The sequence below is a fragment of the Streptomyces sp. NPDC045998 genome (assembly GCF_056430285.1).
On the sequence record NZ_JBWKLJ010000001.1, the window covers coordinates 950,413 to 1,054,368 of the forward strand.

The 103,956-nt window shown below is 73.6% G+C and carries 99 protein-coding genes and 1 riboswitch (1 of these 100 only partly in view); of the genes, 49 read left to right on the forward strand and 50 right to left on the reverse strand.

Annotated features, from left to right (window positions below; genetic code table 11):
• Positions 1-274, forward strand: partial view of a 2,3,4,5-tetrahydropyridine-2,6-dicarboxylate N-succinyltransferase gene (gene dapD / locus AC07FJ_RS04225; RefSeq protein WP_361414855.1) — the 3' end only. The gene continues 719 nt to the left of window position 1, outside the view; only the last 274 of its 993 coding nucleotides appear in the window; its start codon lies beyond the left edge, outside the window; it ends in the stop codon at positions 272-274.
• 112 nt (positions 275-386) lie between these two features.
• Positions 387-596, forward strand: a complete 210-nt coding sequence (locus AC07FJ_RS04230; RefSeq protein ID WP_361414857.1) for a hypothetical protein — start codon at positions 387-389, stop codon at positions 594-596.
• Here the strand turns inward: AC07FJ_RS04230 and dapA are convergent.
• On the reverse strand, positions 578-1,498 hold the full coding sequence (dapA, locus tag AC07FJ_RS04235; RefSeq protein WP_479044985.1) for a 4-hydroxy-tetrahydrodipicolinate synthase: 921 nt from the start codon (positions 1,496-1,498) through the stop codon (positions 578-580). The genes AC07FJ_RS04230 and dapA overlap by 19 nt on opposite strands.
• 142 nt (positions 1,499-1,640) lie before the next feature.
• Between dapA and AC07FJ_RS04240 the strand changes: the two genes are divergently transcribed.
• The 4 genes from AC07FJ_RS04240 (at position 1,641) to AC07FJ_RS04255 (ending at position 3,417) form a co-directional block, all read left to right on the forward strand.
• Positions 1,641-2,030: a phage holin family protein gene (locus tag AC07FJ_RS04240; RefSeq protein WP_479044987.1), complete on the forward strand. Its 390-nt coding sequence runs from the start codon at positions 1,641-1,643 to the stop codon at positions 2,028-2,030.
• A complete protein-coding gene (locus AC07FJ_RS04245) occupies positions 2,027-2,284 on the forward strand; it encodes a DUF3618 domain-containing protein (protein ID WP_361414863.1) in 258 nt (85 codons plus the stop codon). The genes AC07FJ_RS04240 and AC07FJ_RS04245 overlap by 4 nt, the downstream gene beginning before the upstream one ends.
• Before the next feature lie 8 nt (positions 2,285-2,292).
• Entirely contained in the window at positions 2,293-2,589 is a 297-nt protein-coding gene (locus AC07FJ_RS04250; protein WP_479044988.1) for a DUF4235 domain-containing protein, read from the forward strand.
• A gap of 105 nt (positions 2,590-2,694) precedes the next feature.
• Positions 2,695-3,417, forward strand: a complete 723-nt coding sequence (locus AC07FJ_RS04255; protein ID WP_479044990.1) for an antibiotic biosynthesis monooxygenase — start codon at positions 2,695-2,697, stop codon at positions 3,415-3,417.
• A gap of 30 nt (positions 3,418-3,447) precedes the next feature.
• On the opposite strand, the gene AC07FJ_RS04260 is transcribed toward AC07FJ_RS04255, so the two are convergent.
• Positions 3,448-5,313 carry an endonuclease/exonuclease/phosphatase family protein gene (locus AC07FJ_RS04260; RefSeq protein ID WP_479044991.1) on the reverse strand — a complete coding sequence of 622 codons (1,866 nt, stop codon included), beginning with the start codon at positions 5,311-5,313 and terminating at the stop codon, positions 3,448-3,450.
• Positions 5,314-5,519: 206 nt separating this feature from the next.
• Between AC07FJ_RS04260 and AC07FJ_RS04265 the strand changes: the two genes are divergently transcribed.
• Positions 5,520-6,992, forward strand: a complete 1,473-nt coding sequence (locus AC07FJ_RS04265) for a hypothetical protein (RefSeq protein ID WP_479044992.1) — start codon at positions 5,520-5,522, stop codon at positions 6,990-6,992.
• 147 nt (positions 6,993-7,139) lie between these two features.
• Here the strand turns inward: AC07FJ_RS04265 and AC07FJ_RS04270 are convergent, their stop codons facing one another.
• The 3 genes from AC07FJ_RS04270 to AC07FJ_RS04280 form a co-directional block, all read right to left on the reverse strand.
• The gene (locus AC07FJ_RS04270; protein ID WP_479044994.1) at positions 7,140-7,907 is read right to left on the reverse strand and encodes an SDR family NAD(P)-dependent oxidoreductase; all 768 of its coding nucleotides are present in this window, start codon (positions 7,905-7,907) and stop codon (positions 7,140-7,142) included.
• A gap of 68 nt (positions 7,908-7,975) precedes the next feature.
• Positions 7,976-9,166, reverse strand: coding sequence for a TerD family protein (locus AC07FJ_RS04275; RefSeq protein WP_479045306.1), 1,191 nt, complete (start codon positions 9,164-9,166; stop codon positions 7,976-7,978).
• Between the two features lie 80 nt (positions 9,167-9,246).
• Positions 9,247-10,056 carry an NAD-dependent epimerase/dehydratase family protein gene (locus AC07FJ_RS04280; RefSeq protein WP_479044996.1) on the reverse strand — a complete coding sequence of 270 codons (810 nt, stop codon included), beginning with the start codon at positions 10,054-10,056 and terminating at the stop codon, positions 9,247-9,249.
• Positions 10,057-10,304: 248 nt separating this feature from the next.
• Here AC07FJ_RS04280 and AC07FJ_RS04285 point away from each other — a divergent pair, with 248 nt between their 5' ends.
• The 14 genes from AC07FJ_RS04285 (at position 10,305) to AC07FJ_RS04350 (ending at position 27,072) form a co-directional block, all read left to right on the forward strand.
• On the forward strand, positions 10,305-11,285 hold the full coding sequence (locus tag AC07FJ_RS04285; protein WP_479044998.1) for a 5-dehydro-4-deoxyglucarate dehydratase: 981 nt from the start codon (positions 10,305-10,307) through the stop codon (positions 11,283-11,285).
• Positions 11,282-12,460 (forward strand): hypothetical protein, encoded by a 1,179-nt coding sequence (locus tag AC07FJ_RS04290; RefSeq protein ID WP_479044999.1) that lies wholly within the window; start codon positions 11,282-11,284, stop codon positions 12,458-12,460. Before AC07FJ_RS04285 ends, AC07FJ_RS04290 begins: the two co-directional genes overlap by 4 nt.
• 173 nt (positions 12,461-12,633) lie before the next feature.
• A complete protein-coding gene (locus AC07FJ_RS04295; protein WP_361414880.1) occupies positions 12,634-13,272 on the forward strand; it encodes a GntR family transcriptional regulator in 639 nt (212 codons plus the stop codon).
• 32 nt (positions 13,273-13,304) lie between these two features.
• Positions 13,305-14,207 (forward strand): dihydrodipicolinate synthase family protein, encoded by a 903-nt coding sequence (locus AC07FJ_RS04300; protein WP_479045001.1) that lies wholly within the window; start codon positions 13,305-13,307, stop codon positions 14,205-14,207.
• Positions 14,204-15,928 (forward strand): L-arabinonate dehydratase, encoded by a 1,725-nt coding sequence (gene araD, locus AC07FJ_RS04305; protein ID WP_479045004.1) that lies wholly within the window; start codon positions 14,204-14,206, stop codon positions 15,926-15,928. The genes AC07FJ_RS04300 and araD overlap by 4 nt, the downstream gene beginning before the upstream one ends.
• Positions 15,929-16,065: 137 nt before the next feature.
• Complete coding sequence (locus AC07FJ_RS04310) at positions 16,066-16,956, forward strand: carbohydrate ABC transporter permease (RefSeq protein WP_361414886.1); 891 nt, start codon at positions 16,066-16,068, stop codon at positions 16,954-16,956.
• Positions 16,953-17,864 (forward strand): carbohydrate ABC transporter permease, encoded by a 912-nt coding sequence (locus tag AC07FJ_RS04315; protein WP_479045005.1) that lies wholly within the window; start codon positions 16,953-16,955, stop codon positions 17,862-17,864. Before AC07FJ_RS04310 ends, AC07FJ_RS04315 begins: the two co-directional genes overlap by 4 nt.
• Before the next feature lie 6 nt (positions 17,865-17,870).
• Positions 17,871-19,007: a Gfo/Idh/MocA family protein gene (locus AC07FJ_RS04320; RefSeq protein WP_479045008.1), complete on the forward strand. Its 1,137-nt coding sequence runs from the start codon at positions 17,871-17,873 to the stop codon at positions 19,005-19,007.
• Positions 19,004-19,840 (forward strand): DUF6807 domain-containing protein, encoded by an 837-nt coding sequence (locus AC07FJ_RS04325; protein ID WP_479045010.1) that lies wholly within the window; start codon positions 19,004-19,006, stop codon positions 19,838-19,840. The genes AC07FJ_RS04320 and AC07FJ_RS04325 overlap by 4 nt, the downstream gene beginning before the upstream one ends.
• Positions 19,837-21,393, forward strand: coding sequence for a glycoside hydrolase family 43 protein (locus tag AC07FJ_RS04330; protein ID WP_479045013.1), 1,557 nt, complete (start codon positions 19,837-19,839; stop codon positions 21,391-21,393). The genes AC07FJ_RS04325 and AC07FJ_RS04330 overlap by 4 nt, the downstream gene beginning before the upstream one ends.
• A 28-nt stretch (positions 21,394-21,421) precedes the next feature.
• Entirely contained in the window at positions 21,422-23,416 is a 1,995-nt protein-coding gene (locus tag AC07FJ_RS04335; RefSeq protein WP_479045016.1) for a pectinesterase family protein, read from the forward strand.
• Positions 23,417-23,468: 52 nt separating this feature from the next.
• On the forward strand, positions 23,469-24,815 hold the full coding sequence (locus AC07FJ_RS04340; protein WP_479045018.1) for an ABC transporter substrate-binding protein: 1,347 nt from the start codon (positions 23,469-23,471) through the stop codon (positions 24,813-24,815).
• Positions 24,816-24,854: 39 nt separating this feature from the next.
• Entirely contained in the window at positions 24,855-25,751 is an 897-nt protein-coding gene (locus AC07FJ_RS04345; protein WP_479045021.1) for a rhamnogalacturonan acetylesterase, read from the forward strand.
• 16 nt (positions 25,752-25,767) lie between these two features.
• The gene (locus AC07FJ_RS04350) at positions 25,768-27,072 is read left to right on the forward strand and encodes a pectate lyase family protein (protein WP_479045023.1); all 1,305 of its coding nucleotides are present in this window, start codon (positions 25,768-25,770) and stop codon (positions 27,070-27,072) included.
• Positions 27,073-27,134: 62 nt separating this feature from the next.
• Here the strand turns inward: AC07FJ_RS04350 and AC07FJ_RS04355 are convergent, their stop codons facing one another.
• Genes AC07FJ_RS04355 through AC07FJ_RS04365 form a run of 3 tightly spaced genes read right to left on the reverse strand, consistent with a single transcriptional unit; the run spans position 27,135 to position 29,858 of the window.
• Positions 27,135-28,064, reverse strand: coding sequence for a DMT family transporter (locus AC07FJ_RS04355; RefSeq protein WP_479045024.1), 930 nt, complete (start codon positions 28,062-28,064; stop codon positions 27,135-27,137).
• Between the two features lie 31 nt (positions 28,065-28,095).
• Entirely contained in the window at positions 28,096-29,274 is a 1,179-nt protein-coding gene (locus AC07FJ_RS04360; protein ID WP_479045026.1) for a class I SAM-dependent methyltransferase, read from the reverse strand.
• Positions 29,271-29,858 carry a cysteine dioxygenase gene (locus AC07FJ_RS04365; RefSeq protein ID WP_479045027.1) on the reverse strand — a complete coding sequence of 196 codons (588 nt, stop codon included), beginning with the start codon at positions 29,856-29,858 and terminating at the stop codon, positions 29,271-29,273. The genes AC07FJ_RS04360 and AC07FJ_RS04365 overlap by 4 nt, the downstream gene beginning before the upstream one ends.
• A gap of 272 nt (positions 29,859-30,130) precedes the next feature.
• On the opposite strand from AC07FJ_RS04365, the gene AC07FJ_RS04370 reads away from it, so the two are divergent.
• From AC07FJ_RS04370 to AC07FJ_RS04380, 3 genes are all read left to right on the forward strand, one after another.
• The gene (locus AC07FJ_RS04370) at positions 30,131-32,371 is read left to right on the forward strand and encodes a glycoside hydrolase family 6 protein (RefSeq protein WP_479045029.1); all 2,241 of its coding nucleotides are present in this window, start codon (positions 30,131-30,133) and stop codon (positions 32,369-32,371) included.
• 533 nt (positions 32,372-32,904) lie between these two features.
• A complete protein-coding gene (locus tag AC07FJ_RS04375) occupies positions 32,905-33,651 on the forward strand; it encodes a hypothetical protein (protein WP_479045032.1) in 747 nt (248 codons plus the stop codon).
• A gap of 122 nt (positions 33,652-33,773) precedes the next feature.
• A complete protein-coding gene (locus tag AC07FJ_RS04380; protein ID WP_479045034.1) occupies positions 33,774-34,337 on the forward strand; it encodes a hypothetical protein in 564 nt (187 codons plus the stop codon).
• Here AC07FJ_RS04380 and AC07FJ_RS04385 read toward each other — a convergent pair.
• The 8 genes from AC07FJ_RS04385 to AC07FJ_RS04420 all read right to left on the reverse strand — a co-directional run bounded on the left by AC07FJ_RS04385 (position 34,297) and on the right by AC07FJ_RS04420 (position 42,330).
• Positions 34,297-35,361 (reverse strand): LacI family DNA-binding transcriptional regulator, encoded by a 1,065-nt coding sequence (locus AC07FJ_RS04385; protein WP_479045037.1) that lies wholly within the window; start codon positions 35,359-35,361, stop codon positions 34,297-34,299. The genes AC07FJ_RS04380 and AC07FJ_RS04385 overlap by 41 nt on opposite strands.
• Before the next feature lie 208 nt (positions 35,362-35,569).
• On the reverse strand, positions 35,570-36,217 hold the full coding sequence (locus AC07FJ_RS04390; protein WP_479045040.1) for a hypothetical protein: 648 nt from the start codon (positions 36,215-36,217) through the stop codon (positions 35,570-35,572).
• Positions 36,214-36,603: a hypothetical protein gene (locus tag AC07FJ_RS04395; RefSeq protein WP_479045308.1), complete on the reverse strand. Its 390-nt coding sequence runs from the start codon at positions 36,601-36,603 to the stop codon at positions 36,214-36,216. Before AC07FJ_RS04395 ends, AC07FJ_RS04390 begins: the two co-directional genes overlap by 4 nt.
• Positions 36,604-36,898: 295 nt before the next feature.
• Entirely contained in the window at positions 36,899-38,347 is a 1,449-nt protein-coding gene (locus AC07FJ_RS04400; protein ID WP_479045043.1) for a peptidoglycan D,D-transpeptidase FtsI family protein, read from the reverse strand.
• 65 nt (positions 38,348-38,412) lie between these two features.
• The gene (locus tag AC07FJ_RS04405) at positions 38,413-39,075 is read right to left on the reverse strand and encodes a response regulator transcription factor (protein WP_479045309.1); all 663 of its coding nucleotides are present in this window, start codon (positions 39,073-39,075) and stop codon (positions 38,413-38,415) included.
• Between the two features lie 11 nt (positions 39,076-39,086).
• Entirely contained in the window at positions 39,087-40,358 is a 1,272-nt protein-coding gene (locus tag AC07FJ_RS04410) for a sensor histidine kinase (protein WP_479045311.1), read from the reverse strand.
• A gap of 56 nt (positions 40,359-40,414) precedes the next feature.
• The gene (locus AC07FJ_RS04415; RefSeq protein WP_479045046.1) at positions 40,415-41,461 is read right to left on the reverse strand and encodes a hypothetical protein; all 1,047 of its coding nucleotides are present in this window, start codon (positions 41,459-41,461) and stop codon (positions 40,415-40,417) included.
• A 98-nt stretch (positions 41,462-41,559) separates the two neighbouring features.
• Positions 41,560-42,330, reverse strand: a complete 771-nt coding sequence (locus AC07FJ_RS04420) for an IclR family transcriptional regulator (protein WP_361414933.1) — start codon at positions 42,328-42,330, stop codon at positions 41,560-41,562.
• Between the two features lie 110 nt (positions 42,331-42,440).
• Here AC07FJ_RS04420 and AC07FJ_RS04425 point away from each other — a divergent pair, with 110 nt between their 5' ends.
• Entirely contained in the window at positions 42,441-43,970 is a 1,530-nt protein-coding gene (locus AC07FJ_RS04425) for an aldehyde dehydrogenase (NADP(+)) (RefSeq protein ID WP_479045048.1), read from the forward strand.
• On the opposite strand, the gene AC07FJ_RS04430 is transcribed toward AC07FJ_RS04425, so the two are convergent.
• Entirely contained in the window at positions 43,874-45,415 is a 1,542-nt protein-coding gene (locus AC07FJ_RS04430; RefSeq protein WP_479045051.1) for an MFS transporter, read from the reverse strand. The genes AC07FJ_RS04425 and AC07FJ_RS04430 overlap by 97 nt on opposite strands.
• A 71-nt stretch (positions 45,416-45,486) precedes the next feature.
• On the opposite strand from AC07FJ_RS04430, the gene AC07FJ_RS04435 reads away from it, so the two are divergent.
• A complete protein-coding gene (locus AC07FJ_RS04435) occupies positions 45,487-46,491 on the forward strand; it encodes a GlxA family transcriptional regulator (protein ID WP_479045052.1) in 1,005 nt (334 codons plus the stop codon).
• A 4-nt stretch (positions 46,492-46,495) separates the two neighbouring features.
• Here the strand turns inward: AC07FJ_RS04435 and AC07FJ_RS04440 are convergent, their stop codons facing one another.
• Both AC07FJ_RS04440 and AC07FJ_RS04445 read right to left on the reverse strand, forming a co-directional pair.
• Positions 46,496-47,092, reverse strand: coding sequence for a hypothetical protein (locus AC07FJ_RS04440; RefSeq protein ID WP_479045055.1), 597 nt, complete (start codon positions 47,090-47,092; stop codon positions 46,496-46,498).
• Between the two features lie 48 nt (positions 47,093-47,140).
• A complete protein-coding gene (locus AC07FJ_RS04445; RefSeq protein WP_479045057.1) occupies positions 47,141-47,659 on the reverse strand; it encodes a GNAT family N-acetyltransferase in 519 nt (172 codons plus the stop codon).
• A 309-nt stretch (positions 47,660-47,968) separates the two neighbouring features.
• On the opposite strand from AC07FJ_RS04445, the gene AC07FJ_RS04450 reads away from it, so the two are divergent.
• Positions 47,969-48,700 (forward strand): DsbA family oxidoreductase, encoded by a 732-nt coding sequence (locus AC07FJ_RS04450; RefSeq protein WP_479045314.1) that lies wholly within the window; start codon positions 47,969-47,971, stop codon positions 48,698-48,700.
• Positions 48,701-48,770: 70 nt separating this feature from the next.
• Positions 48,771-49,832, forward strand: coding sequence for an aminotransferase class V-fold PLP-dependent enzyme (locus tag AC07FJ_RS04455; RefSeq protein WP_479045060.1), 1,062 nt, complete (start codon positions 48,771-48,773; stop codon positions 49,830-49,832).
• Here the strand turns inward: AC07FJ_RS04455 and AC07FJ_RS04460 are convergent.
• Positions 49,778-50,332, reverse strand: a complete 555-nt coding sequence (locus AC07FJ_RS04460; protein WP_479045061.1) for a MarR family winged helix-turn-helix transcriptional regulator — start codon at positions 50,330-50,332, stop codon at positions 49,778-49,780. The genes AC07FJ_RS04455 and AC07FJ_RS04460 overlap by 55 nt on opposite strands.
• A 135-nt stretch (positions 50,333-50,467) precedes the next feature.
• On the opposite strand from AC07FJ_RS04460, the gene AC07FJ_RS04465 reads away from it, so the two are divergent.
• Entirely contained in the window at positions 50,468-51,550 is a 1,083-nt protein-coding gene (locus AC07FJ_RS04465) for an alkene reductase (RefSeq protein ID WP_479045063.1), read from the forward strand.
• A 104-nt stretch (positions 51,551-51,654) separates the two neighbouring features.
• Here AC07FJ_RS04465 and thpD read toward each other — a convergent pair whose 3' ends face one another.
• The 5 genes from thpD to AC07FJ_RS04490 form a co-directional block, all read right to left on the reverse strand.
• Positions 51,655-52,527, reverse strand: coding sequence for an ectoine hydroxylase (gene thpD, locus AC07FJ_RS04470; RefSeq protein WP_479045064.1), 873 nt, complete (start codon positions 52,525-52,527; stop codon positions 51,655-51,657).
• A gap of 4 nt (positions 52,528-52,531) precedes the next feature.
• A complete protein-coding gene (locus AC07FJ_RS04475) occupies positions 52,532-52,930 on the reverse strand; it encodes an ectoine synthase (protein ID WP_355360336.1) in 399 nt (132 codons plus the stop codon).
• 58 nt (positions 52,931-52,988) lie between these two features.
• Positions 52,989-54,257, reverse strand: a complete 1,269-nt coding sequence (gene ectB / locus AC07FJ_RS04480) for a diaminobutyrate--2-oxoglutarate transaminase (protein ID WP_479045067.1) — start codon at positions 54,255-54,257, stop codon at positions 52,989-52,991.
• A gap of 35 nt (positions 54,258-54,292) precedes the next feature.
• Positions 54,293-54,820 carry a diaminobutyrate acetyltransferase gene (gene ectA / locus AC07FJ_RS04485; protein ID WP_479045070.1) on the reverse strand — a complete coding sequence of 176 codons (528 nt, stop codon included), beginning with the start codon at positions 54,818-54,820 and terminating at the stop codon, positions 54,293-54,295.
• 232 nt (positions 54,821-55,052) lie between these two features.
• On the reverse strand, positions 55,053-55,496 hold the full coding sequence (locus AC07FJ_RS04490) for a cupin domain-containing protein (RefSeq protein WP_479045073.1): 444 nt from the start codon (positions 55,494-55,496) through the stop codon (positions 55,053-55,055).
• A gap of 112 nt (positions 55,497-55,608) precedes the next feature.
• Here AC07FJ_RS04490 and AC07FJ_RS04495 point away from each other — a divergent pair, with 112 nt between their 5' ends.
• On the forward strand, positions 55,609-56,487 hold the full coding sequence (locus AC07FJ_RS04495) for a LysR family transcriptional regulator (RefSeq protein ID WP_479045075.1): 879 nt from the start codon (positions 55,609-55,611) through the stop codon (positions 56,485-56,487).
• Positions 56,488-56,533: 46 nt separating this feature from the next.
• Here AC07FJ_RS04495 and AC07FJ_RS04500 read toward each other — a convergent pair whose 3' ends face one another.
• On the reverse strand, positions 56,534-57,634 hold the full coding sequence (locus AC07FJ_RS04500) for a pyridoxal-phosphate-dependent aminotransferase family protein (protein WP_479045077.1): 1,101 nt from the start codon (positions 57,632-57,634) through the stop codon (positions 56,534-56,536).
• A 92-nt stretch (positions 57,635-57,726) separates the two neighbouring features.
• On the opposite strand from AC07FJ_RS04500, the gene AC07FJ_RS04505 reads away from it, so the two are divergent.
• Positions 57,727-58,824, forward strand: coding sequence for an amidohydrolase family protein (locus tag AC07FJ_RS04505; protein WP_479045078.1), 1,098 nt, complete (start codon positions 57,727-57,729; stop codon positions 58,822-58,824).
• On the opposite strand, the gene AC07FJ_RS04510 is transcribed toward AC07FJ_RS04505, so the two are convergent.
• Together AC07FJ_RS04510 and AC07FJ_RS04515 are read right to left on the reverse strand one after the other, a co-directional pair.
• The gene (locus tag AC07FJ_RS04510) at positions 58,821-59,393 is read right to left on the reverse strand and encodes a GNAT family N-acetyltransferase (protein WP_479045080.1); all 573 of its coding nucleotides are present in this window, start codon (positions 59,391-59,393) and stop codon (positions 58,821-58,823) included. The two genes, AC07FJ_RS04505 and AC07FJ_RS04510, sit on opposite strands and share 4 nt — an antisense overlap.
• Positions 59,380-61,434 (reverse strand): penicillin acylase family protein, encoded by a 2,055-nt coding sequence (locus AC07FJ_RS04515; RefSeq protein ID WP_479045081.1) that lies wholly within the window; start codon positions 61,432-61,434, stop codon positions 59,380-59,382. Before AC07FJ_RS04515 ends, AC07FJ_RS04510 begins: the two co-directional genes overlap by 14 nt.
• Before the next feature lie 245 nt (positions 61,435-61,679).
• Here AC07FJ_RS04515 and AC07FJ_RS04520 point away from each other — a divergent pair, with 245 nt between their 5' ends.
• Positions 61,680-62,630, forward strand: a complete 951-nt coding sequence (locus AC07FJ_RS04520) for an SCO1860 family LAETG-anchored protein (RefSeq protein ID WP_479045083.1) — start codon at positions 61,680-61,682, stop codon at positions 62,628-62,630.
• A gap of 7 nt (positions 62,631-62,637) precedes the next feature.
• Here the strand turns inward: AC07FJ_RS04520 and AC07FJ_RS04525 are convergent, their stop codons facing one another.
• The 10 genes from AC07FJ_RS04525 to AC07FJ_RS04570 form a co-directional block, all read right to left on the reverse strand.
• Entirely contained in the window at positions 62,638-63,105 is a 468-nt protein-coding gene (locus AC07FJ_RS04525; RefSeq protein WP_479045084.1) for an excalibur calcium-binding protein, read from the reverse strand.
• Positions 63,106-63,370: 265 nt separating this feature from the next.
• Positions 63,371-64,441, reverse strand: coding sequence for an Rv2231c family pyridoxal phosphate-dependent protein CobC (cobC, locus tag AC07FJ_RS04530; protein WP_479045085.1), 1,071 nt, complete (start codon positions 64,439-64,441; stop codon positions 63,371-63,373).
• Positions 64,442-64,514: 73 nt separating this feature from the next.
• The gene (locus AC07FJ_RS04535; RefSeq protein ID WP_479045088.1) at positions 64,515-65,012 is read right to left on the reverse strand and encodes a cobalamin biosynthesis protein; all 498 of its coding nucleotides are present in this window, start codon (positions 65,010-65,012) and stop codon (positions 64,515-64,517) included.
• On the reverse strand, positions 65,009-66,349 hold the full coding sequence (locus AC07FJ_RS04540; RefSeq protein WP_479045089.1) for a cobyrinate a,c-diamide synthase: 1,341 nt from the start codon (positions 66,347-66,349) through the stop codon (positions 65,009-65,011). The genes AC07FJ_RS04535 and AC07FJ_RS04540 overlap by 4 nt, the downstream gene beginning before the upstream one ends.
• Entirely contained in the window at positions 66,343-66,951 is a 609-nt protein-coding gene (gene cobO, locus AC07FJ_RS04545; RefSeq protein WP_479045090.1) for a cob(I)yrinic acid a,c-diamide adenosyltransferase, read from the reverse strand. Before cobO ends, AC07FJ_RS04540 begins: the two co-directional genes overlap by 7 nt.
• A complete protein-coding gene (locus tag AC07FJ_RS04550) occupies positions 66,951-68,999 on the reverse strand; it encodes a putative cobaltochelatase (protein ID WP_479045091.1) in 2,049 nt (682 codons plus the stop codon). Before AC07FJ_RS04550 ends, cobO begins: the two co-directional genes overlap by 1 nt.
• Entirely contained in the window at positions 68,996-70,510 is a 1,515-nt protein-coding gene (locus AC07FJ_RS04555) for a cobyric acid synthase (protein WP_479045093.1), read from the reverse strand. Before AC07FJ_RS04555 ends, AC07FJ_RS04550 begins: the two co-directional genes overlap by 4 nt.
• On the reverse strand, positions 70,507-71,484 hold the full coding sequence (locus AC07FJ_RS04560; RefSeq protein WP_479045095.1) for a cobalamin biosynthesis protein: 978 nt from the start codon (positions 71,482-71,484) through the stop codon (positions 70,507-70,509). Before AC07FJ_RS04560 ends, AC07FJ_RS04555 begins: the two co-directional genes overlap by 4 nt.
• Before the next feature lie 95 nt (positions 71,485-71,579).
• Positions 71,580-71,669, reverse strand: a riboswitch (cobalamin riboswitch).
• Positions 71,670-71,843: 174 nt separating this feature from the next.
• Positions 71,844-72,065, reverse strand: a complete 222-nt coding sequence (locus tag AC07FJ_RS04565; protein WP_361414984.1) for a hypothetical protein — start codon at positions 72,063-72,065, stop codon at positions 71,844-71,846.
• Between the two features lie 12 nt (positions 72,066-72,077).
• Entirely contained in the window at positions 72,078-73,340 is a 1,263-nt protein-coding gene (locus tag AC07FJ_RS04570) for an inorganic phosphate transporter (protein WP_479045097.1), read from the reverse strand.
• 281 nt (positions 73,341-73,621) lie between these two features.
• Here AC07FJ_RS04570 and AC07FJ_RS04575 point away from each other — a divergent pair, with 281 nt between their 5' ends.
• The 3 genes from AC07FJ_RS04575 to AC07FJ_RS04585 all read left to right on the forward strand — a co-directional run bounded on the left by AC07FJ_RS04575 (position 73,622) and on the right by AC07FJ_RS04585 (position 77,242).
• Positions 73,622-74,347, forward strand: coding sequence for a class II aldolase/adducin family protein (locus tag AC07FJ_RS04575; protein WP_479045099.1), 726 nt, complete (start codon positions 73,622-73,624; stop codon positions 74,345-74,347).
• A 256-nt stretch (positions 74,348-74,603) separates the two neighbouring features.
• Entirely contained in the window at positions 74,604-75,731 is a 1,128-nt protein-coding gene (locus AC07FJ_RS04580; RefSeq protein WP_479045101.1) for an alpha/beta hydrolase, read from the forward strand.
• A gap of 65 nt (positions 75,732-75,796) precedes the next feature.
• Positions 75,797-77,242 carry a hypothetical protein gene (locus tag AC07FJ_RS04585; protein ID WP_479045102.1) on the forward strand — a complete coding sequence of 482 codons (1,446 nt, stop codon included), beginning with the start codon at positions 75,797-75,799 and terminating at the stop codon, positions 77,240-77,242.
• 77 nt (positions 77,243-77,319) lie between these two features.
• Here AC07FJ_RS04585 and AC07FJ_RS04590 read toward each other — a convergent pair whose 3' ends face one another.
• A complete protein-coding gene (locus tag AC07FJ_RS04590) occupies positions 77,320-77,721 on the reverse strand; it encodes a VOC family protein (RefSeq protein ID WP_479045104.1) in 402 nt (133 codons plus the stop codon).
• 284 nt (positions 77,722-78,005) lie between these two features.
• Here AC07FJ_RS04590 and abc-f point away from each other — a divergent pair, with 284 nt between their 5' ends.
• The 3 genes from abc-f to AC07FJ_RS04605 all read left to right on the forward strand — a co-directional run bounded on the left by abc-f (position 78,006) and on the right by AC07FJ_RS04605 (position 81,143).
• Positions 78,006-79,604, forward strand: a complete 1,599-nt coding sequence (abc-f, locus tag AC07FJ_RS04595; protein WP_361414996.1) for a ribosomal protection-like ABC-F family protein — start codon at positions 78,006-78,008, stop codon at positions 79,602-79,604.
• 356 nt (positions 79,605-79,960) lie between these two features.
• Positions 79,961-80,182: a helix-turn-helix domain-containing protein gene (locus AC07FJ_RS04600; RefSeq protein WP_254751967.1), complete on the forward strand. Its 222-nt coding sequence runs from the start codon at positions 79,961-79,963 to the stop codon at positions 80,180-80,182.
• A gap of 160 nt (positions 80,183-80,342) precedes the next feature.
• Positions 80,343-81,143: an enoyl-CoA hydratase/isomerase family protein gene (locus tag AC07FJ_RS04605; protein WP_361414998.1), complete on the forward strand. Its 801-nt coding sequence runs from the start codon at positions 80,343-80,345 to the stop codon at positions 81,141-81,143.
• 58 nt (positions 81,144-81,201) lie between these two features.
• Here AC07FJ_RS04605 and AC07FJ_RS04610 read toward each other — a convergent pair whose 3' ends face one another.
• A complete protein-coding gene (locus AC07FJ_RS04610; protein ID WP_479045107.1) occupies positions 81,202-81,576 on the reverse strand; it encodes a cupin domain-containing protein in 375 nt (124 codons plus the stop codon).
• Between the two features lie 69 nt (positions 81,577-81,645).
• Between AC07FJ_RS04610 and AC07FJ_RS04615 the strand changes: the two genes are divergently transcribed.
• A complete protein-coding gene (locus AC07FJ_RS04615) occupies positions 81,646-82,086 on the forward strand; it encodes a MarR family winged helix-turn-helix transcriptional regulator (protein WP_479045108.1) in 441 nt (146 codons plus the stop codon).
• A 74-nt stretch (positions 82,087-82,160) separates the two neighbouring features.
• On the opposite strand, the gene AC07FJ_RS04620 is transcribed toward AC07FJ_RS04615, so the two are convergent.
• A complete protein-coding gene (locus AC07FJ_RS04620; RefSeq protein WP_479045110.1) occupies positions 82,161-82,880 on the reverse strand; it encodes a hypothetical protein in 720 nt (239 codons plus the stop codon).
• A 93-nt stretch (positions 82,881-82,973) separates the two neighbouring features.
• On the opposite strand from AC07FJ_RS04620, the gene AC07FJ_RS04625 reads away from it, so the two are divergent.
• From AC07FJ_RS04625 to amaP, 5 genes are read left to right on the forward strand one after another with little or no spacing between them, the layout of a single operon-like run.
• On the forward strand, positions 82,974-83,498 hold the full coding sequence (locus tag AC07FJ_RS04625; protein ID WP_479045113.1) for an Asp23/Gls24 family envelope stress response protein: 525 nt from the start codon (positions 82,974-82,976) through the stop codon (positions 83,496-83,498).
• Between the two features lie 33 nt (positions 83,499-83,531).
• On the forward strand, positions 83,532-83,723 hold the full coding sequence (locus AC07FJ_RS04630; RefSeq protein WP_355365456.1) for a hypothetical protein: 192 nt from the start codon (positions 83,532-83,534) through the stop codon (positions 83,721-83,723).
• Positions 83,724-83,727: 4 nt separating this feature from the next.
• Positions 83,728-84,096: an Asp23/Gls24 family envelope stress response protein gene (locus tag AC07FJ_RS04635; RefSeq protein ID WP_479045114.1), complete on the forward strand. Its 369-nt coding sequence runs from the start codon at positions 83,728-83,730 to the stop codon at positions 84,094-84,096.
• Entirely contained in the window at positions 84,093-84,635 is a 543-nt protein-coding gene (locus AC07FJ_RS04640; protein ID WP_479045116.1) for a DUF6286 domain-containing protein, read from the forward strand. Before AC07FJ_RS04635 ends, AC07FJ_RS04640 begins: the two co-directional genes overlap by 4 nt.
• Before the next feature lie 6 nt (positions 84,636-84,641).
• A complete protein-coding gene (gene amaP, locus AC07FJ_RS04645) occupies positions 84,642-85,220 on the forward strand; it encodes an alkaline shock response membrane anchor protein AmaP (RefSeq protein ID WP_479045118.1) in 579 nt (192 codons plus the stop codon).
• A 24-nt stretch (positions 85,221-85,244) separates the two neighbouring features.
• On the opposite strand, the gene AC07FJ_RS04650 is transcribed toward amaP, so the two are convergent.
• From AC07FJ_RS04650 to AC07FJ_RS04675, 6 genes are all read right to left on the reverse strand, one after another.
• A complete protein-coding gene (locus tag AC07FJ_RS04650) occupies positions 85,245-86,000 on the reverse strand; it encodes an SDR family oxidoreductase (RefSeq protein ID WP_479045120.1) in 756 nt (251 codons plus the stop codon).
• A gap of 5 nt (positions 86,001-86,005) precedes the next feature.
• Positions 86,006-87,796 (reverse strand): glycoside hydrolase family 15 protein, encoded by a 1,791-nt coding sequence (locus AC07FJ_RS04655; RefSeq protein ID WP_479045122.1) that lies wholly within the window; start codon positions 87,794-87,796, stop codon positions 86,006-86,008.
• Positions 87,797-87,899: 103 nt separating this feature from the next.
• Positions 87,900-88,751: an SURF1 family cytochrome oxidase biogenesis protein gene (locus tag AC07FJ_RS04660; protein WP_479045124.1), complete on the reverse strand. Its 852-nt coding sequence runs from the start codon at positions 88,749-88,751 to the stop codon at positions 87,900-87,902.
• 61 nt (positions 88,752-88,812) lie between these two features.
• Entirely contained in the window at positions 88,813-89,049 is a 237-nt protein-coding gene (locus tag AC07FJ_RS04665) for a hypothetical protein (RefSeq protein WP_078887695.1), read from the reverse strand.
• Positions 89,050-89,103: 54 nt separating this feature from the next.
• Complete coding sequence (locus tag AC07FJ_RS04670) at positions 89,104-90,114, reverse strand: DEDDh family exonuclease (RefSeq protein ID WP_479045126.1); 1,011 nt, start codon at positions 90,112-90,114, stop codon at positions 89,104-89,106.
• 121 nt (positions 90,115-90,235) lie between these two features.
• Entirely contained in the window at positions 90,236-92,821 is a 2,586-nt protein-coding gene (locus AC07FJ_RS04675) for an MXAN_6230/SCO0854 family RING domain-containing protein (RefSeq protein WP_479045128.1), read from the reverse strand.
• A gap of 218 nt (positions 92,822-93,039) precedes the next feature.
• On the opposite strand from AC07FJ_RS04675, the gene AC07FJ_RS04680 reads away from it, so the two are divergent.
• Complete coding sequence (locus AC07FJ_RS04680) at positions 93,040-93,753, forward strand: VIT1/CCC1 transporter family protein (protein ID WP_479045130.1); 714 nt, start codon at positions 93,040-93,042, stop codon at positions 93,751-93,753.
• Positions 93,754-93,758: 5 nt separating this feature from the next.
• Here AC07FJ_RS04680 and AC07FJ_RS04685 read toward each other — a convergent pair whose 3' ends face one another.
• Positions 93,759-96,863 (reverse strand): NACHT domain-containing protein, encoded by a 3,105-nt coding sequence (locus AC07FJ_RS04685; protein ID WP_479045132.1) that lies wholly within the window; start codon positions 96,861-96,863, stop codon positions 93,759-93,761.
• Positions 96,864-97,022: 159 nt separating this feature from the next.
• Here AC07FJ_RS04685 and AC07FJ_RS04690 point away from each other — a divergent pair, with 159 nt between their 5' ends.
• Both AC07FJ_RS04690 and AC07FJ_RS04695 read left to right on the forward strand, forming a co-directional pair.
• Positions 97,023-97,895 (forward strand): sterol desaturase family protein, encoded by an 873-nt coding sequence (locus AC07FJ_RS04690; protein WP_479045134.1) that lies wholly within the window; start codon positions 97,023-97,025, stop codon positions 97,893-97,895.
• Complete coding sequence (locus AC07FJ_RS04695) at positions 97,892-98,632, forward strand: lysoplasmalogenase (RefSeq protein ID WP_479045137.1); 741 nt, start codon at positions 97,892-97,894, stop codon at positions 98,630-98,632. The genes AC07FJ_RS04690 and AC07FJ_RS04695 overlap by 4 nt, the downstream gene beginning before the upstream one ends.
• On the opposite strand, the gene AC07FJ_RS04700 is transcribed toward AC07FJ_RS04695, so the two are convergent.
• Positions 98,533-99,942, reverse strand: coding sequence for a CoA transferase (locus AC07FJ_RS04700; RefSeq protein ID WP_479045139.1), 1,410 nt, complete (start codon positions 99,940-99,942; stop codon positions 98,533-98,535). The genes AC07FJ_RS04695 and AC07FJ_RS04700 overlap by 100 nt on opposite strands.
• A 52-nt stretch (positions 99,943-99,994) precedes the next feature.
• A complete protein-coding gene (locus AC07FJ_RS04705; protein WP_479045140.1) occupies positions 99,995-101,560 on the reverse strand; it encodes a S8 family serine peptidase in 1,566 nt (521 codons plus the stop codon).
• Positions 101,561-101,800: 240 nt separating this feature from the next.
• On the opposite strand from AC07FJ_RS04705, the gene AC07FJ_RS04710 reads away from it, so the two are divergent.
• Both AC07FJ_RS04710 and AC07FJ_RS04715 read left to right on the forward strand, forming a co-directional pair.
• Complete coding sequence (locus tag AC07FJ_RS04710) at positions 101,801-102,169, forward strand: DUF485 domain-containing protein (protein WP_479045143.1); 369 nt, start codon at positions 101,801-101,803, stop codon at positions 102,167-102,169.
• Positions 102,166-103,800, forward strand: coding sequence for a solute symporter family protein (locus AC07FJ_RS04715; RefSeq protein ID WP_479045145.1), 1,635 nt, complete (start codon positions 102,166-102,168; stop codon positions 103,798-103,800). The genes AC07FJ_RS04710 and AC07FJ_RS04715 overlap by 4 nt, the downstream gene beginning before the upstream one ends.
• Positions 103,801-103,956 lie beyond the last annotated feature (156 nt).

The window sequence follows — 103,956 nt, forward strand, 5'->3', positions numbered from 1 at the left end:
CAACGTCATCATCTCCATCGGCGAGCGCTGCCTCGTCGGCGCGGAGGCGGGCGTCGGCATCGCGCTCGGCGACGAGTGCGTCGTCGAGGCCGGCCTGTACGTCACGGCAGGCACGCGGGTGACCATGCCCGACGGCCAGATCGTCAAGGCGCGCGAGCTCTCGGGCGCCTCGAACATCCTCTTCCGCCGCAACTCGGTCACCGGCACCGTCGAGGCCCGGCCGAACAACGCGGTGTGGGGCGGCCTGAACGACATCCTGCACAGCCACAACTGAGCCACCCGCTCAGACCGCCGGATCGGGTGATGTCGCGTGACCTTTCGGTCCGTAGGACCGATAAGCAGGTCGGCGCGTATCACACGAATGGGCAAGGCGAGGGACGGCTGATATGAAGACCGGCAGGTTGATCGTTCCCGGGGTGCTCGCGTTGGCGGCCGTGTTCTCGTCCGGGGCGGCCGCGCAGGCCGACGAGAGCCACCGGGGGTCCGACAACGGGCACCGCATCACCCTGCTGTCGATCGGCCAGATCGACGACCCGATGGAGGACGTGCTGGAGCACGTGTCGATCCTCGGGAGCAATCAGGTGACCGGCTCCTGAACCGGGGGCCGCACCGGGTGCCGGAGCAGTTCCTCGTACGCCGCACGCAGCCCGTCGACCGTTCGCCGGTCGGCGGGCTGCAGCGGTTCCCGTACCGGGCCGGTGGCGAGCAGGGCCTTGACCGTCACCGCGCCCGGCAGGCCCGACGCCATCATCAATTCCGTCAGCGGCAGCGTGCGCTGGTGGAGACGGGCGGCCAGGGCCGTGTCGCCCGCGTCGAAGGCGTCCAGCACCGCGCGCATGGGGCCCGGCGCCACGTTCGCCACCGTACTGACGAAGCCCGCGCCGCCGATCGCGTACAGCGGGAGGTTCAGCTCGTCGCAGCCCGAGTAGTACGCCAGTGACGTGCGCGCGATGACCTTGGCCGAGCCCAGCAGGTCGTACGCGCAGTCCTTCACCGCCACGATCCGCGGATGGTCCGCGAGCCGCAGCACGGTCTCCGGCTCGATGCGGACACCCGTGCGGCCCGGGATGTCGTACAGCGCCAGCGGCAGGCCCGTCGCGTCCGCCACCCGCCGGAAGTGCGCCTCGATCGCCGCCTGCGGCGGGCGGCTGTAGTACGGGGGCACCACGAGCAGCCCGTCGGCGCCCGCCGCCTCCGCCTGGCGGGCCAGCTCGACGGTGTGGCTGGTGTCCGCCGTGCCGACCCCGGCCACCAGGGCCGCGCGCGTGCCGACGGCCTCGCGCACCGCCCGTACCAGCGCGGCCTTCTCGGCGTCGCTGGTGGTCGGCGATTCGCCCGTCGTCCCGTTCAGGACGAGTCCGTCGCAGCCCTCGGCGACCAGGTGCGCCGCCAGCTCCTGCGCCCGGTCCAGGTCCGGCTGCTCGCCGGAGGCGGTGAAGGGCGTGACCATCGCGCACAGGGCGCGGCCGAAGGGCGGGGCGGTGGTGGTGTGGATCATGTACGCAGTGTGACCGGCCGATCAGTGAAGGTCTACTTAGATCTTCTTGCACCAAGACGTTAGTGGTGCTTAATGGTGGCGGGGTTCCGAGCACCGGAAGGCGGGTACCCGAAGCTCCCCGTACGAGATGGGAGGCGTTGCCATGGCCGGAGAACCGTCGGTCGGCGAGCTGGTGAAGCAGGCGTCGGAGCAGCTCACGGACCTGGTCAGGACCGAGATGCGCACCGCGCAGGCCGAGATGATGCAGAAGGGCAAACGCGCGGGCAAGGGCGGCGGGCTGCTCGGTGCCGCGGCCGCCGTCGGGTACGTCGGCTTGATCGGGATCTGGGCCACCGTGGCCGCCCTGCTGAACCTGGCCCTCGACGTATGGGCCTCGGTGCTCATCGCCACCGGAGTGTTCCTGGTGCTCGCCGGAATCCTCGCCCTCCTCGGCCGCAAGCAGCTGAAGGCCGCGGTGCCGCCCAAGCCCGAGCGGGCGATCGACGGGATGCGTTCGGACGTCCACGAGATCAAGGAGAGGGTCCACCGATGACACGGGAGACGCGTAAGGCGCCCGGACCGGACGAGCTGCGGCGCGAAGCGGCGCGCAAGCGCCAGGAGCTGGGCGAGACGATCGACCAGCTGATGGCCAAGACCGATGTGAAGGCGCGCGCCGCCCACCTGGTGCACGACAAGACCCCGGAACCCGTGCGCAACCACCCGCGCCCGGTCCTCGCCGCCGTCGCGGCCATGGTGGTCGCGGGGATCGTGGTCTGGCAGCTGCGGCGCAGCGGTAAGTGGGGGTGAGCGCGGGAATGGCGGACAAGCAGAAGAAGCAGCACAAGAAGAAGAGGAAGCAGAAGCTCCTCTACCGGCCCGTCGGCCTCCTCCTCGGCATGGCGAGCGGTGCCATCGCGAGCACGCTCTTCTCCCGCGCCTGGGCGGCGGTCGGCAACGGAGACGCCCCGGACGCCATGGACGAGGAGCGCGAGTGGAAGGAGATCCTGCTCGCGGCCGCGATCGAAGGCGCCATCTTCGCCGTCGTCAAGGCGGCCGTGGACCGCTCCGGCGCGGTCGGGGTCCGGCGGCTGACCGGCACCTGGCCGGGGTGAGAAGGGAGGGGCGCCGGCTGTTGACCTCAAGCGCGGTTGACGTCTGATCATGGGGTTCCGGCCGCACCGAATGGGGGGCGGCAGCGCATCCGAGAGGCAGCAGCCATGGCACGTACGATCGCGACCTTCGGCCCCGACGCCCGCCCGCGGATCTCCCGGCCCGACGCCGGTGTCGTCAAGGCGAGCACCTGGCGCGTGGGGACGCCCGAGCGGCAGAGCGCCGCAGTGGAGGCCATCGCCAAGGCCTGGCAGACCCGCGACTGGCCGGTCGATGGCCTCCTGTCGTACACCGTGTACGCCGGGGAGGACGGCGACACCCTCTTCCACTACTCGCAGTGGCGCGACGAGGAGACCTACCGCGCGTTCTTCACCGGCCATCGCGACGAACGGGTCGACGAGATCGACGCGGCCGTGCCCGGCATCGAGCGCGTGGGCCTCTTCTCGTACGAGCTCTACCGCACGGACGGGCCGGCCGAGGGCGACAGCCGGGCGCCCGGGTGCGTCGTCATCGTCGACGTCGAGTTCGAGGGCGCGGACGCGGAGCGGCAGCGGCACTGGGTGGACGGGGTTTTCGAGGCGCTGGAGACCGAGCCGCGGCCCATCCCGGGGGCCATTTCCGGGAACTTCCACGTCAGCCTCGACGGCACCCGCGTCCTCAACTACGCCGAGTGGGAGAGCGCCCGGGCCCACGTCGAGGCGCTCGCCGCCCCCGGCGACGGGATCGGGTCGGACACCCCGCAGTGGCGCAGGGTGCTGTCCTACCCCGGTGTCGTCGGGGGCGGGGTCAAGCGGTACGCGCCCGCGCTGAGCCTGCGCCCGGGCGCGTAACCGCCGTAACCGCCTGACCCGTGCGGGGCCCTACGGGCGGAAGCGCAGCACCTGCGGGTCGTGGTCGCTGTTCTGGTCCGCGAACTCGGCGTTGATGTGCACGCTGTCGTACGTGAAGTCGCGGATCGACGGGCTCGTCAGGATCTGGTCCAGCACCTGGCTGTTGCCCTGGAAGACGTACGAGTACCGCTCGGCGCGCGGCAGCGACATCACCGCCGGGTACAGCGCGCCGCCGTCCGTCAGGGCCTTCGTCGTCGCCGAGAACTCGAAGTCGTTGATGTCGCCGAGGACGACGACGTCGGCGGTCCGCTGCACCTTCAGGACGTCCTTCACGAAGGCGTTGACGGCCTGGGCCTGCTGGAGCCGCTTCGTCTCGGAGGAACGGTTCGGCGGCTGGCGGTGAGAGACCAGCGACTCGTCGCCGCCCTTCGAGCCGAAGTGGTTCGCGATCACGAAGACCGTACGGCCCCGGAAGGTGAACTCGCCCGCCAGCGGCTTGCGGCTGTTGTCCCAGGCGGAGTTCGCCGGGTCGATCCGGCCGGGGGAGTGCGTCAGGGCCGCCCGGCCCTTCTCCCGGACGACCCCGGTCGCCGTCGCCGCGTCGCCGCCCGCGCGGTCGGTGAAGGACACGCGCTCGGGGTTGAAGAGGAACACCTGCCGGATGTTGCCGCCCGGCTCGCCGCCGTCCTTGCCGTCGGCCGGGTCGATGCTGCGCCACTCGTACGCCGGGCCGCCGGCCGCGACGATCGCGTCCGTGAACTTCTTGAGCGTCTGGTCGGCGGCGACCGTACCGTCGTTCTTCGCGCCGTTGTTGTCCTGGATCTCCTCCAGGGCCACGATGTCGGGCGAGGCGAGGTTCTCCACGACCGCCTTCGCCAGCGCGTCGAACTTCTCCTGCGGGTCGCCCGGGTCGAGGTTCTCCACGTTGTACGTGGCCACGGCCAGCTCGCTGCGGTGCTGCTTCTCGGTGACCTCGCGCTCCAGGCCCCGGTCGGCGAGCGTGCCGAGGGTGCGGGCGGCGAGGGTGTAGCCGCCGAACTGGTTGAAGTCCAGCGGGCCCTCGGTCGTGCCGGTCAGCCAGTCGCCGACGTTCGCCTTGGGGAACGGCTGCTGGGCGAGCGGGACGAGCGACTGGATCTTCAGACGGCCGGTGTTCTGGGAGGCGTACGAGCCGTAGACCGCGCCGCCGCGGGCGCTCGGGTTCTCGTGCGGCTTCACCGTCACCCACAGCTCGGCGTGCTCGTTGCTCGCGGTGACGACCCGGGAGGAGCCGATGCGGACGTTCGTGCCCTCCAGCGACTCGAGGTAGTCCAGGGCGTACGAACCCGGGCGCAGCGGCAGGCCGTTGATGGAGCCCCCGGCCGCCGGGTCGCCCTCGGGCGCGTACGCCGACGGCACCGAGCGGGCGGAGACGACGGTGGGCGCCGGGAGCGGGTTGCCGGAGGAGACCACCGTGACGGTGGGCTTGCTGATCTGCGTGAGGGACTGGTTGCCGGAGGACGTGCCGCCCGGGACGTACTCGGTGACCGTGCCCGAGACCGTCACGGCGTCGCCGACGGCGACGGTGGGGGCGGAGCCGGTGAAGACGAACAGGCCCTCGCTGGTGGCGGGGTCGGCGTCGGGCTGCGCGTCCTGGATCCAGAAGCCCTTCGAGCCGTAGGCGCGGACGCCGGTGACGATGCCGGGCACGGCGGTGACCTGGCGGCCGACGAGCGGGGATATGCGGGTGGAGCCCTGGATGTCGTGGACGCGTATCGCCTCGGCGGCCGAGTCGGCGGCCGTGGTGGAGGCGGCCGGGGCGGACGCGGACGGGGAGGCGGCGAGCAGGCCGGCGGCGAGCGCGGCGGCGACGACGGCCGATACGGCTGCGGTTCTCGGCAGGGGAGAGGGGCGCATGGAGAGGCTCCGATGGTGGTGGGAGGTGGGGGTGTGGATCGGGGTTGCAGATCTACGCGCGTCAATGTCTTGTGTGTGCGGGGCAGTTGTCAAGGGTTGGCGGGTGTACGGGGGTTGACCGGTACATGAACCACCGGACATGCACCCAAATGCGTCTACGCTGGGGGCCGCCCGGACCCCTTCCCCGTCCCGAGGAGAGACCCCTGATGTCGTCAGACCGTCCCACCCTGCCGCCGGTGCGGCTGCCCTCGGACGCGGAGCTGGCGCGTGACGCGCTCGCCGCCCCGCTGCTGGCCCGGGCCGTCCGGCTCGCCCGCTGGGCGGGGCCCGGGACGCGGGTCGGCGCCGGGGGCGAGCTCGTCGAGGAGCTGCTGCCGGCCGCCGCGGAGGTGCTGGGGCTGCCGGCGGACGAGGACGGGGCGGCGTACGCGAGCGAGGCGTGGCGGGTCGCCGTCGACACCGGGCTGGTGGAGGTCGAGGACCCGGCGGAGGGCGCGGACGAGGCGGGGGAGGCGTCCGTCGCGGCGGGCGAGAACCTGCCGCTGATCACGGGCGGTTCACCGCAGGACGTGCTGGCGCTGTGGCTCGACGGCCTGGAGACGGTGTTCGCGGACGCCACCGCGCCGCTGCTCGACGACCTCGCGGACGTCGTCGGCGAGGACGGCCGGATCGACCTGGAGGCGCTGGACTGGGACCCGGAGGGGGAGGCCGAGTTCCTCGACGGGGTCCTCGGCAACCTGTACCTGCTGACCGTCTCGGAGAGCGGCGCGGCGGAGACGGGCCGCGCGCCGGGCCCGGTGCCGCTGCCCGCGCTCGCCGCGTCGATGATCCTCCCGGACGACATGGGCGAACCGACCGACGACATCCTGGAGCAGGTGTCGGAGGCGATGATGCGGCTGGACGACCAGTTCCGGGTCCTGGAGCCGATCGGGCTCGTGGAGTACACGCCCGTCGACGAGGCGCTGATGGCGGAGGCGGGCGACGCGGAGCCGGTCGCGGTCGGCGACGACGAGGACGTGTCGCGGTACGGGATGGTGCGGCTCACGCCGCTGGGCCTGTACGGCGTCCGGGCGCGCATGCTGGACGCGGGCGTGGACGCGCCGGCGGTGGGCGACCTCGCGGACAAGGGCGCGGAGGCGCTGCTGGCGGGCGTCGCGCACTTCCCCGAGGGGGCCGCACGGGCCGAGACGCGGGAGTGGCTGGCCCGGCGGGAGCCGGTCGCCGCGGCGCGCGAGCTCCTGGCCGCCGCGAAGGGCACGGACGCGGACTCGCCGCTGCGGCGGCTCCACTGTCAGCAGGCGCTCACCCTGGCGGGCGCGGAGGCGGAGCCGGCGGTACGGGAGGTGCTGGACGACCCGGAGCTGGGCGGGCTCGCGCGGGTGTGGCTCGCGGAGCGGGGCGCGGCGGACGTGCCGGCGCCGCCGGAGTCGATGATCTTCTGGCTGGCCATCGACACGATCGCGGCGCAACTGGACGCGCAGGGCGAACTGGAGGAGCTCCAGGACCTGGTGGAGGGCCTGACGGGCCAGCACAGCGGCTTCTTCGACACCGCCTGGCGCGTCGAGCACCCGGCGACACCGGAGGTGCTGGAGGCGATGGGCCGTCTGCACCGCGACAAGCGGGTGGCGAAGGCGGCCCGGAAGGCCGCGTTCAAGGCACGGTCGCGCGCGGGCGCGTGAGGACGTAGGCGTAGGCGTGGGCGGGGCGTAGGGGCGTGGAGGCGCAGGGGCTCGCGCCCCCGCGCCCGCCCCGGGCGCTCGTCGCTCGGGGCGGGGCTTCGTTACGCCGGCCCGCCCGCGGCGCGGCCGCCCCGCCCTGATTCCGCTTCAGCCGCGCAGGTGGGAGGCGCCGTTGAGGTCCAGGATCGTGCCGGAGGACCACTCGGCCTCCGGCGAGGCCAGCCACAGCACCGCCGCCGCGATCTCCTCCGCCGTGCCCACCCGGCCGAAGGGGCTCTGCGCCCGGATCGCCTCCCCCTCCGGGCCCGTCAGCCGGTCAGCGACGCGCTCGGTGGCGAAGAAGCCGGGCGCGACGGACGCGACCGCGATGCCGTGCGGCGCCAGGGAGACCGCCAGTGACTGGCCGAGGGCGTGGACGGCGGCCTTGGTGGCGCCGTAGGCGGGATGGTCCGGTTCGCCGCGGAAGGCGCCGCGGGAGCCGATGTTCACGATGCGCCCGCCCGCGCCCTGGTCGATCATGCGGCGCGCGGCGAGGTGGCTCAGGTGCGCCGTGGCCAGGAGGTTGACGGAGACGTGCTGTTGCCAGAGCGCCACCCACGCGTCGTACGGCGTCTCGGCCAGGGGGTGCCGGATGTTGACCGCCGCGTTGTTGACGAGCACGTCCAGGCCGCCGAGCGCGGACGCCGCGGCGTCCGCGACCCGGGCGGCCTGCGCCGGGTCGGAAAGGTCGCCGGGGGTGAGGACGTGGCCCGTGCCCGGCAGGGACTCCAGCGTGCGCCGCGCCTCCTCGCCGCGCGTGGAGTAGTGGACCGCGACCCGGTCGCCGTTGGCCGCGAAGGCCTGGGCGACGGCGCGCCCCAGGCCCCGTGAGGCGCCGCTGACCAGGACGCGGCGGCCGGTGGCGGGGAACGCCACCGGGGGAGGGGAAGGGGGAGCGGCGCCGTCCGCCGGGGAAGCCGGGTGAGCCGGGTCGGCCGGGGGTATCACAGCGCCTGCGCCGCCGGCTTCACCATGCCGCGGACCGTGCGCGACTTCACGAACTCGCCCATCGCGGTCATCTCCCACTCACCGGAGAACTGCTTGATGAGCTTCGCCATCATCACGCCGGTCTGCGGCTCGGCCGTGGTGAGGTCGAAGCGCACCAGCTCCTCGCCGGTGGCCGCGTCCATCAGCCGGCAGTAGGCCTTGGCGACCTCGGTGAACTTCTGCCCGGAGAAGGAGTTGACGGTGAAGACCAGGCCCGTCGCGTCGGCCGGCAGCCGGCCCAGGTCGACCGTGATCACCTCGTCGTCGCCGGCGCCCTCGCCCGTGAGGTTGTCGCCGGAGTGCTTGACGGCGCCGCCCAGGATGGACAGCTTGCCGAAGTAGCAGCTGTCCAGGTGGTTGCGCTGGGGGCCGTAGGCGATGACGGAGGCGTCGAGGTCGATGTCCTTGCCGCGGTACGCGGGCTCCCAGCCGAGGCCCATCTTGACCTGGGACAGCAGCGGCTGGCCGCCCTTGACGAGGGAGACGGTCTGGTTCTTCTGGAGGCTGACGCGGCCCTTGTCGAGGTTGATCTTCCCGGTGGCAGGGGGCGCGGCCGGTACGGGAGGCGCGGCCGGGGCCGGGGCCGGGGTCACGGGCGCCGCGGCCACCGGGGCCGGAGCGGGGGCCGCGGCCGGGGTCGGTGCGGCGGCCGGCTCCTCGTCCACGGACACGCCGAAGTCCGTCGCGATGCCCGCGAGCCCGTTGGCGTACCCCTGGCCGACCGCGCGCGCCTTCCAGGCGCCGCCCCGGCGGTAGACCTCCACCACGACCAGGGCCGTCTCGGAGCCCAGCCGGGGCGGGGTGAAGGTGGCGAGGACGGCGCCGCCGTCGGCGTCGCGGAGGGTAGCGGTGGGTTCGATGCCCTGGAAGGTCTGGCCAGCCGCGTCCGGGCTCGCGGTGACGACGATCTTCTCGATGCCCGGCGGTACGGCGGCGGTGTCCACGATCACCGCGTCGGGGGCGGTGCCGCCGCCGGAGCGGTAGGTGACACCGGCGCCGGAGGGCTGGTTGTAGAAGATGAAGTCGTCGTCGGAGCGCACCTTGCCTTCGGCGGTGAGCAGCAGGCCCGATACGTCGAGCCGCACGGGCGCGGAGACGTCCACCGCCACCCGGGTGGCGGTGAGGGGGATGTTCGAGCCGGGGGTCATAGCTGTCATGCCTGACGTAACGAGCGGGACCGCTTTGCCGTTCCCTTACCTTCGTCCCCTTGGGCCACTCCGGTCACGGGTCAGTGCGGCCACTGCGGCGGGTTCGTGGCGAAATGGCCGCCCAGGACCCGGTGCTCCGGGTTGGCGTCGTCCAGCTCGCCGTGCTCGGCGACGAGCTTCGGGGCGTACTGCTCCGAGTCGTCCTGCGGCTCGTAGCCGAGCGCCCGCGCCGAGGACAGGTCCCACCACAGGCGGGTGTTGGCCGACGATCCGTACACCACGGTGTGGTGGACGTCCTCCGCGGTGAGCGCCGCGTGGAAGAGGCGGGCCCCGTCGCCCGGGCTCAGCCAGACGGACAGCATCCGCACGGAGGTGGGCTCCATGAAGCAGGAGCCGATCCGTACGGAGACGGTTTCGATGCCGTGCAGGTCCCAGTAGAGCTGGGCCAGGTCCTCGCCGAAGCACTTGGACAGTCCGTAGAGGGTGTCCGGGCGGTGCGGGGTGTCCACCGGGATCAGCGGGTCCGATCCGTGCGGGCGGGGGGTGAAGCCGACGGCGTGGTTGCTGGAGGCGAAGACGATCCGCCGTACGCCCTCCTCCCGGGCCGCCTCGTAGAGGTGGTACGTGCCCTCGATGTTGGCGCGCAGGATCTTCTCGAAGGGGGCCTCCAGGGAGATGCCCGCCAGGTGGACGATCGCGTCCACGCCCCGGACCGCCTCGCGCAGGGCGTCCTGGTCGGCCAGGTCCGCGGTGATGGCGTCCGGCTCGCCGTCGATGGGCGTCACGTCGAGGAGGCGGAGGTCGTAGCCGTACGCGGGCAGCAGCCCCCGCATCAGGGTGCCGACGCCGCCGGCGGCGCCGGTGAGCAGGACGGTGCGGGGAGCGGGCATGGGCGGATCTCCTCGGTAGGGCCGACGGCTCAGCTGGGTACGGCTCAACTGCGTAGACGGCATTCACAAACGTGGACACGCTAGGGAGCGGCCACGAACAGCGTCAAGTGAGACGGGTACCCGTCCAACTCGCTGCCATGGCCGCGGTTTTCCGTCGAGCGGCGCCTTGACCGGCCCAAGAGGCCTGCCCTAGCGTGGCCGCGTTCAGAAATATAAACATCGGTCAGAATCATGCACGCATATGTGCGATGGCTGTTCAGGGAGAGCCCGTGACCTCTGCCCCGTCCCCAGGTCGAGCACCGCTCGCCGACCGGTTCGACGGCCTGCTGTTCTTCCCCGTCACCGCGTACGGACCGGACGGCGCGCTCGACCTCGACGCCTTCCGCGCGCACGTACGCGGCGGCGTCGAGGCGGGCGCCGCCGCCGTCTTCGCCTGCTGCGGCACGGGGGAGTTCCACGCCCTCACACCGGAGGAGTTCCGCGCCTGCGTCGCCGCCGCCGTGGAGGAGGCCGCCGGACGGGTGCCGGTCGTCGCGGGCACCGGATACGGCACCGCGCTCGCCGTCCGGTACGCGCGCCTCGCCGAGGAGGCGGGCGCGGACGGGCTGCTCGCCATGCCGCCGTACCTGGTCGTGGCCGACCAGGCGGGCCTGCTGCGCCACTACACCGCGCTGGCCGGGGCCACCTCCCTCGACGTCATCGTCTACCAGCGCGACAACGCCGTCCTCACCCCGGCCACGGCCGTCGCGCTCGCCCGCGTCGACGGCGTCATCGGCCTCAAGGACGGGTACGGCGACCTCGACCTGATGCAGCGCGTCGTCAGCGCCGTCCGCGCCGAAGGGCTCGACCTGCTCTACTTCAACGGCCTGCCCACCGCGGAACTGACCGCGCCCGCCTACCGGGGCATCGGCGTCACCCTCTACTCCTCCGCCGTCTTCTGCTTCGCACCCGACATCGCCCTCGCCTTCCACCGGGCGCTCCGCGACGGCGACGACGCGACCGCGGACCGCCTCATCGACGGCTTCTACCGGCCGCTGGTCGAGCTGCGCGCCCAGGGGCGCGGGTACGCCGTCTCCCTCGTCAAGGCGGGGGTACGCCTCGGCGGCCTGGACGTCGGCGGGGTCCGCCCGCCGCTCAGCGAGCCCGCCCCCGCCCACGTCGAGGAGCTCGCCCGGCTGGTCGAGCACGGCCGCGCCCTGCTCGCCCCGGGCCCCGGAGGCGTGCGGTGAAAGCCTCCGCCTTCCTCTACCCCTGGGACGTCATCGGCGACCCGGACGCCGCCGGGCGCATCGCCGACCTCGGCGTCCGGCAGGTCACGCTCGCCTCCGCGTACCACTCCACCCGCGCCCTGACCCCGCTCCACCCCCGCCACCGCGTCGTCACCGCCGAGTACGCCGCCGTCCTCTACCCGCCGGAATCCGGCCGCTGGGCCCGCCACCCGCTGCGCCCGTACGCGGCCGGGGCGTGGGCCCCCGGCGACGCGTACGGCGAGGCCGCCGAGGCGCTGGCGGACGCCGGGCTCGACGTGCACAGCTGGGTCGTCCTCGCGCACAGCTCCCGCCTCGGCGCCGAGCACCCGCACACCTCGGTGGTCAACGCGTACGGCGACCGCTACCCCTGGGCGCCCTGCGTCGCCCGGCCCGACGTGCGGGCGTACCTCGTCGAGCTCGCCGCCGAAGCGGCGGTACGCCCCGGGGCGCGCGGCACCGAACTGGAGTCGTGCGGCTGGTACGGCATGGCCCACCTGCACGCCCACGACAAGACCGGCGGCGTCGCCCTCGGGGACGCCGCGCAGTACCTGATGTCGCTGTGCTTCTGCGGCACCTGCCGGGACGGGTACGCGGGCGAGGGCCTGGACCCGCACGAGCTCGGCGCCGCCGTGCGCCGCGCCCTGGAGCCGGTGTGGGCGGGGAGCGGGACCGGCGGGGCCGGGTGGCCGGCGGTCGGGAAGCTGCTGGGCGCCGGGTTCGCCGACGCCACCCTCGCCTGGCGCACCCGTGTCGCCCGCGCCCTCCAGGAGGCGTGCGTCGCGGCGGTCCGGGCGGCCGCGCCGCCGGGCTTCCGGGTGCTGCTGCACGCCGACCCCGCCCCGTACCGCTGTGGCGCCAACGCGGGCGCGGACCCGGCGCACCTCCTGTCCGTCGCGGACGGCGTCGTCCTGCCCTGCACGGGCGGCGGCGCGGAGGAGGTGCTCCCGCCGTTCGCCGCGCACGCCCGCGGGGACACCGTCCTGGCCGCCAACCTCACGGTGGTCTCCGGCATGGGCGGCTCCCCGGCCACCCTCGCGGCCGACGCCCGCCGCGCCCGCACCCTCGGCGCCACCGAACTGCGCCTCTACCACGCGGGCCTGGCCTCGCCCCGCGACCTCGCGGCGGTGGCGGAGGCGCTGCGGGACCTGCGCTGACGCGCGGAGGCCAACGCCCTTACGGGGGCCCCGCGTTCGGGCCCGGCCGATCCGGCCGGGCCTTTTTCGTCGGAAGCGTTGACGTAGCCATGCCACCGCCCTACCTTCAACCCGTCGTCCTTCGTACGTCATATATGAGACGCGATACGCGAGATATGAGAGCAGCCGCCCGTATGGCCTTCGCCGCCCCCACCCCGATACCCTCCCGCACCCAGTACGTCCTCGAAGCGATCAAGCACGCGATCCTCACCGGGCGGCTGGCCCCCGGCAAAGCGCTGGTGGAGACCGAACTGGCCGCCCAGTACGGAGTGTCCAAAACGCCGGTGCGCGAGGCGCTGAAGACGCTCGCCGGGACCGGGCTCGTCGTCATGAGCCAGTACAAGGGCGCCACCGTCCGCACCGTGGACGCCGCGATGGCGCGCGAGGTGTACGACGTACGGCTCCTCCTGGAGCCCGAGGCGCTGCGGCGCACCGTCGAGCGGAAGGCGTCCCTGGAGGTCGCCGGCCAGGCGCTGGTCGACGCGGACAACGCCGCCGACCAGGCCGAACGGTCCCTCGCCAACCGGGAGTTCCACCGGGCCCTGTACGCGCACTGCGGCAACCCGCTGCTGGCGCGGATGCTCGACGAGGTGCGCGACCAGGCCGCCCTCGTGTCGACCGTCGCCTGGAGCGCCGAGCCGTCCTGGCGGCGCGAGGCCGACGAGCACCGGCGGATCCTGGACCTCGCGGCCGCCGGGGACGCCGAGGGCGCCGCGCGGGCGCTGCACCAGCACATCGCCTCGTTCGTCGAGCGCGCCTTCCCCCGCCCGTGAACACTCCGCAGACGGAAGACAAGGACAGCCGCATGGACCACGCATCACCGAGGGCGGCGCTCGCGGACGTCGTCGCGATCCCCGTGACACCCTTCGGACCCGACGGAGGCGTCGACCGGGACGCGTACCGCGCCCTGCTGGGCCGGCTCCTCGACGGCGGCGTACGGGCCGTGACCCCGGGCGGCAACACCGGGGAGTTCTACGCGCTCACCCCCGACGAGCGGCGCCTCGTCACCGAACTGACCGTGGCGTACGTGGGCGACCGCGCCGCCGTCCTCGCCGGTGTCGGCCACGACCTGCCCACCGCCGTCGCCGCCGCCCGGCACGCCCGCGACGCCGGCGCCGGCATGGTGATGGTGCACCAGCCCGTCCACCCGTACGTCTCGCGGGACGGGTGGATCGACTACCACCGCGAGATCGCCGACGCCGTCCCCGAGCTCGGCGTCGTGCCCTACGTCCGCAACCCCCTCCTCGACGGCGCCGCCATCGGCCGCCTCGGCGAGCTGTGCCCGAACGTCATCGGCGTCAAGTACGCCGTCCCCGACGCCGCCCGCTTCGGCGCCGTCGCCCGCGACGCCGGGCTGGAGCGGTTCGTGTGGATCGCGGGCCTCGCCGAGCTGTACGCGCCCGCCTACTGGGCCATGGGCGCCACCGGCTTCACCTCCGGGCTCGTCAACGTCGCCCCGGCCGTCTCCCTCGCCCTGCGCGACGCGCTGCGCGTCGGCGACCGGGCGGCCGCCGCCGAGGTGTGGGAGCGGATCCGCCCCTTCGAGGAGCTGCGCGCCGCCGACCAGTCCGCCGACAACGTCACCGTCGTCAAGGAGGCCCTCGACGTGCTCGGGGTGTGCCGCCGCGACGTGCGCCCGCCGAGCCGCCCGCTGCCCGAGGCCCGCCGCGCCGAGGTCGCCGAGATCGTCAAGGGGTGGGGGATATGAATCCGGAAGAGCTCCGCAGCCACCGGTGGTACGGCAGCGGCATCTCGGCGGGCCTCCGCTCCTTCAGCCACCGCGCCCGCACCCGCCAGCTCGGCTACCTCCCCGAGGAGCACCTCGGCAAGCCGGTCATCGCGATCCTCAACACCTGGTCCGACATCAACCCCTGCCACGTCCACCTGCGCGACCGCGCCCAGGCCGTGAAGCGGGGGGTGTGGCAGGCCGGGGGCTTCCCGCTCGAATTCCCGGTCTCCACGCTCTCCGAGACCTTCCAGAAGCCCACCCCCATGCTCTACCGCAACCTCCTCGCCATGGAGACGGAGGAGCTGCTGCGCTCCTACCCCGTCGACGGGGCCGTGCTGATGGGCGGCTGCGACAAGTCGACGCCCGCGCTGCTCATGGGCGCCGCCTCCGCCGACCTGCCCACCGTCTTCGTACCGGCCGGGCCGATGCTGCCGGGCCACTGGCGCGGCCAGGTCCTCGGCTCCGGCACGGACATGTGGAAGTACTGGGACGACAAGCGCGCCGGGCTCATCGGCGACTGCGAGCTGGCCGAGCTCGAAAGCGGCCTGGCCCGCTCGCCCGGCCACTGCATGACCATGGGCACCGCCTCCACGTTGACGGCCGCCGCCGAGGCGCTCGGCGTGACGATGCCCGGAGCCTCCTCCATCCCGGCCGTCGACTCCGGACACGACCGGATGGCCGCCGCCGCCGGGATGCGGATCGTCGAGCTCGTCCGCCGGGACCTGCGGCTGTCGCGGATCCTGACCCCGGAGGCGTACGAGGACGCCGTGACGACCGTCCTCGGGCTCGGCGGCTCCACCAACGCCGTCATCCACCTCATCGCCATGGCGGGCCGCTCCGGGGTCGGGCTCACCCTCGACGACTTCGACCGCATCGCCCGTACCGTGCCCGTCCTGGCCAACCTCCGCCCCGGCGGGCGCCACCTCATGGAGGACTTCCACTTCGCCGGCGGACTGCCCGGCTTCCTCTCCCGCATCACCGACCTGCTCCACCTGGACCGGCCCACCGTCGCCCACGACACACTGCGCGAACAGCTCGACGGCGCGCTCGTCCACGACGACGACGTCATCCGGCCCCGCGGCAACCCGCTCGCGCCCGAGGGCGGGGTGGCCGTCCTGCGCGGCAACCTCTGCCCCGACGGCGCCGTGATCAAGCACATCGCCGCCGAGCCGCACCTGTTCAAGCACACCGGCCCCGCCGTCGTCTTCGACGACTACCGGACCATGCAGCGCACCATCAACGACCCGTCGCTCGCCCTCACCCCCGAGCACGTGCTGGTGCTCCGCAACGCCGGCCCCAAGGGCGGCCCCGGCATGCCCGAGTACGGCATGCTCCCGATCCCGGACTACCTGCTCAAGCAGGGGGTGCGGGACATGGTGCGGATCTCCGACGCCCGGATGAGCGGCACCAGTTACGGCGCCTGCGTGCTGCACGTCGCGCCCGAGTCGTACGTCGGCGGGCCGCTCGCCCTCGTCCGCACCGGCGACCTCATCACCCTCGACGTCGAGGGGCGCACCCTCCACCTGGACGTGGACGACGAGGAGCTGGCGCGCCGCAGGGCCGCCTGGACGCCGCCGCCGGTCCGGTACGAGCGCGGCTACGGCGCCCTGTACAGCGAGCACATCACCCAGGCCGACACCGGCTGCGACTTCGCGTTCCTGGCCAGGAGCGGCGAGGTCCCGGACCCCTACGCGGGCTGAGCCGCCGCCGTACCCGGAGAGCCGTACGCCCGGAGATCCGTACGTCCGAGGTTCCGTACGCCTGAAGATCCGCATGTCCGGTATACCGAACGGCATCCGGAAAGCGCTTCCCCACGTCCGATGAACGGAGACACGCCATGGCCCACGCCACGGCCGCACCACGCCGGTTGCCGTACCTGCTGATCGCGCCCGCCGCCCTGCTGATGACCGGCTTCATCGCCTACCCGGTGCTCAGCGTCTTCTATTACAGCCTGCAGCACTACAACGTCACCAAGCCCTGGAAGAACGGCTTCGCCGGGCTCGACAACTTCACGCGGATCTTCACCGAGGACCCGCTCTTCTGGTCCACCCTCGGCTTCAGCGCCAAGTGGGTCGTCGTCCAGGTGGGCCTGCAACTCGCCCTCGGGCTCGTCCTGGCCCTGCTGGTCAACCAGACCTTCGTCGGCCGGGCGTTCGCCCGCGCGCTGGTCTTCTCCCCGTGGGCCGTCTCCGGCGTCCTCACCACCACCATCTGGATGCTGCTCTACAACCCCTCCACCGGGCTGAGCCGCTACCTCGCGGACGCCGGCATCGGCGCGTACGGCACCTCCGTGCTCTCCGACACGGGCACCGTCTTCTGGGCGGCGGTCCTCGCCGAACTCTGGCGCGGCGTCCCCTTCTTCGCCATCCTCATCCTCGCCGACCTCCAGTCCATCCCGAGGGACCTGTACGAGGCGGCCTCGGTCGACGGGGCCGGGCGGCTGCGGCAGTTCCTCCACATCACGCTGCCGCACCTGAAGGACGCGATCATCCTCTCCACGCTGCTGCGCGGCGTCTGGGAGTTCAACAACGTCGACCTGCTCTACACGCTCACCGGCGGCGGCCCGGCCGGCGTCACCACGACCCTGCCGCTGATGATCGCCAACACCGGCATCGAGGGCCACGACTTCGGTTACGCCTCCGCGCTGACCACCGTCGCGTTCGTGATCCTCCTCTTCTGCTCGATCCTCTATCTGCGCCTGAGCAAGTTCGGAGGCGACCGCTCATGACCGCCCAACTCGCCGAGAAGGGCACCCGCCCGCCCCTGGCCGAGCCCGACGGCCCGCCGCCCCCGTCCCGGTCGCGCACACCGAAGCGCGAGCGCGCCTTCGACGACGTACCCCGCTGGCAGATCTACCTCCCGCTCGGGCTGTACCTGCTGTTCACGCTCGTCCCCTTCTACTGGATGCTGCTGTTCGCGGTACGGCCGGCCGGGTCCACCTCCCTCCTGCCGTGGCCGATGACCTTCGACCACTTCGAGAAGGTCTGGACCGAGCGCAGCTTCGGCGTCTTCTTCGAGAACAGCATGATCGTCGGCCTGGTGACGCTCGTGACGACCACGCTGGTGGCCCTCTCCGGCGGTTACGCGCTCGCCCGCTTCGACTTCCGCGTCAAGAACGGCTTCATGCTGGCGCTGCTGTGCTCGCAGTTCATCCCGGGCGCGCTCATGCTGGTGCCGCTCTTCGAGATCTTCCGCAACCTCCAGATGATCAACTCGCTGGGCAGCGTCATCATCGCCGAGACCGTCTTCCAGCTGCCCCTGTCGATCATCCTCATCAGCGGCTTCATCAAGAACGTGCCGGTCTCCCTGGAGGAGGCCGCCTGGGTGGACGGCTGCTCGCGCCTGCGCGCCTTCCTCGCCGTGGTCCTGCCGCTGCTGCGGCCCGGGCTCATCGCGGTCGGCTCCTTCGCCTTCGTCCACAGCTGGAACCACTTCCTCTTCGCCCTGATGTTCCTCAGCGAACAGGACAAGCAGACGATCCCGGTCGGCCTCAACACCCTCATCGGCGCCGACAGCGTGGACCTGGGCGCGCTCGCGGCGGGCGGCGTCGTCGCGGCCGTACCCGTGGTGATCGTCTTCGCCTTCATCCAGAAGTGGCTGATCACCGGCTTCAGCGCCGGCGCGGTGAAGGGCTGAGACCGCATGACCCGCACCCCGATACCGCTCGTCCTGGCGGGCGCCCGAGGCCACGGCCGGTGGCACCTGGCCAACATCCGGCGCCTCCAGCGCGCCGGCCTCGTACGCCTCGCCGGCGTCTGCGAGCCGCGCCCCCTCGACGCCGCCGAGCTCGACGCCCTCGGCTCCCCGCCCCCGCTCCAGTCCGCCGACCTCGGCGCCCTGCTGGACGCGACGGGCGCCGCCGACGGCGGCATCGCCGTCCTCTGCACCCCCATCGACACCCACACCGACCTCGCCCTCACCGCCGCCGCGCACGGGACCCACCTCCTGCTGGAGAAGCCGCCCGCGCCCTCCTTCGCGGAGTTCCGGCGGATGACCGACGGCGTACGGGCCGCCGGCACCGCCTGCCAGATCGGCTTCCAGTCGCTCGGCTCGCACGCCCTGCCCGCCATCGCCACGCTCGTCGCCGAGGGAGCCGTCGGCGACGTCACCGGCATCGGCGCCGCCGGGGCCTGGGCGCGCGACGAGGCGTACTTCCGCCGCTCCCCGTGGGCCGGCAGGCGGCGCCTCGACGACGGCACCGACGTCGTCGACGGTGTCCTCACCAACCCGCTCGCCCACGCCGCCGCCACCGCCCTCGCCCTGGACGGCAGCCCGCACGCCGAGGACGTCGCCGCCATCGAGCTGGAGCTCGCCCGCGCCCACGCCATCGAGGCCGACGACACCTCCTGCGTACGCCTCACCACGCGCCGCGGCACCCGCGTCACGGTCGCCGTCACGCTCTGCGCCGAGGAACCCGGCGAGCCGTACGTCGTCGTCCACGGCACCCGCGGCCGCATCACCCTCTGGTACAAGCAGGACCGCGTGCTGCTGCAGCGCGCCGGACACGGACCGGCCGAGAGCCTCCACGGCCGCACCGACCTCCTGGAGAACCTCGTCGGCCATCTGACTGCGGGCGAGGAACTGCTGGTCCCGCCGCACCGCACCGGCGCCTTCATGCGGCTCGTCGAAGCCGTGCGCACCGCCCCCGAACCGCGCCGCCTCCCCGAGGGGGCCTGGTACGCGGACGGGAACCGCCGCGTGGTGAAAGGCATCGACGCGCTCGTCCACGCGAGCGCCGACACCCTCTCCCTCTTCTCCGAACTGGAGAACTCCCCATGAACCTCCTCGTCCTGCGCTGCGCGGGCCGGCCCGTCGGCCGCTACCTCTACCGGCCGTCCACCCTCGCCCCGGACCTCGCGCCCCGCCCGTACCTCCACCCCGTCACCACCCTCAAGGGCACCCCCGTCACCGAGGAGCTCCCCGACGACCACCGCCACCACCTGGGCGTCTGCGTCGCCGTGCCCGACGTCGACGGCCGCAACTTCTGGGGCGGGCGCACCTACGTACGCGACCGGGGGCCGACGGCCCTCGACAACCACGGCGAACAGCGCCACGAGGACTGGAAGCTGTGCGACCCCGACGGCTTCGTGGAGGACCTGGTCTGGCGCGCCGACGGCCGCGACCTGCTGCGCGAGCGCCGTACGGTCGCCGCCACCGAACTGACCGCCACCGCGTGGGCGCTGGACTTCACCTACTCGCTCACCAACCCCGGCCCCGGCGACCTCTCCCTCGGGTCACCCGCCACCAACGGCCGCCCCGGCGCCGGTTACGGCGGCTTCTTCTGGCGCGCGCCCAAGGGACCCGCCGCGCCGGGCGTCTTCACCGCCGACGCGGAGGGCGAGCGGGCGGTGCACGGCCGTACCGCCGACTGGCTCGCCTTGGCGGGCCCCGACTGGACGCTCGTCTTCGCCGGAGCCACCGACGCGACCCGCCGCGACCCCTGGTTCGTCCGCACCGAGGAGTACCCGGGCGTCGGCTCCGCGCTCGCCTGGGACACCCGGCTGCCCCTGCCGGCCGGCGCCACCGCCGTACGCCGCGTGGTGACCGTCGTCGCCGACGGCCGGCTGGAGGCGGGCGAGGCCGCCGCCCTCGTACGGAAGGCCCTGTCGTGACACCACCGGTAGGGACGGCGGACCTCGGCGACGGCACCTACCGCAACCCGGTCCTGCACGCCGACTGGTCCGACCCCGACGTCATCGCCGTCGGCGAGGACTTCTACCTCACCGCCTCCAGCTTCGGCCGCGCCCCCGGCCTGCCGCTGCTGCACTCCCGCGACCTCGTCAACTGGTCGCTCGTCGGGCACGCCCTGGACCGGCTGGAGCCGGCCGCCGACTTCGCCGTGCCGCGCCACGACCGGGGCGTCTGGGCGCCCTCCCTGCGCCACGCCGACGGGCGCTTCTGGATCTTCTGGGGGGACCCGGACCACGGGATCTACCAGGTGAACGCCGAGCACGTCCGGGGCCCGTGGAGCGAGCCGCACCTCCTCAAGGCGGGCAAGGGCCTCATCGACGCCTGCCCCCTGTGGGACGAGGAGACCGGCGAGGCGTACCTCGTCCACGCCTGGGCCAAGTCCCGCTCCGGCGTGAAGAACCGGCTCACCGGCCACCGCATGAGCCGCGACGGCCGCACCCTCCTCGACGACGGCGCGGTCATCGTCGACGGCGACCGGATCCCCGGCTGGTTCACCCTGGAGGGGCCCAAGCTGTACCGGCACGACGGCTGGTTCTGGATCCTCGCCCCGGCCGGGGGAGTGGAGACCGGCTGGCAGGGCGCCTTCCGCGCGCGGGACTTCTCCGGCCCGTACGAGGAGAGGGTGGTGCTGGCCCAGGGGTCCACCGACGTCAACGGCCCCCACCAGGGCGGCTGGGTGCGCACGGCGGCGGGCGAGGACTGGTTCCTGCACTTCCAGGCGCGCGGCGCGTACGGCAGGGTCGTCCACCTCCAGCCGATGGCGTGGGACGCGGACGACGGCTGGCCCGTGATCGGCGACGCGGGCGAGCCCGTCCGCGTCCACCGCAAGCCCGCCGGCCCGCCCCAGCCCGTCGGGGCCCCGGCGACCGACGACGCCTTCCCCGGCGGGCGGTTCGGGCGCCAGTGGCAGTGGACCGCGAACCCCCGGCCCGGCTGGACCCCCGCCCACGGCGGCGACGGGCTGCGCCTCGCCTGCGTCCGGACCGCCGACGCCCACGACCTGCGCCTCCTGCCGAACGTCCTCACGCAGCGGCTGCCCGCCGAGACCTTCACCGCCGAGGTGACCCTGAGCCTGGAGTCCGCCGCGCCGGGGGCCCGCGCCGGGCTCGCCGTCCTGGGCGACGCCTTCTCGTGGATCGGGCTGGAGCGGGGAGCGGACGGGTCGGTGTCCCTGGTGCACCGGTTCGCCGAGCCGGTCGCGGAGCGGGAGCGGGACGCGGCACACCCGGTCCGGCTCCGGGCCCGGGCACCCGACGGCCGCGTGCGGTTGCGGGTCGCGGTCTCGCCCGGCGCCCGCTGCCGGTTCGCGTACGACACCGGCACCGGGGAGGGGTGGCGGCCGTCCGGGCCGGTCTTCGCCGCCACGCCCTGGCGCTGGGTCGGGGCGCTGCTCGGCCTGTTCGCGGTGGCGCCGCCCGAGGGGCCGCCCGGCGGCGCCGGGACGGCCACCTTCACCGAATTCCGCGTCAACTGACCTGTCCGCACCTCTCTTTGGAGCCGCCATGCCGTACCCATGGAGCACGCGCCTGCCCTCACTTCCGGGCCGGGCGCTGGCCACCGTCACCGCCCTCGCGGCCGTCCTCGGCCTGGGCGCGGTGACCCCGGCCGAGGCCGCGCCCCGGCCCGTACAGGAGCGGGCCGACCGGCACGGGGCCGACGAGCCGCACGGCTTCGCCTCCCTCGCCGGCGGCACCACCGGCGGCAAGGGCGGCAAGGTCGTCACCGTACGCACGCAGGCCGACCTGGCGAGGTACGCGGTCGCCGCCGAGCCCTACATCATCCGCGTCGCGGGCGCGATCGACGTCGCGCCCTTCGGCTCGTCGATCACCGTCGCCTCCGACAAGACCATCGTCGGCGTCGGCACGAGCGGCGAGATCGTCCACGGCGAGCTGCAGCTGAAGCCCGGCACGCACAACGTCATCATCCGCAACCTCACCATCCGCGACTCGTACGTCGAGGGCGACTGGGACGGCAAGACCAGCGACTTCGACGCCATCCAGATGGACGCCGTCCACCACGTCTGGATCGACCACAACCGCTTCACGCACATGGGCGACGGGCTGCTGGACGTCCGCAAGGACAGCCGGTACGTCACCGTCTCGTACAACCGCTTCGACACCCACAACAAGGCGTTCGGGATCGGCTGGACCGAGAACCTCACCACCGAGATCACCATCGACCACAACTGGTTCAGCGGCACCAAGCAGCGCAACCCGTCCGCCGACAACTGCGCCTACGCCCACCTCTACAACAACTACCTCTCCTCCCAGGTCGCGGACGGCGACCCGGTCTGGTCGTACGGCAACTACGCCCGCGGCCGCACCCGGATGGTCATCGAGAACAGCTACTACGAGGACGTCCAGCACCCCTACCAGGCCGACGCCACGGCCGAACTGGTCGAGCGCGGCTCGATCCTGCGGGGCACGACCGGCCGCCACGACGAGTGGGGCACCGCCTTCGACCCGCGTGCCTTCTACGCGTACCGGCTCGACCCGGCCGCCGCCGTGCCCGCCCTGGTGAAGCGTTTCTCCGGCCCGCAGAAGACGATCGGCGTCGACACCGTGCTCGACGTGCCCGCCGCGTACCCCACCGTCCAGTCGGCCGTGGACGCCGTCCCGGCCGGCAACGACGGGCTCGTGACGGTGCGGATCGCGCCGGGGACGTACCGCGAGAAGGTCCGCGTCCCGGCCGACCGGCCGCGGATCGCCCTGGCCGGCACGGGCCGGAACCGGGCCGACACCGTGATCGTGTACGACACGCCGAACGCGTACGGCGGGTCCAGCGCCAGCGCCACCGTCCTGATCGCCGCCTCCGACGTCTCCGCCCGCAACCTCACCTTCGTCAACGACTTCGACGAGGCGGCGCACGAGCTCAACGCCGAGCAGGCGCTGGCGATGAAGACCACCGGCGACCGGATCGTCTTCGAGAACACCGCCTTCAAGGGCAACCAGGACACCCTGATGACCGACAGCCCCCGCCTGGACGCCATCAGCCGCGTCTACCTCCGCGACGCGTACATCGAGGGCGACGTCGACTTCGTCTACGGACGGGCGACGACCGTCATCGAGGGGTCGCTGATCCGGGCGCTGAGCCGCGGCTCCACCACGAACAACGGCTACGTCACCGCCGCCAGCACCTGGAAGGACAACCCGTACGGCTTCCTCATCACCCGCTCCCGCGTCGTCAGCGACGCCCCGGCCGGCTCCTTCCACCTCGGCCGGCCCTGGCACCCGGGCGGCAACCCGGACGCGGTCGGCCAGGTGCTGATCCGCGAGACGGAGCTGCCCGCCGCGATCAAGGCGGCGCCGTGGACCGACATGGGCGGCTTCTCGTGGAAGGACGCCCGCTTCAGCGAGTACCGCACGTACGGCCCGGGCGCCGCCGTCACCGCCGACCGCCCCCAGATGTCCGACGCCGACGCCGCCCGGCACGAGGTCGCCGACTACCTCGCGGGCCGGGACGGCTGGGCCCCGCACCGCGCCCCACGCCTTCCGTGACCCACGCACGCACTCCCGCACTCCCGCACGCACCGAGAGAGAAGAGCCGCACATGACCCACCACCACCCGCACTCCGGCACCAGACGGACCGCCGTGGCCGTGTCCCTGACCGCGGTGCTCGCCCTCACCGCCACCGCCTGCGGTGACGACGGCACCGGCGGCAGCGGCGCCGAGGGCTCCGGCACGGGCACGATCACCTTCTGGGACAACAACGGCGGCGTCCGCACCGCCGTCTGGCAGGAGATCATCAAGGACTTCGAGGCGAAGCACCCCGACATCAAGGTGAAGTACGTCCCCGTCCCGAGCGAGGACGTGCAGTCCAAGTACGACACCGCCATCGCGGGCGGCGGCCTGCCGGACGTCGGCGGCGTCGGCGCGGCCTACCTCGCCAACATGGTCGCCCAGGACGCCCTGGACCCGGTCGGCGACCGGATCAAGGACTCCGGCCTCGACGGCAAGCTGGTCGAGACGATGGTCGACTCCGTCACGTCGGCCGGCGGGCGCGCCGACGAGATGTACGCCGTACCCACCTCCGCCAGCAACGGCACGCTCTACTACCGCACCGACCTGTTCAAGGCGGCGGGCCTCGAGCCGCCGACGACCTGGGACCGGTTCTACGCTGCGGCCCAGAAGCTCACCGACGCCGAGAACAACGAATTCGGCTACACCATCCGGGGCGGGGCCGGCTCCATCGCACAGGCGCTGGACGCCATGTACGGACAGTCGGGCATCACCTCCTTCTGGGAGGGCGACAAGACCACCGTCAACGACCCGAAGAACGTGGCGGCGCTGGGGAAGTACGTCGGGCTGTACAAGAAGACGACGCCCGCGGCGGACGTCAACAACGACTTCAAGAAGATGGTCGCGCAGTTCGACACCGGCACCATCGGCATGCTCAGCCACAACCTCGGCTCCTACACCGACCACGTGAAGGCGCTCGGGAAGGACAAGTTCGCCGGCATCCCCAACCCGGTCGGACCGGACGGCAAGCGCGTCCAGGTCTCCAACCCGGTGGACGGCCTCGGCCTCTTCAAGACCGGCAAGAACAAGGCCGCGGCGTGGAAGTTCATCGAGTTCGCCGTCTCCCACGAGTCCAACAGCAAGTGGAACGCCTCCGCCGGCGCCATCCCGGCCAACAAGGAAGCCCAGGCCGATCCGTGGCTGCGGGACGCCGAGGCGACGAAGCTGGGCGCGCAGGCGCTCACCGACGGCTCCACCACGATCGTCGAGCTGCCCTACTTCCTCCCCGACTGGAACAAGATCAGCAAGGCCGACAACGAGCCGAACTTCCAGAAGGTGCTGCTGGGCCAGATGACCGCGCAGCAGTTCCTCGACACGCTCGCGGAGCAGCTGAACACGGCCCGCGCGGAGTGGAACGAACAGCAGAACAAGAGCTGAGCCCTCTGACGACCCCCCGACGAGAGTGAGCACCCACCCGTGTCCCTGAGCCGCAGACAGACCGTGCGGACCGCGGCGGCCCTCGCCGCCGCCCTGCCGCTGGTGACCGCCGCCGCGGGGGAGGCCACGGCCCGCCCCCGCCCCCGGCCCCGTACCCTCCACATCGCCGGAGACTCCACCGCCGCGCGGAAGTACGCCGACGCCGCGCCCGAGACGGGGTGGGGGATGGCGCTCCCCTTCTTCCTCACGCCGGGCCTCGCCGTCGCCAACCACGCCGTCAACGGCCGCAGTTCCAAGAGCTTCATCGACGAGGGCCGCCTCGATGCCGTTCTGGAGGTGCTGCGCCCCGGCGACGACCTGCTCGTCCAGTTCGGCCACAACGACCAGAAGTCGGCCGACCCCACCCGCTTCACCGAGCCGTGGACCACCTACCAGGACCACCTGCGCCGGTACGTGACCGGGGCCAGGGCGCGCGGGGCCAGGCCGGTGCTGCTGACCTCCGTCGAGCGGCGGAGGTTCGACGCCTCGGGCAGTCCCGTGCCGACGCACGGTGCGTATCCGGCGGCCGTGCGGGCGCTGGCGGCCGAGGAGGGCGTCACCCTCGTCGACGTACAGGAGTCGAGTCTCGCCGAGTGGCGCAGGCTCGGCCCCGAGCCCTCCAAGGAGTACTTCCTGTGGCTCGCGCCGGGCGAGTCGCCCAACTTCCCGGACGGCGAGCAGGACAACACCCACTTCCGGCCGCGCGGCGCCATCGAGGTGGCGCGGCTGGTGGCGCGGGGCCTGCGGGCGGCCGGAGTGCTGCAACCGCGGCACGTACGGCGGCTGGAGGACCCCGTACCCGCCGAGTGGATCACCTGGTCGGAGCCAGAGCCAGAGCCGGAGCCAGAGCCAGAGGCCGAGACCGAGACCGAACCCGGGACCTCCCCGCAGACCTGACACGACAGGAGCCGCCATGCGTCCCCACAGATCGGCCCCGGCGCTCGCCGGATGCACCGCCCTGGTGCTCGCCCTGACCGGTACGGTCACGGCGCACGCCGCCACCCCGCCCGCCCCGCGCGACCTCGCCCGGCAGACCCTCCCGGCCGGTGACGGCTGGGCCTCCGAGGGCCCGGGCACCAGAGGCGGGGCCGCCGCCGCGCCCGAGCACGTGTACACCGTCACCACCTGGTCCCGGTTCAAGGCCGCGCTCGCCGCCGACACCGGCGGCGCGCCCAGGATCATCCGGGTGGTGGGCACCCTGAACGCCACCGAGGGCGGCTGCGCCTCCTTCGAGGCCGACGGGTACGACTTCGACCGGTACCTCGCCGCGTACGACCCGGCGGTGTGGGGCCGTGACACCCCCGTCAGCGGCCCCCAGGAGGACCTGCGCGCCGCCTCCGCCGAGAAGCAGGCGGCCTCCGTCAAGGCCGCCGTCCCCGCCCGCACCACCATCGTGGGCGTCGGCGACGACGCCGGCATCACGGGCGGCAGCCTCCAGATCCGGCACGTCGACGACGTCATCGTCCGCAACCTGACGCTGGAGAGCCCGCTCGACTGCTTCCCGCAGTGGGACCCCACGGACGGCGCGACGGGCGCCTGGAACTCCGAGTACGACGCGATGGTGGTGTACGGCTCCACCCATGTGTGGATCGACCACAACACCTTCACCGACGGCCGGTACCCCGACAGCTCCCTGCCCCGCTACTACGGCGAGCTGTACCAGCAGCACGACGGCGAACTGGACATCGTGCGGGGCGCCGACCACGTCACCGCCTCCTGGAACGTGTTCGCCGACCACGACAAGACGCTGATGATCGGCAACAGCGACGGCGCGGCCGCCACGGACGCGGGGAAGCTCAGGGTGACGCTCCACCACAACCTCTTCAGCGGTGTCGTCGAGCGCGCCCCGCGCGTCCGCTTCGGCCAGGTCGACGCGTACAACAACCACCACGTGGTGAGGAAGGGGCAGCCCTACGCGTACGCCTTCGGCATCGGCCACGCGTCCCGGCTCCACGCCGAGAAGAACTCCTTCAGCCTGCCGGCGGGCGTCAGCGCCGGTCGGATCCTGAAGAAGTGGAAGGAGGCCCCGGTGACGGCCGTCGGCAACCACGTCAACGGCCGGCCGGTCGACCTCATCGCCGTCCACAACGCGGAGACGCCGGGCGAGGTCCTCACGCCGGGGGCGGGCTGGACCCCGACCCTGCGCACGAGAATCGACGACCCGCGTGCCCTGCCGGGACTCGTCACCGCGCGCGCGGGGGCGGGCAGACTCCGCTGACCGGGCCTCCTTCTCCGGGCGACCGCCGTGCGGGGCGGGACGCCCGGAGAAGGAGGCCGCCCTCAGGCGTCGACGGGTTCGTGGAGCGGCCCCTTCGACGCGTCGGTACGCGCGGCCCGGTTCCGTCGCCGGGTGATCCCGGCCACCGCCCCGAGGATCAGGAGGGTGCCCACGACGTGCTGCCAGGTGATGCGCTCGTCCGCCAGCCACGCCCCCAGGAGCAGGGCGATGACAGGGGTCGCGAAGGCGTACGCGGACGTCCGCGTGGGACCCCAGGCCCGCAGCAGGTAGGTGTAGGCGGTGAAGCCCAGCACCGACCCCACGAGGACGAGATAGCCCCAGCTCAGCCAGGTCGACGAGGCTTCCGGCAGCGGATGTTCCAGGATCCGCCGGCCCTCCAGGAGGAACGCGAAGGGCAGGAGCAGCAGGCCGCCCACCAGGTTCTCGAACGCGGACATGAGCGCCGAGGGGTAGCGGGACAGCACACCCCCTCCGTACACGCCAGCCCAGTCGTACACGAGCGTGCCCACGACGATCGCCAGGGCGGCGAGGGCCTTGCGCGGCGACCAGTCGCTGCTGGTCTGCCCGTAGAGGAGCAGCACCACGCCGCAGAGGCCGATGCCGAGCGAGGCCCACTGCGTCCGGCCGATCACCTCACGGGTCATCAGCGCCGCGAAGAAGAACAGCCCGATCGGGACGAAGCCCTGGACGATGACTCCGGCGGTCCCCGACTCGACGTACTGCTCGCCCCAGAAGATCAGCCCGAAGCACACGCTGATGGCCCCGAAGGACATCACCATCAGGGGCCTGATGTCGGAGCGGGCGATGGGTTTCCAGCCGCCGAGCCACCGCGCGAGCAGCAGCAGGATCAGCCCCGCGACGACGAAGCGGGTGGCGGCGAACCACAGCGGGGGCATCGCGGTGACCCCGACCCGGATCGCGATCCAGGTGCTTCCCCAGGCGATGCAGAGGGTGGTGAAAACCAGCCACACGAAGGCGGTGGACCTCCCCCCTCCCCCCGGCTCAGGCATCGGGGGAGGGCTTCCGCATCGCCAGCACGGCGGTGCTGCCGAACGCCGCGGTACGGCTGCTCAGGTCCGCCGCGAGCTCGAACCCGTGCGCGCGGATCTCGTCGATCAGCTCGCTCGTCGGGCTCTCCTTGTACGGCACCAGCGGCAGCATCAGCTCGGTGGTGCTGCCGTCCTCCAGGCGGATGCGCCGCGGGATGACCCGCCCGGGGACCACCGGGCCCACCGACTCGTAGTCCGGCACGGAGAAGAACCCGTCGAGCCACCGCTCCCGGCAGTGGGCCACCAGGAACAGGCCGCCGGGGGCGAGGAGTTCGTGCACCCGCTTCAGGTGCGCGGAGCGGAGGTCGCTGTCCGGGATCATGTGCAGGCAGCCCATGTTGATCGCGAGGTCGAACCGCTGCCGGGGCAGGTCCGCCAGGACGCAGATGTCCCGTTCCAGGAACGTCGGCTCCACGCCCTGGGCGGCGGCCCGTTCCCGCGCCTTGGTGAGCGCGGGGCGGGCGACGTCGACGCCCACCACGTCGAAGCCCCGCCCCGCCAGGTAGTTCGCGTCGCGGCCCTCGCCGCAGCCCAGGTCGATGACGGAGCAGGGCTCGACGCCCATGGTCTCCAGGGCGTGCACCAGCGCCTCGTTGGGCTCGGGCGGCTCCCAGAGGGGCGCGCCGGCCTCGTAGACCCGGGCGTACCGGTCGGAGTAGCCGTAGTAGTAGTCGGGCAGCGCGGGGACCTCCGCCAGGCGCGGGAGCGACTCGGGCTGCTCCTTCAGGGCACCGGGGACGTTCGAGACCTCCACGACCACGGCGGTGTCCGTACTGGCACTCGGCCGGATCCCGGCCGCCGCGCCGGGGACGAGCCGGCGGACCTGGCCTTCGCCCACGACCTCGCCCGAGGGCCCGTCCGAGGCGTGGCCGGCGAGCGCGACGAGCTCGACCCGGCCGGAGACGACGAGGAGGAACGCCTCGTCGGAGACGGTGAAGCACACCGGCCCGTCGATACATCGCCGGGCGACCGTCCTGCCGTCCGGCAGACATCGGGCCTCTTCCAGGGCCGCGAAGGAGTCGATGTCGACGGAAGCCCTGGTCAGGGTGGAGCGCAGCTCGTTCCAGGAGGTATCGGGAGCGAGGACGCTCCGCAGCGATATCGCGTGGCGCACCGGGGGCGTCGCGGTCACGACAGGGCCTCCTCTCGGACGGTACGGGTACGGCTGAGCTTGATCTCCCGCACGAGCTGGCGCTGCTCGTCGGGCCACCACGCCCCGCAGTCGTCGCTCACGACGCAGGCGGCGCAGCGCTCGAGGTCGTAGACGCGCATGCCGGTGATGGGCGGTGCGTACAGGTGGAGCGTCACCGTCAGGTCGTCCGTCGGGTTCTCCATGCTGTGGATCATGCCGCGGGGGGCGAAGTACCGGGAGCCGCACCGCTCGTCGCGGGTGAGGAAGGAGACCGGGATGTCGTCCTGGTCGAGGGTGTACAGGGTGTGCCGGACGGTTCCCGCCATGACGTTGATCCAGCCGAAGGAGTGCCCGTGGTCGTGCGGCGCGCAGGGGCGGTGGGACGCCCAGTTCATGGCGAGGATCTCGATGTCCCCGGTGGCGTACAGCTTCTTGCGCCCGTAGGGGTAGACGCCCGGGTCGCCCGCGTAGGGCAGGATCTCGTCCAGTGAGGCGTCGATGCTCTCCCAGGCTTCGCGGAGTTCGTGCGGGCCGGGCCGCCGCAAGGAATCGAATGTGCTTGATATGCGCTCGATCAACTGCATGAGGGGTCAACCTTCCGCGCGCAGCGCTTAGTTGGTGTTCAAGCGGGAAAAGGCCATCAGTTGTCCGGATGGGCAGTCAAGTCTCTTTTCGGAAGCGCTCGCCACGAAAGAATGTGCGGATTCCGGTCCGGACCTGCGGTCCTTCGGGGCTTGTCATGCGCATTGACAGGAGGCCTGCCCGCTGGTTCATTGCTTGTAAATGGGAGCGCTCCCATTCAGTGGTCCGGCGTTCCCGTCCCACCCCCGCACCCCTCGAAAAGGGAGATCCGTACGTGACGCACGTGACGCACGAGTCCCACGAGATCCACAAGTCCCACGAGACACGCAAGGGGAGGCGGCACAAGCGGCGGCGCACCGCCGTGGCCGCCGCCACCGCCACCACCCTCCTCTTCGGCCTGGCCGGCCTCCTCGGCTCCGCACCGACGGCGGCCGCGGCCGAGGCCCACGTCGACAACCCGTTCGCCGGCGCCTCCTTCTACGTCAACCCGGACTACGCCCGCCTGGTCGACGGCTCCATCGCCCGGACCGCCGACGCGGGGCTCAAGGCCAAGATGGAGAAGGTCAAGACGTACCCGACCGCCGTCTGGCTGGACCGCATCGCCGCCATCCACGGCGGCGACGCCAACGCGGGCCGCAAGAGCCTCGCCGACCACCTGGACCTGGCCCTCGCCCAGAAGAAGCCCGGCCAGCCGCTCGTCGCCACCTTCGTCGTGTACGACCTCCCGGGCCGCGACTGCGCCGCCCTCGCCTCCAACGGCGAACTGCCCCTCACCGCCGCCGGTCTGGCCCGCTACAAGGCCGAGTACATCGACCCCATCGCCGCGGTCTTCGCCAACCCCAAGTACCAGGACATCCGCATCACCACCGTTATCGAGCCGGACGGCCTGCCCAACCTGGTCACCAACCTCGCCGACCCCGAGTGCGCCCAGGCCAAGAGCAGCGGCATCCAGGTCGACGCCATCCGGTACGCCCTGAACAAGCTGCACGCCATCCCGAACGTCTACACGTACATGGACTTCGCCCACTCCGGCTGGCTCGGCTGGGACAACAACCTCTCCCAGACCACCCAGCTGTACACGGACGTCGTCAAGGGGACGGCGGCCGGCCTGGCGAGCGTGGACGGCCTGATCACCAACGTCTCCAACTACACGCCGCTCGCGGAACCGTTCCTCACCGACCCGAACAAGACGGTCGGCGGAGGGATGATCAAGTCGGGCAAGTACTACGAGTGGAACCCGAACTTCGACGAGTCCGACTTCACCAAGGCCGTTTACGGCGCCCTGGTCTCCCAGGGCTGGCCGGCGTCCACCGGCCTGGTCGTCGACACCTCCCGCAACGGCTGGGGCGGCGCCGCGCGGCCGACCGCCGAGTCGACGAGCACGGTCCTCGACACGTACGTCACCCAGTCGAAGGTGGACCGCCGCACGCACCGCGGCCTGTGGTGCAACGTGAACGGCGCCGGCATCGGCCAGCCGCCCCAGGCCTCACCCGCCGGCTACCCGGACTCGCACCTCGACGCGTTCCTCTGGATCAAGCCGCCGGGGGAGTCGGACGGCGCGAGCACGGACATCCCGAACGAGGAGGGCAAGCGTCCGGACCCGATGTGCAACCCGGCCTACACGGCGCCCAACGCAGGCAACAACCCCACCGGCGCCATGCCCGACGCACCGCTGGCCGGCCACTGGTTCCACAACCAGTTCGCGATGCTCGTCCAGAACGCCCACCCGGCCATCGGCGGCGGTGACACGCCCCCTCCCACGGACACCACCGCTCCCACCGCGCCGACCGGCCTGACCAGCCCGGCGAAGACGTCCTCCTCCGTGACGCTGTCGTGGACGGCGTCGACCGACAACGTCGGGGTGACGGGGTACGACGTGTACCGGGGCGCCACGAAGGTGAACGCGGCCCCGGTGACGGGGACGACGTACACCGACACGGGCCTCGCGGCCTCGACCGCGTACAGCTACACCGTGCGGGCGCGGGACGCGGCCGGCAACGTCTCGGCCGCCTCCGCGGCCCTGTCCGTCACCACCTCGGCGGACGGCGGCGGCCCCACGCCCACCGGCGGGGTGAAGGTCCGCTACAAGAACAACGACGCGTCGGCCACGGACAACGCCATCCGGCCCTCGCTCCAGGTGGCCAACACCGGCACCTCGGCCGTGGACCTGAGCACGGTCTCGCTGCGCTACTACTTCACCCGCGACGGCTCGGTCTCCGTCAACGCCTACTGCGACTACGCGGCGGTCGGCTGCTCAAACGTGAAGACGCGGGTCGTGCCGCTGACGACTCCCGTCGCCGGCGCGGACGCGTACCTGGAGGTGACCTTCGCGGCGGGCTCGCTGGCCGCGGGGCGGGACACCGGTGACATCCAGCTGCGGATGGCCAAGTCGGACTGGTCCGCCTTCAACGAGGCCGACGACTACAGCCGTTCGACGGCGACCGCGTACGCCGACGCCCCCACGATCCCCGCCTACACCGGCACCACCCTCGCCTGGGGCGCGCCCCCGGCCTGATCCCCACCCGCCCCTGTCCGCCCGGCCCCTGGTGGGAGGTACCGGTCCGGGCGGACAGGTTCCACTCACCGATCCGGCGCAGTGAGCGGCCGGCCGTGCCCACGGGGGGACGGCCGGCCCGTCGTCGTGCGCGTCACCCGCGTCACCCGCGTCACCCGCGGCGCCCACGGCGTCGGGCGGCGCGGCGGCCGTCTCCGCGTGACCGCCCCTCAGGGCCCGGTCGAGCGGCGACAGGCCCGTGTCACCGTCCGCGCGGCGGATGCCGATGGATACCGACTGGAGACCGACCAATGCCGAGGTCACTGGGAGCGCTCCCAATTTCGGGCTGCCGCGGGCCTGCAGAAGCCTCCTGTAGCTCAGGCAAGACAGTGCGACGCATGCATTGACGTGAGCCGTTCAAGTCTCCACAGTGGTGGCCGAGGGCGGGAGCGCTCCCAAAAACCTGCCGCCCTCACCCCTGGGCGGCGCGACGGCCGGGAACCGCCGAACCCGTACGCCGCGCCGCCCTCCCCATCCGCCCAGGAGGCACCCCCATGCGCCCAGCCGTCGTCCGCGGTTCCGCACCCCGCGGACCCGCCGTCCAGTTAGTCCTGGTGGCGTCCCTCGCCCTGGCCCTCGTCGTCGCGGCGATCGCCGTACAGCTCGGGGTCTCCCGCCCGGCCACCGCCGCGGCCGGGCAGACTACGGCCGTCAGCGGCGGCCCCGACACCTTCACGCAGGCGCTCCCGACCGGGGGAGCCTCGCAGTACACCACCCCGCTGGAGCGCTGCCACACCAGCCCCAGCTACCCGCTCTCCGGCCGCAACCCGATCCTTGACGAGCCGCTCACCCGGTCCTTCACGGCCAACGTGCCGCTGACCGTGAGCGTCCGCGCCGACAGCACCACCGGCTACGGGCTGCGCGAGCTGGTCTTCACCAACCGCTCCACCAAGCCCATCCACCTGGACTGCGGCGTCCTCGTCTTCCTCGCCCCGTCCGGCTCGGACCAGCACCACTACGCGGCCTCGCAGGCCTTCGGGCACCCGCAGCAGGACTTCGTCGAGGTCAAGCGGGGCGACGGGACGTCGTACTACATCGCCCGCCTCGGCTTCCACGACGTGTCACTGGCCCAGCGCGGCATCGAGCCCGGCCACACCTGGACGTACAAGCTCGGCGGACCCAACCAGGGCGCCGTCGGCCTGGAGACGACCCGCGACTCGATCCGCTTCACCGCGGACCTCACCGTCTCCTCCAACACCGAGCTGGTGAAGAAGTACGGCACCAGCCGGTACGCCAACTGACCCCTGGCGCGACCCCGCCGCGACGGACTCCGCCGTGAACGACCCTCACCCACAGGCCGCGTGACCGGGGCGCCGACCCCCGGTCGCGCGGCCGCCCGCTCAGCGGAAGGCGCGCACGCCCCATGCACCGACCCGACCACCCGCGCCGCTCGCGGCGGCGGCGCCTGGCCCCGGTGGCCGTCGCCGCCGCCCTCCTCGCCGCCGTGTGGGCGAGCCGCGCGCAGGACGCCGCGACGACGGGCCCGGTGACCGGGAGCGCGGCGGGCGGCGGGGCCGACGAGCAGGCCGCCCGGGCCGCGGCACAGAGCCACCTCGGCCTGCTCTCCGGCGGCGACTGGTCCGGCGCCTGGGCCGGCTTCAGCGGCGACACCCGGCAGCGCGTCCCGCGCGACACCTACGTCCGCGTGCACCGGGCCTGCCACCCGCTGCTCGCCGTCCCCCTCCAGGTGGTGCGCGCCGTCCCCGCCGGCGCCCGTACCGTCGAGGCCCACTGGCAGGGCGGCGGCACGTCGGGCACCCTGCGCATGCGGTACGAGGACGGCCGCTGGCGCGTCGCGATGACGCCCGAGCAGCTCGCCCCGTACGCGCGGGGCGCCGACACCGCCATCGCCGGCCTGCGCCGGGACGGGCGGTGCGGGGTGGGGGTCAGGCCGACGCCCGCCGCACCAGCTCCGTCCGCAGGATGACGTGCCGCCAGGCGGCCCCGGCCCCGGCGCCTGCTGCGGAGCCGGGCCCGGCGCCGCGCTCGTCGATGCTCTCCATCAGGACCCGGGCCATGGCCCGCCCCATCTCCTCCACCGGCTGGCGCACCGTCGTCAGCGGGGGATCGGTGTGCTGCGCGATCGGCGAGTCGTCGAACCCGACCACGGCCACGTCCTCCGGAACCCGCCGCCCCGCCGCCCGCAGCACCTGCAGGGCGCCCGCCGCCATGACGTCCGACGCCGCGAAGACCGCGTCGAGCCCGGGGTGGCGCTCCAGCAGCTCCCGCGTCGCCCGGCGCCCGCTCTCCTCGGTGAAGTCGCCCCGCGCCGTCCACGCCGGGTCCGGCTCGCGGCCGAACACCTCCCGCATCTCCTCCCGGTAGCCGCGCAGCCGGCACCGGGCCCCGTACATGTCGAGCGGCCCGGCGATCGTGGCGATGGCACGCCGCCCCGAGCCCGCCAGGTGGCGCACGGCCGCCCGGGCGCCACCGACGTTGTCCGAGTCGACGTACGACACCGACTCGTCGCTGCGCCGCCGCCCGCTGAGCACCGTCGGCACGTCCAGCTCCGCCAGCAGGTCCGGCAGCGGCTCGTCGTCGTGCACCGACACCAGGAGCACCCCGTCGACCCGCCCGGCGCGTGCGTACTGGACGAAACGCTGCCGCTCCTTGTCACCGCGTACCAGCGTCAGCAGCAACTGCATCTCGGTGTCCACCAGCCCGGCCGTGACGCCGTGCACGATGTCCGAGAAGAACGGCTCGGTGAAGAACCGCCGCGCGCTCTCCGCGATGACCAGGGCCACCGCGTCGCTCCGACTCCCCGCCAGGGCCCGGGCGGCCCGGTTCGGTACGTAGCCGAGCCGGTCGATCGCCTGCTGCACCAGCACCCGGGTGGTCTCCTTGACCCCCGGCGCGTTGTTGACGACCCGTGACACCGTGCCCCGCCCCACACCGGCGAGCGCGGCCACCTCCTCCAGCGTGGGCGGGGCCGAGCGTCCGTTCGCCGCCATCGCATGACCTCCAGGGATCGGTCGGGGCCGAGAGTCGATCAGGGGTTCATCGAAGCACCGGACACGCCCGCGCCGCACCGGTTGACCTCATGTGTTACACGTCGTAAACCTGGACCGGCCCCCGCGCGGCGCGGGCCTCCCCGCCTACGTCACCCTCAAGGCGGCCCTGGGCAAGGCCCGTGAGGCCCACCCTCAGCCCCGTTCTGCCTCAGCCGCCCGTGGCCAGGGCGGCGACCCGGTCGGAGACCGCGAACTCCGTCGCGCACTCCGGGCAGGTCGCCCGCCCGAAGAGGTACGTCACGCCCCGCGCGACCCCGGCCTGCCCGGCCTCGCTCGCCATCCGGTACAGCCGCTGCGCGATGCCCGTCAGCTCCGACGGGTCCGCGGGGTGCGTCTCGGCCTCCTCGTCCTCGGAGTGGTCACCGAAGACGACGAAGGGCATCGCCCCGCACTCGGGGCACTCGACCTCGAACTCCTCGGTGAACAGCCCCTCCAGGGCGTCCGACCAGACCGGTACGCCCTCGAACGCCAGTAGGCACTGCGTGAAGTAGACGAAGGTGCTCGCGTCCTCCGCCGGGCAGGCCGCCAGGCACTCCCGTGCCACCGGCAGCAGCTCGGCGATCTCGCCGGCGTACCGGGCCCGGCGCTCCTCGTCGGCGGCGGAGGCGATCAGCCCGGCCATCAGCACCGCCTGCTCGCGGTCGCCGGGGGCGCGGCCCGCCGCGATGGCCGCGAGGAACGGCAGAGCGGCGAAGCTGTCCTCGTAGACGGAGCCCTGGTGGCAGAGGTCGTTCCAGAGGTCGTTCCAGACCGCGTCGTCGTGGTCCCCGCCGAGCAGGGCGAACCGGTGTGTCATGCCGCCGCATTCTGCCGCGCCCGGCCCTCATACCGGAGCGCGGCCCCCGTCACCACCGCGCCGAGGCCCTCCCACAGGCCCACGGCCAGGAAGCCGGCCGGGGCGCGCCCCGCGAGGACCGCCGCGGTGAAGACCGCGCAGGTGAGGAGCCGGAACGGCACCGTCCACCGGAAGAAGGGCTTCCAGTCGGCGAGCGCCGCCAGGACGTAGTAGACGCCCATGTTGACCGCCGCCATCGAGGAGGCGGTCAGGAACGTCAGGGTGTGGTCGCCCTCCGCACGCCGGGCGCTCGGTATGGCCTCGAAGCCCATGACGGCCAGCAGACCGTCCGGAGCGGCCAGCCCGAGGGCGCCGAGTGCCGTGGCGCAGAGGCCGAAGACCGCCATGGTCCAGCCGGAGAGGGAGCGGGGGAGCGGGACGGGGCGGGGACGGGACAGCGGGCGCACGATGGGCCTCCAGACGCTGGGAGCGGGCCAGGGGGTGGTGCCCCCTGCATACCGTGTGCCGGGCAGCGGCCCGCGCCCGGGGCCGTGCCCACCCGACCCGGCCCGCGCCCGGGGCCGTGCCCACCCGACCCGGCCCGCGCCCGGGGCCGTGCCCACCCGACCCGGCCCGCGCCGGGGGCCGTGAACGCGCTGCGTGCGCCCGCGCCGGGGGCCGTGAACGCGCTTCCTGCGCCCGCTACTTCAGCGCCGCCTCCATCATCGCCCGCGCCACCGGGGCCGCCAGGCCGTTGCCGCTGACCTCCGCGCGGCGGGCGTCCGAGTCCTCCACCAGGACCGCGACCGCGACCTCCTCGCCCGTCTTCGCGTCCTTGGCGTACGAGGTGAACCAGGCGTACGGCTTCCCGCTGTTGTCCACGCCCCGCTGGGCCGTGCCCGTCTTGCCGCCGACCTCCGCGCCGTCGATCCGGGCGTTGTCACCCGTCCCCTTCTCGACGACCGTGACCATCGCGCTGCGCAGTTGCTCGGCGGTGGCGGACGACACGATCCGGCGCGCGTCCACGTCGTCGTACGACGCGAGGGTGTCGCCGTCGCCGTCCACGACACGGGAGACCATGTGCGGGGACTCCAGCACACCGTCATGAGCTATGGCCGCCGACACCATCGCCATCTGCAGCGGCGTGGCCGTCACGTCGAACTGGCCGATGCCCGTCAGCGCCGTCTGCGACGGGTTCAGCCCGGTCGGGTAGACGCTCGGGTACGCCCGCACCGGGACGTCCAGCTCCTTGTCGTTGAAGCCGAACTTCTCCGCCATGGCCCGCACCTTGTCCTGCCCCAGGTCGACGGCCAGCTTCCCGAAGACGTTGTTGCAGGAGTACTGCAGCGCGGTGCGCAGCGAGGCGTTCTCGCAGGGGGCCGACGGGTTCTCGTTTTCCAGCGGTATGACCGTGCCCGGCATCGTGTACGGGTCCGGGCTCCGCGTCGGCTCGTCGACCGACCCGTACAGCCCGTCCTCCAGCGCCGCCGCCGCGACGACCAGCTTGAACGTGGAGCCCGGCGCCACCGGCTGCCGTATCGCCCGGTTCACCAGCGGTTTGTCCTCGTCGGTGGTCAGCTTCTTCCAGGCGTCGCCGTCCGCCGACCCGGCGATCGCCGACGGGTCGTAGGACGGGGTGCTGACCATGCCCAGGATCCGCCCGGTCTTCGGGTCGATGGCGACGGCCGCGCCCTTGATGTCGCCCAGCGCCTCGTACCCGGCCTTCTGCACCGCCGGGTCGATGGTCGTCAGCACGTCACCCGGCTTGGTGGGCTCGCCGGTGAGCGCGTCGAGCGGGTTCTTCAGCCGGGGGTCGGTGCCGTGGAGGACGTCCTGGTAGATGCCCTCCAGCTGGGTGGCGCCGTACGCCTGCGAGCCGTACCCGGTGACCGCCGCGTACAGCTCGCCGTCGGTGTAGGTGCGCTGGTAGCGCAGGTCGCCGCCGTCCGTCCGCTTCGATCCGGTGACCGGCGAACCGGCCACGACGATGTTCCCGAGCGGGTGGGCGTACTGCTCCATGACGTTCCGCCGGTTGTGCGCGTTGTCCGCGAGCGCCTTCGCCTCGTACGCCTGCACCCACGTCGCCCGCAGCAGCAGGCAGAGCACCAGCAGGAGGGAGAAGACCGCGGCTCTTCTGATCGTCTTGTTCATCCCGTCCAGGAGGACGAACGGGAGGGTGCGAGGCGTTCCAGGAGGACGCGCTTCTCAGGGAATCCTCATCCGGGCTGCTCGGCGGGGACGATGAAGCCCGCCTCGTACGCCGCGATCACCGCCTGCGTACGGTCCCGCGTCCCCGTCTTCGCCAGCACCGCCGCCACGTGCGTCTTCACCGTCGCCGGGCCGACGCCGATCCGTCCCGCGATCTCCGCGTTCGTCAGGCCCCTCGCCATCAGCCGCAGCACGTCCGCCTCCCGGTCGGTCAGCCGTGCCGCCCACGGCGGGGCGGCCGCGCGCGCCCTCGGGCCGTACGCCGCCGCGAGGCCCCGCAGCGCCGACGGGAACAGCAGCGAGTCGCCGCGCGCCACCAGCCGCACCGCGCCGACCAGCTCCTCGACCGCCGCCCGCTTCAACAGGAACCCGGCGGCCCCGGCGCGCAGCGCGTCGTACACGTACGCGTCGTTCTCGAAGGTCGTCACGACCACGATCCGCGGCGCGGCCTCTCCCATCGAGGCCACCAGCCGCTCGGTGGCGCGGATGCCGTCGATGCCGGGCATCCGCACGTCCATCAGCACCACGTCGGGGCGCAGCTCGCGCACGACCGTCACCGCCTCGGCGCCGTCCGACGCCTCGCCGACCACCTCCAGGTCGGGTTCGGCGCCCAGGACGACACGCAGGGCGGTGCGCACCATCCGCTCGTCGTCCGCCAGCACGACACGGATCGCGGGCCCGGTCACCGGCCGGCCCCCGTCAGCGGCAGCCGCGCGGACAGCCGCCACACGCCCCTGTCCGGGACGGGATGCGCTCCGGCCCGGCCGCCCAGCAGCCGGGCCCGGTCGGCGACGCCCCGCAGGCCGTGGCCGCCGCCGGGGCGGGCGACGGCGGGTGTGGCGGGCAGCGGATTCTCCATGGTGATCTCCAACTCCTCCTCCGTGACGGCGATGCGCACCGACACCGCCGCTCCGGCGGCATGCCGGGCGGCGTTCGTCAGCCCCTCCTGCACGATCCGGTACGCCTCGCGTGACACCGGCTCCGGTACGCCGCCGAGATCGGCGCCGCCCTCCACGGCGAGCGCCACCGCGACGCCCGCCGCCGACACCAGCCCGTCCAGCGCCTCCAGACCGGGGCCGGGGCCGGGCAAAGCCTCCGTGTCGTCCTCGCCCTGCCGCAACAGGCCCAGTACGGCGTCGAGTTCGCCGACCGTGCGCCGCGTGGTCTCCTCGATCGCGGCCAGCGCCTCCCGTACGAACGCGGGATCGGTGTCCAGGACCCGGCGTGCCGCCCCGGCCTGGAGCGTGACCGCGCTCAGCGCGTGCCCCACCGAGTCGTGCAGCTCGCGCGCGAGCCGGTTGCGTACGGCCAGCTCGGCGGCGCGCCGCTCCGCCGCCGCGAGCCGGTCCGCGGGCGTCGGCCCCAGCAGTCGCGGCGCCTGCCGGGCCAGCAGCGCCCCGGCACCGGCGGCCGTGGCCACGAGGGCGACGAGCGACAGCAGCCCGGCGGGCGGCCCGCCCCACACCAGCCACGCCTGGTCCAGCGACCAGGAGGAGGCGACCGCCGACGCGCGCAGCGACTCCGAGAACGGCAGCACCATCAGCGTGACCGCGAACGGCGGCAGCGCCAGCGTCGCCCCGCTGACCAGCGCGCCCAGGCCCGCGTGGAGCGTGAACCAGCCGGCCGTGCGCCGGCGCGCCGCCCACGACCTCGCCGGGCCGTCCGCGTACCGCTCCGGGGCCACCCCGCACAGGCTCCGCGCCGCCGCGACCGACAGCGGCCGGGCGAGCGGGAAGAGCGCCGTGACCGCGGCGAGCGGCAGGGCGACCGCGTACGCCGCGAACTGCGCGGCCAGGGAGGCGCCGAACAGGCCACCGGTCGGGTTGACGAACGGCCCGACGACGACCGTGCCCACGAGCCAGTACGGCATCAACAGGGCGCCGCCCAGGATGAGGTGGAGCCAGCGCAGTCGCGCCCGGCGCCCCGGCAGTACGGCCGGGAGCCCGGCCCGCAGCGCGGACCGGAGCGAGGTCCGGACTCCGGTCGTACCGGTCGCGCCGGTCGCGCCGGTCACGCGGCACGACGCCGGAGGCAGGCGGCCAGGCAGCAGGCGAGCAGGGTCCCCGTGATCATCTCGCCAGCGTAGGTCAGCGTCATGAGCGCGGTGGGCGCGTTCGACGGATCGTCCATCGGCAGCAGCAGGGTGAGCAGCAGGTACCCGCCCCAGCAGCCCACCACGCCCGACCCGACCCACGCCGCGACCAGCGGTACCTTCGGCGCGCGCGAACGGCTCCGGCCCGCGCCGTACACCAGCGCCAGGACGCCGGCCACGGCGACGGCGGCGAACAGCGCGCGCACGCCCTCCAGGGCGTAGAAGTCCGACGAGCGCTCGGCGATCCGGCGGGCGGACAGCCCGGCCGTCGAGCCGGTCGCCCACATCAGGTGCACCGCGCACAGCGCCCCGAGCGGCACCGACGCGACCACCGCGACGATCCGCGCCCACGGCTCGGCCGGCCCGGCCGCCGGGGCCCGCCACACGCGCCCCCAGCGGTCCCGCGCGTAGAGCGCGAACAGCGTGCCCAGCGCGAGGCCCTGCACGATGAAGCCGCTGTACACCACCCCGAAGACCCACTCGTCGAGGAACGGCTCCTTCGGCACCGGTGCGGAGTCCCCCCGGCTCAGCATCTGGACCGGGAAGCCGACCATGATCGGGGCCAGCAGGCCGGTCGCCGCCCACATCGGGAGGGCGAGCAGCCAGGCCCGTACGCGCAGGCCCCACCCCTGGGTCAGCAGCAGCGCCAGCACGATGACCGCCCCGTCCATCAGCACGGTCACGCCGTTGACGGCGGCCATCAGGGCCCGGTCCTCCAGCAGCACGCTGCCGTCCGGGATGCCGACGCGGCTCCCGGCCATCCAGGCGGCCTTGAGGCCGAGGTAGGGCACGCAGGAGACGACGGCGAGGGCGCGCAGCACCCGGCGGGCGGTACGGGGGCCGGCGGCGCGCGGGCGGTGCGGCGTGCCCCTGCGGTCGGACGCGGGGGCGGGCGTGCCGTCGGACCTGCGGTCGGTCCTGCGGTCGGGTGTGCGGCCGGGCGTGCGGAGCGGGGTCTTCGTCATGCCTTCACCCTCCCGGCCGCACCGCCCCGCACGCCTCCTGCCCACCGGTGAACCACCTCCGCCGTACGGCGGAGAAGGGCCCACCCCCAAGGGGGAGGTCAGAGCCTCCGGGTCGCCAGCGTCAGCCGGTCGCGGGCGTCGAACAGCGCGTCCTTGATCATCTGCTCGTGCGCCGGGGTCAGCCGGGCCACCGGTACCGAGCAGCTGATCGCGTCACGCGCCGGGGTGCGGTACGGGACGGCGACGCCGAAGCAGCGCAGGCCGAGCGTGTTCTCCTCGCGGTCCACGGCGTACCCCTGCTCGCGGATGACGTGCAGCTCCGCGATGAGCTTCTCGCGGTCCGTGACGGTGTGCTCGGTGAGGGCGGGCAGCGTCTCGGGGAGCATCTTGCGCACCTGCTCGTCGCTGTGGGTGGCGAGCAGCGCCTTGCCGAGCGAGGTGGAGTGGGCCGGCAGCCGGCGCCCGACCCGGGTGAACGGCCGCAGGTAGTGCTGGGACTGGCGGGTGGCGAGGTAGACGACGTTGGTGCCGTCGAGCCGGGCCAGGTGGATGGTCTCGGTGGTGTCGTCGGAGAGCCGGTCGAGGGTGGGGCGGGCGGCGGCCACGACCTCGTCGCCGTCGATGTACGACGTACCGACCAGCAGGGCGCGGACGCCGATGCCGTAGCGCGTGCCGGTCGCGTCGGTCTCCACCCAGCCGAGCTCCACCAGCGTGCGCAGCAGCATGTACAGGCTGGACTTGGGGTAGCCGACGGCCTCCTGGACGGCGGCGAGGGAGTGCATCCCGGGGCTGCCGGCGAAGTACTCGAGCAGTTCCACCGTGCGGACGGCGGACTTGACCTGCGCTCCGCCGGATTCGGTAGCCGACATTCGACCTCGCCCCTCTTGTGACACGCCACGCCCGTCAATAGAGTCCCATTCAGAATCAGGAACGCTGTTCAGAATACCGAACAACTCCGCAGGGTTGAAAGGACGTCGTGGTGTCAGCAGCACAAGTCTGGAGCGTCGACCCCCGCACCGGGAAGCGACGGGAGCAGGTTGCGGTGGAGGCCACAGCCGCCGACGTCGACAGCGCCGTGCGCGCCGCGCACGCCGCCCGGGGCTCGCTCGCCGACCGCACGGTGCGCGCCGCCTTCCTGCGGACGGCCGCCGACCGCCTCGACGCCGCCCAGGACCGCCTCGTCGCCGCCGCCGACGCCGAGACCGCGCTCGGCACCGCCCGCCTCACCGGCGAACTCGCCCGCACCCGCTACCAGTTGCGCGCGTTCGCGGACCTCGTCGACGAGGGCGCCTTCCTGGACGTGATCATCGACCACCCGGACGACACCGCCACCCCGCCCGTCCCGGACCTGCGCCGCTACAAGGTGCCGCTGGGCGTCGTCGCCGTGTACTCCGCCTCCAACTTCCCCTTCGCCTTCTCCGTGCCCGGCGGCGACACCGCCAGCGCGCTCGCCGCCGGCTGCCCCGTCGTCGTCAAGGCCCACCCCGACCACCCGGCCACCTCCGAGCTGGCCGCCGAGGTGCTGCGCGGCGCCGCCGCCGAGCACTCCCTCCCGGAGGCGGTCGTCGGCCTGGTCCACGGCTTCGAGGCGGGCGTCGAGCTGGTCCGCCACCCGCTGGTCGCGGCGGCCGGCTTCACCGGTTCGGTACGCGGCGGCCGGGCGCTCTTCGACGCCGCCGCCGCCCGCCCCGTACCCATCCCCTTCCACGGCGAACTGGGCTCCCTCAACCCCGTCGTGGTCACGGAGGCCGCCGCCGCCGAGCGCGCCGAGCAGATCGGCACCGGGCTCGCCGGGTCGATGACGCTCGGCGTCGGGCAGTTCTGCGTCAAGCCCGGTCTGGTGCTCGCCCCGGCCGGCCCGGCCGGCGACCACCTGGTCAAGTCGCTCGCCGACGCCGTCTCCACGGTCGACGAGGGCGTCCTCCTCGACCACCGGATGCGCGACCACTTCGTCGCGGGCGTCACCGAGCGCGCCGCCCTGCCGGACGTGGAGGCGCCCGTCACGGCGGGAGCCGGCGGCGAACACACCGTCCGCCCCGGGTTCCTGACCGTACCGGCCGCCCGGCTCGCCGCCGAGGGCCCGCACGACCTGCTCCTGGAGGAGTGCTTCGGGCCCGTCACGGTCGTCGCCCGGTACGAGGACGGCGACGAGGTCACCTCGGTCCTCTCGCGGCTCCCCGGCAACCTCACCGCCACCGTGCACCTCTCCTCCGAGGAGGCGGACGGCGCGGGCGACGGCGCCGCGATCCTCGCCCAACTCACCCCGCTCGCCGGCCGGGTGCTCGTCAACGGCTGGCCCACGGGCGTCGCCGTCGCCCCCGCCCAGCACCACGGCGGGCCCTACCCGGCCACCACCTCGACCTCCACCTCCGTCGGCGCCACCGCGATCGAGCGCTGGCTGCGCCCGGTCACCTACCAGTCGACGCCGGAGGCGCTGCTGCCGCCGGAGCTGCGGGACGACAACCCGCTGGGCCTGCCGCGCCGGGTGGACGGCCGCCGGGAGGGCTGAGGCCGCTCGGCCGGCCGGCGCCGCCCACCGGCGGGGCCCGGCCGGCCGAGCCGCGTGGCCGCCAGCGCGGTCACCGCGAGCAGCACCGCGCTGATCACCAGGCAGATCCGCATGCCGTCCACGAAGCCGCCCGCGGAACCGGCGCCGGAACCGGCGGCGAGCTCTCCACCCGCGACCAGCGAGCCGAACACGGCGATGCTCAGCCCGCCCGCCGTCTGCCGCGCCGCGTTCAGCAGTCCCGCCGCCGTGCCCGCCCGCTCCGCCGGAACCGCCTCCATCATGGCGGCGATCAGCGGCGGCAGCGCGAAACCGCAGCCCAGGGCGAAGGGCACCAACGACACGGCGAGCAGGGCGAGGGGCGTGGACGCGTCCACGTACAGCAGGAGCGACAGGCCGACGACCGCCAGGACCTGGCCGGTGACGATCGGCAGGCGCGGCCCCCGGCGGGCGGCGACCTTCGCGGAGAACACGTTCACGAACGCCAACAGGCCCGTCATCGGCAGGAACATCAGCCCCGCCGCCAGCGCGGACAGGTGCAGCACCTGCTGGAAGTACAGGCTGAGGACGAAGACCATGCCGTAGAACGCGACGCTCACGGCCGACCCGGCGGCGACGCACACCGCCACCGTGGTCGACCGGAACAGGCCCAGCGGCACCACCGGATGCGGGTGCCGCGCCTCGACCAGCAGGAACGCCGCGGACGACGCCCCCGCGACCCCCAGCGCCCACCAGGCCGCGGCCCCGCCCTCGATCGCCGCGAACGTCAGCGCGCCGAGTGCCAGCGTCGCGGTGAGCTGCCCCGGTACGTCGAGCGGCGCCGGGCGCGGCCGCGAGCGGGCCACGCGGCGCAGCAGCACAAGGGCGAGCAGTCCCAGCGGCACATTGACGAAGAAGATCCAGCGCCAGCTCCACGCACTGGTCAACGCCCCTCCCGCGACCGGCCCGAGGGCCATCGCGACCGTGCCGCCCGCCGCCCACAGCGACACCGCGCGGCCCCGCCGCCCCGGATCGGCGTACGCCTCGCGCACCAGCGCCAGCGACGCGGGCAGCATCACGGCGGCCGCGAGGCCCTGGACGCCTCGGGCGGCGATGAGCGACGGCAGTCCGGGCGCCAGGCCGCAGGCCGCCGAGGCGAGCGTGAAGACCACGACGCCCCCGGCGTACGCCCGGCTCGCGCCGATCCGGTCGGCGAGCGCGCCGGTGGACAGCAGCAGCGCGGCGAACGCCAGCGTGTAGGCGTCCATCACCCACTGAAGACCCGTCATCCCGGTGTCCAGGTCACCGCCCATGGCGGGCAGGGCGACGTTGACCACGGAGGTGTCGAGGGTGATCAGCGCGAACCCGAGCAGCGCGGCGGCCAGCGCGCGTGCGGGCCCCGCGGGCGCGGTCCCGGCGGGCGGACCTGCGGTGGGAAGGGAGGGTACGAAGCGGCTTTCCGTGTCCATGCCGTACACCTTCGCGATCTTCGCGGCCGTACAGTAGCGGCCTGATTGCCACACCTCCGGAGGATCTGGCCATGCAGCCCGCCCAGCCTGTGCGGCGTCCGCTCCGCGTCGCCGTCATCGCGGTGCCGCCCGCGTCGATGTTCAACCTCGCCATCCCCGAGATGCTGTTCGGGAACGTCCCGTTCGACGACGGGCCCGGGTACGAGACGGTGATCTGCACCCCGGACCCCGGCCCGGTCACCACCAGCGGCGGCCTCGACCTGTACGTGCCGCGCGGCCTGGAGGCGGTGGAGGACGCGGACACCGTCATCGTCGCGGGCACCGGCTCCCGCGAGAACCCCGATCCCCGGGTGGTGGACGCGCTCCGGCGCGCCGCCGCCGCGGGCACGCGCATCGCGTCCATCTGCTCGGGCGCGTTCGTCCTCGCGGCCGCCGGTCTCCTCGACGGCCGCGCCGCGACGACGTACTGGCGGCTCTCGCGCGAGCTCGCCGAGCGGTTCCCCGCCGTGGACCTCCGCGGGGACGTGCTCTTCGTCGACGAGGACGGCGTCGCGACGTCGTCCGGGTACGCGGCCGGCATCGACCTGTGCCTGCACCTGATCCGCACCGACTACGGCGCCGCCGTCGCCAACGAGGTCGCCCGGCTCGCGCTCGTCGCACCCGTGCGCCCGGGCGGCCAGACCCAGTTCACCCTGACCCCGCTGCCGCCCGAGCGCGGCGCCACCTGCGCCGACACCCGCGGTTGGGCCATGCGCCACCTGGACCGGCCGCTCACCCTCACCGACCTGGCCCGGCACGCGGGCGTCAGCGTCCGCACCCTCACCCGGCGCTTCCACGCCGAGAGCGGTGTCAGCCCCCTGCAGTGGCTGCTGCACCAGCGCATCGAGCGCGCCAAGGAGCTGCTGGAGACCACCGAACTCCCCATGGACCAGGTCGCCCGCGCCTGCGGCCTCGGCACCGCCGACTCGCTGCGCAAGCACCTGGTCCGCCGCACCGGCCTCACCCCGAGCGCCTACCGTGCCACCTTCAACCACCACGTGACCGGGGGCCGCGCGCCCGCGTCCTCGGCAGCGTGACCGGTCAGTGCCCGCCCCGGGGCTCCACGCAGCCGCCCTCCATGTACGGCCCGTGCACCTCGACGGAGAGCGGCGGCCCCACCCGGCCGCTGACGCAGGGCCCGGCGCCGGGCACGAACACCGCGAAGCCGAGTCCGGTGCCGGAGCCGTACGTCTGGACGTCGTCCGCCGTGTACCCGAGCTTCTCCAGCGCCGCCCGCAGCTCGCCCTCGGTGCGTACGCCGTCGACGCCCCCGCCGATGCGCTCGGCATGCGCGCGTCCCCGGCACGCGGCCCGGGCGCCGAGCGGAAGCCGCTGCTTGAAGGCGTGGTTCTCCGCGTACTTCCGCGCCTCGGGGCTGAGCGGCTCCCCGCTCGTGGACGCGCTGGGGGAGGGGCTCACCGAGAGCCCGGCGCACCGGGTGGCGAGGCCCGGGAACAGCCGGTCGTGCCGCGCGTCGGGGCCCTCGGAGGCGGCGGAGGGCGCCGGCGGACTCGCCACGGCGCTACCGCCGGACCCGCCCGCGCCCCCGGCCCCGGTGACGCGCTCGGCCCCGCACCCGGCGACCAGCAGCGACAGACAGACGGCACTGGCGGCGCCCAGCAGACGTATCGATCTCACGCGGGACGACTCCCCTTCCCATCAAGGCACACGTAGGCGGACGCCCGGTCACGGCTCGGCGTGATGCCGTGAGCCTTCCCACCAAGCGGGTGGGACCCGGCGGGCGGGAACCTCGAAGACGAGTTCACGACCGTCCTCCTCGTCCCACTGCTCTCCGACCTCGACGAAGCCGAAGCCCGCGATCGTGGCCAGGGACGCCACGTTATCGGGACCGATCGTCGCCCGCACCGTCGTGACCGCGGGTTCGGCCGCCGCCCGGCGGAGCAGTTCGATCAGCGTGGACCGGGCGTACCCCTGGCGCCGGAACGCGGGAGCGACGGAGTAGCCGATCTCCACCATGCCGGCCTCGTCCGGCGGTCCGTGGAACCCGGCATGTCCGACGACGAGACCCTCGTCGCCGACGACCGCCTGTCGCACCATCCACCGCGCCCGGCCGGGATCGGCGGCCATCTGGTCGAGCCGGAACCGCCAGAGCCACCGCGCCCTGTCGGTCAGGAAGTACTCGGTCAGCGGAACCCCGGCCACCCTGCCGGCTTCGGACAGGTCACCGTCGAGCAGGGCGGACATCACCCCACCGGACAGCTCGACGAAACGTACGCGCTTCGGGCTCCGCGGGAACGGTCCCCCGCCATCGGCTTCATCTCTCACCCGCGGATGCTCGCCGACCAGGGCGACGGGCGTCCAACCGTTTTGCAGCGGCCCACCGGACCCGGCGCCCCGAAGCCCGGCCCCGCAGCGCGCCGACGGGCGTGCTCCGGCTCACACCGCCCGCTCCGTGGAATGAGGCGCAACCCGGGGGCGTTCAGGTGCTGGGCGGAGGTGGCCTCCGCACCGTACCGCCTGGTGCGCGTGATGACCTCGGAGGAAGAGAACAAGATGCGCGTCGAAATCTGGAGCGACATCGCATGTCCCTGGTGCTACGTCGGCAAGGCGCGCTTCGAGAAGGGGCTCGCGGCCTTCGCGCACCGGGAGGAGATCGAGGTCGTGCACCGGTCCTTCGAGCTCGACCCGCACCGCGCCAAGGGGGACGTCGAGCCGGTCGTCGGCATGCTGATGAGGAAGTACGGCCGCAGCCGTGAGGAGGCCGCGGCGATGGAGGAGCAGGTGGCCGCCACGGCGCGCGGTGAGGGGCTGCCGTACGACACGGCCGGGCGGATGGCCGGCAGCACCTTCGACGTCCACCGCCTCCTCCACCTCGCCAAGGCCCGCGGCCGCCAGAGCGAGCTGCTCGACCTCGCCTACCGGGCCAACTTCGCGGGCGAGGGTTCCGTGTACGACCTCGAGTTCCTCGCGCGGCTCGGCGTCGAGGCGGGCCTCGCGGAGGAGGAGGTCCGCGAGGTGCTGGCGGACGCGACGGTGTACGCCGACGACGTGCGCGCCGACGAGGAGGAAGCCGCCCGGCTCGGGGCGACGGGCGTCCCCTTCTTCGTGCTCGACCGCCGCTACGGCGTCTCCGGCGGCCAGCCCGCCGAGGTGTTCACCCGCGCCCTGGAGCAGGCCTGGCAGGGGCGCGCCCTCCAGCCGCTCGGCCCCGCCGGTGACGACGAGGGCGCGGCGGCGTGCGGTGTCGACGGCGCGTGCGAGGCGGCGGCTCCGAGCCGTCCATAAGCATTGCTAAGAGGTAGCGCGCAAACATGCGCAATTGACGAGAGATCAGGTCGGCGGTGAGGGTGGGGGCATGGAAACCCCCCTCGGAGGCGCCGAGTTCGCGCCCGCGCAGACGTACCTGAACACCTCCACCTCCGGGCTGCTGCCCCGCCGGGCCGTCGACGCCGTCACGGCGCTCGCCGAGCAGAACGCCGCCGGGCGGCCGGACGGGCCCGGCAGCTTCGAGGTGGTGGACGGCGCGCGGCGGCGTTACGCACGGCTCGTCGGCGTGGCGGCGGACCGGGTGGCCCTCGGGGGATCGGTCGCCGTGCACGTCGCGCTGATCGCGCAGTCGCTTCCGGCGGGCGCCGAAGTGCTCTTCGTGGAGGGCGACTTCAGCTCGGTCATCACGCCGTTCACGGTGCGCGGCGACCTCAAGGCGCGGTTCGTGCCCCTGGAGGAGCTGGCCGGCGCCGTGCGGCCGGGGACCGCGCTCGTCGCCTTCTCGGCCGTGCAGTCCGCGGACGGGCGGGTCGCCGACCTCGCGGCCGTACGGGAGGCGGCGGCCGCGCACGGCGCCCGCACGCTCCTGGACGCGTCACAGGCGGCGGGCTGGCTGCCGCTGGAGGCGGGTGCGTACGACTACACCGTCGCCGGCGGCTACAAGTTCCTGCTCTGCCCGCGCGGCGCGTCCTTCCTGACGGTGAGCGAGGACGCCCAGGAGGCCCTGGTTCCGGCCCACGCGAGCTGGGTCGCCGGCGAGGACCCGTGGACCAGCACATACGGACCCGTCGAGCGGCTCGCCCCGACGGCGCGGCGCTACGACGAGCCGCAGTCCTTCCTCGCGTACTACGGCGCCGAGCGGTCCCTGGCCGTGCTGGAGGAGACCGGTATCGAGGCGGTCCACGCCCACGCCACGGCGCTCGCCGCGCGTTTCCGGGCCGGGCTCGCGGATCTCGGCCACGAGCCGGTCCCGGCCGGTCGCGACGGCTCGGTCGTCGTGGCGGTGCCGGGCCTTGGCGGGCGGCAGCCGGAGCTGGCGCGCGCGGGCGTCATCGTCTCCGCCCGCGCCGGCAACCTCCGGGTGTCCTTCCACCTCTACAACTCGGCCGCCGACGTCGACCGGGCGCTGGACGTGCTCTCCGCGTCCTGAGTCCCCGGAGCCGGGCAGTAGTCGCCCGCCTCCCGGCACAGATTGGCCTCGACCTTCCCCAGCAGCCGGACGAGCTCGGCCCGCTCGCTCGGGTCCAGCCCGGCGAGGGTGTGCTCCTCCAGGTCGCTCCAGGCGGCGGACACCTCGGCGAGCAGCGCGCAGCTGGAGTCGGTCGCCTCGACGAGCACCGCGCGCCGGTCGGCCGGGTCGGGGGAGCGGCGGACGAACCCGGCGTGCTCCAGGCGCTGGAGCATCTTCGTGACGGTGGACGGGTCCAGGTCCACCGCCTTGATCAGCTCCGACTGGCGCGCCGGGCCCTTCTCCCAGAGGCACATCATCACGAACTCCTGGCCCGGGTAGATCCCGGCGGCCTTGAGGAGGCGGCCCGCGGCGATCCGGTGCAGCCGGGCCACCCGGGAGAGGGTGTGGCTGACCGGGCCGCCGCGCGCGGCGGCCGGCAACGCGTCGCTGCGGGCGGGTTCGGCCGGTCCGGCGGTCATGGCGCGTCTCCTTCGTGTGCTTCGCTCTCATTCTACCTTCACTCTTGGTCGACCAAGGAAATGCGCTACAGTGGCGTCCGGGCAGTTAATTGGCCGACCACATAATGTGCCGCACCACGCTTCGGGAGCCTCCCCATGACCACCGCCTTCGACCCGATCGACCTCTCCGGTACGCAGCTCGCCAACCGCATAGCCATGGCACCGATGACCCGCAGCCGCGCCACCGCCGACACCCGGGTGCCGACCGCCCTGACCGTCGAGTACTACGCCCAGCGCGCCTCGGCCGGCCTGATCATCACCGAGGGCGTCCAGCCCTCCCCGGTCGGCCAGGGCTACCCGAACACGCCCGGCCTGCACAGCACCGAGCAGGTCGCCGCCTGGCGCGAGGTCACCGACGCCGTCCACGCCCAGGGCGGCCGGATCTTCGCCCAGCTCATGCACGCCGGCCGCATCGGCCACCCGGCCGTGGTGGCCGACCACCCCGGCGACCTCCACCCGGTCGCCCCCTCCGCCATCGCCGCCCAGGGGCAGATCTTCACCCCCGAGGGCCTCAAGGACTACGTCACCCCGCGCGAGCTGTCCGACGCCGAGGTACGCGCCACCATCGCCGACTTCGCCGCCGCCGCCCGCAACGCCGTGGACGCCGGCTTCGACGGCGTCGAGCTGCACGGCGCCAACGGCTACCTCATCCACCAGTTCCTCGCCCCCAACACGAACCAGCGCACGGACGCGTGGGGCGGCTCCGTCGAGAACCGCATCCGCTTCGCGACCGAGGTCGTCAAGGCCGTCGCCGCCGAGATCGGCCCCGAGCGCACGGGGCTGCGCGTCTCGCCCGGCAACACCTTCAACGACATCGACGAGCCCGAGCCGGAGCCCACGTACACGGCGCTGCTGCAGGCCATCGAGCCGGTGGGCATCGCCTACCTGCACGTGCTGGAGAACAGCCCGGCGAGCCGTGAGACCACGTCGGCGCTGCGCAAGCGGTTCTCCGGCACCTTCGTGCTGAACCCGCACACCGACGGTCCGACCAGCGCCGCCGATCTCGCGCTGATCGAGGACGGCACGGCCGACGTCCTCGCCTTCGGGGCGCTGTTCATCGCCAACCCGGACCTGCCGGCCCGGCTGAAGGCGGGCGGCCCGTACAACACCGCGGACACGTCCACCTTCTACGCCGGCGACCACCGCGGCTACACCGACTATCCGGCGCTGACCGCCTGAGACCCACGGGCCTGAGACCCACGGGCCTGAGACCCACGGAGGGGCGGGACCGCCCGGCGGTCCCGCCCCTTCCCGTACGCCGTACCGGCATCAGCCCGTCGGCGTCACCGCACCGGTGTGAAGTCCCGCGCGCCGATGAACTCCGGCCGGCGCACCGGCGCCGCGAACGGCTCCACCGCGGCGTTCTCCACGCTGTTGAAGACGATGAAGACGTTGCTGCGCGGGAACGGCGTGATGTTGTCGCCCGAGCCGTGCATGCAGTTGCAGTCGAACCAGGTCGCCGACCCCGCCCGGCCCGTGAACAGCCGGATGCCGTGCGCGTCCGCGAACTTCGTCAGCGCCTCGTCCGACGGCGTGCCCGCGTCCTGCATCTGGAGCGACTTCTTGTAGTTGTCCTTCGGCGTGGCACCCGCACAGCCGAGGAACGTCTTGTGCGACCCCGGCATGATCATCAGGCCGCCGTTGGTGTCGTGGTTCTCGGTCAGCGCGATCGACACGGACACCGTCCGCATCCGCGGCAGCCCGTCCTCCGCGTGCCAGGTCTCGAAGTCCGAGTGCCAGTAGAAGCCCGAGGCGCCGAAGCCCGGCTTCACGTTGATCCGCGACTGGTGGACGTACACGTCCGAGCCGAGGATCTCCCGCGCCCGCCCCACCACGCGCTCGTCGCGCACGAGACCCGCGAACACCTCGCTGATCTTGTGGACCTCGAACACCGACCGTACGTCCTGGGTCTTCGGCTCGACGATGGAGCGCTCGTCGGCGCGCACGGCGGGATCGGAGATCAGCCGCTCCAGCTCCGCGCGGTAGACGGAGACCTCGTCGTCCGTGATCAGCTGGTCGACCGCGAGGAAGCCGTCCCGCTCGTACGACCGGAGCTCCGGGGTCACGGTGCCCCACACCACCGGGTCCTGGCGGGGCGTCATCACCTCGGAGGCGCCCCGGGTCGGGTACAGGTCCTGCACAGCGGTCATCGTCATGGTGTCAGCCCTCCTCGGTGAGCAGCGGATAGACGCCGTTCTCGTCGTGGTCCTCCCGTCCGGTGACGGGAGGGTTGAAGACGCACACGCACCGGAAGTCGGTCTTGGGGCGCAGGGTGTGCCGCTCGTGGCCGTCGAGCAGGTACATGGTTCCCGGCTCGATCCAGTGCGTCTCGCCCGTCTCGTGGTCGGTCAGCTCGGCCTCGCCCTCGACGCACAGGACGGCCTCGATGTGGTTCGCGTACCACATCGACGTCTCGGTCCCGGCGTACAGCACGGTCTCGTGCAGGGAGAAGCCGACCTTCTCCTTGGCGAGCACGATGCGTTTGCTCTCCCAAGTGCCGGACGCGGCCTTCACGTGGCGGTCGGTGTTCTCGATGTCCTTCAGTGAGCGGACGATCAACTCGCCGTTCCTTTCGCGTGGGGGTGTGGGGGTGTGGGGTGTCGAGACGTGGGGGCGTTCAGGCGGTTTCGCGGACGGCTCGGGCCAGCGTGCGCAGCCCCTCGTCGAGCTCGTCGGGCGTGATGGTCAGCGGCGGCAGCAGCTTGACCACCTCGCTCTGCGGCCCCGAGGTCTCCAGCAGCAGCCCGAGCTCGAAGGCGCGCTTGCAGACCCGGCCCGCCCGCGCCTTGTCGGCGAACTCCATGCCCCAGACCAGGCCGCGGCCCCGGTAGTGGGCGCCGTGGGCGGAGTTCTCGTCGCAGATCGTCAGCAGTGCCTGCTCGACCTGCTCGCCGCGCGCGATGGTCTGCTTCTCCATCTGGCCGTCGGCCCAGTACGTGTCCAGCGCGGCGGTGGCGGTGACGAAGGCCGGGTTGTTGCCGCGGAAGGTGCCGTTGTGCTCGCCCGGGCCCCAGACGTCGAGCTCCGGCAGGAAGAGGCAGAGCGACATGGGCAGCCCGTACCCGCTGATCGACTTCGACAGGGTGACGATGTCCGGCGTGATGCCCGCCTCCTCGAAGGAGAAGAAGGCACCCGTGCGGCCGCAGCCCATCTGGATGTCGTCGACGATGAGCAGCATGTCCTGGCGGTCGCACAGCGCCCGCAGCGCCCGCAGCCACTCGGGCCGGGCCACGTTGATGCCGCCCTCGCCCTGCACGGTCTCCACGATCACGGCGGCCGGCTTGTTCAGACCCGACCCCTGGTCCTCCAGCAGCCGCTCGAACCACAGGAAGTCCGGGACCCGCCCGTCGAGGTAGTTGTCGAACGGCATGGGCGTGCCGTGCACCAGCGGGATGCCGGCCCCGGCCCGCTTGAAGGCGTTGCCGGTCACGGCCAGCGAACCGAGCGACATGCCGTGGAAGGCGTTGGTGAACGACACGATCGACTCGCGGCCCTTCACCTTGCGGGCCAGCTTCAGCGCCGCCTCGACGGCGTTCGTCCCGGTCGGGCCCGGGAACATCACCTTGTACGGCAGGTCGCGCGGCCGCAGCACCACGTTCTGGAACGACTCCAGGAAGGCGCGCTTGGCCGTGGTCGCCATGTCCAGCCCGTGGGTGATGCCGTCACGCTCCAGATAGTCGAGGAGCGCCCGTTTCAGCACGGGGTTGTTATGGCCGTAGTTGAGTGAGCCGGCCCCGGCGAAGAAGTCCAGGTACGTGTGCCCGTCCTCGTCCGTGAGGCGGGCGCCCTGGGCGCGGTCGAAGACGGCGGGCCAGCCGCGGCAGTAGCTGCGTACCTCGGATTCCAGGGTCTCGAAGACGCTGAGGGCGGGCGGGGTGATGGTCACGACGGTCTCCTCGGAAAGGGTGGGGGTCTCGGGTCTCAGGCGGCGATCGGGCTGATGCGGTAGAGCACCTCGGGCAGGTGCGTGCCCTCCGGGAACAGTCCTCCGTCGAAGAGGACCTCGCGCTCCACGGAGGCGCCCCGGCGCTCGGCGTACGAGGTGAAGAGCCGCTCGGACGCGGTGTTGTCCGGGGTGATCGTCGTCTCGACGGTGTGGATCCCGCGCCCGGCGAGGCGCGTGGTCAGCGCGTCCAGCAGGACACCGGCCAGGCCACGGCCGCGGTGGGCGTCGTCGACGGCGACCTGCCAGACGACGAGGGTCCCCGGCCGCTCGGGCCGGATGTAGCCGGTGACGAAGGCGATCGGCTCACCGTCCGCCCGGCGCGCCACCAGGGAGGTGCCGGCGAAGTCCCGGCACCACAGCAGGTAGCTGTACGAGGAGTTGAGGTCGAGGACCTTGGAGTCGCGGGCTATGCGCCATATCGCGGCTCCGTCCTCGACGCGGGGAGCGTCGACTTCCAGGAATTCGTGTCGGGCACGTGCAACATCTGCTTGCGCGGCGGTCATGCGAATGCAACTTACCCAGCAAATTCTGAAAATGCATGGTCGCGGAGGGTTGGCTGGCCGCACCTCATGTGTTATTCGCGCGGGTGCGGCCTCGCCCCTTTTGACCTGCTATTACCCCCGCAAATCAGACACCTTGTGGACTCGGTCACACCTTGATCACGACCCGGAAATCGGCTTGTTTAACCTTTCGGAAACCGGGCAGAAGAATGCGGGAAGCTACCCCCCGAATAACTTACCAATTTCCCCCCGCAAAATGGACGTCGTATTCCCTTTGCCTGGGCAGCAGGCTCTCCCAACGGTCCTCGCCGCGCGCGATCCGCCCCAGCGCCCGGAAGTACCCGAACCGCTCCACTCCCGGCGTGAGCACCGCCAGCAGATCCGCCCCCCGGTCCGGCGCCGCGCGGAACGCGTGCGTCAGCCCCGGCGGCACCACCACGAGGTCGCCCGCCGTGACGGTCCTCACGTCCGCGTCGAGCAGCACCTCCAGGGCGCCGCCCAGCACGTAGAGGAGCTCCGTCGACCGCAGGTGCCGGTGCGGCTTCGCGCCGTCGGCCCCGGCGGGCAGCGTCAGCCGGTTCACCCCGGCCGCGCCGCCGTCCACCAGCAGCCGGAACACCGCCCCCGAGGGCAGCTCCACCGTCTCCGCCGCGCGCTCCCACACCACCGTCTGAGTCATTCCCGCTCCCTTCTCCGTACGTCCGGGTTCCAGTACATGGCGGGAAGAAGACGTGACCAAGAAGCGGTTGACCAGCACAGTGATCATCAAAGGTGATGGGTGGGGGACCAGGGTGGAACTGCGTCAGCTGGAGTACTTCGTCGCGGTCGCCGAGGAGCTCGGATTCGGCCGGGCCGCCGAGCGGCTGCACATCGTCCAGGCCTCGGTGAGCCAGCAGATCGCCCGCCTCGAGCGGGAGCTCGGCCTGCGGCTCTTCGACCGCTCCACCCGGCACGTACGCCTCACCTCCGCCGGCGAGCGGCTGCTGCCCGAGGCCCGCGCCGCGCTGGCCGCGGCCGAGCGCGTCCGGCGCACCGCGGCCGGGGTCGCCGCCGGTACGGAGGGCCTGATCCGGCTCGGCACCACCCGCGCGTTCGCCGACCGCGTCTACCGCGCGCTCGACACGCTGGCCGCCCGCCGCCCGGGGCTCCGCGTCCGCCTGGAGCGCGCGCCGCAGGAGGCCCGGCTCGCGGCCGTGCGCTCCGGCATCTTCGACGCCGCGCTCGTCCGCACCGTGCGCCAGGCCGAGGGCGTCGCGCTGCACCCGCTGTGGTCCGACCCGCTGATCGCGGCGCTCCCCGCCACGCACCCGCTCGCGGCCGCCGACGTGCTGAGCCTCGACTCCCTCGCGCACCTGCCCCTGCGGCTGGCGCCCCGGGCCGCGAACCCGGCCTTCCACGATCTGGTCACGTCCGCGCTTCCCCGGGTGACGCCGGGGCCGCCGTTCACCACGCTCCAGGACACCCTCACCGACCTGGCGTCCGGCCCGGAGCCGTCGTGGACGCTGTTCTACCCGGTGGGCAGCCTTCCCCCGACCACCCGCGTGGTCTTCCGCGCGCTCCCGGCCCTCACGGTCCCCATCTCCCTGGCCACCCCGCCGGGCCCGCCGTCCCCGGCGCTCGAAGCGCTCCTGGAGGCCCTGACAACCGGAACCGCCCGCCCCGCCCCCTGACGGGGCCGCAGCCCTCGGGCCCCGGGCCTGGAGACCCTCGTACCCCCTAGCCCCACACCTCCGCGGCAGCGGCCCGCGCCGCCTCCACGTCGACCGCCGCGCCCGCCTCCCGCAGCGCCGACGCCAGCGCCGCCAGCGACGCGTCGACGACGTCCCGCGAGGCGTCGGGGCCGTAGTGGTTCACGCGGATCATCTCCTTCGCGAGCGCGCCCCCGCCCGCGACCAGCGGTACCGACGGGTCGTGGGCCAGCGCCGCGCGCACGAGCGCCGAGGCGTCCGCGCCGGCCGGCACGCGCAGCGTCGTGGCGACCGGTGCCGCGTCACGCGCCTCGTGCACGTACGGCTCCAGCCCGCCGCCGAGCGCCAGAGCCCCCGCGCGGGTGGCGGCCGCCGCCGAGGCGTGACGGCCCATCACCGCATCGAGCCCGTCCGCCTCGATGCGCTCCAGGCACGCCTCCAGCGCCAGCATCTCCAGCTGCGCGGGCGCGTGCAGGAGCGCCCGGCGCCCACCGTCGATCCAGCGCTCCTTCCAGTCGAGGAGCGAGAGGTACGAGCGGCGCGGGGCGCGCGGGTTGGCCGCGAACCGCTCCCAGGCACGCGCGCTCACCGACACCGCCGAGACCCCGGCCGGACCGCCCATCGCCTTCTGGGCGCCGATGACGCACAGGTCCACGCCCCACGCGTCCGGCAGCAGCGGCTCGGCGCCCACCGAGGCGACGGCGTCGAGCATGAACAGCGCGCCGTGCGCCCGTACGACCTCGCCGATCTCCGCGACCGGGTTGGTGTTGCCGGTCGCGGCCTCCGCGTGCACGAGCGAGACGAAGTCGATCTCGGGGTGCCGCTCCAGCGCCTCGGCGATCTGCCCGGCGGTGACCGCCGTGTGGAACGGCACCTCCAGGTCGACGACGCGCGCACCGCAGTCGCGCAGCCAGTCGCCGAAGGTCTGCCCGTACGGCCCGGTGACGACGTTGAGCGCGGTGGAACCGGGCCGGGCGCCCGAGCGGATGCAGCCCTCCAGAGGCAGCAGCGCCTCGCCCTGGGTGATGACCACGTCCTGCTCGGTGGCGAGGAGCGCGGCCACGCGCCGCTCGATGGCCGCGAAGCGGTCGGCGGTCAGCGGGGGCAGGTCGAGGAGGGGATGGTTCACGACGGACAGCTCTCTTCTCGTCTCTCATCTTCTTCGGATCACTTCGACACCGGCCCGCCCGAGCCTACCCACGCCCTCGTAGAGTGCTGCACATGACCAACGACGTGGTGCTGCACGTGACGGGACGGGTGCTCGTCGGTCCTGAGGACGTACGGGACGAGCTGTGGGTGGTCGGCGGCCGCGTCACCTACGACCGCCCCGCGGGCGCCGCCGCCGCGGACGTCCGCACCGTCACCGGGTGGGCGCTGCCCGGCCTCGTCGACGCGCACTGCCACGTCGGCCTGGACGCCCACGGCGCCGTCGACGAGGCGACCAGCGAGAAGCAGGCGCTCACCGACCGGGACGCGGGCACGCTGCTGATCCGCGACGCCGGTTCACCGGCGGACACCCGCTGGATCGACGACCGCGACGACCTGCCGAAGATCATCCGCGCGGGCCGGCACATCGCCCGCACCCGCCGCTACATCCGCAACTACGCGCACGAGATCGAGCCCGCCGACCTCGTCGCGTACGTCGCCCGCGAGGCGCGGCGCGGCGACGGCTGGGTGAAGCTCGTCGGCGACTGGCTCGACCGGGAGAAGGGCGACCTGGGCGCCTGCTGGCCGCGCCCCGAGGTGGAGGCGGCGATCGCGGAGGCGCACCGGCTGGGTGCCCGCGTGACGGCCCACTGCTTCGCCGAGGAGTCGCTGCGCGACCTCGTCGAGGCGGGCATCGACTGCGTCGAGCACGCCACGGGCCTCACCGAGGAGACCATCCCGCTCTTCGCCGAGCGCGGCGTCGCGATCGTCCCGACGCTCGTCAACATCGCGACGTTCCCGAAGCTCGCGTCCGGCGGCGAGGCGAAGTTCCCACGCTGGGCGGACCACATGCGCAGACTGCACGAGCGCCGCTACGACACGGTACGGGCGGCGTACGACGCGGGGGTCCCGGTCTTCGTCGGCACCGACGCGGGCGGCTCGCTGGCGCACGGCCTGGTCGCCGCGGAGGTCGCGGAGCTGGTCAAGGCGGGCATCCCGCCGCTCCACGCGCTGTCGGCGACGGCGTGGGGAGCGAGGGCGTGGCTGGGGCGCCCGGCCCTGGAGGAGGGCGCCCCGGCGGACCTGGTGGTCTACGAGGAGGACCCGCGCGCGGACGTCCGCGTCCTGGCGGCGCCGCGCCGTGTGGTACTCAACGGCCGCGTCGTCGGCTAGGGGGTGAAGAACAGCAGCCGGGCGCGCTTCTCCGCGATGTGCACCTCCGGCAGCACGACCTCCGGCAGGACCACCTCCGGGCCGAGCGCGAACCCGTTGCGCACGAGCAGCGCGATCGCCTTGTCGTTCGCGGCGTCCGGCTCGGCGACGATGCGCCGGTGGCCGGTGAGCGCGTACGCGATGAGGACGGAGACCAGCCGGGACGAGAAGCCGGGCTCCGGCGTACGGGCGGGGGCGAGCAGCAGGTGCACGCCGATGTCGCCGGGCTCGACGTCGTAGCACTCGCTGACGCGGTCGGCCTCGGGCTCGTACGTCTGGAAGAGCGCGACGGGCTCGCCGTCCCGGTACGCCAGGAACCCGTGGTGCGTGGTGAGCGAGTTGAGGTGCGCGTAGACCTCGCGTACGTCGTCGACCGTGGCGTCCCGCATGCCCCAGAACCGTGCCCGCTCCTCGCTGACCCAGGAGTGGAGGAGCTCCGCGTCCCGGTCGGGGTCGATCCGGAGGAGCCGGACGGTCCCGAAGCCGTCGACGGTGCGCTCGTACACGCAGTCGGTGTCAGTGGTGGTCATGCCGCTCCTCGGTGAGCTGGTTCCAGTCGGTGATGACGGGGGCGAGGTCGCCCCGCAGCCACAGGGGCAGCTGGTCGCGCTGGTGCGGGTCGCCGGGGACGCCCGAGGCGCCGAAGGGCACCACCCAGAGGCTGTCCTCGCGCCGGGCCAGGTCCCACACGTAACGGGCGGCGGGGCCGCGGGCGGCGCGGTCGGTGAGGCCGGGCACGGACGACGTGGAGCACACGCAGTCGTGGTCGCCGTCGAGCCCGGGCCAGGTGTCGGTGTCGTCCGGCAGCGCGGCCCACGGCGCGAGCCGGTGCGTCGCCCCCCAGGGCTCGTCGGGCACACCGGCGCCGGCGACCGCCGCGAGCGCCTCGCGGACGATCGCCAGCCGGTCGGCCTCCGGTACGGGCCCGCCGGTCAGCAGGGTCTCCAGGGCGTAGGCGACGCGCGGCACCAGCGCCAGCCAGGGCTGGAAGAGCGCGGGGTACGCGGGCGGCGTGGCGAGTCCGGCGAGCGCCGGGTGCCGGGCGAGCCGGCGCACGACCTCGGCGCGGACGGCCGCGAACGCCGCCGCGTCCGTGCTGTCGGCGTCCATGCGGCGGTTCCAGCACAGCAGCCGGTCGCGCAGGGCGACGGCCTTCGGGTCGAGGTCGGCGGCCCCGGCGACGAGGGTGAGCAGCGGGCGCGCCGAGGCGAGGTGCGTGTCGGTGTGGACGGCGGCCATGGCGGGCGCGGTCCACTCGGCGGAGGCGTCCAGCAGCCGGGCGATGCGCCGCGCCCGGTGCGGTGGCGCGAACTCGACACCGAGCGGCGCGGCGAGACCCCGGGCGTTCGCCATCACGGCGACGCCGTCGACGTCCTCGCGCGGCAGCGGCGCGTGGTGCCCGGTCCACTCGTGGCCCGGCTCCCAGGCGGGGACGACACGCAGCCGGTTGTCGGGGTGGCGCAGCGGGACGTAGCCGGCGACGCGGTGGAGCGCGCCGCCCTCGGTGTCGGCGGCCTGGACGACGTTGACGGGCTCGATCCAGCGGTCGAAGGCGCGGTCGACGTCGGCGACGGTGCGCGCGGCGAGCAGCGCGGGCAGCGCGGTGAAACCGAGCTCGCCGGTGACGCGCGGCGGGTAGCGCAGGCTGACCGGGCCCTCGGCGCCCTCGGGGATGATCACGGGCCCGCGCGCGGTCTCGACGATCTCGACCTCGACCGGCTCGGCGTCCTTGACCTCGATGCTCTCGGTGTGGACGCGGGCGGGCGCCCAGCCGTCCGGGCCGAGGGCCTCGACGCCGCCGTCACCGGTGCGCCGGAGCCGCTCGCGGTACAGGTCCTGGTAGTCGGCCATGGCGTTGGTGATGGCCCAGGCGACCGAGCCGGTGTGGCCGAAATGCGCCAGGCCCGGTACGCCGGGGACGGCGAGGCCGACGACGTCGAACGCGGGGCAGGCGAGCCGGATCTGCTGGTACACGCCGGGCGCCTCGATGAAGCGGTGCGGGTCGCCCGCGATGAGCGCGGCGCCGGTGGCGGTCCGCTCGCCGGTGACGAGCCAGCCGTTGCTGCCGGAGGTACCGGGGCCGTCGGTGGCGAAGAGCTCGACGTGCTCCTCGCCGAGGCGGCGGGCGACCGTGTCGCGCCACAGCTTGGTCGGGAAGCCGGCGAAGAGGATGTGGGTGGAGAGCCACATGGCGAGCGGCGTCCACGGCTCCCAGCGGCCGGGGGCGAGCCCGGTGGTCGTGAACTCGGAGGAGCGGCGGGCGCCTTGCGCGAGGCCGTCGTTGACGCCGTCGACGTACGCGTCCACCCAGCCGCGGGTCGGCTCGTCGAGCGCGTCGTAGCAGCGCCGCGCGGTGTCGGCGAGCAGGGCGCGCCGGGCGAAGAGGTCCCAGTCGAGGGCCTCGGCGCCGAGGAAGGCCGCCGTGGTGCCCTGGGCCCGGTGGCGCTCGACCTCCAGCTGCCAGGCGCGGTCGAGGGCGGTGGTACGGCCCTGGGCGTAGCTGAGTTCCTGCGCGTCGGCGGCGCGGAGGTGCGGGATTCCCCAGCTGTCCCGGTAGACCTCGATGCTCACTCTTGTCCCGATCTCTTTAGGTTAGGCTGCCCTAACTTAAGACATGGCTGTTCGAGAAGCAATCCGGCCACATTCGAACGTGGGCGCAGAATCCACCCCTTGGTGTGAACTCCCGTTACGCGCCTGACGTTTCACCCCCTTCACGCCAGGATTCCGGTGTCCCGCGTTGCCGCCGCACCCCACGTGTCCCCGTGGGTTCGAGGCGCGGCGACGCCCTTCTCCCAGCGTCTCCATGGGGAACCACCGTGAACACGACCAGAACCACCTTCCGCAGGCTCCGTCTGCCCGCCGCCACCGTCCTCGTGGCGCTCGCCGCCGTGGCCGTCCCGCAGGCCCCGGCGCACGCGACCGAAGCCGGCGGCCGGGCGAACGCGGCCGTCCTGCGCGCCGCCCTCGACGTCTCGCTCCTGAACAAGTCCGTGAACGTCCCGCTCGCCGCCACGCTCAACGCGGTCCAGGCCCCGGCGAACGGAGCCGCGGCGAACGGAGCCCCAGCCAACGGAGCCCCGGCGAGCGCCGAGAAGACCGCGCTCACCGTCACCCTGGACGGCGTCGACCGGGGCAGGCCCTTCACCCTGCTGCACGCGGACGCCGCCACCGCGAAGGCCACGGCGGACTCCCGCCGCGCCGAGGCCTCCACCCGCCTCGCGCGCGCCCGGCTCCACGTCCCCGGCCTGCCGCTGCTCTCCCTCGTCGAGGCCGAACAGGTCACCGCCCGCGCGGTGTGCGAGGCGGGCGAGCGCCCGGTCGCCGAGGCGAACCTCCTCGGCAAGGTGACGGTCCTCGGCAAACGGGTGACGCTCACCCCCGGCGGCCCCACGCGCGTCCAGGCCCCCGGCGTCGGCGAGGTCACGCTCCACCTCTCGAAGTCCGAGACCACCACCCGCACCGCCGCGGCCACCGCCCTCTCGCTCAAGGTCGCGGTGAACCCCCTCAACCTCAACGTCGCCGACGTCACCGGCACCCTGACCCTCGCCGAAGCCGCCTGCACGACCCCCCGTCCCGCCGCGCACGTCCAGCCCCAGACAGCCGCCGTGAAGCCGGCCGCCACGGTCCCCGCCCCGGCTGCCGCCCAGCCCGGCCTCGCGGCCACGGGCGCCGGCCCGACGACCCCGTATGTCGCGGCCGGCGCCCTGGCCTTCCTGGCGGCGGGCACGGCGGCGCTGGTCACCCTCCGCCGCCGCCGACGCGCCTGACCCGCGGTTACCGGCCGGGCCGCCGGCCCCGCCGCCCCAGCCGGGCCGCCAGGCACGCCAGCACCAGGGCCGCGCCACCGGCGCAGACGGCCAGCCCGTAGGCGGGGTCGCCCCCGCCCTGCGGCGCCGCGCCCCCCAGGCCGCCACGAACGCCGCGCGTCGGCTGCGCCGTGGGCGTGGCGGGTGCGGTGGGTGCGGCCGTGGCCGTCGTCGTGGGTGTGGCGGGCGCGGTGGGCGTGGGGACGCCCGCCTCCGCCCTGCTGGGCAGCGTCTCGCAGGCGATCCCGTCATCGGGCGCCGGATCGTCCTCGTCCAGCCGGTGCGGGTCGCTGGGGTCCTGGTCGTACACGGCCTGCGCCTCTTCCTGGTACGTGAAGTGGCTGCAGCGGAGATCCTGGGCGTACGCGACGCCGGGAAGCGCTACGGAAGCGGCGCCGGCCAGAAACGCGGCGGCCACCGCGGTACGGAAGTTCATGACGAAACCTCCTCCTGGTCTTCACGACCATGGCCTATCGACCATAGGGAGGGAGGCGCTGCCCCGCCACTCGAGGGAACCGCTCGGCCACGGGCTGACGTGGTTCCCGGTGGAGCGCCCTGTTCCGGGGCGCCCCGTCCGCTCGCGCCGAGACGTCGAGGGCGCCGTGACGGCGATGCGGCAGCCCTTTCCGCCGCGCACGGTCCACGGCGCACCTCGCCGCTCGGCTCCGCACCGCGCGGCGCCCGCTTCGCGAGAGCAGCCCTCAGCGCCCCTTCGCCGCGCTCCCCGCCATCACCAGCGCCTGGTCCAGCGCCTGGAGGAATCGGTTCGTCGTCACCCGGTCGCGGACCGCGAGGCGGAGCCAGTCGGGGCCCAGGCCCGGGAAGGTGTCGCCGCGGCGGGCCGCGAAGCCGAGGGAGCGCAGGCGGTCGCGTACTGCGGCGGCGCCGGCGATGCGGACCAGGACGAAGGGGCCCTGCGCGGCCGACACGGCCCGTACCTCCTCGAACTCCGCGAGGCCCGCCAGCAGATGGGCGCGGTCCGCCGCGATCCGGTGGGCCGCTTCCTCCGCCTCGGCCAGCGCCGCGGGGGAGACGCACGCCTCCGCCGCCGCCAGCGCGGGCGTGGAGACCGGCCACAGGGGCTGCGCCCGCTCCAGGGCGGCGACCGTGTCCCGGTCGGCGAGCACGTACCCGATCCGGAGGCCCGCGAGGCCCCACGTCTTGGTGAGGCTGCGCAGCACCACGAGCCCCGGTACGTCCGTGCGGCCCGCGAGAGCCTCCCGCTCGCCCGGCACCGCGTCCATGAACGCCTCGTCCACCACCAGGGTCCGCCCCGGCCGCGCCAGCCGGGCGAGGACCGAGGCGGGGTGGAGGACGGACGTGGGGTTCGTCGGGTTGCCGACCACCACCAGGTCGGCGTCCTCGGGCACCGCCGCCGGGTCCAGCCGGAAACCGTCCTCCTCGCGCAGCAGCACCCGCCGCACCTCGTGCCCCGCGTCCCGCAGCGCCGCCTCCGGCTCCGTGAACTGCGGATGCACCACCACCGGTCTTCGCGCCGGCAGCGCCCGCGCCAGCAGCACGAACGCCTCCGCCGCCCCGGCCGTCAACAGCACGCGGTCGGCGGGCAGTCCGTGCCGGGCCGCCACCGCGGCCCGCGCCGCCCGGCCGTCGGGGTAGGCGGCGAGCCCGGTCAGCGACCGGGCGATGCGCTCCCGCAGCCAGTCCGGCGGGGTGTCGGCACGGACGTTGACCGCGAGGTCGGTCAGCTTCTCGTCGCGGACCTCCGCGTCACCGTGGTGCCGCAGGTCGTGGGTGTCAGTGTCGGTATGCATGGCCGCCATGGGGGGTGGTGGGGGAGTGGGGGGCGAGTCACCCCGTGGCTCATGGGGTGACTCAGGGAGTGCGTCAGGAGGTGAACGGACTTCCTGTGCGCTCCCTGTCTAAAGACTCCGGCGCCGGCCGTGCTGTCAACGCCGTTTCCCCACCCGTGTACCCGGGCACCACATTCAACAACCGCCCGCGCGCCACCGCGCACGTGACCCGAGCCGCCCGCCCGGCCGCCTTCCGCTTCGGTACGAGCAGTTGCCCGCCGCCCGCCAGCGCCGCCGCCTCCGCCACCGACGGCGTCCCGACGGCACCGCGCACGGCGTCCGACGGATGCGGTACGGCGACGCGCGCCAACTCCCGCGCCGCGTACGCCCGCACCGGCACCCCGAGTCGCGCCGCCGCCGCCACGATGCCCGGTTCGTCCGCCTTCGTATCGAGCGTGGCCAGCTCCGCCACCTCGCCCACCGGCAACCCGGCCTCCCGCAGCGTCGCCTCGATCAGCCCGAGCACCGCGTCGGCGGACACGCCCCGCCCCGCGCCCACCCCGACCACCAGACCGGCCCCCCGAGACGTCACCGCGCGCAGAACTCCACGAACCGCCGCGCCGCCTCCGGCACGGCCGCCCAGTGCGTGTGCACGTAACTCGCGTGCACACCCCGCTGCACGAAGCCCTCCACCCGGCGCTCCGGCTGCCGCAGCCCCCATGCCGGCGCCGGCCCCGCCCCCGGCTCCAGCACCGTGCGGTGGAACTCGTGCCCCCGCATCCGCGTCCCGGCCGCGGCCAGCGGGCTGTCGCTCATGGCGACCGCGTCCCGGTACCCGAGCGTCAGCCGCTCCGACATGCGCGCGTCGGCGTCCAGCACCCCGCACATCGGCTGCCCGTCCAACGACCGCGCCAGGTACAGCAGTCCGGCGCACTCCGCCGCGACCGGCGCCCCCGAAGCGGCCAGCTCCGCGACCGCCCCGCGCAGCCGCGCGTTGGCCGACAGCTCGGAGCCGTACACCTCGGGAAAACCGCCGCCGATGACCAGACCGCGGGTCCCGGCCGGCAACTCCTCGTCCCGCAGCGGGTCGAACGGCACGACCTCCGCACCGGCCGCGCCCAGCAGCTCGGCGTGCTCGGCGTACGAGAAGGTGAACGCCGCCCCGCCCGCGACCGCGACCACCGGCCGGGCCCCCGCCACCGGTTCCACGGCCGGCTCCCAGGCCGCCGCCGCGAGAGGCGGCGCCGACCGGGCCAGCGCGAGCAGCGCGTCCAGGTCACAGCCCTGCCGCACCTGTTCGGCCTGCGCCGCGACCGCCTCCACGGCCGCTGCCTGCCGCTCGGCCACCGGCACCAGACCCAGGTGCCGCGACGGCGTGGCGACGGCGGGCGCCCGCCGCAGCACGCCCAGCACCGGCACGCCGGACTCGCCGAGCGCCTCGCGCAGCAGGTGCTCGTGCCGGTCGGTGGCCACCTTGTTCAGGATCACCCCGCCGATCCGCACCTCCGGGTCCCAGGACGCGAAGCCGTGCACCAGCGCCGCCACCGACCGCGACTGCGACGACGCGTCCACCACCAGCACCACCGGCGCCCGCAGCAGCTTCGCCACCTGCGCCGTGGACGCCAGCTCGCCCTGGTCGGCGGCGCCGTCGTACAGGCCCATCACGCCCTCGACGACCGCCAGGTCGCAGCCGCGCGCGCCGTGCGCGAAGAGCGGCGCGATCAGCTCCGTACCGCACATGTACGCGTCGAGGTTGCGGCCCGGGCGGCCCGTCGCCAGCGCGTGGTAGCCGGGGTCGATGTAGTCGGGGCCGACCTTGTGCGGCGACACCGCGAGACCACGGCCCGCGAACGCGGCCATCAGGCCCGTCGCGACCGTGGTCTTGCCCGCGCCCGACGACGGCGCGGCGATGACGAGACGCGCTACCACTCGATGCCCCGCTGGCCCTTCTGACCCGCGTCCATCGGGTGCTTGACCTTCGACATGTCGGTGACGAGGTCGGCGAAGTCCACCAGCTCCTGCGGCGCGTTGCGCCCGGTGATCACCACGTGCTGCCGACCGGGCCGGTTCCGCAGCACCTCCACCACCTCGGCGGTGTCGATCCAGCCCCAGTGCAGCAGGTACGCGAACTCGTCGAGGACGTAGAACGTGTACTTCTCCTCGGCCAGGTCGCGCTTGACCTGCTCCCAGCCCTCGCGCGCCTTGTCCTCGTGCGACGGCTCGCCGTCCTTGGGGTCGCGCTGGATCCAGGACCAACCCTCGCCCATCTTGTTCCAGGTCACGGTCCCGCCCTTGCCGGTCTCGCCGAGCGCCTTGAGGGCGTTCTCCTCGCCGACCTTCCACTTGGCGGACTTGACGAACTGGAACACCCCGATCGGCCAGCCCTGGTTCCAGGCGCGCAGCGCCATCCCGAAGGCGGCCGTCGACTTCCCCTTGCCGACGCCCGTGTGCACCATCACCAGCGCGCGGTTGCGGCGCTGGCGGGTGGTGAGCCCGTCGTCCGGTACGACGGTCGGCTGTCCCTGCGGCATTAAGCGGCCCTCCTCGAAGTTCCCTGAACATCCCTGACCAGCCCGGCGATCGAGTCCGCCCGCAGCTCGTCCAGGGTGACGGCGGTGCCGCCCAGCCGGGCGGCCAGTTCGGCCGCCAGACCCAGCCGTACGGGCCCGCTCTCGCAGTCCACGACCACGGACGCGGTGCCCTCGGCGGCGTGCAGCCCGGCCGCCCGTGCGGCCAGCGCCAGCGGCTCCGGGCCGCCGGTCGCCCGGCCGTCGGTGACGACGACCAGCAGCGGGCGGCGCGACGGGTCACGCAGCCGCTCCACGCGCAGCACGTCGTGCGCCTTCAGCAGCCCCGCCGCGAGCGGCGTGCGCCCGCCCGTCGGCAGCTGCTCCAGCCGGGCGGCGGCCGCGTCCACGGACGACGTGGGCGGCAGCACGACCTCGGCGGCCGCGCCGCGGAAGGTGACCAGGCCGACCTTGTCGCGCCGCTGGTACGCGTCCAGCAGCAGCGACAGCACGGCGCCCTTCACCGCGCCCATCCGCCGCCGGGCCGCCATCGACCCGGACGCGTCCACCACGAACAGCACCAGGTTGCCCTCGCGCCCCTCGCGCGTCGCCTGTCGCAGATCGTCCCGCCGTACGACGAGCCCGGGCCCCGACCGGCCGCGCGCCCGCTGGTGCGGGGCGGCCGCCTGCACGGTCGCCGCCAGGTGCAGCTTGGTCAGCGCCCCGCGCGGCCGTACCGCCCCGGTCGTCCTGCCGTGGGCGGTACGCGCCCGGGAACGCCGCCCGGCGGCGCCCTCGCCGAGGCCCGGCACGCTCAGCACCTTCGTACGGAACGGCTCGGCGGCCGCGACGGGCGCCTGCTCGGCGCCGCCGGGGCCGGGCGCGGGGGCGGGGCCGGACGCGGGAGCCTCATCCTGGGCCGGGGCGTCCTCCGGAGACGCCGACTCCCCGTCCGGCGCCCCGCCCTGCGGAGGCACACCGCCACCGCCGCGGGGCCCGTCCGGACCGCCGGGCCCGTCAGGCCCCGGGTCCGGCTCCGGATCCGGGTCGTCGTCGCCCTTGAACTCCTCCAGCGTCTGGTCCAGCTTGTCCTCGTCCAGCCCCGGCGCGTCGAACGGATTGCGCCTGCGCCGGTGCGGCAGCGCCAGCAGCGCCGCCTGCCGTACGTCGTCGGACGTGACGTCCGTCCGCCCGGCCCACGCGGCCAGCGCCGTCGCCGTACGCGCCATCACGATGTCGGCGCGCATGCCGTCCACCTCGAACGCCGCGCACGTCGCCGCGATCTGCCGCAGCGCCGCGTCCCCCAGCGTCACGGACGGCAGCAGCGCCCGCGCGGCCGCGATCCGCTCCCGCAGCGCGGCCTCCTCGCCGGCCCACCGCGCCGCGAAACCGGCCGGGTCGTCGTCGAACGCCAGCCTGCGCCGTACGACCTCCACCCGCTGCTCGGGCTCCCGCGAGGCGGCCACCTCCACGGTCAGCCCGAACCGGTCGAGCAGCTGCGGCCGCAGCTCGCCCTCCTCCGGGTTCATGGTCCCGACCAGCAGGAAGCGGGCCGCGTGCCGTACGGAGACGCCCTCGCGCTCGACGTACGAGGAGCCCATGGCGGCGGCGTCCAGCAGGAGGTCGACCAGGTGGTCGTGGAGGAGGTTGACCTCGTCCACGTACAGCACGCCCCGGTGCGCGTCGGCCAGCAGTCCCGGCTCGAACGCCTTCACGCCGTCCGCGAGCGCCCGCTCGATGTCGAGGGCGCCGACCAGCCGGTCCTCCGAGGCGCCCACGGGCAGCTCGACCATCCGGGCGGGCCGCGCCACGCCCGCACCGGCCTCGTGCGGCCCGTCCGGGCACCCCGGGTCGGGGGAGCCGGGCGCGCAGGAGAAGCGGCAGCCGGGGACGACGTCCACGTCCGGCATCAGGGCCGCGAGGGCGCGCACGGCCGTCGACTTGGCGGTGCCCTTCTCACCGCGTACGAGGACACCGCCGACGGCCGGGGACACCGCGTTCAGCAGCAGCCCGAGCCGCAGGTCGTCCTGCCCGACGATCGCGGTGAAGGGGTAGTGGGGTGCAGCGCTCATGAAGGTGCTCCGGGTGCGATGAAGGGAAGTCCTGTGGGCGGGCCCTGCTCGATCAGCTTCCAGAGCGCGTCGGTGTCCGCGTGCTCCTCGATCAGGTCGCCGAGCGTGTCCAGCTGCTCCTCGCGCAGTGCGCCGAACGACGTGTCCGGCGCCGGGACGAAGCGTCTGCCGGCCGCGCCGGCGACCTCGCGCAGGAACGCGCGGCGGAAGCCGTCGCTCTCCAGGGAGCCGTGCCAGTGCGTGCCCCACACGGCCCCGACGCGGCACCCGTCCAGGAACGGTTCCCCGCCCTGTACGTCCGCGACGCCGTGGTGGATCTCGTACCCCTCGACCGGCTCGCCGAGGGCCTCGCCGACCGGCCGCGCGAGGGTCTTGCCGGGCGCGAACCGCACCCGTACCGGCAGCAGTCCGAGGCCGTCCACCAGGCCCGCCTTGGACTCGACGTCGTCCTCGATGCGCTCGCCGAGCGCCTGGAAGCCGCCGCAGATGCCGAGGACCGGGCGGCCCTCCGCCGCGCGCCGCACCAGCGCGTCCGCGAGGCCACGCTCGCGCAGCCACGCCAGTGCCTTCACCGTGCCGCGCGTGCCCGGCACCACGACCAGGTCGGCGTCGGCCAGCTCCTCGGGCCGGTCCACGAACCGCACGACCACGCCCGGCTCGGCCGCCAGCGCGTCCACGTCCGTGAAGTTCGACATGAGCGGTACGGCGCAGACGGCGACCCGCAGCACGTCCTCGCCCACCGGCGGGGCGACCACCGACTCGCGGACGGCGCCGCGCAGCGAGACGCGCAGCCCGTCCTCCTCGTCGATGCCGAGCCCGTGCGCGTACGGCAGCACACCGAAGGTGCGGCGGCCCGTGAGGCCCAGCAGCATGTCCAGGCCCGGTTCCAGCAGCGTCACATCGCCCCGGAACTTGTTCACGAGGTAGCCCGCCACCAGCTCCTGGTCCTCGGGCGCCAGCAGCGCCGTCGTCCCGAAGAACTGCGCGAAGACCCCGCCCCGGTCGATGTCGCCGACCACGACGACGGGGAAGCGGGCGGCGCGCGCGATGCCCATGTTGACGATGTCGGTGCGCCGCAGGTTGATCTCGGCCGGGCTGCCCGCGCCCTCGCAGATGACGGCGTCGTACGTCTCGCGGAGCTGTTGGAGGCAGTCCAGGACGGGTTCCAGCAGCTCGCGCTGCTTGCCGCCGTGGTAGCCGCGCGCGCTCAGCTCGCCGACCGGCTTGCCCATCAGCACCACCTGGCTGGACCGGTCGCTGCCCGGCTTGAGCAGCACCGGGTTCATCAGCGCGGTCGGCTCCACCCGGGCGGCCTGCGCCTGCATGGCCTGCGCCCGGCCGATCTCCGCGCCCTCACGGGTGACGAAGGAGTTGAGGGACATGTTCTGTCCCTTGAACGGCGCGACCTTCACGCCCTGCCGTACCAGCCAGCGGCAGATGCCGGCCGTGACGACGCTCTTGCCCGCGTCGGACGTGGTGCCCGCGACGAGCAGCCCCCCACCCTTGCTCATGTACGCCTCCGCCTCCGCTTGACCGCCCCGTGCGCCCTGATCGCCCCGTACGCCAGCCGCCCGCCCGCGCACACCGCGAGCGTGAGAGCACTCACCCGGCGCGACAGCCGCACCGCGCGTTCGATGTCCGCCACCTCGACGTCCCGCCCGTCGCCGTTGAGCACTGGCCGGTGCTCAACGCGTCCCCCGTACGAGAGCGTGCCGCCGAGCCGTACGCCCAGCGCGCCCGCGAAGGACGCCTCCACCGGGCCGGCGTTGGGGCTCGGGTGCTTGGCGGCGTCGGCCCGCCAGGCGCGTACCGCGCCGCGCGGGTTGCCGCCGGCGACCACGGCCAGGGCGGCGGTGAGCCGGGCACCGGGCCAGCCGGCCACGTCGTCGAGGCGCGCCGAGGCCCAGCCGAAGCGGCGGTAGCGCGGCGACTTGTGCCCGACCATCGCGTCCAGCGTGTTCACCGCGCGGAAGGCGACGAGTCCCGGTACGCCGCCGATCGCGCCCCACACGAGGGCGCCGACGACGGCGTCGGAGGTGTTCTCGGCGACGGACTCCACGACCGCGCGGGCGATGCCGGGGCCGTCCAGGGCCTGCGGGTCGCGCCCGCACAGGTGCGGCAGCCGCTCCCGGGCCACCTCCAGGTCCCCGGCGGCCAGCGCGCCGCCGATGGCGCGGGCCTCGCGGCCCAGCGTCGTACCGCCGACGACGGACCACACGGCGGCGGCGGTCAGCGCGAGGGACGCGGCGCGCCGCCCGCGGACCGCGCGGGCCGCGAGCGCCGCCGCACCGGCCGCGCCCCCGGCGCACACGGCGGCGTGCACCGCGCCCCAGGCGCGGTCGTCGCGCCACAGGGCGCGCTCCACGCGGGCGGCCGTACGCCCGAAGGCGGCCACGGGGTGCCCGCGGCGGGGGTCGGCGAGGAGCAGGTCGGCGGCGAGCCCGACGGCCGCGCCGTAGGCGAAGACGCGGTCACCGCGTCGCATGGCGTCTCGATGCGTCCGAGGCAGCGCAAAGGCAGCCGGGCATGGTGATGTCCTCACTCAGGGTCCGCGCCCTGGCTCGACGTGACCGGCGACGAGAGTTCCTGACTCATCCGGCCCGTCGGACGTCTCGCCCTCGGGCCGGACTCACAGTGGCGGGACCGCGCCGGATTCGCACCGGCTTCCTCTCCTGCCGCCGTAAATGGCCCCGGCAGTCCACCACGCTCCGCGAACGCCCGTCAACTCGCCGCTGACCTGCGGGAGGAGAGTGTGCTCAGCCCCACAGGGCGGGGCCGTGAACGCGGCCGGGCCGGCCACACCCGTGAGGGTGCGACCGGCCCGGTGCCCGAAGGCGTCACGCGTCAGGTCACGATCAGGTAGATCCCGAAGGCGATCGCCGCCGCGCAGACCGCGAAGGCCGTGTAGGCGCCGGTGCGGGCCAGGACGGCCGAGCCGCCGCTCGCCGCCGCCTGCTCCTGCTTCGAGAGGCCGAGGATGCCGAGGGTGAACAGGCCCACCAGTGCGACGGTGGCCACGAGGCTCACGCCGAACACGGAGCCGAGAGCTGCCCAGTCGATCTTCATGCTGTTCTTTCCTTACACCGTGGCGGCGGGTGCGGACGCGGCCGCCGGGGTGGTCTCCGGCGCCTTCGCCGGGATGGTGGCCTGGAGGTCGGCGGTGAGGTCGGCGACGGTGCCGGCCGGGGGCGGGGTGACGGCCGCGATGGCGGTGGTCACGACGCCCGCGGGCTCGTCGGTCTCCACGTCGTTGACGTTGGTGTGGTCGACGACCTGGCGGCGCGAGATGAACCAGATCGCGGCGCAGGAGGCGATGAGGAAGACCGCGACCGCGGCCACGCCCCAGTCGCCCTGCTGGGTCACGTACTCCGAGGCGGCGGCGACGAGACCCGCGGCCGGCAGGGTCAGGCCCCAGGCGACGAACATCCGGGTCGCGGTGGACCAGCGGACGACGCCGCCCTTGCGGCCGAGGCCCGCGCCCATCACGGCGCCGGAGCAGGAGTGCGTCGTCGAGAGCGAGAAGCCCAGGTTCGAGGAGGCGAGGATCACGGTCGCCGCGCTGGTCTGGGCGGCGAAGCCCTGCTGCGGCTGGAGGTCGGTGAGGCCCTTGCCCATGGTGCGGATGATGCGCCAGCCGCCGAGGTAGGTGCCGAGGGCGATGGCCATACCGGCGGAGACGATCACCCAGAGGGGCGGGTTGGAGCCGGGGGCGAGGATGCCGCCGGCGACCAGCGCCAGGGTGATGATGCCCATCGTCTTCTGGGCGTCGTTGGTGCCGTGGGCGAGCGAGACGAGGCCCGCGGAGGCGATCTGCCCGGCGCGGTAGCCCTTGCGGCCGGTCTTCTCGTCGATGTTCGCGCCGGCCTTGTACGTCAGGCGGGCGGCCAGCATCGCGGCGAGGCCGGCGACCAGCGGCGCGGCGACGGCCGGGATGAGGACCTTGGTGACGACGACGCCGCTGTTGACGCCGCTCAGGCCGACCGAGGCGATGGTGGCGCCGACGAGGCCGCCCATCAGGGCGTGGGAGGAGCTGGAGGGCAGGCCCACCAGCCAGGTCAGGAGATTCCAGAGGATGGCGCCGACGAGCGCCGCGAAGATCACCTCTGGGGTGATTCCCTCTTCGTTGACCAGGCCGCTGGAGATCGTCTTGGCGACCTCGACGGACAGGAACGCGCCGACCAGGTTGAGCACGGCGGACATGGCCACCGCCGTCTTGGGCTTCAGGGCGCCGGTCGAGATGGTCGTCGCCATCGCGTTGGCGGTGTCATGGAAACCGTTCGTGAAATCGAACACGAGAGCTGTCACGACCACAATGGCGAGCAGCAGCGTGATGTGTTCCATTTACCCAGGCAATCGTTCGACGTCAGTGGCTTGGTGAACGTAGGCAACCTGAGTGAACGGAAGGTGAACTGGGTCGGGCATCATGGTGACCGAAGATCCGGAATCATCGCCACCGTTTCGTCGCCGGTGCCCGGCCGGGCGGGCGGATGCCCGTATCCACGGGCTTTCCCGCCGTTCACCCGGTGTGCGGAGGTGGGCGGGCGGGGCTCGGATGAGGAGATTTTTGTCATCTGATCGACTTCCGTTACGCCCTCGCCGCCGGGCCTGACAGGATCGGATCCATGACACGGGATGCGACCGAACAGGCTGTCGAGCAGGGGGCGGGACGGCCGACCGAGCAGACTGACGACCAGGCGGTCGAGCGGACCTGGGACGCGCTGGTGGCCACCGCCCGCAGGACCGTCGCGGACGGGCTGGTCGTCGGCACTTCCGGCAACGTCTCCGCCCGGGTCGGCGACCTCGTCCTCGTCACCCCCAGCGGTGTGCCGTACGACCGGCTCACACCGGCCGACCTCACCGCCGTCGCCCTCGACGGCACGCGGGTGCGCGGAACCCTCACGCCCACCAGCGAGCTGCCCATGCATCTGGCGATCTACCGCGAGACCCCGGCCCGCGCGGTCGTCCACACCCACGCGGTCCACGCCACGGCGGTCTCCACCCTCGTACCCGAGCTGCCCCCGATCCACTACATGGCCGGGGCCCTCGGCGGCCCCGTCCGCGTCGCCCCGTACGCCCTGTACGGCACGGAGGAGCTGGCCCGGAACATGCTGCGCGCCCTGGAGGACCGTACGGGCTGCCTGCTGGGCAATCACGGAACCGTCACCTACGGCGACACCCTCGACCAGGCGTACGACCGCACCGCGCAGCTGGAGTGGATGTGCCGCGTCTGGCTCACCGCCACCTCCGTGCCCGGCCGCACCCCGGCGCTGCTGTCCGCCGACGAGCTCGACGAGGCGGCCGACAAGCTCCGCGGCTACGGCCAGCGCGACCGGGACCGGCGCAGCTAGGACCGGTGCGACTGGGACCGGCGCGACTGGGACCGGCGCGACCAGGGTCGGCGCGGCTAGGACCGGCGCGACCAGGATCGGCGCGACCAGGATCGGCGCGGCTAAGCCGAGCGCGACCAGGACCGGCGCGGCTAGGGCCAGCGCGACCGGGACCGGCGCGGCCGGGTCCCGCCCCGCGCGCCGGGCCCCGTACGCCGCGTCCCCCGCACGCCGCCGCCCACTGGCATCGCGCCGCACGCGTGCCCACACTGGAGCGGTGCGCCCGGCTACAGCGACGGCGGCGGCCGTCACCACCCTGATCGGCGCCGGCGCGGCCACGGTCGCGGCCGGCCGGTACGCCAGCGACGCCGCGCTCAGGCCCCGGCCTGACCGGCCCCTGCCCGGAGACCCCCGGCTCACGGTGCACGCCACCGCCGCCGGACAGGTCACCCTGACCCGCCACCTGGCCTCGCTGCGGCCCGGCACCTACGGCCTCACGGGCCCCGGCGTCCACGCGGTCGTCGGCCCCGTCCTGGACGATGTGCCGCACTCCGCCGACACCGTCGTACGCCGGCTGGAGAGCGTGCGGCGCGGCACCCTGGACGTGGGCAGCCGCGTCCGGCTCACCCCGCAGCTCCACACCGGCACCCCCGCCACCGCACTCGGCCTCGACCACGAGGACATGGACATCCTCGGCGAACTGGGCGATCTGCCCGCCTGGTTCGTCCCCGCCAACCGCTCCACCTGGGTGATCGCCGTCCACGGCCTGGGCACCACCCGCGAGCACCCCCTGAACGTCGTGCGGTTCCTCAACTCCCTCCAACTCCCCGTCCTCGACCTCGCCTACCGCGGCGACGAGGGCGCCCCACGCCCCTCCGACGGCCTCGGGCACCTCGGCGACTCCGAGTGGCGGGACCTGGACGCCGCGATGCGCCACGCCCTCCACCGCGGCGCCGACCGCGTCATCCTGTACGGCTGGTCCGTCGGCGCCTCCATGGCCCTGCACGCCGCCGCCAACTCCGGCGTCCGCGACCGCATCAGCGGCCTCGTGCTCGACTCCCCGGTCCTCGACTGGGAAGCCACCCTGCGCGCCCTCGCCGCCGCCCGCCGCACCCCCGCGCCCCTGCTGCCGCTCGCGGTCCGCGCCGCCCAGGGCAGGACCGGCGTGCACGGCGACCGCATCGCCGAGGCCGCCGACGCCGACGGGCTGCGCGTGCCGACCCTCCTCTTCCACGGACCGGACGACCACCTCGCCCCCTGGCAGGGCTCCCGCGAACTCGCCGCCCGCCGCCCCGACCTGGTCACCCTGCACACCGTTGCGAACGCGCCGCACGCGGCCATGTGGAACGCCGCCCCCGACCGCTACGAAGAGGCCCTGCGCCGCTTCCTCACCCCCCTCCTGTAGCCCCCGCCGTCCGGCGAAACCGATTCCGTTTGGGCTTTCGGGCCGTCAGCGGGAAGACTGCCCCCGTGACGTCTCGAAAGCCTGATGAGCAATTGGCGCGCAACTCCAGACTCCGACTCGTCCGTCCGCGGCCCCTGACCACGGCACGACGGGCTGTGACCACCCGGCGTACGCGGCCGGCGTCGCGACCGCCCGAGGGCACGCCGCCCCCGGCCGAGCTGGCCCGTCAGGCGCGAGCCGTCCTCGACGACGCCGTACGCATCGCCCGCTGGGCCGCCGTCGACCGCCAGCCCGACGCCACCCCCGCCCAGGAGCGGGCCGCGGCCGCGCTCGGCCTGACCCCGGACCAGGTGCGCGCCGGCTGGGACCGGGCCCGCCTCGCCGGACTCGTCGAGCTGCACGGCGGCACCGCCCGCCCCGGCTGGCGGCTGCGCGCCTGGGACCGCGACGACTCGGCCGTGCTGCGCGGCTGGGTCGCGCTCTTCGACGCCTGGTCGCTCGTCCACCCCGCCCCCGGCGACGTCGAGCCCACCGCCGTGGCCGAGGTCGTCGAGGCCGTTCCCCAGGTCCTCTCCCTGCTCCAGCTCTCCGCGGGCCCCGTGCCCGTGCCGTCCCTTCTGGACCTGCTGCGGCAGCGCGTCGCCGAGCTCCGCGAGGAGCGCTGCGAGGTGCCGGCCGCGCCGCGGGACGAACCCGGCGCGGTGCCCGACGCGGCACCCGGCGAGGGGGCCGTCGGGGCGTCCGGGGCCGTGCCCCGCCGTGCCGCCCCCGACGCGGCGCCCGGGCCCGACCCGCTCGCGCGCCTGCTCGACTGGGCCCTGGAGGGCCTGGCCGCCGTCGGCGCCCTCACCCTCGGCCAGGGCCAGGCGACCCTCACCCCGCTCGGCAACTGGGCCGTGTGGGTCAAGCTGGAGCAGATCTGCGTCGCCGCCCAGAGCCCCGCCGGGCACATCGAGCAGTCCGCCGAGGACATGCTGCGCGCCTGCGCCCGCCTCACCCCCGGCCCGGCCCGCGTCGAGTACCGCGCCTGGCTCGCCGCCCGCCCCGTGGGCAGCGCCGTCACCGAGCTCCTCGACGTCGCGCGCGGCGAGGACGCCCTGCTGCGCGGCCTCGCCTTCGAGGCCCTGCGGGTGGTCGGCTCCGCCGCCGAAGCCGGGGTGCGAGCCGCCGCCGAGGAGCCCCCGCTGCGCCCCTACGCCCTCATCTGGCTCGCCGAGCACGACGGCGCCGACCCCGACGAGGCCACCGACGTCCTCACCCGCGAGGAGGCGACCTGGCTCTGGGTGGACACCGCCGCGGCCGTCGCCGACCACGGGGACGCCACGCTCCTCGTGCGCCACCTGGAGTCCGCGGTCCAGGGCTCGGTCCCGGCCCTCCTGGACGAGGTCCGCGCCGTCGGCCACCCCCGCACGGTCCAGGTCCTGGTCGCCCTGGCCGCCGCCCACCCGGACCCCGCCTTCGCGAAAGCGGTCCGCCGCGCGGCCTTCCAGGTCCACACGGGCGGCGCCTGACCGCCCCCCTGGGCCCCCTGGGCTCTGGTCGTCGGGGCCCAGGGCTCCGGGTCGCCGGGGCCCGGGCCGCCGCGGGGCTACCCCGCCGCACCCGGCGCGTACGTGCCGAAGCTCCAGACGTTGCCCTCGGCGTCCCGCGCCATGTAGTCGCGGGAGCCGTAGTCCTGGTCCGTCGGGGGCATCAGGATCTCCACTCCGTGCTCCACGGCCCGGGCGTGGTGCGCGTCCACGTCGTCCACCACCACGTACACCCCGACCGGGCCCGCCCCCGCCATCGCCTTGGCGTAGACGCCCTCACGTCTCTTGGTGCCCAGCATCACCATGCCGTTCCCATAGGCGAGCTCGCAGTGGACGATCTGGCCGTCCTCGCCCTCGTACACACTCACCTCGGTGAACCCGAAGGCCTCCTTCAGCGTCCTGATGGCCGCCTTCGCGTCCTCGTACAGGATCGCGGGATAGATGCTCGGTACGTCGGCCATGCTGGTCACTCTCCGATTCGGTGCTCGCTACGGCCTTCCGACTGCGATGTGATCCGGGTCTCAGCTGTTCCCCAGTCTGGCACCCGCCACCGGCCACGCACCCCCGCGCTCCACCGGCCGTGGGACGCCGCGAACGCGGCCCCGAACCGCCCTCCACGGCCGGAAAACCAGTTGCACCCGCCCGTTAGACTGGCCCGTATGGCCATTCTCCCTGTGCATTAGCCGGCGTCGAAGCCACCGCACCCGCCGTCCTTCCGCCGTCCCACCCGCCCTGGAGTCTGTCCGTGATCACCGCTTCCGGCATCGAGCTGCGCGCCGGCGCCCGCGTCCTCATCGAATCCGCCTCGTTCCGCGTCGCCAAGGGCGACCGCATCGGCCTCGTCGGCCGCAACGGCGCCGGCAAGACCACCCTCACCAAGTGCCTCGCCGGCGAGGGCATCCCCGCCGCCGGCACCATCACCCGCTCCGGCGAGGTCGGCTACCTCCCGCAGGACCCGCGCACCGGCGACCTCGACGTCCTCGCCCGCGACCGCATCCTCTCCGCCCGCGGCCTCGACGTCCTGATCCGCAAGATGCGGCAGAACGAGGAGAAGATCGCGAACGGCCAGGGCGCCACCCGCGAGAAGGCGCTGCGGCAGTACGAGCGCCAGGAGACCGAGTTCCTCACCAAGGGCGGGTACGCCGCCGAGGCCGAGGCCGCCACCATCGCGCACGCCCTCGGCCTCCCGGACCGCGTCCTCGGGCAGCCGCTCCACACGCTCTCCGGCGGTCAGCGCCGCCGCGTCGAGCTCGCCCGCATCCTCTTCTCGGACGCCGACACGCTGCTCCTCGACGAGCCCACCAACCACCTCGACGCCGACTCGATCGTCTGGCTGCGCGACTACCTCAAGACGTACCGCGGCGGCTTCATCGTGATCTCCCACGACGTCGACCTCGTCGAGACCGTCGTCAACAAGGTGTTCTACCTGGACGCCAACCGGTCGCAGATCGACGTCTACAACATGGGCTGGAAGCTCTACCAGCAGCAGCGCGAGGCCGACGAGAAGCGCCGCAAGCGCGAGCGCGCCAACGCCGAGAAGAAGGCCGCCGCCCTCAACGCGCAGGCCGACAAGATGCGCGCCAAGGCCACCAAGACCGTCGCCGCGCAGAACATGGCCCGCCGCGCCGAGCGCCTGCTGTCCGGTCTGGAAGAGGTCCGCGCCTCCGACAAGGTCGCCAAGCTCCGCTTCCCCGAGCCGGCGCCCTGCGGCAAGACCCCGCTCACCGCGGAGGGGCTCTCCAAGTCGTACGGCTCGCTGGAGATCTTCACCGACGTGGACCTCGCCATCGACAAGGGCTCCCGCGTCGTCATCCTGGGCCTCAACGGCGCCGGCAAGACCACGCTGCTGCGCCTGCTCGCGGGCGTGGAGAAGCCGGACACCGGCCAGGTGACGCCGGGCCACGGCCTCAAGCTCGGCTACTACGCCCAGGAGCACGAGACCCTCGACCCCGACCGCACCGTCCTGGAGAACATGCGGTCGGCCGCGCCCGACCTCGACCTCGTCGAGGTGCGCAAGACGCTGGGCTCCTTCCTCTTCTCCGGCGACGACGTCGACAAGCCGGCCGGCGTGCTCTCCGGCGGTGAGAAGACCCGGCTGGCGCTGGCCACCCTGGTCGTCTCCTCGGCGAACGTGCTGCTGCTGGACGAGCCGACCAACAACCTCGACCCGGCCAGCCGCGAGGAGATCCTCGGCGCGCTGCGCACGTACAAGGGCGCCGTCGTCCTGGTCACGCACGACGAGGGAGCCGTCGAGGCCCTGCAGCCGGAGCGCATCATCCTGCTGCCGGACGGCGTCGAGGACCTGTGGGGAGCCGACTACGCGGACCTGGTCGCCCTCGCCTGACCCGGTCCCCGACGGGGTCCCGGCCCGTGCCCGGCCCTCGTCTGATCGTCCCCGCATGGATCATTCGGCTTACGCGTGATCCTTCATCTGAGTGAGTACGTCTCATATCGCGGCGTGGCGAGCGGTGGATTCCCGTCCTCCGCTCCCGCGCCGCGTTGTCGTTCCCTCCACCGCCCTGACCTGGCACTTCGCCGCAGAGTCGGCGCCGGGCCGGGCTCCGGAGACGGGAAGGTGACCGTCCGGTGAGCGCCGAATGGCGAAACCTTGCGGCACCGACCTTGTCGAATGGCTGGCCATGTGGCCGCAGAGGGGTGATCATGAGAGTCCAGAGGCGCACTTCCCATGAGGAGGCACGGGTGGCCGAGACTCTGAAGAAGGGCAGCCGGGTGACCGGCGCCGCGCGCGAAAAGCTCGCGGCAGACCTGAAGAAGAAGTACGACTCCGGTGCGAGCATCCGGGCACTGGCCGAAGAGACCGGCCGGTCCTATGGGTTCGTCCACCGGATGCTCAGTGAGTCCGGAGTGTCGCTGCGGGGACGCGGCGGAGCTACGCGAGGCAAGAAGGCCCCTTCGGCCTGACGGTCCCCGCGCGGCACTCGCCGTCCGAGCGGGCTCATCCGGCCCAAGGGATCCGGCAGGGCCACCCGGTCGACCGGCGTGTCGGCCGGGTGGTTACTGTGCAGTCACTTGATGGCTGTCATCGGCTGCACAGCCGCCGCACCGGATCCGGAGGCGCCCCATGACCTCGCTCGACCCAGTCCTCGAAGTGTTCGACAAGGATGGCGTACGGCTCACCGTCGAGGACGCCGTCGCCACGGTGACGCTCGCCCAGCCGGCCAAGCGCAACGCGCAGTCGCCCGCCCTGTGGCGGGCGCTGGTGGAGGCCGGGCGGTCGCTGCCGGGCAGCGTGCGGGTCGTCGTCCTGCGCGGCGAGGGCAAGTCCTTCTCCGCGGGGCTCGACCGGCAGGCGTTCACGCCCGAGGGCTTCGAGGGCGAGCCGTCCTTCCTGGACCTGGCGCGCGGCTCGGACGAGGAGCTCGACGCCGTCATCGCCGAGTACCAGGAGGCGTTCACCTGGTGGCGCCGCAACGACATCGTGTCGATCGCGGCCGTCCAGGGGCACGCCATCGGCGCCGGGTTCCAGCTCGCGCTCGCCTGCGACCTGCGGGTCGTCGCGCAGGACGTGCAGTTCGCCATGCGCGAGACGAGCCTGGGCCTGGTCCCCGACCTGACGGGCACCCACCCGCTGGTCGCGGCGGTCGGCTACGCCCGCGCGCTGGAGATCTGCGCCACGGGCCGCTTCGTCCAGGCCGCCGAGGCCGAGCGCATCGGTCTCGCGAACCTGGTGGTGCCCGTCGAGGAGCTCGACGGTGCCGTACGCGACCTGGCGGCGGCGCTGCTGGCGGCCCCGCGCGACGCCGTCGTCGAGACGAAGGCGCTGCTGCGGGGTGCGCAGGAGCGTACGTACGAGGAGCAGCGCGTCGCGGAGCGCGCCGCCCAGGCCCGGCGTCTGCGCGACCTGGCGGGCCTGGCCGACTAGTCCTGGCGGTGGGGCACGGCGTGACGCACCGGCTTCTGCGGACGTACGCGGTCACCCCCTAGTGGGCCCAGGGCGGTGTGATGGTGGTGCCGTCGGCCAGTTCGGCGGTGAGCCCGACCCGTGTGGTGACCCATGCGTGGGCGGGCTGGTCGGTGGGGTTGGCGACCGCCAGTGCGGAGCCCGCGGGTGCCACCGCCGCGTCGCCTGTGCCGAGTTCGGCGCTCTCGCCGTCGACGGTGAGCAGGAGGCGACCGGAGAGGACGTAGAACGTCTCCTCCTCGCTGATCGTGTGGGTCGGCCCCACCATTGCGGCCGGGATCTCGAGGCGCCAGGCGGCGAGGTCCCGGCTGCCGGTGTCCGGGCGGACGTAGGAAACGAAACGGCCGCCGTGGATAGCGTGTACGACGGCTTCGTCACCGCGGATGAACGGCATGCCTCACCCTTATTCAGTCAAGTTGCTTGTCTAGATAGACAAGCAACTTGACGAGTTATAGTCAAGCCCATGGACGACGCCCTGGCCTTCCCCGCACTCGTGCTGGCGCTCTCCGGACAGCTGGTGCAGGACATCCACACCCGCGTGGCCCGGCAGGGGTTCGAGGACCTACGACCCGCACACGGCTTCGCCTTCGCCCGCATCTCCGCGGGCGGCGCCACCACGGCCGACCTGGCCGAGCACCTGGGGGCGACCAAACAGGCCGCCGCCCAGCTGGTCGAGGAGCTCGTCCGCAAGGGCTACGTGGAGCGGCATCCTCATCCGCGCGACGCCCGCGCCCGCCTCCTGGGGCTGACCGAGACCGGGTGGGCCGCCACGCGCGCCGCCGACCAGGCGGCCCGGGACGCCGTCGCGCCGTGGCGGGAAGCGCTGGGCGAGGCGCGCTTCGGCGAACTCGTCGCCGACCTGACACGACTGGCGCCGTCGGGGCCGATCCGCCCCGCCTGGTGAGCCGACGGCCCACCGCCCGAGCGGCGTGGCGAGGCGTCGTGCCGGGCCCTCCGCGGGCCGGTGAGCCTTTAGGGTCAGGGCGCCGGCCTGCTCGCGTCATCTCCCCCCGCGGCGACGGCCGTGATCAGCACGGTCACCGGTGCCGCCGCGCCGACCGCTGCCCGGACCGCTCGCGCCACGTCCAGCGCGCGGTGGTCCGGCGCGGTCGCCACCTCGATACGGAGGTGGTCGGCCGTCCGGTGCACGGACGGGCCCAACACCGTCGTCAGCCGCCGCACCCCCGGTACGGCCGCCACGGCGGCGGCCGCCGGGTCGGACAGGTCGACCGCGCCCGCCTCCTCCGCGGGGGCTGCGGACGGTTCCGCTTCCGGGGCGGGCGCGGGCCCGTCCAGCAGTGCCGTCACCCGCAGGTCCACCTCTGTCACCACCAGCCCCAGCCGTTCCTCGCACGCCGCGAACAGGGCCGTACGCAGCCCGGCGGCGAGCTCCGGCAGCGGTACGCCGACGCCACCGGTCGCCGCGAAGTCCGCCGAGAGCCGCAGCGGCCCCGGCGGCAGGGCGCCCGGCGGCCTTGGGAACGGGGACACCGGCTCCGGGGCCGCCTCCGGTTCCGCGAGATCGATGCGCAGCCGGCCGGGTGACACGCCCGGCACCCGCCGGGCCGCCCCGCGCAGCACCCCGTCCGCCGCCCGCTCCGCCAGCCAGGTCCCGTCCGCCGGGCCGCCCAGGGGGAGCAGTCGCCCCAGGCTCAGCCGGCCGCGTACCGTCGTGGCCCATCCCTCAGCCGTCGTCATTCCTCCAGCCTGCCGCATCCCCGGCGCGAAACCGGGCAACCGCCCTTAGTGTGGTCAACGGAGCGCAAACCCGCCCGGAAGGGATGAACGGCGATGAGCGACACCTCACAGACCTCGCAAGCGGCCCAGGCGGCCCAGACGGCGAAGGCCGGGCAGATCAGGGAACCGGCGGCCGAGGAAGCCCGCAGGAGCTCGTCGACGCGGCGCACCGTCGGCGCGGGCGGCGACCCGGGCTCGCGCGGCCGCACCACCATCGCCGACGGCGTGGTCATGAAGATCGCCGGGCTCGCGGCCCGGGACGTCGACGGCGTCCACGCCATGGGCAGCGCGGCCTCGCGCACCTTCGGCTCGGTGCGCGACCGGGTCCCGGGCGGCGGCCGGGCCGGTGTGACGCGCGGCGTGAAGGCCGAGGTCGGCGAGGTCCAGACGGCGCTCGACCTGGAGATCGTCGTGGAGTACGGCGTCTCGATCATCGAGGTGGCGCGGGACGTCCGGGAGAACGTCATCTCCGCGGTGGAGCGGATGACCGGTCTCGAGGTCGTCGAGGTCAACATCGCCGTCAGCGACGTGAAGCTCCCCGATGAGGAGGAAGAGGAGCCCGAGACCCGGATCCAGTAGTCCAGGGGTCCACGGACCACGAAGGAGCGCAGGATGAGCATGGCGGTGGTCGGCCTGCTGGCCGGGATGGCGCTCGGGTTCGCCGGTTACTTCGGCGGCTTCGGCGCGTTTTTGCTGGTCGCCGCGTTGGGCGCGGTCGGCTTCGTGGTGGGGCGGTTCCTCGACGGAGACCTGGAGCCCGGGGACCTCTTCCGGGGCCGCGACCGCGACGACCGGCGGCGGTGACGCCGTGGCGGGGGAAACCGCGGCGGTCACCGGTGTCCGGGCGCCCGAGCGCGGCGCGACCGTCATCGCCGACCGCGTCGTCGCGAAGATCGCCGCGCGGGCGGCGCGCGAAGCCCTCGACGACGCCCCCGAGGGCGGCGTACCGGAAGGCGGCGGGCCGCCGCACGCGTCGGTCGTCGTCCACCGGAACAGCGCGCGCATCCGGATCAGCCTGGAACTCGGCTACCCCTCCGACATCGGCGCCCAGTGCGGGGCCGTGCGCCGCCACGTCACCCGACGGGTCGAAGCCCTCGCCGGCATGAGCGTGCCGGAGGTGGCGGTCCAGGTCGAACGGCTCCACTCACCGCAGCGCACCCGCGGGAGGCTCGCGTGAACGGGCGCTTCTGGTCCCCACGGCGCGTCCCCGCCGCCCTCGTCGCGCTCGTGGTCCTCGGCGGCGCGGGCCTGCTGCTGTACGACGTCGCGGCGGTACGGGCCGGGCGGCCCGGCATGCGCTGGCGGCGGGTGCTCCTGGACGAACTGGACCGCCGCCCCCTGGACGACGTGTGGGTGCTCGTCGGCGCCGGGGCCGCGATGGCGCTGGGGCTGTGGCTGCTCGTGCTGGCGGTCACGCCCGGGCTGCGCCGGGTGCTGCCGATGCGGCGCGACGCCGTGCCCGTACGGGCCGGGCTCGACCGGGAGGCGGTGGCGCTCGTGCTGCGCGACCGGGCGCAGGCCGTTCCGGGCGTGCGCTCCGTACGGGTACGCGCGCGCCGGCGTGCGGTCGCGGTGCGTGCCGTGTCGCACTTCCGCGACCTCGACGACGTACGGGACGACGTGCGCGCGGCGCTGGACGACGGGATCGACGAACTCGGCCTCAAGCGGCCGCCGGCGCTGTCCGTACGCGTCAGGCGCCCGGCGAAGAGGCGGTGAGAGGAGGTGGCCGGAGTGCTCCGTGCCGTCAACCGTGTCCTGATCGGCCTCGCCGGGCTGCTGCTGCTCTGCGCGGGTGGCGCCGTCCTCGCGGCCGGGCTCGACCTGGGCATGCCGTCCTGGTGGCCGTGGCACGGCCCGGACGCGGTACTGCTCAGCGAGGCCCGGCGCGGACGGGGCGAGTGGCGGTGGGCCGTCGGCGTCGCGGTGCTCGCCGCCCTGGTACTGCTGGCGCTGGTGTGGCTGCTGGCGCAGCTGAGGCAGCGTCGGCTGGCCGAGGTGCTCGTCGACACGGGCGACGGGGAGGGTGCGGTGCTGCGCGGCCGGGCGCTGGAAGGCGCGGTCGAGTCCGAGGCGGAGACCCTGGACGGCGTGGCCCGCGCGCGGGTACGGCTCACCGGGCGCCGCACGGCCCCGGCCGCCCGCGTCTCCCTCCTCCTGGAGCCCCACGCCTCCCCGGCCGACACGCTGCGGGAGCTCACCACGGGGACCCTCGCCCGCGCCCGCGCCTCGGCGCGCCTGGCGGCCCTCCCGGCGGAGGCCCGCCTGCGTGCCGTGAAGCAGGCCCCGCGCCGGGTGAACTGACCCCCGCCACGGCGTCGGAAGGCGTCAGAACCCGTGCCGCGCGCCCCCGTCGACCGGCAGCATCACGCCCGTCAGGTACGAGGCGGCCGGCGAGAGCAGGAAGGCGGCGGTGTTGCCGAACTCCTCCGGGGTGCCGTACCTGCGCAGCGGGATGTTCGCCTCGTTCGCCGCGCGCGAGGCAGCCGGGTCGCCCGACAGGGCGTCCAGTTCGCGGACGCGGTCGGTGTCGATGCGGGAGGGCAGCAGGCCGACGACGCGGACGCCGCGCGGGCCGACCTCGTTGGCGAGGGACTTGGCGAAGCCGGCCAGCCCCGGGCGCAGGCCGTTGGAGATGGTCAGGCCGGTGATCGGCTCGTGCACCGAGCCGGAGAGCACGAAGCCGATGACGCCGCCCTCGCCCAGGGCCGCCGCCGCGGCGCGGGCCATCCGCACCGCGCCCAGGAACACCGCGTCGAACGCCGCCCGCCACTGCTCGTCGGTGTTGTCCGCCGCCGAGCCGGGCGGCGGGCCGCCCACGCTGATCAGGATGCCGTCGAAACGGCCGAAACGCGTCCGCGCGGTGTCGATCAGGCGCTCCGCGGCCGCCGGGTCGGCGTTGTCCGCCGCGACGCCCACGGCGCCGGGCCCCAGTGCGGCCGCCGCCTCCGCGACCGCCTTCTCGTCGCGCGACGAGAGCACGACCCGCGCTCCGTCCGCCACCAGCGCCCGCGCCGACGCGTTGCCCAGCCCCCGTGACGCGCCCGTCACGACGTACACACGGTCCTTCAGTCCAAGATCCATGCGCCCTATCCTGCTCCGCCCGCCTCCTCCCGCGCCAGCGCCAGAGCGGTCCCGACCAGTCCGACGTGGCTGAACGCCTGCGGGAAGTTGCCCAGCTGCCGCCGCGACGACGGGTCGTACTCCTCCGCCAGCAGACCCACGTCGTTGCGCAGCGCCAGCAGCCGTTCGAACAGTTCCCGGGCCTCCTTGTCCCGGCCCGTCATGCGCAGCGCGTCCGCCAGCCAGAAGGAGCACGCGAGGAACGTCCCCTCGTCGCCCGGCAGGCCGTCGACCGCCACCCCCTCGGTGCTGTACCGGCGGATGAAACCGTCGTGGCTGAGCTCCCGCCGCACCGCGTCGACCGTCCCCACCACCCGCGGATCGTCCGGCGGCAGGAAGCCGACGCGCGGGATCAGCAGCGTCGCCGCGTCCAGCTCCCGCGAACCGTACGACTGCGTGAAGGTGTTCCGGTCGGCGTCGTACCCCTTCTCGCACACCTCCCGGTGGATCTCGTCCCGCATCGCCCGCCACCGCGTCGCGTCACCGCGCAGGACGGGGTGCTCCTCCAGCGTCCGCACGGCCCGGTCGGCGGCGACCCACGCCATCACCTTCGAGTGCACGAAGTGGCGGCGCGGGCCGCGCACCTCCCACAGGCCCTCGTCCGGCCGCCGCCACGCCGACTCCAGAAAGTTCAGCAGGCTGAGCTGGAGGTTCCACGCGTACGGCTCCGCCTGCAGACCCGCCTCGCGCGCCAGGTAGAGGGAGTCCATGACCTCGCCGTACACGTCGAGCTGGAGCTGGTGCACCGCGGCGTTGCCGATCCGCACCGGGCGCGATCCGGCGTAGCCGCGCAGCCACGGGAGCTCCGTCTCCGGCAGCCGCCGCTCACCCGCCAGCCCGTACATGATCTGGAGGTCCGCCGGGTCGCCCGCCACCGCCCGCAGCAGCCAGTCCCGCCACGCCGACGCCTCCTCCAGGTACCCGGCGGACAGCAGCGCGCCCAGCGTGAGCGTCGAGTCGCGCAGCCAGCAGTAGCGGTAGTCCCAGTTGCGTACGCCGCCGATCTCCTCCGGCAGCGAGGTCGTCGGCGCGGCCACGATCCCGCCCGTCGGGGCGTACGTCAGCGCCTTCAGCGTGATGAGCGAGCGCAGCACCGCCTCCCGGTACGGCCCCTCGTACACGCACTGCGCCGCCCACGCCTTCCAGTCCTCGAGCGTGTGCTCCAGCGCCTCGTACGGGTCGACCAGCGGCGGGCGCGGCTGGTGGGAGGGGTGCCACGTCAGCACGAACGCCACCTTCTCGCCCGGGCGGACCGTGAAGGACGAGCAGGTGCTGTACTGCTGCCCCCACGTCCTGACCTCGGGTTGGCTGCGCAGCCATACGGAGTCGGGGCCGGCGACCGCCACCCGGTGGCCGTCCAAGCGGCGCACCCACGGCACGATCGACCCGTGGTCGAAGCGCAGCCGCAGCACGCCCGCCATCTCGACCTCGCCGCTGACGCCTTCGACGATCCGCACGACATCGGGCGCCTGGTCGCGCTGCGGCATGAAGTCGAGGACCCGGACGGTGCCGGTGCGGGTCTCCCAGACCGTCTCCAGGATGAGCGAGTCGGTCAGGTAGCCCCGGCGCGTGCACACCGTCGCGTCCTTGGGCGCGATCCGCCAGTGGCCGTTGTTCTCATCGCCGAGCAGGGCCGCGAAACAGGCCGACGAGTCGAAGCGGGGCAGGCACAGCCAGTCGATGGAGCCGTCCTTGCCCACCAGCGCCGCGGTCTGGAGATCGCCGATGAGGGCGTAGTCCTCGATGTGTTGCGTCACCCCAGGCGTGTTCCCGCACCGGCGTTCGGTTAAGCAGGGCGCATCGCCGAGTGGCCGGGCGCCGGGGGTCGGTGACCGGGGATCGGGGGCCGGGGGGCGGCTGTCAGGGGGCGGACGGCGCGGCGGCCTCGGCGGTCTCGGCCGCGTCCGCCTTGTGCGCGTCTCCGTCCGCTCCGTCCGCCGCGTCCGCTGCGGCCGCCGCCTCTGCCGCCGCCGCGAGGTCGCGCTTCTCGCGGCGCACGAGCACCACCCAGCCGACCGGGACGCCCGCCGCGAAGAGCCACCACTGCACGGCGTACGCCATGTGGGCCCCGATGGAGTCGTGGTCCGGCTCCGGGATCAGTTCTGGGAGGTCACCGGAGGGCTGCGGCTCCGTCTGCTCCAGGTAGCCGCCGAGCACCTCGCGCCCGAGGCGCTGGGCCTGCTGCTCGCTGTTGATCAGCATCACCTGGCGGGGCGGCAGACCGCTGAGGTCCTTGATGCCGCTGGCGCCGGTCGACTCGTCGGCCTTGAGGCGGCCGGTGACGGTCACCTCGCCCTTGGGGGCGGGCGGCACCTCCGGGAAGGCGGCCTGGTCGTCGGCGGCGGGGACCCAGCCCCGGTTCACCAGGACCACGCGGCCGTCGGTGAGGAGGAAGGGGGTCAGGACGAAGAAGCCGACCTTGTCGTCGGCGTTGGTCCGGCGGCGTACGACGACCTCGTGCGCGGTGTCGAAGGTGCCGGTGGCGGTCACCTGGCGCCAGTAGTCGGCGCGCGGGACGGTGTGCCCGGGGGAGGTGAGCTCCGCCACGGGGACGGGCTTCGCCCGGAGGTTGTCCGCGATCAGGGCGTTCTGGGCGACCCGGTGCTCGTGCCGGTGGAACTGCCAGAAGCCCAGCTCGATCATCACGGGGATGAGGACGAGGGCGAGGAGGGTGAGGATCACCCACTGCCGGGACAACAGGAAGCGGTACACCCCACGACGGTACAACCGGCGCCACGGGGTGCACCGAGGGGGGTGCGGGATGGGGGGTGCGTCACACTTTGTCGACGATGCCCACCTGGCCCTTCTCCGCGCGGGCGCAGTGCCCGCCGCAGAACCACTGGCCGTCGACCTCGACGCCCTGGCCGATGATCTGAACCCGGCAGTGCTCGCAGATGGGCGCCATGCGGTGGATGGCGCAGGCGAAGCAGTCGAAGACGTGCACCGCGCCCTGCGCGTGCACCTCGAAGGACATGCCGTAGTCGTTTCCGCAGACCTCACAACGTGCCATGCGCCACAGGGTGCGGTGTACGTCCGGGGAAGGGGCGGCGCAACGCCCGGACCGTCACTCGTCTGCTGAGTCCTTCGAGGCCTCGGCCGGCGCCACGTCGCGGAGCAGATGGGTGAACGCCGCCTCGTCGACGATCGGCGTGCCGAAGGACTTCGCCTTGACCGTCTTGGAGGTCGCCGCGTCCGGGTCGTTGGTGACGAGCAGGCTCGTCAGCCGCGACACGCTGGTGGCCACATGCAGGCCCGCCTCGATCGCACGGTCCTCCAACAGCTCCCGCTCGACGGACGTATCGCCCGAAAAGGCAACACGCATCCCCTGCTTGAGTGGTTTGTCCGCTTCGTAACGCCCCGGGTTCGGGTACGGGCACGCCGGCCGCTTCCGCGACGGCCGCCAGCTGTTCGCGCGGTACGACGACATGGCCTGCTGCCCGGCGCGCGGCATCGGCACGGACGGCGACGGCGCCCACTCCGTCAGCGGACGGCACTCCAGCAGCGGCAGCCGTACGCCCCGCTCGGCCGCCGCGTGCAGGCTGGGGCGGAACGCCTCCGCCAGCACGCGCGCGTCGTCCAGCGCGTGGTGCGCGCGCTGCTGGACGACGCCGAAGTGCGCGGCGAGGGACTCCAGCTTGAGGTTGGGCAGCGGGAGCGCCAGCTCCTTGGCGAGCGCGATGGTGCACAGCCGCCGGCGTACGGGCGCGGTGTGCTCGGCCCGCGCGTACTCCCGGACGATCATCGACCAGTCGAACATGGCGTTGTGCGCGACGAGCACCCGGCCGTCGAGCCGCCGCGAGAACTCCGCGACGATGTCGGCGAAGAGCGGCGCCCCCTCCAGCACGCTGGTCGTCAGACCGTGGATCCACACCGGGCCCGGATCCCGCTCCGGGTTGACCAGCGTGTACCAGTGGTCCTCGACATTGCCCTGCGCGTCGAGCCGGTAGACGGCAGCGGACACTATCCGGTCGTCGCGGGCGAGGCCGGTGGTCTCCACGTCGACGACCGCGTACCCCTCCTGGGGGTAGGCGGTCGGCCACGCTGCTGCTGTCGTGCGGTCGTCGAGCATGGTCACTGAGAATAGAGGCCGCCACTGACAACGCCGTCCCCGGCATCCCCCACTCAGGCCGCTCCCGCCCGCCGTGTTGACGCCCCGAGGCGCTGTTTCCCTGTCGGCGACGGCAGTTGGGGGCGGTTCAGCCGAGCGCCGCGAGCAGGTCCCCGGCCGCCGCCCGTTCCAGGCCGCAGCCGTCGACGGCGCCCGGCAGCAACCGGTACACCGTGCCCGACGCCCCTTCCGGTGCCACCGAGCCGTCCGTCAGTGCCAGCAGGACGTGCCTCCCGGCCGCCGCCCGGGCGGCCGACGCCACCGGATCCTCCCCGGCCCGCCGCGCGTCCGGTGCCCGGTTCGTACGGATACGCCGGGCGTACGAGCCGAGGGTCTCGCCGACGTGCCGGGCGAAGTAGACCAGTTCCCCGTCGCGCAGGACGGCGGTCTCCTCCGCCCGTGCCGCCGCGTGCCACACGGCCAGGTCCCACAGGGTCGTACGCTCGGCCGAGAAGTACTGGAACAGGTCCTTCCCGGTCCGGCCCAGGTCGCGGCTGTGCCGCGCGACGCTGTGGTACCCCTCGGACGGCGGCAGGTGCAGATCCGTCCACAGGAAGGCGCCCCGCTCCAGGTCGACCAGCATCGGCACATGGATCCTGGACTCGCCCACCAGGTCGTAGCGCTGACGCACCGCCTTGGGGTCGTACCGCGAGCTCCGGGCCTCCGTCGACCGCAGCGCCATGAAACCGGCGAAGGCGTCGGTGAGTTCGTCGAAGGGGATGTTGTTGTAGCTGAAGACGAGGGGCAGGACGAACCGCACGCCCGCCGCCCCGAGCCCGGCCAGGTCCAGGTCGACGTACTCCGTCGCCCCGTACGGCGCCGGCGCGGACGTCAGGTCGCCGGAGTGGACGGCCGCCCGGCGCCCGTACACCAGCCGGGTGTAGTCGCACCGGCCGAGGTACGTCCACTCCGCGTCGTACAGCGCGACCGACAGGTCCAGGTCGACCCGCGTCCCCCGCGGCTGCGTCCAGTGCAGGAACAGCCGCAGCACCTCGCCCTCCGGCAGCCGCTGCGTGCTGCCGCGCGGAACCGACACCAGGGCCTTGGCCGCGGCCCCCTCGGCGGAGGGGACGGCAAGCCCGGACAGGCCCGCGTCGAGCACCGCCAGCCGGAAGCGGGAGGCGGTGGACAGCCGGCGCAGCACCTCCGCCTCCAGCAGCCCGCACACCCGCTCGGTGACGGCGGCGGGCAGCGGCGCGCGCGTGTCCTCGACCGTGTACGCGTGGGTCACCCGGCCGCGCGGGAAGAACACCCTCCGCTCGGCGGGCAGGTGACGTCCCCGCAGGCGTCCGAACGCGGCCAGCAGCGGGCCGGGACCCGCACCCGGGAGGACCTCCATCAGCGCCCGGGCCTCTGCGTCCGTCAGGCTCGCGCCGGCCTCGCCGTCCAGGCGCAGCAGGTGGTCCAGGCGACGCAGCAGCTCTCCGGGCCGCTGGAGGAGCAGGGCGAGGGCCGTGGAGCGGTCCCGGGCGCGCAGGGCCTCCTCGACCCGGCCGGACCAGGTGTTCGCCCTGATGCGCGTGCCGGTGATCCGCACCGCACGCGGGTGCTCGGCCGCCGTGCGCCGCAGCGCCTCGCCGAGGGTGGCGGAGACGGCCGCGGTGTCGGTCCCGCGCAGCACCGCGAAGGCGAGGGCCGCCTTCGGGTGGTCGCCGTGCCGCTCGTACGGGTGGAGGACCTCGGCGGCACGCTTCCACGGCCCCGGGTACCGCAGCACGTCCTCGACCAGCGACTCGGCGGCCAGCCCGTCCAGAACGGCGAGCAGCTGCCGGCGCAGGCCGCGCGGCAGGGACCGGAAGCGGTGCCGCTCCAGCAGGTCCGGCTCGCCGCCCGACCAGACGGCGAGCAGCCGCAGCACGTCGGTCGCGGTGGTCAGCCGTTCGTCCAGCAGGGGGCGTACGGCCTCCCGCGTGCGCGGGTCGAGCAGCAGCGAACCCAGGACGAGCGCCTTGGTCTCCCGTACGGGAACGTCCTCGGGCAGCCAGTCCAGCGCGGGCGGCGCGTACGCCAGGAGCACCTTCAGGTCGTCACGGTCCTGCGGCGGCAGCGGCGTACGGCGGGCCAGCAGCGCGCCCAGCGCCTTGGCGGCGTCGGCGGACGGGTCGGTGCCCAGGTCGAGCGGACACAGCGGACCGCCGGACGGCGCTTCGGGCGTGCGGCGCGGCGGTGCGACCGGCTTCAGGAACGGGTCCGCCGGGTCGATGCGGCGGTGGCAGAGGGGGCAGCCGGCGTAGTCGGCGCCGTCCCAGCAGGCCCGGCACACCAGGTGCGCGCAGGGCGAGACGGGTTCGACACCGCCGACCGTGCCGCACAGCACGCACGGCTGGGCGGGCCACTGGAGCAGCAGCGCGAAGACCCGGTCCACATAGAGCCGGTCGGTGTCGTCCGGAACGGAGACCGGGAAATCGCGGAACAGCGGCATATGGGTGCGATCCGACCCCAGCTCGGCGTCCAGCCGGCCCAGCAGCTCCTTGCCCGCCTCCGCGAGCCCGGCCGGCCCCAGCCACGCGAGCGCGGCCCGCAGGCGCGCCGTCGGCGCGAATCCGCGCTCCAGGAGCTCGGCCTCCAGGGCGACGAGCCCTCCGGCCGTCGGCCCGTCCCCTGGGCGGGGCCCGGCCCCGCCGACGTAGACCGTACGGAGACGGCGGAGCAGTACGGACGACAGCGCGGACAAACAGATCCCCCTGGGAACCCGGCGACGGGCAGAAGTGTGTGAAGCGGGGACGGAGAGTGAGCGCGCTACACGGATTCTTTTGGAGAGAAGGAGAAGGAAGCACGCGTGCGGAGCCGTCCCCGCGTGCACGAACTTTAGGGAACACCCGTACGGGACCGCCACCCAATTAGTGCTGTGGCCAACGGGCATCCGGCCCACGCGGGTGAGACCCTCACCGGGTGACCGATGCACCACCTCACGACGAGGCGCACGCCGGCGCGCTCGGCACCCGCCTCAACTGGCTGCGCGCCGCCGTCCTCGGAGCCAACGACGGCGTCGTCTCCACCGCCGGACTCGTCGTCGGCGTCGCCGGCGCCACCGACGACCGCACCACACTCCTCACGGCCGGCCTCGCGGGCCTACTGGCCGGCTCCATGTCCATGGCGGTGGGGGAGTACGTCTCCGTCTCCACGCAGCGCGACTCCGAAAAGGCCGCGCTGGCCCAGGAGAAGCGCGAACTGCGCGAGCAGCCGGACGCCGAACTCGACGAACTCACCGGCCTCCTGGCGGCCCGCGGCCTGAGCCGCGACGTCGCCCGCGAGGCCGCCGAACAACTCACGGAACGCGACGCCCTGCGTGCCCACGCGCGCGTGGAGCTGGGCATCGACCCCGACGAACTGACCAACCCCTGGCACGCGGCCGGAGCGAGCTTCCTCGCCTTCACGGTCGGCGCCCTGCTCCCGCTCCTCGCCATCGTCCTGCCCCCCGCGCCCCTGCGCCTCACCGTCACGGTCCTCTCGGTCCTCGCAGCCCTCACCCTCACCGGCTGGTCCAGCGCCCGCCTCGGCGACGCCCCGGTGCGCCCGGCGGTCCTCCGGGTGGTGGGCGGGGGCGCGCTGGCGATGGCGGTGACGTACGGGGCGGGGTCGCTGCTGGGGGCGGCGGGGGTGTGACGCCGTCAGGTCCTGACGCGGCGCACTGTGATGCGTTCAGGAGGGAAGAGCTCGGTGCCGACGACCGGGGTGTCGTCGGTGACCTCGATGGTGAGCTGCTCCATGGGGGCCAAAGGACTCACGTCGACCGGTGCTCCGGAGGATGCGCACTGGCTCAGGGTGAGTCTGGTCAGGGCGGGCATCTCACGGAGGACGGCGAGGCCGGAAGGGATCTCGCACCGCCATAGGTAGAGGTCCCGCACGTGACCGAACCCGGTCAGCAGGCTCGGGTCCAGAGGGTTCAGCTCGTAGAGAGCCAGTCTCGCCATGGAGGTCGGCGGCCGCATGCGGGACAGCTGCCGGAGCTGGCCTTGCCCGGCGAAGGAGAGGGAGAGCAGCTCGGGCCAGCGTTCCAAGCCGTTAAGGCTTACGTGGCGGGTCTGCTGATGCAGTCCCAGATGCACAAGTTGAGGCCCGACGGGCAGTTCGGTGAGGTCCTCGATGAGCAGGGGCTGGGACAGCATCACGCTCTGCAGGCCCGGCATGTCCCGCAGGGGCTCCAGTGAGACGGAGGGATGAACGTCGTACAAGGACAGGTGTCGCAACGACGGCCCGGCAAGTGGCGACAGGTCTCGAAGGCGGATACACCGGCTCAACCCGACCTCTTGGAGTCCGGGGAAGCGGCTGAGTACCGACAGGTCGGTCAGCGCGCCGTTGTCCAGCAGGAAGAGCCACTCGGGGTCCTCGACCGCGAGGAGGGGACTGAGGTCGGCATATTCGCCGGTGACGTGAAGCCGACGGGCTTTCGGGACGTGTCGCAAGGCCTGCAGCTGCGCGTCGCTCTGCACGTGCAGGTACGACGTGTTCCACGGTCCGGCTGCCAGCACCTCCCGCGCGTACCGTTCGGTGTCGAAGGAGCCCCAGGCTTGGGAGACCTGCAGTGCCACCCAGACTCTCGTGTCCTGACGGAACCGCGCCACCAGCTCGAACGCCGCGTCCCCGGCGACCAGGGCCGCCGTGCGCACCACGGCCGCCGCGGTGTGCTCCTCCACGTCCTCCTCCGGCCCCGGCAGCAGCTCCAGCACCAGCTCGCCGACCTTGGCCAGTTCCTCCGCGTCCGCGAGCGAGCGTGGCGGCACCAGTTCCCTCGCGCGGGTCTCCACCTCCGCCCGCACCGCCGGGTCCAGCTCCGGCGCGTGTTCCAGGCAGGCCGCCGCCAGGAGGACCAGGCGGTGGCGGAGCCGGGGCGCGCGGTCGGCGCGCTTGAGCAGCTGCCGCAGGAGACGCACGCGCTCCTCCACGCGTGCGTGACCCACGGCCATGCGGACGACGTCGTCCCACTGGTCGTCGTCCGCGTGGCGCACCAGCACGCCGAAGTCACGGGACTCCACCGCCGCCTTGGCGCCCAGGTAGTCCTGGAAGGTGCGGTGGACGAAGTCGACGGAGCCCGGCACCGGCTCGCGCAGCAGGCCGCTGCGGATCAGCAGGTGGGCGAAGACGGCGTCCGGGCCGGCGGTCACCTGGGGCATCGCGGTGAGCCACTCGCCCACCATCTCGACGGCCTCCGCCCGCGCCGCCTCCGCCTGCCCGTTGCGGACCAGCCAGTACGCCAGGCGCTGCAGCAGCGCGGTCTGCTCCTCGCGGGACAGGGCCACGCCCTCCACGCAGCCGATCTCGCGCTCCATGTCACGCCGTACGAGCAGCATGTCGAGCGCCGCGTCGTACAGCTCCTTGCGGGCGCGCGGGAGGTGCATGCGCCGGTCGCGGTTGAGGGCGCACAGCAGCGCGCACATCAGGGGGTTGGTGGCCAGCCGCCCGAGGTCCCGGCGGGTCGTGACGGCCTGGAGGAGCGACTGCTCGTACGTGTCGAGGAGTTCCGCCTCCGCGGGGCTCTCCAGCCGAGCCGAGGCGTGCCAGTGCGCGACGAAGGCCCGGATGTCCTCGCGGTCCATCGGCAGCAGCGAGCGGGCCGTGAAGCCCTGGGCGGCCAGCCAGTCCTCCGGCACGGCGGACGGTCGCGTGGTCACCACGTACCGCGCCTCCGGGAAGGCGGCGATCAGGGACTTCAGCCACGCCACGGTACGGCCGCGCAGCCGGGCCGGGACCTCGTCGACGCCGTCGACCAGTACCAGGGCCCGCCCGGACGACAGCAGCGACTCCACCCACCCCCCGGGCGCTGAGCCGTGCAGCGGGACGCCCGCCGCCCGCAGGAAGTCGTCGGGGAGGGGCAGGGTCTCCGCCGAGGTGAAGGCGCGCAGCCGCAGGACGAACGGCACGCACCGGTTCCAGTCGGCGAGCTCGGCGGGGAAGGTGCGCCGGGCCGCGTTGAGCGCGAGCCACTGCACGAGCGTGGACTTGCCGGAGCCCGCCGGGCCGCGCAGCAGGACCCGGTCCGACTCGGCGAGCGCCTGCTCGGCCGTGACGGCGCCCCGGCCCGCGTGCGGCAGGTCCATGGCGTCGCGCCGCTCCACGCCGCCCGTGTCGCTCACCGTGAGGCTGATGTAGGCCGTGTCCAGCGGCCACTCGCTCGCCGACCGTCCGAGCGTCAGCCCGAACAGCTCCAGCCGCCCGTACGTTTCCCTCACGTACGCCGCGTACCGCTCCTCGAACTCCACCGCCGCCGCGTCCCGGCGGCGGTGCGGGGCGGTGGCCAGGTCCTCCACCAGGGCTCGGGTGCGGCCGGCCGCACGGGTCTGTTCCACCGCCGCGCGGGCCGGGAACGACGGGTGCGCCGTCAGCTGCTCCACCAGGTGCGCGCAGCACAGCGCGAGCAGCTCCTCGTACAGGTCGAGCGCACGTGTGCTCAGCCCGGCCGCCGGCGCGCGCAGCTCACCGGCCAGCCGCCCCGGCTCCAGGTCGAGCCGGAAGAGGCGTTCCGCGTCGATCTCCCCGGCGGCCGCGAAGGTGTCCCGCACGGAGTCGACCGCAGCCAGCCGTTCGTGCTCGGGGAGGGAGCCGTACGGCGCGGTGAGCCGCTCGGACAGAACCCGTGCCAGCCGGTCCGGTTTCGCCGGGCGGGGGAGGGGGCGCACAGGGCGGTCCACCAGCCCCGCGCCCGCCCTGGGGGTGACCAGCGACCGCGCGACCGCGCCCAGCACCGTACCGGCGAGACGAGCGACCGCAAGTTCCATACCCTGCACGGCGATTGATCCCCCTCACGCTGCCCCTGTCACCGGATCGTACGACGCCGGTCTTGGCGGAAGTCGCCAAAGCCCGCTGACAAGTCGTCTCGCATACTTGTCGGTAACCACCTCTAGCCGCGCCACGATCCCCCGCTCTACGGTGCTCGCATGCCGCCGAACCTGCCCGATGTCGTGCTGTGGTCCATCCCCGCGTTCGTCCTGCTCACCGTCCTCGAAATGGTCAGCTACCGCCTGCATCCCGACGAGGACGCCGCCGGGTACGAGGTGAAGGACGCCGCCACGAGCATCGGCATGGGGCTCGGCAGCATCGTCTTCGACGTGCTGTGGAAGATCCCGGCGCTCGCCCTCTTCACCGCCGTCTACGAGCTCACGCCGCTCCGTGTCCCCGTCCTGTGGTGGACCGTTCCGCTGATGCTGCTCGCGCAGGACTTCCTCTACTACTGGTCCCACCGCGGCCACCACGTCATCCGGATCCTGTGGGCGTGCCACGTCGTCCACCACTCCAGCCGGAAGTTCAACCTCACCACCGCGCTGCGCCAGCCCTGGACGTCGCTCACCGTGTGGCCCTTCTTCCTGCCGATGGTGGCCCTCGGCGTGCACCCGGCGGCGGTCTTCTTCTGCTACTCCGCCAACCTCGTCTACCAGTTCTGGGTGCACACCGAACGGATCGGGAAGCTGCCCCGCCCCGTCGAGTACGTCTTCAACACCCCCTCCCACCACCGCGTCCACCACGCCTCCCAGGGCGGCTACCTGGACCGCAACTTCGGCGGGATCCTCATCCTGTGGGACCGGATGTTCGGCTCCTTCGTCGCGGAGACGGAGCGGCCCGTCTATGGGCTCACCAAGAACATCCACACGTACAACCCGCTGCGCGTCGCCACCCACGAGTACGCGGCCATCGCCCGTGACCTGCGCGCCGCCCGGAGCTGGCGCGAGCGGGCGGGGCGGGTCTTCCGTGGGCCCGGCTGGCAGCCGCAGGCGGCGGTCCAGGAGCCCCAGGTCCCGGAGCGCGCCGCGTGACCCCGGTCCCCAGGGGCCCGGTCGCCCGGGTGCTGCTCCTCGCCTTCGTGGTGGCCGTCGCCGCGGACCTGGCCGCCCTGCTGGCCGGGTCCGACATCGGGCACCGGATCGCGAAGCCACTGCTCATGCCGCTGCTCGCGGCGTACGCGGTGTACGCGGCGCGCGCGGTGGCGAGACAGCCGTCCCGGCCCCTGCTCGCCGCTCTGCTCTTCGGCTGGGGTGGTGACGTGTTCCTGCTGTCCGACGCGGAGTGGGCCTTCCTCGTCGGCATGGGCTCCTTCGCCGCCGGACACGTGTGTTACCTGTTCCTGTTCCGCCGTGCCCGTACGTCCCCGGCTCTGGGGGCCGTCTACGGTGCCGCCCTCGTCGTCACGGTCGCCCTCCTCTGGCCCGGCCTGCCCGCCGACCTGAGGGTTCCGGTCGCCGGCTACGCGGCGCTGCTCACGGCCATGGCGTACCGCGCGAGCGGGCTGGGTCTCGCCGCCGGGGCGGGCGGGGCGCTGTTCCTGCTCTCGGACACGCTCATCGCCGCCGGGGTCGCCGACTGGCCGCAGCCGCCCGTCCCCGACTTCTGGATCATGGCCACCTACACGGCGGCCCAGTACCTGCTGGTCCTGGGGGCGCTCCGGACAGCCGGTCAGGGACCGAGCCACTCCGCGCGGTCCGTGCCCAGCGGCGCGGGCGGCCGTGTCCAGTCCGCCGGGCCCCCTTCGTACGACACGGGCGAGCGCGCGTAGCGCAGCCGTCCCATGGGGCTGTCCCGTTCCGTCAGCCACCGCTCCGGGTCGTACGGGCCGCCGCTGTCCGGGCCCTTGGCGAGGCCGTGCGTCAGCCAGTGCGCGGTCTGCGTCAGCGACAGCCGGGCCAGGCGGGTCCCGCCGGCCCCGTGCTGCTCGGTCAGCGCGCGCAGGACGGCGGCGGCGAGCAGATAGCCCGTGCCGTGGTCCAGGGCCTGGACGGGGAGGGCGCCCGGCTCCTCCGCGGAGCCCTCCAGCAGGGCGATGCCCGTCGCCGCCTGGACCAGGCTGTCGAAGCCGCGTCGCCCGCTCCACGGGCCGTACCGGCCCCACGCGGACAGCTGCGCCACCACGAGACCCGGGCGGCGTTCGTCGAGCGCCTCGGGGGAGAGCCCGAACCGGTCCAGCGCGCCCGGCCGGTAGCCGGTGACCACCACATCGGCGTCCGCCAGCAGCTCCTCGAACGCCCGCCGGTCCGCTCCCCGACCCAGGTCGAGGGCCGTCGACCGCTTGCCCATCCCCGTGTCGTTGTGCGCCTCCGGGGTCTCCGGCAGCTGCGGGGCGTCCACCCGCAGCACGTCCGCGCCCAGCAGCGCCAGCGTGCGCGTGGCGACCGGCCCGGCGAGTACGCGCGTGAGATCCAGCACCCGCACGCCGGCGCACGGCGACGGAGCCTCACCGCGCACGCGCCCCGGCAGCGCGCGCGCCCCGGGCACCCGCGCCGGGGCGTCACCGAGGCGCTCCAGCGTCAGCAGCGGCTGCCGCGCCACCAGGGCGCCCTGTGCGTGTGCCGCCCACGCGGCGGGGCCGCGTACGGCGACGGCGAGTCCGCCCGCCGCGTACACGGCGTCCTCCACGGCCACGGCCGGGCGCTCGGCGATCGCCGCAGCGACGGCGTCCGGACCGGCGCCGCCCGGCAGGCCGAGCGCGGCGAGGAGCCGGGCCCGGTGGTGCGGATAGTTGGCGTGCGTCCGCACCCATCCGTCCGCGGCCCGCCAGAACCGCGACAGCGGCGCGAACCCCTCCCAGGGGCGCCCGTCCAGCCGTACGAGGCGGTCGCTGCGGAAGGCCGTCGCGACCGCCCCGTCGTCCACCCGTACGCGCGGCACGGGCCGTCCCGTACGGACCGCGCCGAGCTCGGCGGCCGCCAGCGCGCAGGCCGCCACCGTCGCACGGGCCAGTTCCATGACGGGCAGCCGCGCGGGCAGCCCACCGGACGGGCCGCCGTACGCGACCCGGTCCAGGAGGGGGGCGTCGGCACCCAGTGCCACCCAAACGGACTCCGTGCCGGTCGAAAGGGTCGGCTTCATACCGCCACTATGGCACTGGGTGCCATGCCAAGGAAGGCCCTATCCCCGCGGCCTAGCGGCGCACCGCGTCCAGGGCGTCGACCATGCCGACGCCGTAGAAGCCGTTCCCCCGCTCACCGCCCTCGCACACCGCGTCCACCGTGCCGTTCTTGTCGATGTCGTACGGAACGGTGCACGGCATGGCGTCGGCCCGCGCGTACAGCAGCGCCTTCACCTCGGCCGGCGTGGCATGCGGCCGTACGGACTTGACCAGCGCCGCGACGCCCGCGACGTGCGGCGACGCCATGGACGTACCGGACTTGTAGGCGTACGTGTGGCCGCCGCGGAACGTGGTGGACAGGATCCCGCCCTTGGTGGCCGGCGCCTGGGGCGGCTGGTACACCGTCGAGTCGCCGCCCGGCGCCGCGATGTCCACGACGCCGAGGCCGTAGTTGGAGTACGAGGACTTCAGGCCCTGCGCGCCCGTGGCCGAGACGGTCACGATGCCCGGCAACTGGGACGGGATGTCGAAGCACTCGCGCGTGTTGACGGTCCGTACCACCGGGGTGGTGTCGTTCGGGCTGGTCTTGTCGGTCAGGGTCTCGGCCGCCAGGTCCATCCGCGCGTTGCCGGCCGCGGCCACGTTCACCACGCCCTTGCCCTCCGCGTACCGGGACGCGCGCGTGACGGCGTCGACGAGCGCCTTCTGGTCGGGGTCCGTCGTGCAGTTGAACAGCCAGGGGTCCGTGTAATAGCTGTTGTTGGTCACGTCGACGCCGTGCTCCGCCGCCCACACGAAGCCGCAGACGACCGCCTCCGTGTAGTACAGGCCGCTGTCCGGCTCCGCCACCTTGAGGCTGGAGACCTTCACCCCCGGGGCGACCCCGGTGACGCCGATCCCGTTCTTCGCCGCCGCGATGGTGCCCGCCACGTGCATACCGTGGTCGCTCTCCTCGGCGGCCGGCCGCCAGGCGTTGTCCTTCTGCACCGGTACGCCGCCGAGGCAGCTCGCCGACGCCGCGCGGTCGAAGTTCGGCGCGATGTCCGGGTGCGTGTCGTCGACGCCCGAGTCGAGCACCGCGACGGTCACGGCGCGGCTGCCCGGCGTCTTGAGGTGGGCCTTGTCCGCCTTGATGGCGGGCAGGTCCCACTGCAGCGGCTGCAGGGGATCGTCGTCGGCCGTCGAGGTGGCCGCCCGCGCCGTCGCCGCTCGCGCCTCAGCGGCGGTCAGCGGCTGGTCCGCCGCGACGTCGTCGCTGGTCTGGGCCGCCAGCGGAGCGGTCCGCGTCGCACCGGCCGACTCCACGCCCGGCACCGCGCGGAGCTCCGCCGCGAAGCGCGGGTTGCCCGCGTGGACGACGATGACGCCGATCTGGTCGTACGCGATGACCACCCTGCCGCCGGCCGCGGCTATCGCGCGCTTCACCGCCGCGGCGGTGGCCTGGCCGCCCGTCACGTTGACGACGTACGACATCGCCGGCCCGGCCGCTGTGGCGGCCTGCGCGGGGGCGACCGGTGCCGGTGCCGGTGCGGCCGACGCCGCACCCGCCGGCAGCAGCAGGCCGAGCGACGCCGTGAGCGCCAGTCCGGCGGGCAGGGCGGCGTGACGTCGCCCGCGCCCGGATCCCAGATGAGCCATGGGTTCTCCACATCATCCGTGACGGCCGCCCCCACCGGGTGAGGTGTGGGCGGGTACATGACGAGCGAAGCTAGCGCCGATCATCCCGGCGCAGCAACGAGTTGGCCGATCCGGGCGACCGCACGAGGAAAAAACGGCTGGAGGTGAACCGCTTCGCCCGGCTCCCCGTGACGTTGACAGGGAGAACCGTGAGGTTCTTTCCGTCCCTGCCCAGCCCATCCGCGTCGCGAGGAGTCTTTCGTGGCTACCGATGCACCGCCGCCCCCTCGGGGCGGTACGGACACCAGCCCTGTCCAGCCCACGACCGAGTCGTTCGTCGAGGTGCAGGGGAGTGCTGAATTCGGCGAACTACGCCGCACGTACCGCTCCTTCGCCTTCCCCCTGACCATCGCCTTCATCGCCTGGTACCTGCTGTACGTGCTGCTGTCCAACTACGCGGGCGGCTTCATGGGCACCAAGCTCTTCGGCAACATCAACGTGGCGCTCGTCCTGGGCCTCGCCCAGTTCGTCACCACGTTCCTCATCGCCTGGTTCTACTCGCGGCACGCGGCCGAAAAGCTCGACCCCAAGGCGGAGGCCATCAAGACCCGTATGGAGGCCGACGCATGAGCGCCGTTCACCCCACCGTCCTGCTCGCGGCCGGAGCCGGTGACGCCTCGGAACACCGGCCGCTGATCATCACGCTCTTCGCGTGCTTCGTCGTCGCGACCCTCTTCATCACCGTCTGGGCCGGCCGCCAGACCAAGAGCGCCGCCGACTTCTACGCGGGCGGCCGGCAGTTCACCGGCTTCCAGAACGGCCTGGCCATCTCCGGCGACTACATGTCCGCCGCGTCGTTCCTCGGCATCGCCGGAGCCATCGCCCTCTTCGGCTACGACGGCTTCCTCTACTCCATCGGCTTCCTGGTCGCCTGGCTCGTCGCCCTGCTCCTGGTGGCCGAGCCGCTGCGCAACTCCGGCCGCTTCACCATGGGCGACGTCCTGGCGTACCGGATGCGCCAGCGGCCCGTCCGCACCGCCGCCGGCACGTCGACCATCGTCGTCTCGATTTTTTACCTGCTGGCCCAGATGGCGGGCGCGGGCGTGCTCGTCTCCCTGCTGCTCGGCATCACCTCGGACGGCGGCAAGGTCGCGATCGTCGCCCTCGTCGGCCTGCTGATGATCGTGTACGTCACCATCGGCGGCATGAAGGGCACCACCTGGGTGCAGATGGTCAAGGCCGTCCTGCTCATCGCGGGCACCCTGCTCATCACCCTGCTGGTGCTGTGGAAGTTCAACTTCAACATCTCCGACCTGCTCGGCAAGGCCGCCGAGAACAGCGGCAAGGGCGCCGCCTTCCTGGAGCCCGGCCTCAAGTACGGCGCCACGGGGACGTCCAAGCTCGACTTCATCTCGCTCGGCATCGCGCTCGTCCTCGGCACCGCCGGACTGCCGCACATCCTGATCCGCTTCTACACCGTGCCCACCGCCAAGGCGGCCCGGAAGTCCGTCAACTGGGCCATCGGCATCATCGGCGCCTTCTACCTGATGACCATCGCCCTCGGCTTCGGCGCCGCGGCCATCGTCGGGCCCGCCGACATCACGGCCTCCAACAAGGCGGGGAACACCGCGGCCCCGCTGCTCGCCCTGCACATCGGCGGCGTCGACTCGGCGGGCGGCGCCATCCTGCTCGCCGTGATCTCCGCGGTCGCCTTCGCCACGATCCTCGCCGTCGTCGCCGGGCTGACCCTCGCCTCGTCCTCGTCCTTCGCGCACGACATCTACGCCAACGTGATCCGCAAGGGGCAGGCCACCGAGAAGGAGGAGGTCCGCGCGGCCCGCTGGGCGACCGTCTTCATCGGTATCGTCTCCATCGCCCTCGGCGCCCTCGCCCGCGACCTGAACGTGGCCGGGCTCGTCGCGCTCGCCTTCGCCGTCGCGGCCTCCGCCAACCTGCCGACGATCCTCTACAGCCTCTTCTGGAAGCGGTTCACCACCCAGGGCGCCCTGTGGTCGATCTACGGCGGCCTGGCCGCGTCCGTCGCGCTGGTGCTCTTCTCGCCGGTCGTGTCGGGCAAGCCGAGTTCGATGTTCCCGGACGCCGACTTCGCCTGGTTCCCGCTGGAGAACCCCGGCCTGATCTCCATCCCGCTGGGCTTCCTCCTCGGCTGGCTCGGCTCCCTGCTCTCCAAGGAGGAGCCGGACAAGGGCAAGTACGCGGAACTCGAGGTCAAGTCCCTCACCGGTGTCGGAGCGCACTGACCCGGACACCGTACGAAACGGGCGGGCGGGGGGGGGGGGGGGGGGCGGCGGGGGGGCCTCCAACGCAGGCCCACCACTCCCTTGGAACAAGAACCTGGTAGGTGTCCATGGGCTCCCGCCAGCCTCCTGTGCCAAAAAATCCACTACACCAATGAA

Bases quoted from the DNA above. Each gene is read 5' to 3' on its own strand.
- AC07FJ_RS04465 (WP_479045063.1), top strand. From the start codon at position 50,468: ATGACCACCGCCTTCGACCCGATCGACCTCTCCGGTACGCAGCTCGCC.
- AC07FJ_RS04230 (WP_361414857.1), top strand. From the start codon at position 387: ATGAAGACCGGCAGGTTGATCGTTCCCGGGGTGCTCGCGTTGGCGGCC.
- AC07FJ_RS04300 (WP_479045001.1), top strand. From the start codon at position 13,305: ATGGACCACGCATCACCGAGGGCGGCGCTCGCGGACGTCGTCGCGATC.
- AC07FJ_RS04375 (WP_479045032.1), top strand. From the start codon at position 32,905: ATGCGCCCAGCCGTCGTCCGCGGTTCCGCACCCCGCGGACCCGCCGTC.
- AC07FJ_RS04550 (WP_479045091.1), bottom strand. From the start codon at position 68,999: ATGAGCGCTGCACCCCACTACCCCTTCACCGCGATCGTCGGGCAGGAC.
- AC07FJ_RS04570 (WP_479045097.1), bottom strand. From the start codon at position 73,340: ATGGAACACATCACGCTGCTGCTCGCCATTGTGGTCGTGACAGCTCTC.
- AC07FJ_RS04245 (WP_361414863.1), top strand. From the start codon at position 2,027: ATGACACGGGAGACGCGTAAGGCGCCCGGACCGGACGAGCTGCGGCGC.
- AC07FJ_RS04445 (WP_479045057.1), bottom strand. From the start codon at position 47,659: ATGTCCGCCCTGCTCGACGGTGACCTGTCCGAAGCCGGCAGGGTGGCC.
- cobC (WP_479045085.1), bottom strand. From the start codon at position 64,441: ATGCATACCGACACTGACACCCACGACCTGCGGCACCACGGTGACGCG.
- AC07FJ_RS04415 (WP_479045046.1), bottom strand. From the start codon at position 41,461: ATGACGAAGACCCCGCTCCGCACGCCCGGCCGCACACCCGACCGCAGG.
- AC07FJ_RS04385 (WP_479045037.1), bottom strand. From the start codon at position 35,361: ATGGCGGCGAACGGACGCTCGGCCCCGCCCACGCTGGAGGAGGTGGCC.
- AC07FJ_RS04620 (WP_479045110.1), bottom strand. From the start codon at position 82,880: ATGACGACGGCTGAGGGATGGGCCACGACGGTACGCGGCCGGCTGAGC.
- AC07FJ_RS04395 (WP_479045308.1), bottom strand. From the start codon at position 36,603: ATGGCGGTCTTCGGCCTCTGCGCCACGGCACTCGGCGCCCTCGGGCTG.
- AC07FJ_RS04605 (WP_361414998.1), top strand. From the start codon at position 80,343: ATGACCTCGCTCGACCCAGTCCTCGAAGTGTTCGACAAGGATGGCGTA.
- AC07FJ_RS04350 (WP_479045023.1), top strand. From the start codon at position 25,768: ATGCGTCCCCACAGATCGGCCCCGGCGCTCGCCGGATGCACCGCCCTG.
- AC07FJ_RS04325 (WP_479045010.1), top strand. From the start codon at position 19,004: ATGAACCTCCTCGTCCTGCGCTGCGCGGGCCGGCCCGTCGGCCGCTAC.
- AC07FJ_RS04555 (WP_479045093.1), bottom strand. From the start codon at position 70,510: ATGAGCAAGGGTGGGGGGCTGCTCGTCGCGGGCACCACGTCCGACGCG.
- AC07FJ_RS04525 (WP_479045084.1), bottom strand. From the start codon at position 63,105: ATGAACTTCCGTACCGCGGTGGCCGCCGCGTTTCTGGCCGGCGCCGCT.
- AC07FJ_RS04705 (WP_479045140.1), bottom strand. From the start codon at position 101,560: ATGGCTCATCTGGGATCCGGGCGCGGGCGACGTCACGCCGCCCTGCCC.
- ectA (WP_479045070.1), bottom strand. From the start codon at position 54,820: ATGACCGCCGCGCAAGCAGATGTTGCACGTGCCCGACACGAATTCCTG.
- AC07FJ_RS04460 (WP_479045061.1), bottom strand. From the start codon at position 50,332: ATGACCGCCGGACCGGCCGAACCCGCCCGCAGCGACGCGTTGCCGGCC.
- AC07FJ_RS04610 (WP_479045107.1), bottom strand. From the start codon at position 81,576: ATGCCGTTCATCCGCGGTGACGAAGCCGTCGTACACGCTATCCACGGC.
- AC07FJ_RS04250 (WP_479044988.1), top strand. From the start codon at position 2,293: ATGGCGGACAAGCAGAAGAAGCAGCACAAGAAGAAGAGGAAGCAGAAG.
- AC07FJ_RS04630 (WP_355365456.1), top strand. From the start codon at position 83,532: ATGAGCATGGCGGTGGTCGGCCTGCTGGCCGGGATGGCGCTCGGGTTC.
- AC07FJ_RS04310 (WP_361414886.1), top strand. From the start codon at position 16,066: ATGGCCCACGCCACGGCCGCACCACGCCGGTTGCCGTACCTGCTGATC.
- AC07FJ_RS04615 (WP_479045108.1), top strand. From the start codon at position 81,646: ATGGACGACGCCCTGGCCTTCCCCGCACTCGTGCTGGCGCTCTCCGGA.
- AC07FJ_RS04450 (WP_479045314.1), top strand. From the start codon at position 47,969: ATGCGCGTCGAAATCTGGAGCGACATCGCATGTCCCTGGTGCTACGTC.
- AC07FJ_RS04510 (WP_479045080.1), bottom strand. From the start codon at position 59,393: ATGACCACCACTGACACCGACTGCGTGTACGAGCGCACCGTCGACGGC.
- AC07FJ_RS04240 (WP_479044987.1), top strand. From the start codon at position 1,641: ATGGCCGGAGAACCGTCGGTCGGCGAGCTGGTGAAGCAGGCGTCGGAG.
- AC07FJ_RS04275 (WP_479045306.1), bottom strand. From the start codon at position 9,166: ATGACCCCCGGCTCGAACATCCCCCTCACCGCCACCCGGGTGGCGGTG.
- AC07FJ_RS04335 (WP_479045016.1), top strand. From the start codon at position 21,422: ATGCCGTACCCATGGAGCACGCGCCTGCCCTCACTTCCGGGCCGGGCG.
- AC07FJ_RS04505 (WP_479045078.1), top strand. From the start codon at position 57,727: ATGACCAACGACGTGGTGCTGCACGTGACGGGACGGGTGCTCGTCGGT.
- AC07FJ_RS04285 (WP_479044998.1), top strand. From the start codon at position 10,305: ATGGCTGTTCAGGGAGAGCCCGTGACCTCTGCCCCGTCCCCAGGTCGA.
- AC07FJ_RS04265 (WP_479044992.1), top strand. From the start codon at position 5,520: ATGTCGTCAGACCGTCCCACCCTGCCGCCGGTGCGGCTGCCCTCGGAC.
- thpD (WP_479045064.1), bottom strand. From the start codon at position 52,527: ATGACGATGACCGCTGTGCAGGACCTGTACCCGACCCGGGGCGCCTCC.
- AC07FJ_RS04400 (WP_479045043.1), bottom strand. From the start codon at position 38,347: ATGAACAAGACGATCAGAAGAGCCGCGGTCTTCTCCCTCCTGCTGGTG.
- AC07FJ_RS04455 (WP_479045060.1), top strand. From the start codon at position 48,771: ATGGAAACCCCCCTCGGAGGCGCCGAGTTCGCGCCCGCGCAGACGTAC.
- AC07FJ_RS04560 (WP_479045095.1), bottom strand. From the start codon at position 71,484: ATGCGACGCGGTGACCGCGTCTTCGCCTACGGCGCGGCCGTCGGGCTC.
- AC07FJ_RS04435 (WP_479045052.1), top strand. From the start codon at position 45,487: ATGCAGCCCGCCCAGCCTGTGCGGCGTCCGCTCCGCGTCGCCGTCATC.
- AC07FJ_RS04590 (WP_479045104.1), bottom strand. From the start codon at position 77,721: ATGGCCGACGTACCGAGCATCTATCCCGCGATCCTGTACGAGGACGCG.
- AC07FJ_RS04430 (WP_479045051.1), bottom strand. From the start codon at position 45,415: ATGGACACGGAAAGCCGCTTCGTACCCTCCCTTCCCACCGCAGGTCCG.
- AC07FJ_RS04690 (WP_479045134.1), top strand. From the start codon at position 97,023: ATGCCGCCGAACCTGCCCGATGTCGTGCTGTGGTCCATCCCCGCGTTC.
- AC07FJ_RS04665 (WP_078887695.1), bottom strand. From the start codon at position 89,049: ATGGCACGTTGTGAGGTCTGCGGAAACGACTACGGCATGTCCTTCGAG.
- AC07FJ_RS04340 (WP_479045018.1), top strand. From the start codon at position 23,469: ATGACCCACCACCACCCGCACTCCGGCACCAGACGGACCGCCGTGGCC.
- AC07FJ_RS04625 (WP_479045113.1), top strand. From the start codon at position 82,974: ATGAGCGACACCTCACAGACCTCGCAAGCGGCCCAGGCGGCCCAGACG.
- araD (WP_479045004.1), top strand. From the start codon at position 14,204: ATGAATCCGGAAGAGCTCCGCAGCCACCGGTGGTACGGCAGCGGCATC.
- AC07FJ_RS04565 (WP_361414984.1), bottom strand. From the start codon at position 72,065: ATGAAGATCGACTGGGCAGCTCTCGGCTCCGTGTTCGGCGTGAGCCTC.
- AC07FJ_RS04700 (WP_479045139.1), bottom strand. From the start codon at position 99,942: ATGAAGCCGACCCTTTCGACCGGCACGGAGTCCGTTTGGGTGGCACTG.
- AC07FJ_RS04490 (WP_479045073.1), bottom strand. From the start codon at position 55,496: ATGACTCAGACGGTGGTGTGGGAGCGCGCGGCGGAGACGGTGGAGCTG.
- AC07FJ_RS04380 (WP_479045034.1), top strand. From the start codon at position 33,774: ATGCACCGACCCGACCACCCGCGCCGCTCGCGGCGGCGGCGCCTGGCC.
- AC07FJ_RS04295 (WP_361414880.1), top strand. From the start codon at position 12,634: ATGGCCTTCGCCGCCCCCACCCCGATACCCTCCCGCACCCAGTACGTC.
- AC07FJ_RS04575 (WP_479045099.1), top strand. From the start codon at position 73,622: ATGACACGGGATGCGACCGAACAGGCTGTCGAGCAGGGGGCGGGACGG.
- AC07FJ_RS04315 (WP_479045005.1), top strand. From the start codon at position 16,953: ATGACCGCCCAACTCGCCGAGAAGGGCACCCGCCCGCCCCTGGCCGAG.
- AC07FJ_RS04365 (WP_479045027.1), bottom strand. From the start codon at position 29,858: ATGCAGTTGATCGAGCGCATATCAAGCACATTCGATTCCTTGCGGCGG.
- AC07FJ_RS04650 (WP_479045120.1), bottom strand. From the start codon at position 86,000: ATGGATCTTGGACTGAAGGACCGTGTGTACGTCGTGACGGGCGCGTCA.
- AC07FJ_RS04685 (WP_479045132.1), bottom strand. From the start codon at position 96,863: ATGGAACTTGCGGTCGCTCGTCTCGCCGGTACGGTGCTGGGCGCGGTC.
- dapA (WP_479044985.1), bottom strand. From the start codon at position 1,498: ATGATCCACACCACCACCGCCCCGCCCTTCGGCCGCGCCCTGTGCGCG.
- AC07FJ_RS04390 (WP_479045040.1), bottom strand. From the start codon at position 36,217: ATGACACACCGGTTCGCCCTGCTCGGCGGGGACCACGACGACGCGGTC.
- AC07FJ_RS04255 (WP_479044990.1), top strand. From the start codon at position 2,695: ATGGCACGTACGATCGCGACCTTCGGCCCCGACGCCCGCCCGCGGATC.
- AC07FJ_RS04280 (WP_479044996.1), bottom strand. From the start codon at position 10,056: ATGCCCGCTCCCCGCACCGTCCTGCTCACCGGCGCCGCCGGCGGCGTC.
- AC07FJ_RS04260 (WP_479044991.1), bottom strand. From the start codon at position 5,313: ATGCGCCCCTCTCCCCTGCCGAGAACCGCAGCCGTATCGGCCGTCGTC.
- AC07FJ_RS04715 (WP_479045145.1), top strand. From the start codon at position 102,166: ATGAGCGCCGTTCACCCCACCGTCCTGCTCGCGGCCGGAGCCGGTGAC.
- cobO (WP_479045090.1), bottom strand. From the start codon at position 66,951: ATGCCGCAGGGACAGCCGACCGTCGTACCGGACGACGGGCTCACCACC.
- AC07FJ_RS04420 (WP_361414933.1), bottom strand. From the start codon at position 42,330: ATGTCGGCTACCGAATCCGGCGGAGCGCAGGTCAAGTCCGCCGTCCGC.
- AC07FJ_RS04320 (WP_479045008.1), top strand. From the start codon at position 17,871: ATGACCCGCACCCCGATACCGCTCGTCCTGGCGGGCGCCCGAGGCCAC.